At 61.8% G+C, this 115,343-nt stretch carries 111 protein-coding genes (2 of these 111 cut by a window edge); 57 read left to right on the top strand and 54 right to left on the bottom strand.

The window, feature by feature from the left end:
• Nucleotides 1-526, top strand: the end of a protein-coding gene (locus ACKAMS_RS03135; RefSeq protein ID WP_020971076.1) for a YhgE/Pip domain-containing protein. The gene continues 1,514 nt to the left of window position 1, outside the view; the window shows 526 of its 2,040 coding nt (coding positions 1,515-2,040); the start codon falls outside the window, past its left edge; the stop codon is at nt 524-526.
• Between the two features lie 38 nt (nt 527-564).
• Here ACKAMS_RS03135 and ACKAMS_RS03130 read toward each other — a convergent pair whose 3' ends face one another.
• The 12 genes from ACKAMS_RS03130 to ACKAMS_RS03075 all read right to left on the bottom strand — a co-directional run bounded on the left by ACKAMS_RS03130 (nt 565) and on the right by ACKAMS_RS03075 (nt 12,780).
• The gene (locus ACKAMS_RS03130; protein ID WP_211918578.1) at nt 565-1,764 is read right to left on the bottom strand and encodes a DUF4185 domain-containing protein; all 1,200 of its coding nucleotides are present in this window, start codon (nt 1,762-1,764) and stop codon (nt 565-567) included.
• 173 nt (nt 1,765-1,937) lie between these two features.
• Nucleotides 1,938-2,723, bottom strand: a complete 786-nt coding sequence (locus ACKAMS_RS03125; protein WP_020909426.1) for a RhlG family 3-oxoacyl-ACP reductase — start codon at nt 2,721-2,723, stop codon at nt 1,938-1,940.
• Nucleotides 2,720-3,919 (bottom strand): acetyl-CoA C-acyltransferase, encoded by a 1,200-nt coding sequence (locus ACKAMS_RS03120; RefSeq protein ID WP_021331760.1) that lies wholly within the window; start codon nt 3,917-3,919, stop codon nt 2,720-2,722. Before ACKAMS_RS03120 ends, ACKAMS_RS03125 begins: the two co-directional genes overlap by 4 nt.
• Before the next feature lie 80 nt (nt 3,920-3,999).
• The gene (locus ACKAMS_RS03115; protein ID WP_003943088.1) at nt 4,000-4,983 is read right to left on the bottom strand and encodes an NADPH:quinone oxidoreductase family protein; all 984 of its coding nucleotides are present in this window, start codon (nt 4,981-4,983) and stop codon (nt 4,000-4,002) included.
• Nucleotides 4,984-5,014: 31 nt separating this feature from the next.
• Nucleotides 5,015-6,112 carry an acyl-CoA dehydrogenase family protein gene (locus tag ACKAMS_RS03110; RefSeq protein WP_020909428.1) on the bottom strand — a complete coding sequence of 366 codons (1,098 nt, stop codon included), beginning with the start codon at nt 6,110-6,112 and terminating at the stop codon, nt 5,015-5,017.
• On the bottom strand, nt 6,109-7,302 hold the full coding sequence (locus tag ACKAMS_RS03105; RefSeq protein WP_133727240.1) for an acyl-CoA dehydrogenase family protein: 1,194 nt from the start codon (nt 7,300-7,302) through the stop codon (nt 6,109-6,111). The genes ACKAMS_RS03110 and ACKAMS_RS03105 overlap by 4 nt, the downstream gene beginning before the upstream one ends.
• 34 nt (nt 7,303-7,336) lie before the next feature.
• Nucleotides 7,337-8,095: a 3-oxoacyl-ACP reductase FabG gene (gene fabG / locus ACKAMS_RS03100; RefSeq protein ID WP_020909429.1), complete on the bottom strand. Its 759-nt coding sequence runs from the start codon at nt 8,093-8,095 to the stop codon at nt 7,337-7,339.
• Between the two features lie 45 nt (nt 8,096-8,140).
• Nucleotides 8,141-9,175, bottom strand: a complete 1,035-nt coding sequence (locus tag ACKAMS_RS03095; protein WP_408988587.1) for a phosphotransferase family protein — start codon at nt 9,173-9,175, stop codon at nt 8,141-8,143.
• Nucleotides 9,168-9,950, bottom strand: coding sequence for an SDR family oxidoreductase (locus ACKAMS_RS03090; RefSeq protein WP_007730827.1), 783 nt, complete (start codon nt 9,948-9,950; stop codon nt 9,168-9,170). Before ACKAMS_RS03090 ends, ACKAMS_RS03095 begins: the two co-directional genes overlap by 8 nt.
• Before the next feature lies 1 nt (nt 9,951).
• Complete coding sequence (locus ACKAMS_RS03085) at nt 9,952-11,172, bottom strand: acyl-CoA dehydrogenase family protein (protein ID WP_408988586.1); 1,221 nt, start codon at nt 11,170-11,172, stop codon at nt 9,952-9,954.
• Nucleotides 11,159-11,962: an enoyl-CoA hydratase-related protein gene (locus tag ACKAMS_RS03080; protein ID WP_408988585.1), complete on the bottom strand. Its 804-nt coding sequence runs from the start codon at nt 11,960-11,962 to the stop codon at nt 11,159-11,161. The genes ACKAMS_RS03085 and ACKAMS_RS03080 overlap by 14 nt, the downstream gene beginning before the upstream one ends.
• Nucleotides 11,959-12,780: an SDR family oxidoreductase gene (locus ACKAMS_RS03075; protein WP_020909431.1), complete on the bottom strand. Its 822-nt coding sequence runs from the start codon at nt 12,778-12,780 to the stop codon at nt 11,959-11,961. The genes ACKAMS_RS03080 and ACKAMS_RS03075 overlap by 4 nt, the downstream gene beginning before the upstream one ends.
• Before the next feature lie 158 nt (nt 12,781-12,938).
• Here ACKAMS_RS03075 and ACKAMS_RS03070 point away from each other — a divergent pair, with 158 nt between their 5' ends.
• Entirely contained in the window at nt 12,939-13,415 is a 477-nt protein-coding gene (locus ACKAMS_RS03070) for a MaoC family dehydratase (protein WP_003942878.1), read from the top strand.
• Between the two features lie 90 nt (nt 13,416-13,505).
• Here the strand turns inward: ACKAMS_RS03070 and ACKAMS_RS03065 are convergent, their stop codons facing one another.
• Complete coding sequence (locus ACKAMS_RS03065; RefSeq protein WP_019745704.1) at nt 13,506-14,219, bottom strand: TetR/AcrR family transcriptional regulator; 714 nt, start codon at nt 14,217-14,219, stop codon at nt 13,506-13,508.
• 104 nt (nt 14,220-14,323) lie between these two features.
• On the opposite strand from ACKAMS_RS03065, the gene ACKAMS_RS03060 reads away from it, so the two are divergent.
• Nucleotides 14,324-15,844 (top strand): AMP-binding protein, encoded by a 1,521-nt coding sequence (locus tag ACKAMS_RS03060; protein ID WP_019745705.1) that lies wholly within the window; start codon nt 14,324-14,326, stop codon nt 15,842-15,844.
• Nucleotides 15,845-15,896: 52 nt separating this feature from the next.
• Here ACKAMS_RS03060 and ACKAMS_RS03055 read toward each other — a convergent pair whose 3' ends face one another.
• The 6 genes from ACKAMS_RS03055 to ACKAMS_RS03030 form a co-directional block, all read right to left on the bottom strand.
• Nucleotides 15,897-16,184: a putative quinol monooxygenase gene (locus ACKAMS_RS03055; protein ID WP_019745706.1), complete on the bottom strand. Its 288-nt coding sequence runs from the start codon at nt 16,182-16,184 to the stop codon at nt 15,897-15,899.
• 56 nt (nt 16,185-16,240) lie between these two features.
• Nucleotides 16,241-16,873: an HAD family phosphatase gene (locus ACKAMS_RS03050; RefSeq protein WP_046379450.1), complete on the bottom strand. Its 633-nt coding sequence runs from the start codon at nt 16,871-16,873 to the stop codon at nt 16,241-16,243.
• 38 nt (nt 16,874-16,911) lie between these two features.
• Nucleotides 16,912-17,586 carry a TetR/AcrR family transcriptional regulator gene (locus ACKAMS_RS03045; protein ID WP_019745708.1) on the bottom strand — a complete coding sequence of 225 codons (675 nt, stop codon included), beginning with the start codon at nt 17,584-17,586 and terminating at the stop codon, nt 16,912-16,914.
• A 68-nt stretch (nt 17,587-17,654) separates the two neighbouring features.
• Complete coding sequence (locus ACKAMS_RS03040; protein WP_019745709.1) at nt 17,655-19,046, bottom strand: MFS transporter; 1,392 nt, start codon at nt 19,044-19,046, stop codon at nt 17,655-17,657.
• A gap of 250 nt (nt 19,047-19,296) precedes the next feature.
• Entirely contained in the window at nt 19,297-20,952 is a 1,656-nt protein-coding gene (locus ACKAMS_RS03035) for an AMP-binding protein (RefSeq protein WP_153211447.1), read from the bottom strand.
• Nucleotides 20,953-20,955: 3 nt separating this feature from the next.
• Nucleotides 20,956-21,927, bottom strand: a complete 972-nt coding sequence (locus ACKAMS_RS03030) for a phosphotriesterase (RefSeq protein ID WP_019745711.1) — start codon at nt 21,925-21,927, stop codon at nt 20,956-20,958.
• 158 nt (nt 21,928-22,085) lie between these two features.
• On the opposite strand from ACKAMS_RS03030, the gene ACKAMS_RS03025 reads away from it, so the two are divergent.
• The 15 genes from ACKAMS_RS03025 to ACKAMS_RS02955 all read left to right on the top strand — a co-directional run bounded on the left by ACKAMS_RS03025 (nt 22,086) and on the right by ACKAMS_RS02955 (nt 36,102).
• Nucleotides 22,086-22,646 (top strand): QsdR family transcriptional regulator, encoded by a 561-nt coding sequence (locus tag ACKAMS_RS03025; RefSeq protein WP_003943195.1) that lies wholly within the window; start codon nt 22,086-22,088, stop codon nt 22,644-22,646.
• On the top strand, nt 22,643-22,810 hold the full coding sequence (locus ACKAMS_RS03020) for a helix-turn-helix domain-containing protein (RefSeq protein WP_372461251.1): 168 nt from the start codon (nt 22,643-22,645) through the stop codon (nt 22,808-22,810). The genes ACKAMS_RS03025 and ACKAMS_RS03020 overlap by 4 nt, the downstream gene beginning before the upstream one ends.
• Before the next feature lie 214 nt (nt 22,811-23,024).
• Nucleotides 23,025-23,726: a FadR/GntR family transcriptional regulator gene (locus ACKAMS_RS03015; protein ID WP_051730415.1), complete on the top strand. Its 702-nt coding sequence runs from the start codon at nt 23,025-23,027 to the stop codon at nt 23,724-23,726.
• A gap of 243 nt (nt 23,727-23,969) precedes the next feature.
• Nucleotides 23,970-25,310: an ABC transporter substrate-binding protein gene (locus tag ACKAMS_RS03010; RefSeq protein ID WP_408988584.1), complete on the top strand. Its 1,341-nt coding sequence runs from the start codon at nt 23,970-23,972 to the stop codon at nt 25,308-25,310.
• A gap of 25 nt (nt 25,311-25,335) precedes the next feature.
• On the top strand, nt 25,336-26,109 hold the full coding sequence (locus tag ACKAMS_RS03005; protein ID WP_042446319.1) for an ABC transporter ATP-binding protein: 774 nt from the start codon (nt 25,336-25,338) through the stop codon (nt 26,107-26,109).
• Entirely contained in the window at nt 26,106-26,819 is a 714-nt protein-coding gene (locus ACKAMS_RS03000) for an ABC transporter ATP-binding protein (RefSeq protein ID WP_033233641.1), read from the top strand. Before ACKAMS_RS03005 ends, ACKAMS_RS03000 begins: the two co-directional genes overlap by 4 nt.
• A gap of 1 nt (nt 26,820) precedes the next feature.
• Nucleotides 26,821-27,765 carry a branched-chain amino acid ABC transporter permease gene (locus ACKAMS_RS02995; RefSeq protein WP_408988583.1) on the top strand — a complete coding sequence of 315 codons (945 nt, stop codon included), beginning with the start codon at nt 26,821-26,823 and terminating at the stop codon, nt 27,763-27,765.
• Entirely contained in the window at nt 27,762-28,847 is a 1,086-nt protein-coding gene (locus tag ACKAMS_RS02990; RefSeq protein ID WP_182261929.1) for a branched-chain amino acid ABC transporter permease, read from the top strand. The genes ACKAMS_RS02995 and ACKAMS_RS02990 overlap by 4 nt, the downstream gene beginning before the upstream one ends.
• The gene (locus ACKAMS_RS02985; protein ID WP_182261930.1) at nt 28,840-30,345 is read left to right on the top strand and encodes a carotenoid oxygenase family protein; all 1,506 of its coding nucleotides are present in this window, start codon (nt 28,840-28,842) and stop codon (nt 30,343-30,345) included. The genes ACKAMS_RS02990 and ACKAMS_RS02985 overlap by 8 nt, the downstream gene beginning before the upstream one ends.
• Nucleotides 30,342-31,091 (top strand): alpha/beta fold hydrolase, encoded by a 750-nt coding sequence (locus tag ACKAMS_RS02980; RefSeq protein WP_408988582.1) that lies wholly within the window; start codon nt 30,342-30,344, stop codon nt 31,089-31,091. The genes ACKAMS_RS02985 and ACKAMS_RS02980 overlap by 4 nt, the downstream gene beginning before the upstream one ends.
• Entirely contained in the window at nt 31,088-31,888 is an 801-nt protein-coding gene (locus tag ACKAMS_RS02975) for an alpha/beta fold hydrolase (protein ID WP_408988581.1), read from the top strand. Before ACKAMS_RS02980 ends, ACKAMS_RS02975 begins: the two co-directional genes overlap by 4 nt.
• 2 nt (nt 31,889-31,890) lie before the next feature.
• Complete coding sequence (locus ACKAMS_RS02970; protein WP_283567231.1) at nt 31,891-33,411, top strand: aldehyde dehydrogenase; 1,521 nt, start codon at nt 31,891-31,893, stop codon at nt 33,409-33,411.
• Between the two features lies 1 nt (nt 33,412).
• The gene (locus ACKAMS_RS02965) at nt 33,413-34,489 is read left to right on the top strand and encodes an alcohol dehydrogenase catalytic domain-containing protein (RefSeq protein ID WP_182261934.1); all 1,077 of its coding nucleotides are present in this window, start codon (nt 33,413-33,415) and stop codon (nt 34,487-34,489) included.
• Between the two features lie 86 nt (nt 34,490-34,575).
• Nucleotides 34,576-35,280, top strand: a complete 705-nt coding sequence (locus ACKAMS_RS02960; RefSeq protein ID WP_182261935.1) for a FadR/GntR family transcriptional regulator — start codon at nt 34,576-34,578, stop codon at nt 35,278-35,280.
• 15 nt (nt 35,281-35,295) lie between these two features.
• A complete protein-coding gene (locus ACKAMS_RS02955; RefSeq protein WP_020909438.1) occupies nt 35,296-36,102 on the top strand; it encodes an ABC transporter ATP-binding protein in 807 nt (268 codons plus the stop codon).
• Between the two features lie 12 nt (nt 36,103-36,114).
• On the opposite strand, the gene soxR is transcribed toward ACKAMS_RS02955, so the two are convergent.
• Complete coding sequence (gene soxR, locus ACKAMS_RS02950; protein WP_020909439.1) at nt 36,115-36,555, bottom strand: redox-sensitive transcriptional activator SoxR; 441 nt, start codon at nt 36,553-36,555, stop codon at nt 36,115-36,117.
• Nucleotides 36,556-36,618: 63 nt separating this feature from the next.
• On the opposite strand from soxR, the gene ACKAMS_RS02945 reads away from it, so the two are divergent.
• Nucleotides 36,619-38,049, top strand: a complete 1,431-nt coding sequence (locus ACKAMS_RS02945) for an MFS transporter (protein ID WP_408988580.1) — start codon at nt 36,619-36,621, stop codon at nt 38,047-38,049.
• A gap of 32 nt (nt 38,050-38,081) precedes the next feature.
• Entirely contained in the window at nt 38,082-38,294 is a 213-nt protein-coding gene (locus ACKAMS_RS02940) for a hypothetical protein (RefSeq protein WP_020971089.1), read from the top strand.
• 9 nt (nt 38,295-38,303) lie between these two features.
• Here the strand turns inward: ACKAMS_RS02940 and ACKAMS_RS02935 are convergent, their stop codons facing one another.
• From ACKAMS_RS02935 to ACKAMS_RS02925, 3 genes are all read right to left on the bottom strand, one after another.
• Nucleotides 38,304-39,398, bottom strand: coding sequence for a GGDEF domain-containing protein (locus ACKAMS_RS02935; RefSeq protein WP_021331750.1), 1,095 nt, complete (start codon nt 39,396-39,398; stop codon nt 38,304-38,306).
• A gap of 237 nt (nt 39,399-39,635) precedes the next feature.
• Entirely contained in the window at nt 39,636-40,775 is a 1,140-nt protein-coding gene (locus tag ACKAMS_RS02930) for an EstA family serine hydrolase (RefSeq protein WP_019745719.1), read from the bottom strand.
• 104 nt (nt 40,776-40,879) lie between these two features.
• Nucleotides 40,880-41,749, bottom strand: a complete 870-nt coding sequence (locus tag ACKAMS_RS02925) for an oxygenase MpaB family protein (protein ID WP_044480141.1) — start codon at nt 41,747-41,749, stop codon at nt 40,880-40,882.
• Nucleotides 41,750-41,865: 116 nt separating this feature from the next.
• Between ACKAMS_RS02925 and ACKAMS_RS02920 the strand changes: the two genes are divergently transcribed.
• Nucleotides 41,866-42,486 (top strand): TetR/AcrR family transcriptional regulator, encoded by a 621-nt coding sequence (locus ACKAMS_RS02920; RefSeq protein ID WP_019745721.1) that lies wholly within the window; start codon nt 41,866-41,868, stop codon nt 42,484-42,486.
• A 9-nt stretch (nt 42,487-42,495) separates the two neighbouring features.
• On the opposite strand, the gene ACKAMS_RS02915 is transcribed toward ACKAMS_RS02920, so the two are convergent.
• The gene (locus tag ACKAMS_RS02915) at nt 42,496-43,188 is read right to left on the bottom strand and encodes a GntR family transcriptional regulator (protein WP_019745722.1); all 693 of its coding nucleotides are present in this window, start codon (nt 43,186-43,188) and stop codon (nt 42,496-42,498) included.
• Nucleotides 43,189-43,197: 9 nt separating this feature from the next.
• Nucleotides 43,198-44,340 carry an acyl-CoA dehydrogenase family protein gene (locus ACKAMS_RS02910; RefSeq protein WP_408988579.1) on the bottom strand — a complete coding sequence of 381 codons (1,143 nt, stop codon included), beginning with the start codon at nt 44,338-44,340 and terminating at the stop codon, nt 43,198-43,200.
• Nucleotides 44,341-44,467: 127 nt separating this feature from the next.
• On the opposite strand from ACKAMS_RS02910, the gene ACKAMS_RS02905 reads away from it, so the two are divergent.
• Entirely contained in the window at nt 44,468-45,994 is a 1,527-nt protein-coding gene (locus ACKAMS_RS02905) for an aldehyde dehydrogenase family protein (RefSeq protein WP_408988578.1), read from the top strand.
• Nucleotides 45,995-46,006: 12 nt separating this feature from the next.
• Here ACKAMS_RS02905 and sfnG read toward each other — a convergent pair whose 3' ends face one another.
• Nucleotides 46,007-47,131 (bottom strand): dimethylsulfone monooxygenase SfnG, encoded by a 1,125-nt coding sequence (sfnG, locus tag ACKAMS_RS02900; RefSeq protein WP_024487492.1) that lies wholly within the window; start codon nt 47,129-47,131, stop codon nt 46,007-46,009.
• A 98-nt stretch (nt 47,132-47,229) separates the two neighbouring features.
• Between sfnG and ACKAMS_RS02895 the strand changes: the two genes are divergently transcribed.
• Nucleotides 47,230-48,450, top strand: coding sequence for an SfnB family sulfur acquisition oxidoreductase (locus tag ACKAMS_RS02895; protein WP_047888996.1), 1,221 nt, complete (start codon nt 47,230-47,232; stop codon nt 48,448-48,450).
• 6 nt (nt 48,451-48,456) lie between these two features.
• On the opposite strand, the gene ACKAMS_RS02890 is transcribed toward ACKAMS_RS02895, so the two are convergent.
• Nucleotides 48,457-49,119 carry a TetR/AcrR family transcriptional regulator gene (locus tag ACKAMS_RS02890; RefSeq protein WP_021331743.1) on the bottom strand — a complete coding sequence of 221 codons (663 nt, stop codon included), beginning with the start codon at nt 49,117-49,119 and terminating at the stop codon, nt 48,457-48,459.
• 119 nt (nt 49,120-49,238) lie between these two features.
• Here ACKAMS_RS02890 and ACKAMS_RS02885 point away from each other — a divergent pair, with 119 nt between their 5' ends.
• Both ACKAMS_RS02885 and ACKAMS_RS02880 read left to right on the top strand, forming a co-directional pair.
• Nucleotides 49,239-50,633 (top strand): MFS transporter, encoded by a 1,395-nt coding sequence (locus ACKAMS_RS02885; protein ID WP_408988577.1) that lies wholly within the window; start codon nt 49,239-49,241, stop codon nt 50,631-50,633.
• 6 nt (nt 50,634-50,639) lie between these two features.
• On the top strand, nt 50,640-51,635 hold the full coding sequence (locus ACKAMS_RS02880; RefSeq protein ID WP_317559192.1) for an ABC transporter substrate-binding protein: 996 nt from the start codon (nt 50,640-50,642) through the stop codon (nt 51,633-51,635).
• On the opposite strand, the gene ACKAMS_RS02875 is transcribed toward ACKAMS_RS02880, so the two are convergent.
• On the bottom strand, nt 51,622-52,449 hold the full coding sequence (locus ACKAMS_RS02875; protein WP_080909931.1) for an AraC family transcriptional regulator: 828 nt from the start codon (nt 52,447-52,449) through the stop codon (nt 51,622-51,624). The genes ACKAMS_RS02880 and ACKAMS_RS02875 overlap by 14 nt on opposite strands.
• A 139-nt stretch (nt 52,450-52,588) precedes the next feature.
• Between ACKAMS_RS02875 and ACKAMS_RS02870 the strand changes: the two genes are divergently transcribed.
• The 4 genes from ACKAMS_RS02870 (at nt 52,589) to ACKAMS_RS02855 (ending at nt 56,077) form a co-directional block, all read left to right on the top strand.
• Nucleotides 52,589-53,257 carry a DsbA family protein gene (locus tag ACKAMS_RS02870; protein ID WP_264613472.1) on the top strand — a complete coding sequence of 223 codons (669 nt, stop codon included), beginning with the start codon at nt 52,589-52,591 and terminating at the stop codon, nt 53,255-53,257.
• 145 nt (nt 53,258-53,402) lie between these two features.
• Complete coding sequence (locus tag ACKAMS_RS02865) at nt 53,403-53,834, top strand: MarR family winged helix-turn-helix transcriptional regulator (RefSeq protein WP_019745731.1); 432 nt, start codon at nt 53,403-53,405, stop codon at nt 53,832-53,834.
• 71 nt (nt 53,835-53,905) lie between these two features.
• On the top strand, nt 53,906-54,364 hold the full coding sequence (locus ACKAMS_RS02860) for a MarR family winged helix-turn-helix transcriptional regulator (RefSeq protein WP_211918560.1): 459 nt from the start codon (nt 53,906-53,908) through the stop codon (nt 54,362-54,364).
• Nucleotides 54,365-54,412: 48 nt separating this feature from the next.
• Nucleotides 54,413-56,077 (top strand): DHA2 family efflux MFS transporter permease subunit, encoded by a 1,665-nt coding sequence (locus ACKAMS_RS02855; RefSeq protein WP_046379462.1) that lies wholly within the window; start codon nt 54,413-54,415, stop codon nt 56,075-56,077.
• Nucleotides 56,078-56,151: 74 nt separating this feature from the next.
• Here the strand turns inward: ACKAMS_RS02855 and ACKAMS_RS02850 are convergent, their stop codons facing one another.
• The 3 genes from ACKAMS_RS02850 to ACKAMS_RS02840 form a co-directional block, all read right to left on the bottom strand.
• Nucleotides 56,152-56,880: a YdcF family protein gene (locus tag ACKAMS_RS02850; RefSeq protein WP_019745734.1), complete on the bottom strand. Its 729-nt coding sequence runs from the start codon at nt 56,878-56,880 to the stop codon at nt 56,152-56,154.
• A gap of 76 nt (nt 56,881-56,956) precedes the next feature.
• Nucleotides 56,957-57,208 carry a hypothetical protein gene (locus tag ACKAMS_RS02845; RefSeq protein ID WP_020971105.1) on the bottom strand — a complete coding sequence of 84 codons (252 nt, stop codon included), beginning with the start codon at nt 57,206-57,208 and terminating at the stop codon, nt 56,957-56,959.
• A gap of 45 nt (nt 57,209-57,253) precedes the next feature.
• Nucleotides 57,254-58,537 carry a PucR family transcriptional regulator gene (locus tag ACKAMS_RS02840; protein WP_408988576.1) on the bottom strand — a complete coding sequence of 428 codons (1,284 nt, stop codon included), beginning with the start codon at nt 58,535-58,537 and terminating at the stop codon, nt 57,254-57,256.
• 137 nt (nt 58,538-58,674) lie between these two features.
• Between ACKAMS_RS02840 and ACKAMS_RS02835 the strand changes: the two genes are divergently transcribed.
• Complete coding sequence (locus ACKAMS_RS02835; RefSeq protein ID WP_279163469.1) at nt 58,675-59,550, top strand: SGNH/GDSL hydrolase family protein; 876 nt, start codon at nt 58,675-58,677, stop codon at nt 59,548-59,550.
• Between the two features lie 52 nt (nt 59,551-59,602).
• Nucleotides 59,603-60,979: an MFS transporter gene (locus tag ACKAMS_RS02830; protein WP_020971108.1), complete on the top strand. Its 1,377-nt coding sequence runs from the start codon at nt 59,603-59,605 to the stop codon at nt 60,977-60,979.
• A gap of 51 nt (nt 60,980-61,030) precedes the next feature.
• Here ACKAMS_RS02830 and ACKAMS_RS02825 read toward each other — a convergent pair whose 3' ends face one another.
• Both ACKAMS_RS02825 and ACKAMS_RS02820 read right to left on the bottom strand, forming a co-directional pair.
• A complete protein-coding gene (locus tag ACKAMS_RS02825) occupies nt 61,031-62,281 on the bottom strand; it encodes a Tat pathway signal protein (protein ID WP_244891445.1) in 1,251 nt (416 codons plus the stop codon).
• A 2-nt stretch (nt 62,282-62,283) separates the two neighbouring features.
• On the bottom strand, nt 62,284-63,612 hold the full coding sequence (locus tag ACKAMS_RS02820; protein WP_264613476.1) for a lipase family protein: 1,329 nt from the start codon (nt 63,610-63,612) through the stop codon (nt 62,284-62,286).
• Nucleotides 63,613-63,768: 156 nt separating this feature from the next.
• Between ACKAMS_RS02820 and ACKAMS_RS02815 the strand changes: the two genes are divergently transcribed.
• Genes ACKAMS_RS02815 through ACKAMS_RS02805 form a run of 3 tightly spaced genes read left to right on the top strand, consistent with a single transcriptional unit; the run spans nt 63,769 to nt 67,217 of the window.
• The gene (locus ACKAMS_RS02815) at nt 63,769-64,518 is read left to right on the top strand and encodes a succinate dehydrogenase cytochrome b subunit (protein WP_041816310.1); all 750 of its coding nucleotides are present in this window, start codon (nt 63,769-63,771) and stop codon (nt 64,516-64,518) included.
• Nucleotides 64,519-66,471 carry a fumarate reductase/succinate dehydrogenase flavoprotein subunit gene (locus tag ACKAMS_RS02810; RefSeq protein ID WP_042953166.1) on the top strand — a complete coding sequence of 651 codons (1,953 nt, stop codon included), beginning with the start codon at nt 64,519-64,521 and terminating at the stop codon, nt 66,469-66,471.
• Complete coding sequence (locus ACKAMS_RS02805; RefSeq protein WP_020909463.1) at nt 66,468-67,217, top strand: succinate dehydrogenase/fumarate reductase iron-sulfur subunit; 750 nt, start codon at nt 66,468-66,470, stop codon at nt 67,215-67,217. The genes ACKAMS_RS02810 and ACKAMS_RS02805 overlap by 4 nt, the downstream gene beginning before the upstream one ends.
• A 3-nt stretch (nt 67,218-67,220) precedes the next feature.
• On the opposite strand, the gene ACKAMS_RS02800 is transcribed toward ACKAMS_RS02805, so the two are convergent.
• Entirely contained in the window at nt 67,221-68,732 is a 1,512-nt protein-coding gene (locus ACKAMS_RS02800; protein WP_047889067.1) for an anion permease, read from the bottom strand.
• A gap of 592 nt (nt 68,733-69,324) precedes the next feature.
• Between ACKAMS_RS02800 and ACKAMS_RS02795 the strand changes: the two genes are divergently transcribed.
• From ACKAMS_RS02795 to ACKAMS_RS02745, 11 genes are all read left to right on the top strand, one after another.
• Nucleotides 69,325-69,897 (top strand): transglycosylase family protein, encoded by a 573-nt coding sequence (locus ACKAMS_RS02795; protein ID WP_408988575.1) that lies wholly within the window; start codon nt 69,325-69,327, stop codon nt 69,895-69,897.
• 85 nt (nt 69,898-69,982) lie between these two features.
• A complete protein-coding gene (gene lepB / locus ACKAMS_RS02790) occupies nt 69,983-70,717 on the top strand; it encodes a signal peptidase I (protein WP_069145421.1) in 735 nt (244 codons plus the stop codon).
• Nucleotides 70,718-70,823: 106 nt separating this feature from the next.
• Entirely contained in the window at nt 70,824-71,177 is a 354-nt protein-coding gene (locus tag ACKAMS_RS02785) for a glyoxalase superfamily protein (RefSeq protein WP_069145420.1), read from the top strand.
• Between the two features lie 54 nt (nt 71,178-71,231).
• Nucleotides 71,232-72,281: a saccharopine dehydrogenase family protein gene (locus ACKAMS_RS02780; protein ID WP_408988574.1), complete on the top strand. Its 1,050-nt coding sequence runs from the start codon at nt 71,232-71,234 to the stop codon at nt 72,279-72,281.
• Entirely contained in the window at nt 72,278-72,862 is a 585-nt protein-coding gene (locus ACKAMS_RS02775; RefSeq protein ID WP_019745748.1) for a TetR/AcrR family transcriptional regulator, read from the top strand. The genes ACKAMS_RS02780 and ACKAMS_RS02775 overlap by 4 nt, the downstream gene beginning before the upstream one ends.
• A 21-nt stretch (nt 72,863-72,883) precedes the next feature.
• Nucleotides 72,884-73,510, top strand: a complete 627-nt coding sequence (locus ACKAMS_RS02770; RefSeq protein ID WP_020909470.1) for an SMI1/KNR4 family protein — start codon at nt 72,884-72,886, stop codon at nt 73,508-73,510.
• Nucleotides 73,507-74,607 (top strand): galactose-1-phosphate uridylyltransferase, encoded by a 1,101-nt coding sequence (gene galT / locus ACKAMS_RS02765; RefSeq protein WP_317559186.1) that lies wholly within the window; start codon nt 73,507-73,509, stop codon nt 74,605-74,607. The genes ACKAMS_RS02770 and galT overlap by 4 nt, the downstream gene beginning before the upstream one ends.
• Nucleotides 74,607-75,737, top strand: a complete 1,131-nt coding sequence (gene galK / locus ACKAMS_RS02760; protein ID WP_408988573.1) for a galactokinase — start codon at nt 74,607-74,609, stop codon at nt 75,735-75,737. The genes galT and galK overlap by 1 nt, the downstream gene beginning before the upstream one ends.
• A 119-nt stretch (nt 75,738-75,856) precedes the next feature.
• Complete coding sequence (locus ACKAMS_RS02755; protein ID WP_003943059.1) at nt 75,857-76,306, top strand: Rrf2 family transcriptional regulator; 450 nt, start codon at nt 75,857-75,859, stop codon at nt 76,304-76,306.
• A 31-nt stretch (nt 76,307-76,337) separates the two neighbouring features.
• Nucleotides 76,338-77,531, top strand: a complete 1,194-nt coding sequence (locus ACKAMS_RS02750; protein WP_408988572.1) for a globin domain-containing protein — start codon at nt 76,338-76,340, stop codon at nt 77,529-77,531.
• A gap of 92 nt (nt 77,532-77,623) precedes the next feature.
• Nucleotides 77,624-78,247, top strand: a complete 624-nt coding sequence (locus ACKAMS_RS02745; RefSeq protein ID WP_019745753.1) for a LysE family translocator — start codon at nt 77,624-77,626, stop codon at nt 78,245-78,247.
• A 2-nt stretch (nt 78,248-78,249) separates the two neighbouring features.
• On the opposite strand, the gene paaK is transcribed toward ACKAMS_RS02745, so the two are convergent.
• The 9 genes from paaK to ACKAMS_RS02700 form a co-directional block, all read right to left on the bottom strand.
• Nucleotides 78,250-79,551: a phenylacetate--CoA ligase PaaK gene (gene paaK / locus ACKAMS_RS02740; protein ID WP_408988571.1), complete on the bottom strand. Its 1,302-nt coding sequence runs from the start codon at nt 79,549-79,551 to the stop codon at nt 78,250-78,252.
• A gap of 41 nt (nt 79,552-79,592) precedes the next feature.
• The gene (gene paaE, locus ACKAMS_RS02735) at nt 79,593-80,672 is read right to left on the bottom strand and encodes a 1,2-phenylacetyl-CoA epoxidase subunit PaaE (protein ID WP_092764852.1); all 1,080 of its coding nucleotides are present in this window, start codon (nt 80,670-80,672) and stop codon (nt 79,593-79,595) included.
• A 4-nt stretch (nt 80,673-80,676) separates the two neighbouring features.
• The gene (paaD, locus tag ACKAMS_RS02730; RefSeq protein ID WP_046380078.1) at nt 80,677-81,135 is read right to left on the bottom strand and encodes a 1,2-phenylacetyl-CoA epoxidase subunit PaaD; all 459 of its coding nucleotides are present in this window, start codon (nt 81,133-81,135) and stop codon (nt 80,677-80,679) included.
• A gap of 50 nt (nt 81,136-81,185) precedes the next feature.
• A complete protein-coding gene (gene paaC, locus ACKAMS_RS02725) occupies nt 81,186-82,103 on the bottom strand; it encodes a 1,2-phenylacetyl-CoA epoxidase subunit PaaC (RefSeq protein ID WP_007730623.1) in 918 nt (305 codons plus the stop codon).
• A gap of 28 nt (nt 82,104-82,131) precedes the next feature.
• A complete protein-coding gene (gene paaB, locus ACKAMS_RS02720) occupies nt 82,132-82,449 on the bottom strand; it encodes a 1,2-phenylacetyl-CoA epoxidase subunit PaaB (RefSeq protein WP_020909477.1) in 318 nt (105 codons plus the stop codon).
• Nucleotides 82,446-83,414 (bottom strand): 1,2-phenylacetyl-CoA epoxidase subunit PaaA, encoded by a 969-nt coding sequence (gene paaA / locus ACKAMS_RS02715; protein ID WP_007730621.1) that lies wholly within the window; start codon nt 83,412-83,414, stop codon nt 82,446-82,448. Before paaA ends, paaB begins: the two co-directional genes overlap by 4 nt.
• Before the next feature lie 92 nt (nt 83,415-83,506).
• Nucleotides 83,507-84,292, bottom strand: coding sequence for an enoyl-CoA hydratase/isomerase family protein (locus ACKAMS_RS02710; protein WP_041815354.1), 786 nt, complete (start codon nt 84,290-84,292; stop codon nt 83,507-83,509).
• 27 nt (nt 84,293-84,319) lie between these two features.
• Complete coding sequence (locus tag ACKAMS_RS02705; RefSeq protein WP_408988570.1) at nt 84,320-85,177, bottom strand: 3-hydroxyacyl-CoA dehydrogenase family protein; 858 nt, start codon at nt 85,175-85,177, stop codon at nt 84,320-84,322.
• On the bottom strand, nt 85,174-85,902 hold the full coding sequence (locus tag ACKAMS_RS02700; RefSeq protein ID WP_029537162.1) for an enoyl-CoA hydratase/isomerase family protein: 729 nt from the start codon (nt 85,900-85,902) through the stop codon (nt 85,174-85,176). Before ACKAMS_RS02700 ends, ACKAMS_RS02705 begins: the two co-directional genes overlap by 4 nt.
• Before the next feature lie 107 nt (nt 85,903-86,009).
• Here ACKAMS_RS02700 and ACKAMS_RS02695 point away from each other — a divergent pair, with 107 nt between their 5' ends.
• The 4 genes from ACKAMS_RS02695 (at nt 86,010) to paaI (ending at nt 89,505) form a co-directional block, all read left to right on the top strand.
• Nucleotides 86,010-86,621 (top strand): TetR/AcrR family transcriptional regulator, encoded by a 612-nt coding sequence (locus ACKAMS_RS02695; RefSeq protein ID WP_019745762.1) that lies wholly within the window; start codon nt 86,010-86,012, stop codon nt 86,619-86,621.
• 88 nt (nt 86,622-86,709) lie between these two features.
• Nucleotides 86,710-88,752 carry a phenylacetic acid degradation bifunctional protein PaaZ gene (gene paaZ, locus ACKAMS_RS02690; protein ID WP_141488236.1) on the top strand — a complete coding sequence of 681 codons (2,043 nt, stop codon included), beginning with the start codon at nt 86,710-86,712 and terminating at the stop codon, nt 88,750-88,752.
• A 6-nt stretch (nt 88,753-88,758) separates the two neighbouring features.
• On the top strand, nt 88,759-89,070 hold the full coding sequence (locus ACKAMS_RS02685) for an EthD family reductase (RefSeq protein WP_003943191.1): 312 nt from the start codon (nt 88,759-88,761) through the stop codon (nt 89,068-89,070).
• 66 nt (nt 89,071-89,136) lie between these two features.
• Nucleotides 89,137-89,505, top strand: a complete 369-nt coding sequence (paaI, locus tag ACKAMS_RS02680; protein WP_046380079.1) for a hydroxyphenylacetyl-CoA thioesterase PaaI — start codon at nt 89,137-89,139, stop codon at nt 89,503-89,505.
• A gap of 18 nt (nt 89,506-89,523) precedes the next feature.
• Here paaI and ACKAMS_RS02675 read toward each other — a convergent pair whose 3' ends face one another.
• Entirely contained in the window at nt 89,524-91,314 is a 1,791-nt protein-coding gene (locus ACKAMS_RS02675; RefSeq protein ID WP_046379476.1) for a CocE/NonD family hydrolase, read from the bottom strand.
• Between the two features lie 82 nt (nt 91,315-91,396).
• Nucleotides 91,397-91,828 (bottom strand): cupredoxin domain-containing protein, encoded by a 432-nt coding sequence (locus ACKAMS_RS02670; protein ID WP_408988569.1) that lies wholly within the window; start codon nt 91,826-91,828, stop codon nt 91,397-91,399.
• 296 nt (nt 91,829-92,124) lie between these two features.
• Between ACKAMS_RS02670 and ACKAMS_RS02665 the strand changes: the two genes are divergently transcribed.
• Together ACKAMS_RS02665 and ACKAMS_RS02660 are read left to right on the top strand one after the other, a co-directional pair.
• Nucleotides 92,125-92,487 (top strand): hypothetical protein, encoded by a 363-nt coding sequence (locus tag ACKAMS_RS02665; RefSeq protein ID WP_029537164.1) that lies wholly within the window; start codon nt 92,125-92,127, stop codon nt 92,485-92,487.
• Between the two features lie 7 nt (nt 92,488-92,494).
• Nucleotides 92,495-93,634, top strand: a complete 1,140-nt coding sequence (locus tag ACKAMS_RS02660) for a cation:proton antiporter (RefSeq protein WP_408988568.1) — start codon at nt 92,495-92,497, stop codon at nt 93,632-93,634.
• Here the strand turns inward: ACKAMS_RS02660 and ACKAMS_RS02655 are convergent.
• A complete protein-coding gene (locus tag ACKAMS_RS02655; RefSeq protein WP_020971129.1) occupies nt 93,618-94,379 on the bottom strand; it encodes a DUF2127 domain-containing protein in 762 nt (253 codons plus the stop codon). The two genes, ACKAMS_RS02660 and ACKAMS_RS02655, sit on opposite strands and share 17 nt — an antisense overlap.
• Nucleotides 94,380-94,454: 75 nt before the next feature.
• Between ACKAMS_RS02655 and ACKAMS_RS02650 the strand changes: the two genes are divergently transcribed.
• From ACKAMS_RS02650 to ACKAMS_RS02640, 3 genes are all read left to right on the top strand, one after another.
• The gene (locus tag ACKAMS_RS02650) at nt 94,455-95,261 is read left to right on the top strand and encodes an alpha/beta fold hydrolase (RefSeq protein WP_408988567.1); all 807 of its coding nucleotides are present in this window, start codon (nt 94,455-94,457) and stop codon (nt 95,259-95,261) included.
• Between the two features lie 106 nt (nt 95,262-95,367).
• The gene (gabT, locus tag ACKAMS_RS02645; protein WP_020909488.1) at nt 95,368-96,741 is read left to right on the top strand and encodes a 4-aminobutyrate--2-oxoglutarate transaminase; all 1,374 of its coding nucleotides are present in this window, start codon (nt 95,368-95,370) and stop codon (nt 96,739-96,741) included.
• The gene (locus ACKAMS_RS02640; protein WP_021331714.1) at nt 96,738-98,174 is read left to right on the top strand and encodes an aldehyde dehydrogenase family protein; all 1,437 of its coding nucleotides are present in this window, start codon (nt 96,738-96,740) and stop codon (nt 98,172-98,174) included. The genes gabT and ACKAMS_RS02640 overlap by 4 nt, the downstream gene beginning before the upstream one ends.
• On the opposite strand, the gene ACKAMS_RS02635 is transcribed toward ACKAMS_RS02640, so the two are convergent.
• A complete protein-coding gene (locus ACKAMS_RS02635) occupies nt 98,150-99,682 on the bottom strand; it encodes a PucR family transcriptional regulator (RefSeq protein ID WP_229756686.1) in 1,533 nt (510 codons plus the stop codon). The two genes, ACKAMS_RS02640 and ACKAMS_RS02635, sit on opposite strands and share 25 nt — an antisense overlap.
• Nucleotides 99,683-99,830: 148 nt before the next feature.
• Between ACKAMS_RS02635 and ACKAMS_RS02630 the strand changes: the two genes are divergently transcribed.
• Entirely contained in the window at nt 99,831-101,270 is a 1,440-nt protein-coding gene (locus ACKAMS_RS02630) for an amino acid permease (protein ID WP_020909491.1), read from the top strand.
• A gap of 121 nt (nt 101,271-101,391) precedes the next feature.
• Complete coding sequence (locus ACKAMS_RS02625; protein WP_408988566.1) at nt 101,392-102,516, top strand: GGDEF domain-containing protein; 1,125 nt, start codon at nt 101,392-101,394, stop codon at nt 102,514-102,516.
• 1 nt (nt 102,517) lies between these two features.
• Here ACKAMS_RS02625 and ACKAMS_RS02620 read toward each other — a convergent pair whose 3' ends face one another.
• The 7 genes from ACKAMS_RS02620 to ACKAMS_RS02590 form a co-directional block, all read right to left on the bottom strand.
• The gene (locus tag ACKAMS_RS02620) at nt 102,518-104,845 is read right to left on the bottom strand and encodes a bifunctional diguanylate cyclase/phosphodiesterase (protein WP_020909493.1); all 2,328 of its coding nucleotides are present in this window, start codon (nt 104,843-104,845) and stop codon (nt 102,518-102,520) included.
• Nucleotides 104,846-105,082: 237 nt separating this feature from the next.
• Nucleotides 105,083-106,705 carry an MFS transporter gene (locus ACKAMS_RS02615; RefSeq protein ID WP_020909494.1) on the bottom strand — a complete coding sequence of 541 codons (1,623 nt, stop codon included), beginning with the start codon at nt 106,703-106,705 and terminating at the stop codon, nt 105,083-105,085.
• A gap of 92 nt (nt 106,706-106,797) precedes the next feature.
• Complete coding sequence (locus ACKAMS_RS02610) at nt 106,798-107,961, bottom strand: VWA domain-containing protein (RefSeq protein ID WP_046379481.1); 1,164 nt, start codon at nt 107,959-107,961, stop codon at nt 106,798-106,800.
• On the bottom strand, nt 107,958-110,144 hold the full coding sequence (locus ACKAMS_RS02605; RefSeq protein WP_021345870.1) for a DUF5682 family protein: 2,187 nt from the start codon (nt 110,142-110,144) through the stop codon (nt 107,958-107,960). The genes ACKAMS_RS02610 and ACKAMS_RS02605 overlap by 4 nt, the downstream gene beginning before the upstream one ends.
• Complete coding sequence (locus ACKAMS_RS02600; RefSeq protein WP_020909497.1) at nt 110,141-111,256, bottom strand: AAA family ATPase; 1,116 nt, start codon at nt 111,254-111,256, stop codon at nt 110,141-110,143. The genes ACKAMS_RS02605 and ACKAMS_RS02600 overlap by 4 nt, the downstream gene beginning before the upstream one ends.
• Nucleotides 111,253-112,737 (bottom strand): DUF5691 domain-containing protein, encoded by a 1,485-nt coding sequence (locus ACKAMS_RS02595; protein ID WP_408988565.1) that lies wholly within the window; start codon nt 112,735-112,737, stop codon nt 111,253-111,255. The genes ACKAMS_RS02600 and ACKAMS_RS02595 overlap by 4 nt, the downstream gene beginning before the upstream one ends.
• Complete coding sequence (locus ACKAMS_RS02590; RefSeq protein ID WP_070795512.1) at nt 112,734-114,032, bottom strand: SWIM zinc finger family protein; 1,299 nt, start codon at nt 114,030-114,032, stop codon at nt 112,734-112,736. The genes ACKAMS_RS02595 and ACKAMS_RS02590 overlap by 4 nt, the downstream gene beginning before the upstream one ends.
• 116 nt (nt 114,033-114,148) lie before the next feature.
• Here ACKAMS_RS02590 and ACKAMS_RS02585 point away from each other — a divergent pair, with 116 nt between their 5' ends.
• Nucleotides 114,149-115,343 carry the 5' portion of a DUF222 domain-containing protein gene (locus ACKAMS_RS02585; RefSeq protein ID WP_408988564.1) on the top strand. 137 nt of this gene lie beyond the right edge of the window, so only the first 1,195 of its 1,332 coding nucleotides appear in the window; it begins with the start codon at nt 114,149-114,151; its stop codon lies beyond the right edge, outside the window.

The raw sequence follows: 115,343 nt of genomic DNA, 5'->3' as shown, positions 1-115,343 counted from the left end.
CAGCGTGGTGCGTGAGGGGCTGCGCCGCTACCGCATTCCCGCCCTGGTCACCTTGGTCGCGGCGCTCGTGTTGTCGGTGGTGTCACTGACCGTGGCAAACGTCGAACCACCTAGTGTTCTGGCGATGATCGCAGTGATGATCCTGGTGGGTGCCGCCGCGGTCAGCTCGGGCAGGCTCTTCACCGTTGTGTTCGGAGCCGTCAACGGAACCTTCATCGCTTTGGGCGCCTTGATGATTCAGATCTTCGCCTTCGGCGCGGTGTACCCCATCGAACAGATGCCGACGGTTCTGCAGTGGCTGCACGCTCTGATGCCACTCACGTGGGCGCGCAACGCCATGCGTATGGTCCTAGTCGGATACTACGGGCCGAAATTCTGGGTGGCGGTAATCGCTCTGGCTGCCTTGGTGATCGGAGCCGTCCTGTTCACCATCTGGTGGCGCCGCCGACAAGAACCGCCGACCGACGCCGATGACGACGCGCCGATCACCGAGGAGATCGTGTACCTCCAACCAACGCAAATGTAACTCGGCGCAAACCTGAGTCAGCGCAAACGTGAGTCGGATCAGCGAACGAGCGTCGTACGCATCAACATGACGTTGTAGTCGGCCCACGTGGTGGCAAGGAAGTACAGATCCGAACCACTGGACCACGGGTGGATGTATGCAGCGTAGATACCGGGAACCTCGACCAGATTGACCAATGTTTCCGGTGCCGTCCACGGACCGACCGGACTGGGAGCGGTTCGCATCACGATCGAACTGAACGCGTCGGCGTACATCGCCACGAACTTGCCGAGGAACTCGTTGTACTGAACGGAGATCTCCCCGATGCGGCCGTCCATGACGGGTACGGCCGCAGCGGGATCAGCTCGGATCCAGCCGTTTCCGTTCCAGTACTCGTAGGCGGAAAGATCGAGGATCGCCCCCTCGGGCACGCGAGAAAGTCGAACCTCGCCGGATCGTCCCGCGGGGGTTCCGTAGTTGTAGACGAACCCGCCGTCCTTCACCATCGAGCTCATCTGAAAGTTCTCGCTACCGGCGACGGGGGCGACACCCGCGGGAAGAACCCCACCGATGTTGGGGCGCAGCGTCTCCGGACGCATGGTCCACGTCTCGCCGTTGTCCGAGGAGGTGGCAATCTGTGAGTAGTTTGTACTCCACTGCCCGGCCTCGCCCCAGTTGCGCACCGACATGTAGCTCAGATACTGCACACCGTTCACTGCTATGCCGCTCGTGGGGATGCTGGAAGCCTCGACGCCCGGAATCTTCAGACCGGAGATGATCTCACGCGCCTGACCGGTACCGTCCTTCGGCGCGCTGTCGATGCGCATCCCGTCGGCGAGTACCCGATCCGAGCTGCGGAAGAGCACATTACTTCGCCACTCGCCCACCAAACCGTCGCAGGTGGGGTCACGACTGAGCCCGGTGGTATCGCCGAAAGCGGTCAGAATCTGCCCCGCACCGTTGTCCCACATGATGCCCAGGTCGGTTCCCAGGACATTGAAGCGATCAACCGTCTTGTTGGGACTGTATGTGCCGGTGATCTTTTCGATCGCGGTAGTACGACCGGACAGACCTGGCAACCCTCCGGTGTTGCCGTTGAGCCACGGCGCCGCATTGGCCGGACCTCCACTACTACCGACGCCACTGACTCCGACGCATCCCGGCGCAGCCATCGCCGGCGAAGCCACCGCCGTGACGGCAGCAGCTGCCAGAGCAGCAACTACCCCGAACACCCCCAACGATCTCCCCGCGCGAAACATGACTCCCCCATGGCCGGGATTGTTGGTGTTGTCGTCGTCGTTCCCCCCGAACCTCGGACAATCTAGCAACTGCAGTCACAGATAACCCAATCAGACAAAGACGCGAAAAGGCCTGAAAGTCATAGTAGTTCAGACTTTCAGGCCTTTTCGGACAGAGAAGATCAGTCAGTAGGTCAGCGCGCTCCGCTCGCACCGCCGTCGAGTGGAATCACCGCGCCGGTCAGATAAGCCCCGGCACGTGAAGCCAGGAAAATGGCAAGACCTGCAGCATCCTGGGGAGTTCCGACCCTGCCCAACGGGACCGAGTCCGCCACAGCCTTTGCACTTTGCTCGTCCTCGAGGAGGAATGCCATCATCTTCGACGGGAACGGGCCCGGCGCAATGGCATTGACCGTGATCTGTTCCCCCGCAAGCGTTGCCGCGAGCTTGCGCGTCAACATGTGCACCGCAGCCTTACTGGCTCCGTACGAGAAGTTCTCCGAACCCGACACCACGAGTCCGTCGATCGATCCGATATTGATCACGCGCGCGGGATCTTCCGCAGTGGCTGCAGAACGCAACTGCGGCAACAGCTTCTGCGTCAAGAGGAAGATTGCCTTGACATTGATGTCGAAAATCTTGTCGAAGCCGGCGGCCGGAAAATCGTCGACGGGAGCTCCCCACGTGGCACCGGCGTTGTTGACCAGTACGTCGAGCGTCGGCGAAATCTCGGCGACCTTCGCAGCGAGGCTCTCGATCCCCTCGTCCGTGGACAGATCGGCCGGATGCGAAATGCAGGTGCCGAACTCCGAAAGCTCTCGCGCGGCTTCGTCACAGGCTTCGGCTTTTCGGGCCGAAATGACGACCGTCGCTCCGCCTTCGACAAATCCGCGAGCGATCATGTATCCGATGCCGCGTGATCCACCGGTGACCACAACGGTCTTGCCACTGACGTCGAACAGTCCCTCGATCAAGCTCATGCGACCTCGAAAAGCCCGGCAGCACCCATGCCGCCGCCGATGCACATGGTCACCACCACGAGCTTGGCTCCGCGCCGTTTTCCTTCCAGAAGAGCATGGCCGACCAGACGAGCACCCGTCATTCCGTACGGATGGCCGACGGAGATACCGCCGCCGTCGACGTTGTACTTCTCGGGATCGATCCCGAGCTTGTCGCGGCAGTACAGGGCCTGAGAGGCGAAGGCCTCGTTGAGTTCCCAGAGATCGATGTCGTCGACCTTCAGTCCGTGAAGATCCAGCAGACGCGGAATCGCGAACACCGGTCCGATGCCCATCTCGTCGGGAGCACAACCCGCGACAGCCATCCCACGGTAGATACCGAGAGGAGCCAACCCGCGGCGTTCCGCCTCGCCTGCCTCCATCAGCACCGAAGCGGAGGCACCGTCCGAGAGCTGAGACGAGTTGCCCGCAGTGATGGAGGAATGCGCACTGACAGTCCCGTCGGCCAGAACCGGTCGCAGACTCGACAACCCTTCCAACGTGGTGGAAGCGCGGTTGCCTTCGTCCAGGGTCAGCGTCACGGACTCGCTGCGGATCTCACCCGTCCCCTTGTCCTGCACCTGCTTGATCGAGGGCAGCGGGACGATCTCGAGATCGAACCGACCTGCGTTCTGAGCTGCTGCGGTCCGCTGCTGCGAGACGAGCGCGAACTCGTCCTGCTGCTCGCGGGTCACTCCGTAGCGCTCGGCGACGATCTCGGCCGTGTGCAGCATCGGCATGTAGATCGACGGCTTGTTTTCCTTCAGCCACGGATCAGCCGCGCGGAAGTTGTTCATGTGATCGTTCTGGACCAACGAGATCGATTCGACTCCGCCGCCGACCGCGATCTGCATTCCGTCGTCCACGATCTGCTTTGCTGCGGTCGCGATGGCCATGAGCCCGGACGAGCACTGACGATCGATCGTCATTCCGGAAACCGAGTCCGGAAGCCCGGCCCGCAGCACCGCTTGCCGTGCGACGTTGCCGCCGGAAGATCCCTGCTGCAGCGCAGCGCCGAGGACGACGTCCTCGACCTCGCCGCCCTCGAGGCCCGCGCGCTGAACTGCATTCGAAATGGCATGTGCAGCAAGCTCTTGAGCCTGAGTGTTGTTGAACGCGCCGCGGTACGCCTTACCGATCGGGGTACGGGCGGTGGAAACGATGACAGCTTGCCTCATCGGGGAAACCTTTCGTCGAACACGAAGTGCTGTGCGCCTTTATTAACCGCCGGGGGTTAATAAAGGCGCACAGCAAAGAATCAGGGCTGGAACACGACGCGACCGACAGTGGTGCCGTCGCCGAGGCGACCGATACCGTCGGCAACGTCCGTCAACGACAGCCGCTCACTGATCAGTGGTTTGACCAAGCCGGCATCGGCGAGCCTGGTGAGCTCGACGTGGCAGTCGTCGATGGCCTGCTGGTTGTAGGCCTTGTACAGCCCCCAGTGCAGTCCGATGATCGAATAGTTCTTGATGAGAGCGTGATTGAGGGCCGGCTGCGGGATCGTGCCACCGGCGAAGCCGATGATGACGATCCGTCCCTCGAAGGCGATGCACTTGGTGGACTTCGCGTAGGCGTCGCCGCCGACCGGATCGAAGACCACGTCGGCGCCCTTGCCGCCGGTGAACTCCTTGACCGCTGCCACGAAGTCCTCACTGTGACGGTCTACGACGAGGTCTGCGCCGAGCTTGCGCGCGTACTCGGCCTTGTCCGGGCCGCCGACGACACCGATGACCTTGGCGCCTGCCGCCTTGCCGAGTTGCACTGCCGCACTACCGACACCACCCGCAGCAGCGTGGACCAACAACGTCTCACCCTCGAGCAGTTGGGTGCGGCGATGCAGAGCGAACCACGCTGTCTGATAGCCGATGCTCAGAGCGGATGCTTCCGCGTCGTCGAGAGCCGACGGCGCCGGGAACGTGTTGTTCTGATCCAGTACCGAGTACTCGGCGAATCCGCCGGACGGCAGACTCGGATTACCGATCACCCGGTCCCCCACTGCGAACTTGGTCACCGATTCACCGACCGAGACCACTTCACCACACAGTTCGACACCGGGTGTGAAGGGCAGCGGCGGCTTGATCTGGTACTCACCCCGGCACATGAGGACGTCGGGGAAGTTGGCCGGAGCCGCCAGCACCTTGACCAACATCTCCGTCGCATTCGGGGTGGGATCCGCGGTCTCCTCCAACGCGAGCACATCGCGGGGTTGACCGAGTTCGTTGACGCGCCAAGCCTTCACAGCAATTCTCCAGACAGATAGTGGGTGAGTTTCAGGACGAGATCGGGAGGTCGACCAACTCGGCGAGGCGTGCCCGATGCTGATACGCGGTTCCCAGCGACAGCTGATCGCTCTTCGCCCGTTTGAGGTACAGGTGCGCCGGATACTCCCACGTCATTCCGATACCACCATGAAGTTGGACGCATTCCTCCGCAGCATGAACCGCGACGCCGCTGCAGAATGCCTGGGCCACCGTCGCTGCGATCGCCGCATCGGCGTCGCCGCGTGCATAGGTGTCCGCCGCATAGCGTGCTGCCGCGCCCGAAGAGCTGACTTCGAGCCAGAGATCGGCGAGGCGGTGCTTGATCGCCTGGTACGAACCGATCGCCCGGCCGAACTGCTTGCGCTCCTTCACATACGCGAGAGTCGTTTCGAGGCACCACTGAGCTACAGCGAACTGTTCGGACGCCAGAAGTGCGCTTCCGCAGAGCAACGCTTCCTCAACCGCTTGCGCCGCATTGCCGCTGTCGACACGGACCGACGACGAACCCGAGAACTCGACGTCCGCCAATCGGCGCGTCATGTCCAGGGACAGAACCGGCGTGACGGTAGCGTCGGCGATCCGAACGGTGTGCAGCTCCAGGCCGCTCTCACCGGCAACCGGAACAACAAGAACATCGGACTCGGCGACGCCGGCAACCGTCGTGACGCTGCCGACGAGTCCACTCGCCGTTACCTTGACAGTAGGTGTGAAAGTTCCTGGTGCAGTGGACAACGGGACGACCAGAGCAGCCGTCGAATCCCCCGCTGCCAATTGACCGAGCACCTCGGTCTCGCCGGCCTTCAGCAACGCCGTCGTCGCCAGCACCGCGCTGGAGAAGAACGGAACGGGAGCGACCGCACGTCCGATCTCCTCCATCACGACCGCCGCCTCACGCGTCGACGCACCTGCACCGCCCAGTTCCTCGGGTACCAGCAGTCCCGCCAAACCGAGTTCCGACGCCAGCGACTTCCACAGCCCGGTGAAGTCGGCGGACACGTCGTCGTACGCCGTGACCACGGTGTCGGCGCCGGCCCGCTCGCTCAGCAGTCGTCTGACGCTGGCTCGCAGATCTTGTTCGGTCTCGGAGTACAGCAGATCGGCGCTCATCGGGGTAGGTCCTTCCAGGCGATGTCCTTGTCGACGCGATGCTCGGGCGGCAACCCGAGTACACGTTCTGCGATGACGTTGCGCAGGATCTCCGACGTTCCGCCCTCGATCGAATTGCCCTTGGCTCGCAGGTACCGGTATCCGGGTTCACGCCCGGTGAAGTCGACGGAATCCGGTCGACGCAGCGTCCAGTCGTCGTAGCGCAGACCGGCTTCGCCGTGCAGCTCGAGGTCGAAACCCGAAATCTGCTGAGCCAAACCGGCAAACGCGAGCTTCATTCCCGAGCCTTCGGGGCCAGGCTGGCCGGCGGCGAGCTGCTGGCGCAGTCGCTCACCGGTCAGACGCGCAACTTCGGATTCGGTCCAGAGCCGCATCAACTCGTCGTGCATCGCCGGATTACGCAGCTCGGGCTCGTCACGCCAGGCCTGAGCGACCTTTCCGATCATGCCTCCCTCACGCGGTGCGCCCGAACCGATGGCAACACGCTCGTTGTTCAGGGTGGTGGTCGCAACCTTCCACCCCTGGCCTTCGGCTCCGAGGCGATTGGCGTCCGGAATCCTGACGTCCGTGAGGAATACCTCGTTGAATTCGGCCTCGCCGGTGATCTGACGCAGCGGCCGGACATCGACGCCCGGGTCGGTCATGTCGCAGATGAAGTAGCTCAGACCCGCATGCTTGGAACGTGACGGATCGGTCCTGGCCACGAGAATCGCCAGCTGCGCATTCTGCGCGCCCGACGTCCATACCTTCTGCCCGTTGACTATCCAGTCGTCGCCGTCGCGGACGGCGCGGGTAGCGACGGCCGCGAGGTCCGACCCTGCGCCCGGTTCACTGAACAGCTGGCAGTAGACCGTCTCCGCAGTCCACAACGGGCGCAGGAACTTCTGCTTCTGCTCCTCGGTACCGAAGGCGGCGATGGTCGGTGCCGCCATGCCGAGTCCGATGCCGTTCTTGCCGGTGGCCGGGCCGGGTGCGCCGGCGGCCTCCAGCTGAGCGTTCACCTGACGCTGAAAGCTCTGCGGTACACCGAGTCCCCCATGACCTTCGGGGAAATGAACCCACGCCAGTCCGGCGTCGAATCGTGCGCCGAGGAAATCCGACACCGACACACGGTTCGGATCGTTCTCCGCGAGAAGCGTGTTCACCTTTTCGGTGAGATCACGCGATACTGCCTCTTCGTCGAAAGCCATGCCCATTCCTTCGGTTCGAGCGGTGAGCGGACGGTCAGTCCTTGGGTCCACCGGCGACGTAGACGACCTGACCGGAAACGAAGCCCGCGCCTTCACTGACGAAGAACGACGCGGTGTGCGCGATGTCCTCGGGCTGACCGACGCGGTTGACCGGAATCTGCGAAGCGGCAGCGGTCTTGAAGTCCTCGAAGCCGACTCCCATGCGCTCTGCCGTTGCGGCGGTCATCTCGGTTTCGATGAATCCGGGGGCAATGGCGTTGGCGGTGACGCCGAACTTGCCCAATTCGAAGGCCAATGTCTTGGTGAATCCCTGCATGCCGGCCTTGGCTGCGGAGTAGTTGACCTGTCCGCGGTTGCCGAGAGCCGACGTGCTCGAGAGGTTCACGATGCGGCCGAACTTCGCTTCCACCATGTACTTCTGCACCGCACGCGACATGAGGAACGCTCCGCGCAGATGGACGTTCATCACCGAATCCCACTCGGCGACGCTCATCTTGAACAGAAGGTTGTCGCGAGTGATGCCGGCATTGTTGATCAGCACGGTAGGTGCACCGAGTTCTGCGGCCACACGATCCACCGCTGCAGCAACCGAAGCCTCGTCGGAGACGTCAGCGCCCACGGCCAGTGCTTGGCCGCCTGCGGCCTTGATCGCGTCGACGGTTCCGGCACACGCTGCTTCGTCGAGATCCAGCACGGCAACGGCAAAGCCGTCTTCCGACAGTCGCTTGGCCACTGCCGCACCGATTCCGCGTGCTGCACCCGTGACAATTGCGGTTCTACGTTCCTGGCTCACTGGCCCTCCATAATTTCGTGATTCGACGGACACCGGACGATCTCGTCAGATCCCGGCCTGATCTGCAATTTCCCTGGCTTTGGCTACCAAGGCGTCAATACGTTCCACGGTGGGAGTTCCGCTCTCCGCGGCATTCTGCGGTTCGTCGCGGGCGCGACGCATCACGCCCTCGGCGATCACGGCGATCTTCCACAGCCCCAAGGTGTGCCAGAACTTCAGCGCAGCCGGATCCCGTCCGGTGGCCTCGAGATAGATCCGGGAGATCTCCTCTCGCGAAGGGAATCCCGGGAGCGCTGACGCCGGGAAATCGCCACCAGTGTCCTCCCCGGCCGCCGGCCAGTACGCCAACAAGCTTCCGACATCGGCCAACGGATCACCGAGTGTGCAGAGTTCCCAGTCGAGGGCCGCGACAACTTCGCCGTTCTCAGCGGAGGTGATCACGTTGCGTAGGTGAAAGTCGCCGTGCACCAACGTGGTTTCGGTGTGAGCCGGCTGAGCTGCAATGAGACGTCGGGTGAGATCGTCCAGGTCAGGACATTCCCGCGTCTTCGACTGTTCCCACTGTCCGCCCCAGCGCTTCAGCTGCCGTGCAGCGTAGGGCTTGTGGCTTGCCAGGTCGTCGAGACCGGCCTGTTCGAGGTCGACGGCGTGTATTTTCGCCAGCGTCTGAGCGAGCGAGATTCCGATTGCCCGGCGACGATCTTCCGACAACGCCTCCGCAAGAGGCATTCGGTCCACCACTTCGCCGTCCACGAATTCCATGAGGAGCAGCGGAACTTCGGTGACGGCTGGATCCTCGGTCAACCCGAATACTCGCGGCGAAGGCACGTCGGTGGATTCGAGAGCGCTCAGGATTCGAGCCTCACGCGCCACGTCGTGAGCCGAGGCCAGCAGGTGCCCCAGCGGTGGGCGTCGTAGCACCCAGCGATTGCCGTCTTGATCGCGAACCAGGTACGTGAGATTCGACTGCCCCAGGCCGATTCGATCGAAGGACAACGGCCCGGTGAAGGCGATCCCCAGGCCTGCTATCCACCCGGTGACCGCTTCGGTATCGAGTCCCACTACTCCGACGCTAGCCACCGACGGACGCTCCCTGCCGGAACGGGAGTGCGTCACCCAACAACTGGCCACCGTCGATCGTCATGATCTCGCCGGTGATCCACTGGGCTGCATCCGAAACCAGGAAGGCGATGGCAGCGGCCACGTCCTCGGGTTCACCGATGCGTCCGAGAGCGGTCGACGCGGACACCGCTTCTTCATGTTCTTTCCACAGAGCTTCGGCGAGTTTGGTTCTCACCACTCCCGGAGCAACGGCGTTGACACGAATCTTCGGTGACAACTCGAGCGCCAACTGCTTGGTGATGTGGATCAGAGCAGCCTTCGACGCGTTGTACGTACCGATCCCGGCCTCGAACGCCATGCCGCCGATCGAGGCGGTGTTGACCACGGAACCACCGTGCTCGCCCATCCAGGCCCGCGCTGCCAGGCCGGTCCACAGGACTGGAGCCCACACGTTGACGTCGAAGGTCTTGGCGAAGCGCGAGTGATCCTGGTTGATGATCGGCCCGAACGACGGGTTGGTGCCCGCGTTGTTCACCAAGATGTCGAGACTGCCGAAACGCTCGATCGTCTGCTCGACGCACTTGCGTGCAGCATCCTCGTCCGTCGCGTGAGCGCCGACGCCGATCGCGTTGCCGTTCACCTGCGCGGCAGCCGCATCTGCGGATTCCTGTGAGCGCGAAGTCAGTACGACGTTTCCGCCCGCCGCCGCAATCGCCTGCGCGGTCGCGAGGCCGATGCCCCGCGATGCGCCTGTGACGATTGCCGTCTTACCGGTGAGATCCAGTCCTGCCATGTCAGTTCGCCTTGACTTCGCGGTACTTGCGCAGTTCCTGCTTGGCGATCGCGCGCTTGTGCACCTCGTCCGGGCCGTCAGCCAGGCGAAGGGTGCGCATGTGGGCGTAAGCCATCGCGAGCGGGAAGTCGTCCGTGACGCCGCCGCCGCCGTGAACCTGGATGGCGCGGTCGATGATCTTGAGCGCGATGTTCGGCGCCGCAACCTTGATGGCTGCGATCTCGGTGCGCGCTTCCTTGTTGCCCACCGTGTCCATCATGTGAGCGGCCTTGAGCGTGAGGAGTCGAACCATCTCGATGTCGATACGAGCCTCGGCGATCCAGTCCTGGATATTCGCGTTGTCGCTGACGGGCTTTCCGAAGGTGATGCGGGTGGATGCGCGCTTGCACATCAGTTCCAGTGCGCGCTCGGCCATTCCGATTGCACGCATGCAGTGGTGGATGCGGCCGGGGCCGAGGCGGGCCTGGCTGATCGCGAATCCTTCGCCCTCGCCGGCGAGAATGTCCTTGGCCGGGACGCGCACGTCCTCGAAAGCGATCTCGCCGTGTCCTTCGCGGTCCTGGTAGCCGAAGACCGGCAGGTTGCGCAGGATCGTGACGCCGGGAGCATCGATCGGAACGACCATCATCGACTGCTGACGGTGGGTGGCGGCATTGAAGTCGGTCTTGCCCATGACGATCAGAACCTTGCAGTTCTGGTGCAAAGCGTTGGAAGCGAACCACTTACGGCCGTTCAGTACGTACTCGTCGCCGTCACGGTCCATACGAAGCTGGATGTTGGTGGCGTCGGAACTGGCAACCTCGGGCTCGGTCATCGCGAAAGCAGAACGGATTTCGCCTTCGAGAAGCGGCTTGAGGTACTTCTCCTTGTGCTCGTCGGTGCCGAAGAGCGTGAGCACCTCCATGTTTCCCGTGTCCGGAGCGGCGCAGTTGGTGGCCTCGGAAGCCAGGTGGCTGCGGCCCATGATCTCCGCGAGCGGTGCGTATTCCAGGTTGGTCAGGCCGGGGCCCCATTCGGGATGCGGGTGAAAGAGGTTCCACAGCCCGCGCGCCTTGGCTTCCTTCTTCAAGTCGTCGATGATCGGCGGCTGGAAGTGCGGGTTACCGGACTCACGCATCTGCTCTTCGTAGACCGCTTCGGCCGGGTAAACGTGCTTGTCCATGAAATCGAGCAGTTCGGCCTGGTACTTCTTGGTGCGATCCGAGAACTCAAACACTGACATGTGAACTCCTGACAGAGAGGGAAGGAAAATTGGGGGCTCGATGTTCGAGATGGCTGTTGACGCCCTCGACGACATCCGGGCCGTGAAATGCATTCAGCATCAGTGATTCCGCACGCCTGGCGGAATCGGTGAAGGTCGAGTGCGCGTCGGCACTCATCTGAGACTTGATGACGGAGAGGGACGTCGGCGAGCAGTTGGCCGCGATGTCCTCGGCGTAAGCAATCGCCGCATCCAGAACGTCACCGCCGCTGACCAGGTGGTCGATCAAACCGATACGGTACGCCTCGTCGGCATCCACCATCCGGCTGGAAAGCAGAAGATCGACTGCTCGACTGTGACCGACCAAGCGGGGCAACATCCAGGAGATGCCGTACTCCGCAATCAGGCCTCGACGCGCGAACGCGGTAGTGAATCGCGTTGCGCTCGAACCGAAACGAACGTCACAGTACAGAGCCTCGACCATTCCGAGCCCTGCGGCGACGCCGTTGACGGCAGCGATCAGCGGCTTGCGAACGGTGGTCGGGAAATCACGGTCCCGTGGTCGGACAAGATCACTTTCGGAGACGTCGCCGACGTTCTTCAAATTGCCGAGGTCAGCCCCCGAGCAGAATCCTCGACCGGAGCCGGTGACAACAATTGCTCGGACACTGGGATCTTCGTCTGCTGCGGCCAAAAGGTCGTAGTACTGATCTTCGAGCTCGTTGGTCCACGCGTTGAGAACGCGGGGCCGATTGAATGTCAGGACCAGCACCGCTCCTCTCTGCTCGGAGAGGACGAGTTGCTCGGTCATCGCGTTCCCGCGAGCAGCGACGCCTGGTACCGGCGCATCCCGCGCAGCCAACGGTCGTAGTCGGCGCCCTTCTGCCGGTACATGTCCAGAACGTTCTTGTGCGGAAGGATGAGGAATTCCTCGGCATCTACTGCGGCAAGAACGATTTCGGCGCATTCAGCAGGCTCGAGAACATTGCCTGCCGCAAGCACGGCCCCGGTTGCGGCCTTGCCGACCGGATCGCCGGAGTTCTCGCCTTCGTAGAGAAGCTTGGTGTTGACACCCATCGGACACAGGCAACTGACGCGAACGCCCTGATCTCCGTAGGTGATCGAGAGCCACTCGGCAAACGCGACCGCGGCATGTTTGGTCACCGAGTACGCGGCGGACCCGACCTGACTGAGCAAGCCGGCAGCAGAGGCAGTGCTGATGAAGTAGCCTTCCCCGCGCTCGGTCCAACCAGGGACGAGGAGCCTGGCGGCACGAATGTGGGCGCGAACGTTGACGTCGATCGTCGTGTCCCAGACGTCCTCACTGATGTCGAGGCCCATGCCTCCGGTGACGCCGGCATTGGCGAAGTAGAGGTCGACCGGGCCGAATTCCTTTTCCGCCTGCGCGATGAGGCCCGCAATGACCGTCTCGTCGGAGACGTCGCCACCCGCAGACACTGCTGCGCCGGGATGCTCCATGTTGATCGCCTCTGCCACTGCCGAAGCTGCCGCCCCGTCGAGGTCGGCTACTACGACGCGAGCGCCCTCTGCGGCCAGTCGCTGCGCCAACGCACCGCCGATCCCCCCGCCGCCACCGGTGACAATTGCTACCTTCTGGGCAACCTTCATGAGCGATTCCTCTCGCTTGCGTCATACCTAGGCGCTGACAGTGATCCACGTCTCCCCTCATGTATAGTTGAATCCGGCGTCAGTTTCAACCGTCGAATCGCGACGGTCACCCGAACGGCCCGTTCCGTCCTCCTGAACTGCGAGTAAAGGGATCAACGATGACTGAAAACCAATTGCCCGTCCGCCCGTCCACCTTCGCCGAGCTCGAGAAGCTCATCGGCCAGGAACTTGGCCCGACGGAGTGGTACGACATCACCCAGGAGCGCATCAACGCGTTCGCCGAAGCCACAAACGATCATCAGTGGATTCACGTCGACCCGGAACGAGCCGCATCGAGCCCGCTCGGCAGCACGATCGCGCACGGACTCTTCAGCCTCTCGCTGGGCCCACAGTTCTCCTACCAACTCATCCACTTCGACGGCTTCGCGCACAGCCTCAATTACGGCTACGACAAGGTTCGCTTCCCCGCTCCGGTTCCCGTGGGATCCCGGGTCCGCATGCGTGCAACCGTCGTGTCCGCGGAGCAGTTGCCCGGCGGAATCCAGGTGAAGATGAGCCAGGTGGTTGAGCGCGAAGGTTCCGACAAGCCAGTCGTCGTGGCCGAATCCGTCGCTCGCGTCGTCGAGAAAAGCTGAACAGAGAAAAGCTGAACAGAGAAAAGCTGAAACAAGACCCGGCACGTCCCGGCCGCTCGAACGTCGATACGGCCGGGGCGACCTGCCGCTTCAGGATCGGTCAGGGAACTTCAGCGCGTTAGCCCACAGGTCTGTCACCGTGGCGACAATCTGATCGAACTCCGGCGAACGCCCGTCCACCTCACCCTCATGGAGGGTGAACAGACTGTAGGCGAGCCGACTCACCATGCCGGACAGAGCAATTGACGCTGTCATCGGATCCAGCGTCGTGTCCGCGATACCACGACTCTGCAGATCTGCAATCCCGCGGGCATTACGGCGTATGAACGCATTGGCACGCTCGCTGCGGAACTTTCGGAACTCCGGGTCGATGTGAGCAACCTGCTCCATGAGCCCCATCAATTTCGCATTGCGTTGATACGCCGCCAGATACGCTCGATTACTTGCCTCGAGCACGGCGTACGGATCGTCTGCGCCCGCCACGCGTCCCATGCCCGGGTGCATCATGTCGTCTCGCGCGACCTCGAGGACGGCGGCGAAGACCTCTTCCTTGTTCGCGAAGTAGGTGTAGAACGATCCCGTCGCGCAGCCGGCTTCTTTGGCGATGTCGATCAGACGGGCATCGAGATAGCCACTACGCTCGAATACCGTGCGGGCAGCGGCAATCAGCGCTGCGCGCGTGCGGGTTCCCCGCTCGGTGGTGGGCCGATCTCGGAGCAGCGCAGGCGGAGCCACCGGCAGGGCGGCAATTCGCGATTCGTCATCGAGCACGGTGCGCTCCCCATCCTTCCGAGCCAACATCATTTCGGGACAATCCCAGCAGACTCGATGTTGACGCCGGATTCAAGTGTACGCTCTGGTGAGACCCAGGACACACAATCGGTCGATTCCTCCCGAAAGGCAGAACCATGGTTAGCGTTCTCGACCCGGTGACCCGTCACGCGGAAGTCACACCGGACAACATCGCAATTCGAAACAGCATTGCGATCCGCGGCACGGATGAACACTGGACTTACCGGCAGCTCCACGACGCATCCCTGGCGTTCGCCGGCCGCATTCGCGACGCCGGGTTGAGCGTAGGCGATCGGGTTCTCCTAGCGGCACCGTCGGTAGCGGAATTCGTCGTGGCGTACATGGGAATTCAGGCCGCAGGTTGTGTCGTGGTACCGATCAACACGATGTCGGCGCAACCCGAAGTCGAGTACGTTCTGGACGACGCGGAGATTTCCCTGGCCATCGCGTGGCATCAGCTCGGTCCCGCAGTCCAGGATGCAGGGAGCGCGCGCGGCGTCCCGGTGTGGACACTCACCGAAGAGTCGGCGAAGGCCGATCATGCACCCGCAACTGTGGTCGACCGTGAAGCAACAGACACCACGGCGATTCTCTATACCTCCGGCACCACCGGACGCCCGAAGGGCGCTCAGCTGACCGTCGGGAATTTGTTGTCCGCCGGTGAGATCGGCGCCGAGAGCAGCCGCGGAAACCCTTCGGACCGCACCGGAACCGGACTGCCGCTCTTCCATATCTTCGGCCAGGGTTCGGTCATGATGGCAACCTTCACCGGCGGCGGATCACTGTCCCTGCTCGCCCGGTTCGACCCCGCTGCCATGCTCGACCTGGTCCGCCGGGACAAGCTCACCATCATGGCCGGTGTCCCCACCATGTGGAATGCCATGCTGCACGCCGCCGCCGACGTGGACAGCTCCGACTTCGAACAACTCAGGATCGCAATCTCCGGTGGCGCATCACTTCCCGGTGAAGTCGCTCGCGCCTTCGAAGCACGGTTCAACTGCACGATCCTCGAGGGCTACGGCCTGACCGAGACGAGCGCGTTCGGGACTTTCAACAGCATCGACCGCGTCGCAAAGATCGGATACACCGGCCGCGCCGTACCGCGCACCGAGGTCGAGGTGCGTGATCACGACGGAAATGTCTGCGAGGCAGGCACAGTGGGCGAGGTGTTCATCAAAGGACCGACGGTCATGAAGGGTTACTGGAAGCGCCCTGAAGACACCGCCGCCGTTCTTTCCGACGACGGATGGTTCCGCACCGGAGACCTCGGTGAGACCGATCCCGACGGGGACCTTCGCATCGTCGACCGAGTGAAGGACCTCATCATCCGTGGTGGATACAACGTCTATCCGGGCGAGGTCGAAGAGGTGCTCTACCAGCACCCCGACATCATCGAAGCCGCAGTGATCGGCATACCCGACGACTACTACGGGGAGGAAGTTGCCGCAGTGGTGGCCGTGCGTCCAGGCTCCGACCTCGAAGCAGACGCCGTCACTTCGTGGGCTCGGGAACGTCTCTCCGCCTACAAGATTCCCCGAGTCGTCCAGTTCATCGACGCACTCCCGAAGGGTTCGACGGGAAAGATCCTCAAGCGATCGATCGACCGAACCGAACTCCTCGCCCAGAAGCAGAACTGAAAACACAGGTGAGCCCCGGCCAGATTTCGCCGGGGCTCACCTGTTCACTCGCTCAGAGAGCGTCGAAGTACTCGATCTGCGGGGCGCCGGCGAGGAAGGGCGCCATCGCCTTTCCTGCAGCCTGGAAATGCTCGGACGTTCCGTGAGCCTTGATGGCAGCACCGTCCTGATACAGCTCCATGAACTTGTAGGAATTCGCATCCGTTTTCGATCGGATCAGTTGATACAGAACCGTTCCGGGCTCCTCCGTGCGCACCTTCTCCGCAAGTTCGGCGATTACGGCTTCGAACTGCTCGCCGCTTCCGTCCTTGACGGTGATATCCGCGATGACAGCAATCATTCGTTCCTCCAAAAGTGTTCCAGCAGTATTCGAGTGTTACCGAGAAACCTACAGTTTCACTGCGTGGGCAGTAGTCCGAACGTCGATGCCAATTGCCTGCGAGTGCTTTCCGCGTCGGTGTGGAGAATGCCGGCGATCCCCAATCGTGCCGCACCGTCGAGATTCTGTTGCAGATCGTCGATCATGACGGCATCTTCGGGCGCGACGCCCAGGCGCTCACACGCGATGATGTAGATCTGACGGGAGGGCTTACGAATCCCGACTTCCGAGGAGATCACCACTTCGTCGGCCAGGTCCTCGAGGACAAAACCCGAATAACAATCACGCCCGAAAGCATTGGACACGAGCGCAACAGGGTGTCCCGCCGCCCGCACGTCCGCGAGCAGACGCACCATCTCCTCGTCTCGAATCAGCCCGGCTTGCATACGGTCGACCAATCCAACGCTGTCGACGACTGCGCCGTGCGCTCGTAGACGTTCTCCGAATCCGGCCTCGAAGGCCTCCTGGTCGATCTTTCCGGATTCGTGATCGGAGAGCAGCCTCTTCGAGACGTCGTCGCGGGAGAGCAGCGTCAACGGAAGTCGTGGGTCTCCCCCAAGCGAGGCCCCGAAATCTTCGAAGGCCTGAAGAACACTGGAGGTGAGAACTCCACCGAAATCGACGAGCACTGCCGTACGCGTAGGTGTCATTGCTCCATCAGACACCAAACATGAACCCGGCGTCAACATCAGTTTTGGCGCAGCGAGAATTGTAAAGTGTTGATCCACAACCGGTTGACCGTATCGAGCAGACCATCGAAGGTCACTCCGGCGGCGCCGTCCTCGCCGCCGCGGGATACGAAGTACCCGAACGCAAGTCGACTGATCATCCCGGAGAGTGCCCGAGACGTCAGTAGCGGATCCAGGTTCGCGTCCGCCAGACCGGCTTTCTGCAGCTTCTCGATACTGCGCGCGTTGCGTCGAACAAACGCGTCAGCACGCTCGAGGCGGAGAACCCGGAACTCCGGATCGATACTTGCGACCTGCTCGAGCAGTCCCATCAGCTTCGCGTTACGTCGGTACGCCTCGAGGTACGCGCGGTTGCTCGCCGCGATGACCTCAGCGGGATCCGCTCCTTTCGGAGTGTGCGGCATGCCCGGATGCATCATGTCTTCGCGCGCCAGCTCCATCACAGCCGCGAAGATCTCCTCCTTGCTTGCGAAGTAGGTGTAGAACGTACCGGCCGAGCACTGCGCCTCCACCGTGATGTCGATCAGACGCGAGTCCAGATAACCGGTCCGTTCGAAGACGGTGCGAGCCGCATCGATCAACGCTCGACGCGTACGCAAACCACGCTGAGTGGAGGGGAGTTCCCGTGACACTGTCGACGAAGCATCTTCGGAGCCTGTGCGTGCTGCAGCCATGCTCCAGTTATACGTCAGACGCCCGCTACCGGTGACCGATAGCGGGCGTCTGTTCGAGACCGAAGGTATTACCTGGCGTAGAGGTGCGCGCCCGGAATTGCGTTCGGATCGTCCCGAACTTCCTTCGGATTGGTCTCTTTCAGTACCCAAGCGCTGAAGAAGGTCACCAGACCCATGAGTGCTACGAACACGGCAACCCATGTCGTGGTTCCGGTCTTCGCGATAAGTGCTGTCATGATGAACGGGGTGCCGCCACTGACCGTGATCGCAGCCAACTGGTAGGCCAACGATGCTGCCGAGTAGCGCACGTTGGGTGCGAACAGTTCACCCATGTATGCCGCGATCGGCCCGTAGGTCATCGACTGGAACACGCTGCCGACCGTGACTGCGATGAAGAACAGCGGCAGGGACTTGGTGTTGATCAACCAGAAGTACGGGAATGCCCAGACCACGATCGCCGCGGCGCCGATCAGGATCATCGGACGACGACCGATCTTGTCGGACATCTTCCCGGACCACAGCACCACGCCGACTGTCAGCAACGCGCTCAGGAGCGAGATGATGAGCAGTGAGTTCCGCTTCAACCCCAGTTCGGTTGTGCCGTAGCTGAGTACGCCGGCAATGCTGATGTAGAACAGTGCATTGGTGGCGGCCAGAAGTCCGCAACCGAGCAGGATCTTGCGCCAGTGATCCTTGAGCGCCTGCGCCAGTGGAGCCTGAACGACGACATCCTTTTGGTTCTTCTTGGCGTCTTCCTGCAACTCGAGGAATTCCGGCGTGTCCTCGACCTTCGTCTGGATGTACAGAACCACAGGGAAGAGCAGCGCGCTGGCGAAGAACGGAACTCGCCAACCCCAGCTCAGGAATGCTTCGTTGGAAATGGTCGCGGTCGCGACAAGGAAGACCAGGTTGCCCAGCACTACACCGAACGAGACACCCATCTGACCGAAAGTGCCTGAGAATCCGCGCTTCTTGGGGCTCGCGGATTCAGTGAGGAGAAGGACGATTCCGCCCCACTGGCCACCGCAGGCGAGACCTTGGATGAATCGCAGTGTCACCAGAAGAATCGGAGCGACGACGCCGATTGCCGACGCACTCGGAATCGCGCCGATCAGGAATGTCGCGACAGCCATCAGCAACAGGCAGGTGACGACGGCGGGCTTGCGTCCGTACTTGTCGCCGAAGTGTCCGGCGACCAAACCGCCGATGGGGCGGGCAACGAAGCCGGCCCAGAACGTACTGAACGAGAGCAATGTGCCCATCAGTGCGGATGAATCGGGGAAGAACACATGCGGAAAGACCAGTGCCGCAGCCGTTCCGTACAAGAAGAAGTCGTACCACTCGATGGAACTGCCGAGCAGTCCCGCGCCGAGAAGTTTGCGGTGCGCTTTCTTCTTCTTCCGTTCCTGATCGGACAGGCCCCCTGCCTGCGTGTTCGAATCCACTGCCGATCTCGTCATGGGTTACTCCTCGATGGGTCGGACGCTCGTCGCGCCGGGAGTTGAGAAGTGAAACCGGGCCAGAAGTAGAAACTGACACCAACTTCAACTCTGTGGCGTTGCGATCAGTCTGCGATACAAAAAGAGTGATGTCAATCACTGAAATGCATTGCCGCATAAGGGACTAAATCCCCTATCGATGCTCGCCGATCACCACGACGAATGGCCGGCTCACCTTGTCGGCGGCCGGCAATTCGTTTGTCAGGCAGATCTAGTTCGGTACCCGCAGTTCACGACGAAGAATCTTGCCGCTCACTGTTTTCGGCAGGTCATTCATGACCTCGACGATGCGTGGATACTTGTATGCTGCAAGCCTTTCCTTGCAGAACTCGACCAGATCCTCGGTGGTCGCCTCGGCACCGTCCTTGAAGGACACGAAGGCCTTCACGGTTTCGCCGCGATACGGATCCATGACACCGACGACGGCAGCCTCTCGTACGGCAGGGTGTTCGTAGAGAACATCTTCCACTTCGCGTGGCCACACTTTGAAGCCCGAGGCATTTATCTGATCCTTCATCCGGTCGACGATGTAAAACCAACCGTCGCCGTCCATGAATCCGATGTCGCCGGTGTGAAAACGCCCGTCCGGCATCGCATGTGCGGTCTCGTCCGGCTTGTTCCAGTATCCGAGTGCAACCTGGGGACCGGAGACCACGATCTCGCCGTACTCCCCGATCTGTACCGGCTTGTCGTTCTCGTCCACCACCTCGGCGTACGTATTCGATACCGGTACGCCGACAGCAACGGCCCCCGACGCCGGATCTACCGGCGCTTCACGCGAATTCGGCACCACGATCGCCGGGCTGTTCGTCTCGGTCAGCCCGTAGCCGTTGTGAACGTAGTGACCGAACTTCGCCCGGAACGCTTCCAACGCGGCGTGCGGGATCGGCGCGCCACCTGAATACACCGACTCGAGAGAGCTCAACGATTCCTTCGAGACTGCGGCGCTGTCCGTCCACGCGATGAATACCGTGATCGCTCCGATGATCGCGGTAGCCCGATGCTCCGAAATCGACTCCGCTGCAACGAGGGGATGGAATCGGCAGGTCAGAATCGTGGGCGCGCCGGCCAGGAGTGGAGCCGCGACGTGCCCGATCAACCCGGTGATATGGAACAGTGGCGCCACCGCGAACATCGCGCCGCCGGGGCGCAGCCCCAACCAGTCCCGATAGATCTGCGCTGCGAACACGACATTTGCGTGCGTGTTCATCGACCCCTTCGGCGGGCCGGTCGTCCCCGACGTATAAGGAAGGTAGGCAAGGTCTTCCGGGGACAGATCGACCTTCTCGGGCTTCTGTCCTCGATGAGCCTCGATCAGTTCCAGTAGGTCCGGAAATCCATCATGTCGAATCCTGGACGCCGAACCGAAGATCCGTTCATCGTCGCGCGACTGAAAATCCCGTTCCGACGTGGTGATGACCCGTCGCACTTCGGTGCCCTCGGACGCAGTCGCCACGGTCTCGGCCGAGGACTCGAGACAGATGACTGCTACCGCGCCGCTGTCCGCGAGTACGGTGGACAGCTCACGGTCCCGGTACATCGGATTGACCGGAACGACGACAGCGCCGAGTTTCCAGACTGCGACCGTCGCGATGACGAACTGCGGAACATTCTGCAGGACAAAGGAAACTCTGTCGCCGAACCCGATTCCGTCCACGGCGAGGGCTACCGCAAGCGCGTCCGACATCTCGTCGAGCTCGGCAAAGCTGACGGTCCTGTCGAAGTACCTGATGATCGGGGCGGTGCGATCGCGCTCCAGCGACGCACGGAACATCGCGAGGGCATTGACATGCTCGATGTCCACATTCGGCGGAGTGTCGGCGTCGTAATTGGCGAGCCATGGCTTGCTCTCGTACACGTTGGTCATAACTCAGCTCTCGAAGTACCGACGCGGATTGTCCACCAGCATGGTGTTGATCTGATCTTCGGTGACGCCACGTTCGAGCAGCGTGGGAATGACCTGATCGCTGATGTGGGTGAAATTCCAGTTCGGCACTGCGGCTGCCTTGGCCTCACTCGAGAACCAGTCGATGAAGCACGAGGCATCATGTGCCAGAACCATTTTCTCGGCATAGCCTCGGCGGGCCAGTTCCACGACGGTGTTCACCCGCTCTTCGAACGGGAGCAGAACATCGAGACCGAAACGGTCCATCCCGAGTAGCGAACCCGCATCGGCAAGTGCACACAGGTAGTCCAGGTCGGTCGAATCACCCGAGTGCCCGATGACGACCTTGCTCAGATCTGCACCTTCCTCGGCCAGAACCTTCTGCGCAACGAGGCCCGATTCCGTGTGCGGGTTCGTGTGAACCGTGATCGGTACCCCGGTTTCGACCTGCGCCTGACCGACCGCTCGCATCACACGCTCGACACCGGGAGTCAGACCAGGTTCTTCGATGGCGCACTTGAGGAATGACGCGCGGATGTCTGTGCCGGCAATGCCGTCCTTGATGTCCTTCACAAATAGATCAACCATCGGCTCGCGCACGTCGAACAGCAAACCTGGACCGGTGTAATGGAATTGGAACGGAATGTCGTTGTACGTGTAGACGCCGGTGGCGACGATGATGTTGAGATCGACCTGCTCGTTGATCCGCGCAATACGCGGGATGTAGCGACCGAGTCCGATGACCGTGGGATCGACGATCGTGCTGATCCCTCGCGACTTCAGTTCGGACAGCTTGGTCACCGCATCGGCTACTCGAGCCTCCTCGTCCCAAGGCTCCGGGTAGTCGGGATAGTTCTGACGCATCTCCTCCCCCAGAACGAAGACATGCTCGTGCATCAACACCTTTCCCAGATCGGCTGTGTCCACCGGCCCACGAACGGTTTGTACTGAACTCATCGATCGAACCCCTGACTGTGATCGCCATCACTAACATGAGACAATGAGCTAGTGTGTCTCACGTCGCTTGGTTCGTCAATAGGTTCGATCCACCCGAAGCCCACCTCTGTTCGACCGCCGAAATTGTGCAGTACCGGACAACCGGAGAGAATGTCCCGATGCCTACCGACCTCGAACGCCGACGCGCGATCGACACCGCCGCGAGCATGTACCTCGCGGAGGAACCACTCGACATGTCACTGCTCGCCGAACGTCTCGGAGTAGGCCGCGCGACGCTCTACCGCTGGGTCGGCAATCGCGACGAACTGCTCGGAACAGTGCTGGCCGAGGCCACCGAACGGACATACCGGAAGGCGATGTCACAAGCGTCGGGGCAAGGTCCGGAGTACATCCTCGACGTGTTCGGCCGCGTCATGCGATCGGTGGAATCGTCGACCGAACTGCGAGCGCTGACCAAACGCGAACCGATGGTGTTCATCAAACTCGCGATGATGCCCGGCTCCATCGAATCGATCTCCGCCTCCATCACCGCCGAAATCTTGCAGTCCCAGGTCGACGCCGGCCAACTGACGATCACGCTTTCGCCGCAAGTGCTGGGCGAAGCTCTCGTTCGCATCTGCGACGTACACCTCTACGCCCCTCTACTCGGGCGGGAAAAGGCGGAGATCGAGACGGCCCTCGACCTGATCGCACTGCTCCTCGGCGTCACCCGTAACTGACCCATGCCAGGTCAACGCCGCCGCGATCGAATTGGCGAGAATCTGCGTTCAACAGCACCTCCGCAGCACAGCGCGTTCATATCCACCGCAACACTTTGACCTACCGACTGCAGAAGATGGAACGCGCCATCGACGATCGAGCACCGCAATCTCGCTGTACCTAGCCTGCACCATGACTCGATGAACAATGCGAATACCCGGCGTCGTCTACACCTTCCGACCAGTCGATAACCGCCACTGACGGACGAAATTCGAGCCAACCCTTGACTGGGTCCATCTGTGAGCCTAATCTCATTTCAGATTGGTTCAACCAATCAAACACTCGCCTCGGGTCCACCGTGCGCCCACCGGTTCACCGCGATCGGAGACAATACGAAGATGAGCAAGCCGTTCGAGATCAAGCGCATCCCGGTACATGACCAGGTTCGCGATCACCTCCAGGACATGATCCGGGGAGGACGCTTCTCGCCAGGCACCGCTCTGCCGCCCGAGAGAGAACTTGCCGCCACGTTGGGCGTGTCACGCCATTCACTGCGACAAGCTCTTTCGTCACTCGAAGCGGTCGGAATGATCGAAACAAGACACGGCTCAGGAGTATTTCTCACCGAACGGCCGTCGGATGCGGCAGTCATTCGCGTATCCGACATGCTGTTCGAAGGAAACCGCTCGCTGACCGACGTTGTCGAAGCCAGACTGGGTATCGAACCCTTCATCGCCTCGACAGCAGCTGAGAGGCGCACAGAACGCGACCTTGCCTCTCTGCACCGAGCAATGCACGCACACACAGCAGACGGTGAAACCGAAGATGTCTTCGGGTTTCACGAGGAACTGGTTCGAATGACCAAGAACCCGGTCCTCAGCGGCATCATGCGATCTCTGACCACGGGCCCGCGAGGGATCACCAGGCTCAATGAACACGATCCCGAAACCAATCCGTGGTGGCACCTGGACCACGAACGGATCTATGCAGCAATCGAATCCGGCGACGGCACAGAGGCCAGCCGATTGATGACCGACCATATTCTCTCGATCCTGCGTCTCGCCCGAGCCGCAGATACCTCCGAAACCGATCAGATCTAGTTCAGAAGCACTACACGAGAAGATAATCCAAGCCAGCCGCGCGAGGGTTCGACCACATCTGCCAGATCTGAGCAGGTCGCCCCTGTAGCTCTCCCGCTCGAAACTCGGTATCCGCGCCTGAATTCGCGGTCACCCGATTACCCGTTGCACCCGCAGCAGTTGTGCGGTCACCGGGAGCGTCCTGGCGCCTTCATCTGCCGACGTCGCGTCATCTCCCGCGAATCAGTGAAAGCGAGACTTTTCATGCCCATTTCATCCTCATTCTCGAACACTCGACGAGGTGCGTCCCGTCGACGGATCTCGTACTTCGCCGCTCCTGTTGTCCTCGGTCTGGCCCTCACAGGCTGCTCGACAAGCGGCACGCAGGCAACGTCGGGCGGCGGCGAGATCACCGCCGGCAAGGTGACGATCGACACGACGAAATGCCCTGCAGGAGCTAGTGAATCACTCTCCACTGGAGCCGACATCGTAATCGGAACCTCACTCGCCCAATCAGGTTCCGGCGCCTCGTCCGCGCTGTCGCTCGGTGGAATCAATGCCTACTTCGACAAGATCAATGCCGACGGCGGTGTCGACGGGCACAAGGTAACGCTCAACGCCAAGGACGATGCGCTCGACCCCGCCCGTGCGGTGGCCAACGTGAAAGCCTTGATCGAACAGGACAACGTGTTCGCCACGATCTTTCAGCTGGGCACCCCACAGAACCTCGCCACCCGACAAATGTATGAAACAAATTGCGTACCACAACTTTACGCATCAACAGGCGATCATTCGTTCTACGATCCCGCTAACCACCCGTGGTCGACATCGAGCTTCCTCCCGTACGACGCCTGGGGCGAAGCCACCGCTGAGTTCATCGACAAGAAGTTTCCTTCCGGTGCAAAAGTTGCAGAACTGGTATGGAATTCGGACACCGGCAAGGCCCTCGACGAAGCATTCACTCGGGGCATCGAGGGAACATCCGTGGAGATCGTCGCTTCGCAGTCACACGACTCGACTGCCGTCTCCATGAGCAATCAGGTAACCGAAATGTTGGCGAAATCGCCTGATGCCATCGTTGCGGCAACAAGTGGGGCATTCTGCAACCAACTCGTCTCTGCCGCCCGTCGAGCAGGATTCGGCGGACCGATCGTGGTGCCGCCCTCCTGCCGCGACACCACACAATTCTTTGAGCCACTGGGTGAACTCGCGGACGGATTGCTGACCGTACGGAGCTCTCTCGACCCGGCCGATACTACTGCTGCAACAGAACCCAGCATGAGGGAGTACTTGGAGGCCATGCAGAAGTACCAACCCTCCTACGATCCACGCTCGACCTACGTGGCAGACGGATACCGGTTCGCGGCGCTCCTCGTCGAGCAACTCCAGCGCGCGGCCTCCGCAGAGGGTGGTTTGAACCGGATCAATCTGATCAATGCAGTCTGGTCCACTGACACGGTACTGCCACTGAACTTCCCCGACTCCCGAACGGTCATCAACGGTGACGTTCCATTCCCCGTCGGGGACGGTTCGATGCTCGCGTACGACGCGCCCACCAAATCGTGGGAGCCGACCGGTGTAGACGTCACCGCGTCTGCACCCTGATCCCACCGGAATTTCAGGACATGCCATGAACGCTCCCGCCCTCGCCATTACCGACCTCTCACTGTCGTTCGGTGGAATCCAGGCTTTGGACAAGCTCTCCTTCGACGTTGCGCCCCAGAGTATTTGCGGTCTCATCGGCCCGAACGGGGCCGGCAAGACCAGCGCATTCAACATCATGAGCCGCATTTATCAACCCAGTAGCGGTTCCATCGAATTGTTCGGCGAACTGGACCTCCTCGCCGTACCCGTTCACAGGATTCCGGAACTCGGCGTCGCCCGCACGTTCCAGGAAATTGCACTATTTCCTTCACTGTCCGTACTCGACAACGTCACTGTCGGCGTGCGCCTCGAGCAGAAAGCAAGCTGGATCCGCACAGCGGTCGGAATCGGTGCCAGGGCACGCGAAATGCAATCTCAGGAAAAGGCCTTCGCAATCCTCGAAGATTTGGGACTGTCACATCTGGCAGGGTCCATGGCAGCAGATCTGCCGATCGGAACACTGAAACGGGTTGAGCTTGCTCGAGCGTTGGCGTCCGATCCGAGAATTTTGCTACTGGACGAGCCTGCAAACGGGTTGATCCACAGCGAAGTTCACGAACTTGCAGCTGATCTGTCGCAGATCAAGGAGCGACTCGACCTCACAGTGCTTCTCGTCGAGCACCACATGGGAATGGTGACAAGCGTGTGTGACCACGTTGTCGTGCTCGATCGTGGCCGAAAGATCGCCGACGGCCTTCCGAAGGACGTCACAAGCGACCCGCGCGTGATCGAAGCGTATCTAGGAAAGTGGGGACAATGAGCAGCTTTCTCGAAGTTCGTGGACTCTCTGCACGATACGGACAGTTACCGGTACTGCACGGCGTCGATCTTTCTGTCGAGCAGGGTGAGATCGTCGTTCTACTCGGCGCAAACGGCGCCGGGAAGACAACCACGTTGCGAGCGCTGTGCAGCCTCGTGTCGACCTCTGGCAGCGCAATTTTCGACGGCACAGAACTAGTCGGAAAGTCGACTCGCAGCATCGTTCGCCGCGGCGTTGCGATGGTTCCGCAAGGGCGAGGGACTTTCAAGGACCTGACGGTTCTCGACAACCTGTACGCCGGCGCGTATCTGCGAAAAGGCCGAGCCGAGATCAGTGCCGACATCGCGATGTGGTTCGAACGGTTTCCACGGTTGGCCGAGCGTCGTGAGCAGAAATCCGGAACGTTGAGCGGAGGCGAGCAACAGATGCTCGCTGTCGCCAGGGCAATGATGTCCCGCCCCCGCTTGCTCCTACTAGACGAACCGTCTCTCGGGCTCGCACCGCTGGTCGTCCAAGAGCTCTTTAATCTCCTCTCCACGATCAACAAGGATTTGAACACGTCGATGCTTGTGGTCGAACAAAGCGCGGAACTGGCCCTTGCAATCGCAGACCGCGGCTACGTCCTCGAAGCCGGTCACACCGTGCTGTCCGGATCGGCCACCGAACTGCAGAGCCACGACGGTGTCCGCCAAGCCTATCTGGGGTTATGACATGACAACTTCCACAAGCATTCTCGCGGCCGGAAGTGATCCGGCAAGCATCTTGACAACGGTGTCGACCGGATTGTCCAACGGAGCTCTGTACGCACTGTTGGCCATAGCACTGGTCACAGTGTTTCGCACCACCGGCCACCTCAACTTCGCGCAAGGTGAATTTGCAATGCTCTCGGCATTGCTGTCGTTCAGTTTGATCGCTGCTGGACTTCCGATCTGGGTCGCGATCATCGCCTCGATGGTGATCTCCGCAGTTGCCAGTGCGGCGATTCAGTACTTCATCATGCGGCCACTCGAAAAGCGCGGACACGCAGCGGCATTGATCGCTGTCCTCGGACTCTTCCTCTTTGCCAACGCTTTCGGCGGGGTGGTGTGGGGCGTCGACAACAAAACGCCACTTGCTCCGTTCCCCGACGGTGTCGACGACCGGATCACCGTTCTCGATGGAACTCCACCATTCACACTGAGCTACATCACCATAGGCATCTGGCTGACGCTGGCTGCTCTGCTGGTGTTCCTCTGGCTGTTGCTCTCCAAGACCAAACTCGGATTGGCATATCGCGCCGTCATCTCGAACCGATCGTCTGCCGCCCTCGTGGGAATTCCCGTGGCTGCAACCTTCGCACTCGGGTGGGCTCTAGCCGCTGTGCCGGGAACTCTTGCAGGCGTTATGACGTCACAAGCTGCAAGCGCGCTGAGTTTCACGATGATGGCCAACGTCCTGATCTACGGATTCACTGCGGCATGTGTCGGCGGCTTCGACAGCTTTGGCGGGGCCGTGGTGGGTGGATTGCTGGTTGGACTTGTGGAATCCATTGTGCCTTCGATTTTTCCCGCTATCGGAGCCCAGTCCGGATTGGCACTTGCGCTGGTCATGCTCCTGGTGGTCCTCACTGTTCGCCCACAAGGCCTCTTCGGCCGCAAGGAGGTTGCGCGAGTATGACCGCGACCGCATTTCCCTCGTCATTGCGCGCACCGAGTTCACGACGGACACTGATCGTCGGGACTCTCGTCTACCTCATCGCAGTACTGGGCGCGGTGGTGTTCGTCCCCGACGCAAAGATACTCCAGTTGGCGACTGCGCTGGCATATGCATTGGCCATCCTCGGACTCAACCTTGTCTCCGGATATGCCGGGCAAATTTCCTTGGGCCACAGCGCATTCTTCGGTATCGGCGCTTACACCAGCACCATCTTGGTGACCGATCACGGACTGTCGATTATCGCTACCCTACCCGTCGGCGCACTCATCGGATTTGTCGTCGGAATAGTCGCCGGCCTTCCAGCCCTTCGACTGAAAGGGCACTACCTCGGACTAGTCACCTTGAGCTTCGCGGTGGTATTTCCCTTGCTGATCACACGATTCGGATCGCTGACCGGTGGAGTGAACGGCAAACTGCTTCACTCTGCCTGGGTCATTCCCGACGGCGTACCCGACTTCATCACACAGACTTCGATCAATTTTGTTGTTGTCGCGGCAGTGACAGGCATCGGCATTCTCATCTGCCGCAACTTTGCAAAGTACGGACCGGCCCGAACGCTGACGGCCATCCGTGACAACGAAACAGCAGCAGCCACAAGTGGAATCAATCTTTCCCGACAGAAGACCATCGCATTTGCCGTCAGCGCCGCATTCGCGGCGGTGGGTGGGTCCATGTTCGTGCTCGTCACCGGTGTCGTCGCGCCCGAGACGTTTGGTGTCTTCTTGGGAATTCAGCTCTTGACCGGTCTGCTAATCGGCGGATCCGGCACGCTGATCGGACCGTTGATCGGCGGCCTGGTTCTCGCTTTCCTACCGACGTACACCGCAGACCTGATCGGCGGATCGGGCGCGAACATGATCTATGGCGCCCTGCTCGTGGCCTTGATGTTCTTGATGCCCACCGGTATCGCCGGCGGCGCAGCGGCTCTGTACTCACGAATCACGAAGCGACGCCGTCCCATACCCGCCGATCACGATTCCACACGGCCTGGCATCGCCCCCGCTACCGTACCGACCGAGTCCCGAGGAGGCGCTCATGTATGACGTCAACGACACACTGTTCATCAGCGTTCCTGCCGAAGAAGACCAAGAGAATCCGTGGCTCCGCGGCGCGTGGAGACCACAGGGCAAGGAATACGCCGTCAGCGGCGACGAACTGACGATCATCGGTTCCATCCCGGAAGAATTGGACGGCATCTACGTCCGCAACACACACAACAACGCAACCACACCTACCGGGATCTATCATCCATTCGACGGCGACGGCATGCTTCACGCCATTCGCTTTCGTGACGGCACATGCGAGTACCGGAACGCCTTCGTCCGTACCACAGGGTTCTTGGCCGAGCAGGGGGCAAAGAAGGCTCTGTGGCCGGGAATTCTCCAGCCTCAGGAGTACCAACGTCGAGGCTGGGGATCGATGGGGTCGATGAAGGACAATGCCGGTACCGACGTCATCGCCCACGCCGGTCATCTGATTGCCACGATGTCGCAAGGAAGTGAGCCTTGGTGTTTGAGCCCGGACACCCTGGAAACCCTTGGTCCAAACAAGAATTGGGCGAAACTTGTCCCCGACGGATTGTCGTCGCACTACAAGGTGGACAACGCCACCGGCGAGATGACGTTCTTCAATTATCCACAGAAGGCTCCGTTCATGAACTACGGAGTAGTCAACAAGGCAGACAATCTCGTTCACTACGTGCCGATCGAACTACCCGGCCCACGATGGCCCCACGACCTCGGTATGACCGAGCACTATTCGATTCTCCACGACCTGCCGTACTTCTTCGACGAGGAACTACTGAAGAAGGGAATCCACAAAGGTTCGTTCCACGACGACATTCCAGCGCGATTCGGTGTTATCCCCCGCTACGGAACCAGCGCCGATGTTCGTTGGTTCGAAGCAAAGCCCTGCTGGGTCATGCATCTGTCCAATTGTTTCGAAGACGGCGACTGGGTAGTACAGGATGGATGCATCTGGGACAACCTTGTGAAACCTCCTGTCGGAGTTGAAGAAGATGCCCACGCGATCTACGCCCGTATCCGTAGAAACGTCGACATGCATCCCACCGGCGCGCATCTCTATCGCTGGATGTTCAACATGGTCACCGGAGAGGTCAGAGAGTTTCCCCTCGACGACGAAGTGAGTGAGTTCCCCGTCATCAGCAACGACGTGGTCGGACGCCCGTACCGGTACTCGTACAACGCCTTGTTCGAAAAGGGCGAATGGCATCTGAACGGCCTCAAACGTTACGACCTGCACACCGGAAATGCCGTCCGCCTGGAATTCGGGCCTGGCCGATGGGGCAGTGAGCCCGCAATCGCGCGTCCGGCAGGTTCTAGCGCAGAAGACGACGGCTACTGCATAGTTTTCATCACCGACTTGATTCAGGATCGCTCCGAATGCGTTATCTATCGTGCAGACGATCTGACCGGCGATCCGGTGTGCACGGTCATTCTCCCCGAACGGATTTCAGTGGGCACCCATTCCTGCTGGGTCGAAGGTGACCGTATCGCCGGCGAAGGGCGCGCAGCACGATGACAGACATCGTTTTTGTCCCGGGGCTCAATAACGACGCCTTGGTCTGGGACCGTGTAATCAACGCACTTCCGACAACACTGCGCGCAACAGCCGTGAATGTTCCCGCAATCGGTGACGTCGACAAGATCGCCGCAGCACTCGCAGTCGATCTACCCGATCAGTTCTTCCTTGTCGGGCATTCCTTCGGAGGAGTGGTCGCCATGGCGCTTCTCGAGTACTGCCCGGAGCGCATTTCCGGGGTGGCACTGGTGAACACGCCACAGGGAACCGATGACGAAGCCACCGCAACGGCCCGATTGGACAAGGCAGAACGTGCGTTGGCCGGTGAATTCGAGAACTTCGCGATGGGCCGCGTCGATCTCGTATTCCACGCGGACAACGTCGAAGATCCCGATGTCTTGACGGAACGGCTCCGCGGAGTGCGTGCTTACGGTCCTCAGCGATACAGCGCGCACAGTGCCGCGATAGCCTCTCGCCCCGACCGGACTGAGCTGCTACTCGCCACTGAAGTTCCGCTTGCCGTGATTGCCGCAGAATCCGACCTTGTTGTACCACCAGGCGAACAGCAGGCTCTTGCCGATCGAGTAGGGGCGACCTTCGCCGGCATTCCCCACGCTGCCCACATGTTGCCCGCGGAGGAACCCGAGGCGCTCGCCCGGGCACTGACGAAATGGATCGACTCCGTGGATACCACCGACACACACCACTCCGTGGATACCACCGACACACACCCAGGAGAGAAATGATCGCCGCAAACACCGGCACCATCGACTACACCGTCCACGGAAGCGGGACAACCACCGTATTCATGCTTCACGGAGCCTACGGCGACGGCAGCTATTTCGCTAATACTGCAACGGTTCTCGCTGATGCAGGCTATCGAGTCGTCGTCTGGAATTGTCCCGGATACGGCATGACCCCGCCAGCGCAGACTCCGTCCATCACGACGTTCTCCGCAGCAGCGACGTCGCTGGTTCAGTCAGAAGCTACGGCCGTCAACGTCCTGCTCGGTCACTCCATGGGCGCGCTCATCGCACCCTTGACCGCCAACAACGAACCACTCGTCGATGCTGTTGTCCTGTCCGGAGCATCAGCAGGTTTTGCTTCGCGCACTCCGGAAGACCAGAAGCGATACCTGGCCGAACGGCTCGAACCGATCGAGAACGGACAGACCGTCGCAGAGTATGTGCGTCCATTGCTCGATTCGATGATGGGGCCCACTGCCTCCGGACCGCTCGTGGACAAGGTCCGCGAAGCCATCCTCGCCATGCGAACCGCTACCTTCGCCGATTCGATCCGCGCTATCGCGTCGTACGACGGCCGTGAGGCTCTCGACAATCTGGCGGTCCCGACCTTGCTCCTGGCGGGAACCGTGGACACGGCCTGTCCGGTCGCCGGTATGCGGGCGATGGCCGAGCGCATCGAGGATTCCGAAATTCACGAACTCGAGGGCGTTGGACACTACGGTTTCGCGGAACGCCCCGACGAATTCCACGGACACCTACTGGACTTCTTGGGCAGACGACTCCCGAAGGAGAACTGACTATGCTGCAATCGGATCCGACAGTCTTCGCCCGCGCCGTCGAAACGGCCCGACTCCCTCGCGTGCACACGCTGATCGACGGCATGTTCGTCGACGGCGGCGGCCAGATATTCTCCGACGTGTTTCCGGCAACCGGCACTCAGATCGCCGAAGTCCGATCCTCGTCACCAGGTCAGGTATCGGATGCAGTGAGCGCAGCGCGTCAAGCCTTTCCGGCCTGGGCGGACAGTTCTGCGACGACACGTGCCGCCATCCTGGACCGCGCCGCGGACACAATGCTTCGCGACATGGACCGGCTGACGGCATTGGTCACCCTCGACAACGGAAAGACCTCACCGGAAGCAAGTTTCGACGTGGTCAATTCGACCTCGTTGACCAAGTCGGCGGCAGGGTGGGCAAGCAGGATGAGGGGCTCCACCCTGCCGCTCGGTGACGGGTACGTGGAGATGACATGGCGTGAACCTGTGGGCGTCGTGGCCATCTTCATGCCCTTCAATGCACCATTGATGTTCTGCGCGATGAAGATCGCTGCCGCCATCGCGATGGGCAACACCGTTGTGGTCAAGTCGCCGGAGAAGAGTCCGCTGGCTGCAATCGCCTTTGCCGAATACCTCGTCGAGGCCGGCCTGCCCAACGGAGTGGTCAACATCGTGCAGGGATTCGCGGACGTCGGGACCGCATTGGTCTCGTCGCCGGAGGTGGACATGGTCTCGTTCACCGGAAGCAGCACCGTCGGGGCGCGCGTCGGATCCGATTCGGTGGCCGGACTCAAACGCGTTCTCCTCGAGTTGGGCGGCAAGTCTGCGAACATCATCTTCGACGACGCACCGTTCGACAGTGCGGTCGAGGGGTCCGTCGGCGCGATCTTCCGCAACTCCGGACAACGATGTTTCTCCGGATCGAGAATTCTCGTACAGGAGAATATCGCCGATCGTTTCATCGAATCGCTTGTGGCCAAGACTCGTTCACTGCGAGTCGGTGATCCGTTCGACCCGAACAGCGATATCGGATCGTTGATCACCGCCCAGGACGTCTCCCGAGTCCGCAGCATCGTGCGAGACGCGGAAGAAGCAGGTGCAAAAGTCTTGTGCGGTGGCGATTCACCCACCGGAGCAACTCCCGAGTCTGGGTACTTTCTGCCGACGGTGATCGACGTCGGCGACCTCACCGATCTGGCGATCCTGCGGGAGGAGACTTTCGGTCCGGTCGTGACGGTGCAGAGATTCACCGACACGAACCACGCGATAGATATCGCCAATACGTCCGAATACGGCCTCGCCGGTGGATGCTGGACCAGCGACCTCGCGAAGGCCCTCACCGTGGCCCGACGCATCGAGACGGGCTACTTCTGGATCAACTCCTATGCCGCCGCCGCCGGACCGGAATCCACTATCGGTGGGCGCAAGTCATCAGGATTCGGCACTGAAAAGGGGGAGGACGGAATGCTCGCCTACACGGCGATCAAAACGGTCATCATGTCCGAATCATCAACTGGAACAGTAATTCCCATGGGAGGCCGCTGACATGTCGCACTACCACCGATGCCGAGGCGCAGTCACCACCGGACCCGATCAGCCACTTCGAATCGTCGAGATCGAGGTGCCGGCACCTCAGGCCGACGAGGTGCTGATCAAAGTCACCGCGTGCGGGCTGTGCCACAGCGATCTTCACTACATGGACGGCTCGTCCGGGGTGGACTATCCGTATCTCGTGGGGCATGAGATCAGCGGCGTGGTCCACGAGATCGGTCCAGAAGTCGTGGACCTCACGGTGGGCGATCAAGTGGTGGTGGCGCTGATCGTGTCGTGCGGCGAGTGTGTCGACTGCAAGCGAGGTCGCGGTGTCCGCTGCGTGAACAAGATGCCGCGCCATCGGGCTCCCCGCCTACCCGACGGCACAGAGCTGACACCGGTCCTCGGGGCCGGCGGCCTCGCCGAGTTGGTCCTGATGAACAGGCAGCACGTCGCCTTACGCCCACTCTCTCTCGATGCTGGTTTGAGTGCGCTTCTCGGCTGTGGGGTGCCAACCGGATTCGGCGCAGCGGTCAACACCGGTGAGGTCACTGCCGGTGACAGGGTCGCAGTCATCGGTTGTGGTGGGGTCGGACTCAGCGCGATCGCCGGCGCACAGGCGGCCGGGGCCGCCCACGTCACGGCCTTCGACTTCGAACCCGCCAAACGTGCATTTGCATCGGAGTTCGGCGCCGATGTCACCGTCGACGGTGCGCACTGGGCCCGGCGACCGGAGCTGTTGTCGAGCTTCGACATCGTCATCGACGCGGTCGGCGGCGACGGACCACTACAACAGGCGATTGCGCTGACGCGTCCCGGCGGTCGGATCGTCGCGCCAGGGGCACCTCGATCCGACGAAATCAGCGCTGTTGCGTTGCGCCCTGTCTTTCTCAAGCGACTCGAATATCACGTCTCGCACTGGGGTGATTGTGTCCCGAGCCGCGACTTTCCGAGGATCGCTCGGCTGGTGTCCGAGGGCAGCTTTCCACTAGAGAAGTATCGGAGTGAAATTGTCGATCTCGACGGCGCAGCCGAGGCCTACGAGCGTCTACGCCGGGGAGAAGTCCTCCGATCCATCGTGATGATGTGAGTGCGCTTCCGGCACAGTCACCCGGGGTTAGTCTTCAGACGTCCGATGACTTGCTACCATAGGCCCATTCGACTCGAGAGGTAGCAATGTCCGACGACCACAGTGGTTTCGTACTGCGCAGCGGTCCTCTGGTGCCGCAAATAGAACAGATCTTCCGGTCGAAGATCCGCCAATCGGAGTGGTTGCCGACGCAGCGAATTCCGAGCGAGGCGGCCCTTGCCGTCGAACTCGGCGTCGGGCGTTCCTCGATTCGCGAGGCAATCCGCCTCCTCGCTCGCGACGGACTACTCGAAGTCCGACACGGCGTCGGAACCTTCGTGGCTGCCGCGTCCGAACTCGAGCACGTCGACGAATTCACCAAACTTCTTCGACGCTCGCGGATCCTCGAGGTCTTCGAAGTGCGGCGCGCACTCGAGATCGAGGCCGCCAGGCTGGCCGCGGAGCGGGTACAACCCGAGGATCTCGACGGCCTACGGCGGCGACTGACCATGCGACACAGTCATTTCGAGGGTGACGTCGAGAAGTTCGTGGACGTCGATCTCGATTTTCACACCGAGGTCGTTCGGCTGTCGGGAAACGCAGTGCTGCTCTCGCTCTTCACGTCGGTGCGTCCACTCCTTCGTGAATCCCTCGTCGAGATGATGGCCCACGAGGCCGGCGTCCCCGACACCTCACATGCCCATGATCAGTTGGTCGAGGCCCTTCAAGACGCCGACCCAGAAGCCGCGGTAGCGGCAACCCGAGCAAATATCGACACCGTCTTACGGCGGTTGCGTGTGCTCGACGCCTAAGAGAGGTTAGTTCTCGTGCAACACCCCAATGGCACCGTTCTGTCGACCGAACACGTGGATCTCGTCCGCGACGGCCGATACTTGTTGAAAGACATCAACATTTCGATCGAACCCGGGCAACACTGGGTGCTCCTCGGCGCGAACGGTGCAGGCAAGAGCACCCTACTGAGCCTTCTCGGAGCAACCGCCCACCCGACTCGCGGTTCCGTCTACGTCCTCGGGCACAAGCTGGGCCGAGTCGACATGAGGGAACTGCGGATGGACATCGGGCACGTGAACCCGCGTCACACGATCGGAATTCCGATCACCGTCCGCAACGTCGTGATCACCGGCCTCACCAACACCACCGAGGTAATGCCGCGGTGGTCGCCGACGCCGGAGCAAGAGGCTCATGCCGACGCACTGATCGATCTACTCGGGATGAGTCCGCGTTCGGACGCACTGTGGCCCAACTTGTCCCAGGGCGAACGAGGGCGAGCCCTGATCGCCCGTGCACTCATGGTGGAACCACGCCTGCTCCTGCTCGACGAACCGGCGACCGGGCTCGATCTTGCTGCGCGCGAACAGCTCTTGACGGCTCTGGACGATCTCCGCAATCAGAACCCGTCACTTGCCAGCATCCTCGTGACGCATCACATCGAAGAGATTCCGAGCACCACCACACATGCTCTCCTGATCAAGGACGGCGTCGTGACCGCCAGCGGCCTCGCCGAGAATGTGATCACCACCCAGAACATCAGCGAGTGCTTCTCGCATCCCATCGAGATCGAGCGTCGTGGTGGTCGGTGGAATGCTCAGTCGCGGCCACGCGAAAGAGTTTGACCGACAGTAGTTTCAGAGACGTCTGGCGCCGGGACCCTCCCGGCCCAGTTCGTCTCCAGGGTTGAGCAGGTTGCATGTCTTGAGTGACAGACACCCACAGCCGATACAGCCCGTCAGTTCGTCCTGCATCCGGCTGATGGCCTGCTTGCGATCCTCGAGGCGCTGATTCCACTCCGTCGAAATCTTGCGCCAGTCCTTCTTCGTCGGAGTTCGTCCCTGCGGCAACGACCCGAATACTTCGGCAACTTCGGCCAGAGGTATCCCGAACCTGACTGCCAACTGGATGAGCGACACCCGCCGGATCGAGTGCCGCGGGAACTTCCTCATATTTCCTGCCGTCCGCTCTGCAGGAACCAGACCGAGTGTTTCGTAGTAGCGCACCGCCGACACGGCGACGCCGGTGCGCGCCGATACCTCACCGATCGAGAGAAGTTCGTCACTCTTACGGATCATTCTGCCTCCCAATGGCTGCGCGACATTGACCTGAAGCGCACTTGAGATTCTACCTTCGACACCATGCACTCCCCCACCGATGCTCCCGCCGGAACCTGGCGGCAGCTCCTGAGCGGTCGATACCTCGGCACCGCTACCGTCCTCGCAGGCGGCGTCGCGCTGTACGCGACCAACGTCTACCTGACGACCAGCCTGCTTCCGACTGCCATCGACGACATCGGCGGTCAGCAGTACTACGCCTGGACCGCGACGGTCTTCCTCATCGCTTCCGTCATCTCCTCGATGTTGGTCACCAACGTCCTCGCCGCCAGGGGACCGCGCGGGGCCTACCTGATCGGCCTCGCGATCTTCGCGCTCGGCACCGTCGTCTGTGCGGTCAGCCCGACCATGGAATTGCTGTTGGTCGGCCGCACGATCCAGGGTTCGGGAGGTGGCCTGCTGGCTGGTCTCGGTTACGCCGTCATCAATGCCGCGCTCCCCAGACATCTGTGGACCCGCGGGGCCGCGCTGGTTTCGGCAATGTGGGGAGTCGGCACCTTCGCCGGCCCTGCAATCGGCGGCGTCTTTGCTCAATTCGGAGCCTGGCGATGGGCTTTCGGCGTTCTGGTTGTCGCGACGATCGCAGTCGCAGCTCTCGTCCCCAGCGCGCTACCGGCACACGAACCGGGCAGCACGACCAGTAGCCCGGCGCCGGTCCTCTCCCTGGCATTGCTGACTGCGGCAGCCTTGCTGGTCAGCGTTGCCGGAATTCTGTCCAACCTCGCAGTGACCGCAGCAATGGTTCTCGCCGCTGTGCTGCTACTGATCGCCTTTGTCGCCGCTGACCGTCGCTCGCGCCACGGCGTACTACCGCCGTCGACGTTCAACGCGTCGTCGCTCAAATGGGTGTACCTGACCATCGTCGTCCTCGCTGTTGCGTCGACCGTCGAGACATTCATTCCGCTCTTCGGCCAACGACTTGCCGGACTGGCACCGCTCGCGGCCGGATTCCTCGGGGCCGCACTCGCTCTCGGCTGGACTCTCGGCGAAATCCCGAGCGCCTCGGCGACTACCCCTCGTATCGTGCGACGAATCGTTGTCAGCGGTCCGATCCTCGTCGCGATCGGGTTGGGCATCATGGCAGCATTTCTCACCGAACACGCCGGCGCCGGTGCGATGGTCGCGTGGGTGATCGGACTGCTGGTCGCCGGCGTCGGAATCGGCATCGCCTGGCCCCATCTTGCAGTCGGTGCGATGACCTCGGTCACCGATCCCGGAGAAGGTGCGCGTGCCTCCGCTGCCATCAACACCGTTCAGCTGATCGCAAATGCCTTCGGCGCAGCCCTGGCCGGAGTGCTGGTGAACATCGGCGAACCGTCGACGCTTCGTTCTGCGCAATTGCTTCTCCTCACCTTCGCCGTTATCGCGATCATCGGCATTGCCGTGGCAGCTCGCGCGCTTCCGCGAACGCCCGACAAAATCGACAGCCCCGAAATCGTTCACGACGCTCGCTAAACTGTGGAAAACCCACACGGAGGAGTTGGCCAGTGACAGAACCGGATCCGGGCACAGTGGAAACCGACTTCCCGAAAACGGGAGCCCCCGCACAGCGCGCGCTGATCGGAGCGGGCTACACCCATCTCGCGCAATTGACGTCCGTGTCCGAGAAGGAACTCGGCGCTCTGCACGGGATGGGACCGAAGGCACTGAGGATTCTGCGTGAAGCACTCGCCGAACGCGGCCTGAGCTTCGCCGACTGAGCTCTCACATCAGACCAGGCTCGCCCGAACCTGGTTGCCACCTTCGCGCTTCGCTTCGTACATCACCGTGTCCGCGACGCGGAAGAGTTCGGCAAAGGCTTCGTCGACGGACTCACCCGGATGCCGGGGCGCGGTGCGGACCGCCATTCCGATGCTCGCGCTCGTCGGTGGATCATCGGTCGCCCCGTCCATTGCCGAGCGGATCTGTCCTTCCAGCCTCGCTATCACGCTGACCGGCACCCGCTCGACCACGACGAACTCGTCACCGCCCACACGGGCGGTCAGTGCAGCTTTGGTTGTCCACAGGCGAATACGCAGCGCCGTTCGCAGGATCGTGCTGTCCCCAACGTCGTGGCCGTAAACGTCGTTGATCGTCTTGAATCGGTCGAGATCGATCACCACCACGAGAACCGCGTCGGCCTCGGTCACCGGAGGCCCCATCAGATCCTTCACACGACGCGAAAGTCCGCGACGGTTGAGCAGACCGGTCAACGGGTCGATGTCGGAAGTAGTGGCGTCGGATCCCAGAACTGCCAGAACCATTTGGGACACCACGGGAATCACAATGATGGTGGCCATCACGACCGCGATTTTCGCCAACCCCAAGCCGACGTCCGCTGCTGGTCCGAACAACAAAGTCCACCCCGAAAGCACCGTGACAATCGAGGCGAAGACCAAGTGACCGACTTGGAGTTTCGGATTGTGGAAGAACGCAATATAGCCGCCGATCGACGCAAACACGACGCACGCGATGAGCCGTCCCATCGGTTCCGAGTCGGTTGCGGCGGCCGCCGCAATCGCTACGTCGGAACCCACGACAAAGGTGTACGACCACAGCGGCGTCGGCGGAAACAACCACCAGATCAGGGCCGCGCCGACGCACAGGACTATGACCATGAGATTGACCGCTCGCCAGAACGTACCTTGCGGACCGACGTCACTGAATCGCGCCGACAGCAACACCAACCCCATCCAGAGTGCCGTTCCGCCGACCAGCGCCCGGCAGGAAGTCAAGAACCCGCGGTCTTCGAGGTACCTGCTGAAACTATGGAACTGGTCCGGCAACTGCCACCAGCGCATGACAACTTCGACGAAACCCTTCATCGCCGGTCAGCCGATGCAGGTCTGCAACTTTCGGGCACACTTCGACGTAGCGGACAAGCTGATTTCCCCCCGGAGCACACTGGCATATCCGGCAGCATAGTCAGCTGCAGCAGACAAACCAACCGTTCCGCCGGATTAGCGATCGGGCCTATACCCAGCCCCCTCGGCTACTACTCAGCAAGGATTTGAGTAGCGCTTCGCCCTCCCTGTCATATCGATCAAACGCAGTCACATCGATCAGCTCAGTGCGTCGTAGGCAGCCGATACGTACTGCGCCGATCTCTCGGAACCGAGCAGGCCCGGCCCCATCTTGTTCATCACGTACGAGAAGGTCATGCGCTTCTCGGTGTCGATGATGATCTGCGAGCCACCCCAACCTCCCCAGAAGCAGATTCGCCCCTCCGGAATGAACGGGACGGACTCCGGCGTCGGCAATCCGAATCCGACGCCGAAGCGGACCGGCACACCGAGGACGAGGTCGACCCCGTACGACTGCTCCTCGAAGATCTTGTCGATCGTTTCCTCCGACAGCAGGCGAACGTCACCGACCTTGCCACCGCACGCAATCACCGATTGGATCCTTGCGAGCGCCCTCGCATTCGAATGACCGTTGGCCGCACCGATCTCGGCGGCTCGCCACCCGTCGGTCCACGAACCTGTCGCGTCGGCCGGCGGCGCGGTGAAGGTCTTCACCATGATGTTGTCCATCCCGAGTGCCGCGATGTCGATCGGCAACGGCGGTGGCGCAATCACATTCGAGACTCGCCCGTATTCGGACTTCGGCAAGCCCAGGCGGAAATCAGCATCGAGCGGACCGGCTATTTCCTCGTCGATGAAGCGGCCGAGGGTTCGACCGTCGATGCGCCTGACGACCTCGCCGATCAGGTGGCCGTAGTTGAGGGCGTGATATCCGGATGCGGTACCCGGCTCCCACCACGGAGCCTGCGTCGCCAACCGGGCTGTGGCGTACGCGTCGTCGCAAATGTTCTCCAAGGTGAACGGTTGATCCCACCCCGAAACGCCTGATGTGTGCGACAACAGTTGCCGGACCTGAATACGGTCCTTACCCGCTGCTGCGAACTCGGGCCAGTACTGCGCGACCGGGGCATCGAGATCCAGCAACCCGCGGTCGACGAGCATGAGCGCGGCCAGTGCGGTCACGGTCTTGCTGCAGGACCAGACGTTGGTGACTGTGTCGCGGGCCCAAGGAGCAGTGTGCTCGACGTCGACCCAACCGCCCCACATGTCGACGACGGATTCGCCGTCGATCGTCAGTGCGATCGCTGCCCCGACGTCCTCGCCGGAATCGAGATTGTGTGCCAGCGCCTCCTTCAAGCCAGAGAATCGCTGGTCACATACGCCTTCGATGTTCGCCACTGACAGCCTCCACAGGAAAGTTAAAACTTGACGTCAACTTCAACTATGTTGAGTATGTGTCCGATTCACCTGTGGTGTCAATCACTTCAAGTGTCAGAGTCGGCTCAGACCAACGGGATTCCCTTGGCGATGCGCCGACGCAGATCCCAGAGATAGAAGTTGTAGGGGAACATCCGCAGAATCTTCGGGCTGAACCGATTGACCAGCGCGGCGACGCGCATGGATCGGTCGAAGTTGCGCTGCTGACGCGCTGACCACGGGAGCCGCATTTCGTCACGAAAGGCCTGGGGCAGGAACCCGGTGGTGACAAATCGGTTGAGCGGACCGACCACGGGATGCAACAGCTTCGGCGTGAAGGTCGCCGACGCGATCCCGTAGAGATGCTCACGAATCGTCTCGTCGATCGCCACCTTGCCGAGGTTCTCGTTCCAGTAGACCTCGAACGCATCCCGGTCCGCCGGCCACATGTCGCGTCGCATCTGAAGGGTTGTACCGAACGTGGCGCTTCGCTGATAGAACGCATCCTGGGTGACCGGATCGAGATCCCCGTACAAGATTTTGTAGACGTCCTCGAAGCCTCGGTACAGGCAGGCGGCTACCCACAACTGCAGCTCGGGATCGAACGCGTTGTATTCGACCGCGCTGTTCTCATCGGAGCGAACGTGCTTGTGAGAGCCGTTGACTGCGCGTCGGTACAGCTTCTTTTCTTCGTCCGTCGCCAAGCTTGCGACGGCGAGATACGTCAGCGTCGTCCGGGTTCGCTTCACCGGATGCCGATCCAACCGACCCGTCTCGACCTTGCTCTCGTACACGCCGTACCCCACCGCCGGGCGCGCCAACTGCATGATGACGTTGGCGCCTGCGGCCAACAGTCCGAGCCCGGACATCGCCTTTTCGACCTCGGCGTCGATGTCGACCGCCTGGACGCCGACCGCTCCGATGCCGCCCGTCACCGCTTCCTCGCGCCCGTCCATCGAATCCCTACTCACCGTCATGGCAGAACCCCTTCGAGTCGATATCTGCGAACGCATGTTCTCAGATGAGTGAAACGCCGAAATGCCGAGATGTCAAGCAATCTCGGGATGCAAAGATGGTCTTCATGAATGACCAACCGCGTTCGTACGGTGGCGTCGACGGCGCGCTCCGCGTAGCCCAACGCCGAGAGACGCTGATCGAGGCCGGTCTGGAACTCATGGGCTCCGCCGAGCCCGAACTGACAGTCCGCGGAGTGTGCAAGAAGGCCGGTGTCGCGGCGCGGTACTTCTACGAGAGCTTCACCGATCGTGATGCTCTGATGTCGGCCGTCTACGACACCGTCATCACGGACATCGCCGTTTCAACCCAGGCCGCGGTGGACGCCGCCGAGACCGAACGAGGCAAGGCGCTCGCCGGAATCGCGAACATCGTCCGCACGATCGCGCAGGATCCCCGTCGCGGACGTCTACTGTTCTCCAGCGCCCTGACGAGCCCTGTCCTGGCCGAGAAACGACGAGCGTCGACGACGATATTCATCGGTCTCCTGGCCGCCAACGCCAAGACCTTCTACCGATTGAACGACAGCGGCCACTTGACGCTGACGGCAACCTTCCTGGTCGGCGGCCTGGCGCAGACCCTCAGTGCATGGCTGGACGGATACATCGACGTGACGGAAGAAGAACTGGTCGCCGAATGTGCAGCGATCCTGCTCGCTCCCGCCCTACCTCCGTCTTGAGCTCCTGATTCAGTCCCAGATCCCGATGTTGTCGAGGTGAGCGAGAAGTCGAGCAGCGCCGTCGGAGAACTGCAGACTCATCTGCGCGTCCACCTGTTCTCGATCGTGCTTCTCGAACGCCTCGATCAAAGCGTCGTGGCTCGATACCGCAAGCTCACCCCAGCCTGGATCCGTCGCGTATAGACGAGCAGGGGTGTACCGAATCGCGCCGAACAGGAACCATGCCAGCTTCGCACCACCCGCAGCGCGATTGATCAAGCGGTGGAATTCGAATTCGCACTGCTCGATCGCAGCTGCATCCGAAGCGTCGACCGCCGCTCGCAAATCGGCGTTGAGTTCCGTGAGTTCCACCAGTTGATCAGCTGTGATGGTGTCCATCGCCCGCAAAGCCAGCTTGACTGCGATCTGCCCCTGCAACCAGAAGATGTCTTCGATGTCTTGGCGACTGAGGGGCGAGACGAGATAGCCGCGATGCGGAACCAACTCGACCATTCCCTCGCCGCGCAATGCGACGAGGGCTTCTCGCACCGGCGTCACGCTGACACCGAGGTCGGCTGCGGTTTCGTCCAATCTGACGAACTCGCCCGGACGCACAGCGCCGGACATGATCAGGTTACGAACGTGGTTGGCCACGTCCTCCGACAACTGTGGCCGTCTCCTCAGCTCAGATGTCGCCCTCCGAGTGCGTGCAGACGTTGCCACAACCGATCCTCACAGTCCGTACGTTTTGCCGATGATGTCTCGCTGAATCTCGTTGGTACCACCATAAATGGAGGACACAAGAGTCTTTCGCACATGGTGCTCCATGTCGAACTCAGTCGCGTAACCGTACCCACCCATCATCTGCATCCCCTCGAGCGCGACCTTCTTGGCGGTCTCGGTCAGCTTCAGCTTGGCCATCGACGCTTCCCGCGGGAACATCTTGGTCGGGTTGGCGTCGACCATTCGGGCAACGCTGTAGACCAGCAGACGGCCGCATTCGATCTCCGTGGCGAGATCCGCGATCCGGTGGCGAAGCGCCTGAAACGATCCGACCGGACGGCCGAACTGCTTACGCGTGGTGACGAATTCGAGGGTGTCGTCGAAAGCGCGCTGCGCGGTCCCGAGCATCATCGCCGCGAGGATGAGGCGTTCGATGTTGAGTCCGGCCATGAGTTGACGCCAGCCGTTGCCGACTTCCCCAACCACCGCGTCCTCGGGCAGGAATGTGTCGGTGAAGTAGAGATCGTTGACCTCCTTGCCGCCCATGGTGTCGATTCCACTGATCTTCAATCCGGAGATGTCGGCCGGGACATGGAACATCGTCAGGCCCTCATGCTTGCCTTCACCTCGGGATGTGCGAGCCACCAGAAGGATGTTCTCGGCGAAGTGCGCGTTGGAACACCACGTCTTCTGGCCGTTGATCAGCCACCCACCGTCGACCTTCTCGGCGCGGCAACTCAGATTTCCCACGTCGGAGCCCGCTTCGGGTTCGGACATCGAGATCGACTGAGACGCGCCACGGACGATCCCGCCGAGCACTGCCTCCTTCTGGGCTGGACTGCCGAACTTCTCGTATGCAGCCCCGGTGATGACGGTCGGGCCGAGTCCACCGATCGGCGCCATACCCTTGGCGGCTTCCTCCAGGAAGATGCACAGGTCGACCGTGCTTCCGGCAGATCCGCCGTACTCCTCCGGGACAGTCAGCCCGAGCCAACCCAATTCCGCCATCTTCTCGTAGAACGCCTGGTTGTGGTTATGGGCGCCATGGTCGGTCAGCCGGTCTCGCTGCTCACGGGTACCACTTTCCTTCTTGCAGAACGACGCTACCGACTTGGCGAAATCAGACTGCTCCTGCGTGAAATCCATGTACATCGAAAACTCCCGAGTGAGATGAGGCTGGAGGCTTGTCGGAGCTCGGTCCGACGCATACTGTGACTACCAGCACAGTAAATCACATCACATATATGTGATGCACCGACATGTGGAGGATCTGAAGAACATGACAGAACAGCTCGGCCGCCAGAGCACGTCCACTTCGACAGATCCGAAATCGGACGATCACACCTTCGCGAGCCTCGACCCTCGCAACGATTCCGTGGTCGCGCAGCACCCCATTGCAGATCAGCAAGAGATCGAGAAAGCGGTCGCCGCAGCACGCACGGCGTCGAAGTGGTGGGATCAACTCGGATTCCAAGGCCGCCGGAAGGTGCTCGGCAATTTCCGCGCCGCGATCGCCACTCACGCCGAATCGATGGCGGCGATCATTTCCGCCGAGACCGGAAAACCCAGCGACGACGCCCTTCTCGAAGTCATGCTGGCCGTCGAACATCTCGACTGGGCGGCACGCAACGCACAGAAAGTATTGCGCCGCAGACGCGTCGGTGCAGGACTGATCAGCGCCAACCAGTCTGCATCCGTCGGCTACCGGCCGATGGGCGTCGTCGGTGTGATCGGCCCCTGGAACTATCCGCTGTACACACCGATGGGGTCGATCGGCTACGCACTGGCCGCCGGCAACGCCGTCGTCTTCAAACCGAGCGAACTCTCACCAGGCGTCGGCGTCGAATTGGCCCGGCTGTGGAACATCGCCGCGCCCGGACACCCTGTCCTGCAGACCATTACCGGTGACGGAAAAACCGGTGCACTTCTGTGTTCGTCCGGTGTCGACAAGATCGCATTCACCGGCTCGACGGCTACCGCAAAGCGCGTGATGGCCGCCTGCGCGGACACCCTCACTCCCCTGGTCGCCGAATGCGGCGGCAAGGACGCCATGCTGGTGGACTCCGACGCCAATCTCGATGCGGCCGTGAGCTTCGCTGCATTCGGGGCAGTGGGCAACGGCGGACAAACCTGCGCCGGCGTCGAACGAATCTACGTCGCAGCGCCCGTGTACGACGCCTTCCTGTCCAAGCTCACCGCCGCGCTTCGGGACGCCCACGCCGGCGCCACCGACAGCTCGACCTACGGGCCGATGACGCTGGGAAAGCAGACTGCGATAGTCCGGGGCCAGATCGAAGACGCTCTCGGTCGCGGCGCGAAAGCTGTACTCGGCGGACTTGATTCGTTCAACGGTCCGTTCATCGATCCGATCATCCTGACGGATGTTCCGGAGGATTCCACGGCGATCACCGAGGAAACGTTCGGCCCGAGCGTCGTGGTGAACAAGGTCGCCGACATGAACGAGGGGATCGAGCGTGCCAATGCGTCGAAGTACGGCTTGGGCGCCTCGGTGTTCACCAAGAGTTCGTCGAAGGGTCGAGCGATTGCCGAGAAGCTCGAATGCGGTGTCGTCACGGTCAATTCGGTTCTCGGATTCGCCGGAATCGCCGCCCTGCCGTTCGGCGGGGTCGGCGATTCCGGGTTCGGGCGTATCCACGGAGCCGATGGGCTGCGTGAGTTCAGCAGTGTGAAATCACTGGCCGTTCAGAAATTCAGCGCTCCGTTGGACCTGCTGACCATCGAGCGAAAAGCTCGGGACATGAAGATCTCTCGTTGGATGCTGGCGAAGCGCCACGCAAAGTCCTGAGAGGCCAGGCGATCAGCCGGCGGTGACGAGCACCTGCTCGTCACTGTCGGCTGCTTCGAGTTCACGAACCAGCGGGAGCACCTTGGCCCCGAAGTACTCGATCTCTTCCTGGAAGTGCAGGAATCCGCCGAGAATCAGATCGACACCGCGACGGCGATATTCGACGATCCGATGGGCGATCTGTTCCGGCGTGCCGATCAGTTGTGAGCGGAAGCCGTCGTTGTACTGAACCAAGTCCTCGAACGTCGAATCTGCCCACATCCCGTCCTTGGACGAGGTCGACGCGCCGGCTTGTTGGACTGCATTCTTGAAACCCTCGACTGCGGGACGGTTCGCCTTGGCGATGATCTCGCGCAGCGTGTCTTTTGCTTCGGCCTCGGTGTCGCGGGCGATGATGAACCCGTTGAGTCCGAACTTGACCTCCCGATCGTTCTCGCGAGCAACACGGCGGACGTCGACCAACTGTTCGGTGACGCCGTCGTAGTCCTTGCCGTTACTGAAGTACCAATCCGAATAGCGACCGGCGTTCTCACGGGCTGCCGCCGAGTTACCACCTTGGAACAGTTCGGGATTGGGTCGCTCCGGAGTGTTCAGAGGCTTAGGCTTCAACGTGAAGTCGTGAATGCGGTAGAAGTCGCCGCGGAAATCGACGTCGTCCTCGGTCCAGATCTTCCGAAGAACCTGAAGGAACTCGGCGCTACGCCGATAGCGCTCGTCGTGCTCGAGCCACGGCTCGCCCAGATGAGTGAACTCGTCCTTGAACCAACCACTGACGACGTTGACGGCGAATCGACCGTTCGACAGGTGGTCAGCGGTAGCGCCCAGTTTCGCCAACACTGCCGGCTGCCAGAGTCCGGGATGCACGGCGGCGATGACCTTGAGCTTCTCGGTGGCCAGGAGCAGCGCAAGGCTGAAACTCGTGGATTCGTGCTGGAACTCGGCACCGTAGCTCGCCTCGTAACGAACCTGACTCAGGGCGTACTCGAAGCCGTTGTTCTCGGCGGTCTGCGCCAACTTCTTGTTGTACTCGTAGTCCCAGCTGGTCCGCTGCTCGATGTCGGAGGTGACCAGACCACCACTGACATTGGGCACCCAGTAGGCGAACTTGATCTCGTCGGCGATACGTTCAGTAGACATGAAATCCAGCAAACATGCAGTTCCCGGGGGTTTCCAGGGTAGCGATCACACAGGTTGTAAGTGTTGGGTGGGTGCTACGACTGTGAAACGGTGGCAGCATGACTGCTGTGGACATTCAGGAGATCGCGCACCGCATCACCAGTGAAGACGAGGCGCTCTCGGTAGCGTCACAGCTGTCCGACGAGTTCGCGGCAGGTGCCGGCGTCCGCGATGCGCAGCGCCTCCTTCCCCACGACGAGGTTCGCACCCTGGCGCAGTCCGGTCTGCTGGGGCTGTCGGTGCCGAAGGAGTTCGGTGGCATCGACGCGAGCACCGAGACGTTGGCCGAGGTCTTCCGCCTACTCGCCGAGGGCGATCCCAGTATCGCGCAGATTCCGCACAGCCACTTCACTTTCCTGGAAGCGCTCCGGTACCAGGGGTCTAACGAGCAGAAGCAGTTCTTCTACGCCGAAGCATTGTCGGGTAAGCAGTTCGCCAACGCCCAGAGCGAGCGCGGCAACAAGACCATCGACATCGACGGCACCACTCTCACCCCCGACGGGGAAGACTTTGTGCTCGAAGGTCGAAAATTCTATTGCACAGGAGCACTTTTCGCAGATTGGATCGTGGTACGTGCCGCCAATGCGGATCAGTTCACCGAGACCGGCGCACAGGTGAAATCCGCGGTCTACCTACCCCGGAATACTCCCGGACTGTCGATCGTCGACGACTGGGACGGCATGGGGCAGAAGACAACTGCGAGCGGAACCGTGACACTCGAATCCGTGTCGGTGCCGCGGTTCAACGTCGTACCCTTCACATCGTTGTTCACTCACCCGACCACCTACGGAGCACAGGCCCAGATTCTGCACGCGGCGATCGACACCGGCATCGCGTCGGCCGCATTGCGCGAATCCGTGAAACTCGCGGCAAAGGCGCGGCCCTTCTTCGAGGCGAAAGTCGATACAGCGGTGGAGGATCCACTGCTCGTTCAACTCGCCGGCGAAGCGGCAATCGAGGTTCGCGCTGCCAGGTCCCTCTTGGCGGAAGCGGCGCGATCGATCGACGTGGCGCGTCGTAATCCCACCGAGGACTCCACGGCCCGAGCATCCATCGACGCTGCAACTGCCAAAGTGGTCGGTGCCAGAGCGTCATTGGCGGCCACGAGCACGCTGTTCGAGATCGGTGGCACCAGAAGCGCGGGCGAATCAGCGAACCTCTCGCGATTCTGGCGTGACGCACGCACACACACCCTGCACGATCCGACGAGGTGGAAGGTCCAACACATCGGCCGCTGGACGCTGTCGGGGACAATCCCACCGAGGCACGGGCTGCTGTAAACACTCTCAGTCGGAATTTGTGTATCCGCTGATCAAGACCTCGAGACCTTCCAGGTAACTCTCAGTCGTCGTCCCTCCCGGCCAGTCCTCGAGCACCTCACTGAGTACCGGCAGTTTCTCGGGACCGATTTCTCGGATCTTGACCGCGAGAGGTGACACACTGCCTTCCGGTCGTGTGGTGGTGTCGTAGATGTTGAGCAGTGCACCGAGTGTGTAGTTCCACAGCGCTCGATAGACCAACAGTGCGCGGCGCGGCGACATCCCGAGTTCGACACACGCGGCCATGGCCCGATCGACCAAGACCACAGCGCCGCTCCCGCCGCGCCCACCTCGCTGAAGCAACTCGATGATCCAGCGCTCCGATGCCAGCGTTTCGAAGATCGCGGTGAAGATCATGCGAAGCCGTTCGACCTGATCCTGCGGCAGGACCAGCGCGCCGAGATCTTGTGAGTACACATCGAGAACCGCGCTGATCAGCTGTTCCTTGTCGCCCACGTGCCGGTACAGCGCCATCGGCGTGGTGCCGAGCGATTTCGCCAACGCGCGCATGCTCAACGCGTCGGCGCCGCCGGACTGGAGTTGCCGTTTCGCCTCGTCGACTATCTGCTCCGACGTGATCGTCGGGGGACGTCCGAGCCGCGGTGATCTCGGTTCCATCTTTTCGGCCATCCGTCGATTGTGCGCGCCCCTGCTACGACGCTCTCGCCCGGGGAACCCCTTGCATCTCAGTCGTCAGCAAGGTAAACCTAACTACTTATGAGAACGCGTATACAAATTAGGCACCTGCAATGACAACAACAATTCGAGCGATAGCTGCACCGGCTCTGGTCCTCACAGCCGCCGCGGCAGCGCAGTTCCTGGTGGCCTTCGACATGTCGGTCATCAATGTCGCACTGCCAGACATCCAGGAATCGCTGAACTTTTCCGACGCCGGGCTGTCCTGGGTCGTCAACGCGTACGCCCTCGCCTTCGGCGGACTACTGCTTCTCGGCGGTCGCCTGTGCGACGTGATGGGCACTCGTCGAGTTCTGGTTTCCGGGCTTCTGCTGTTCGCCCTCGTCAGCATCGTCGGCACCTTCTCCGTGTCCGCCGAAATGCTTGTCGGAGCTCGGGCGCTTCAAGGCGTCGGCGCTGCACTGATCGCGCCGGCCGGGCTCGCCGCCCTCAGTCAGGCCTTTCCCACCGGACGCGCCAGGGCCAAGGCATTCGGCATCGGCGCAATGTCATCAGCACTGGGCGGCGCACTCGGTGTCGTCCTGAGCGGCATTTTGACCGAAGGGCTCAGTTGGCGATGGGTGATGTTCGCCGGCGCACCGGTGGCCCTGATCGCCGCGGTCGCAGGTGCCCGTGGCCTGCCGGCCGGCCAAGCCGCCCGAGGTGGCTCCCTCGATCTCCCCGGAGCCATCTTGGCGACGGCCGGAATCACCGCCCTTGTCAGCACAGTGATCGCCACGGAATCACATTCCTGGACTTCGGGTTACGTGCTGGGTGGATTCGCACTCACGGTCGTCCTGCTGACTGCCTTTGTCGTAGTCGAAAGCCGCTGCGCCACACCACTGGTACGACTGTCCACCCTGCTTCGACCCCGAATCGGACTGGCCAACGCCATCATGTGCCTGGTGTGTGCGGCCCAGTTCAGCGCGTTCTTCTTCGTCTCACTCTTCCTGCAACGCGGGCTGGGCTATTCACCGACCACCACCGGTCTGGCTTTCCTGCCTTTCTGCTTCGGCCTGGTGATCGGCATCCTCGCGTCCACCAAACTCCTTCCGCGCTACGGAGTTCGACCGCTGCTCGTAGTCGGAACAGCAGTCGCCGCAATCGGGACTTTCATGTTTTCGACCATGAACCTCGACAGTCCCTTCTGGGCCGTCATCCTGGTGCCTTCGCTTCTGGCAAGCATCGGCATCGGTCTGTCGTTCATGCCGCTCAGTAACGTCGCCACCGCCGACGCTCCCCCCGAAGAAGTCGGCATGGCATCAGGGCTACTGAGCACATCGCGTCAGATCGGCGGTTCACTCGGACTAGCCGTTCTCGTGAGCGTCGCCGCGTCCTCGACGGCGCATTCGGACAGCGCACCGACCGAAGCACTGGTTTCCGGATACTCCCAAGCCCTCTTCGTCTGCTCCGGCCTACTGCTGGCCGGCACCCTCCTGTCCTTCTTCTTCCCACGAATGGATCGTTGACCTCAGATGTTCACCACCCGAACCGCATTCGGCATCGTCTCGGCGCTTCTCCTCACCGTTGCCGGTGCAAGCGCGTGCAGCAGCTCCGCCGAGTCCGAAACCGCTTCTGCAACTCGCTCCGTCACACACGAACTCGGCACCGTCGAAGTTCCGGCCTCACCGCAGCGCATTCTCGCGCTCGACGAGTACGCGGGGCTGAGTGCACTCGCACTCGGCGTGAAGCCCACCGTCGTCTACAGCACCCTGCGATCGGACGTCGCCAAGTCGATTCTGCGCGAGCAGGGCGTCGAAGTTCTCGACAAGCCGACTTTCTTCGCCAACCCCGCCGTCGAAGAGATCGCGTCCGTCGAACCCGATGAGATCCTGATGAGCAATGCCGGTCCACTACCGAGCCTGTTCGCGCAGATCAATTCCGTGGCGCCAACCTTGGTCCTCCCGTACTCGGCGCCGTGGCGTGATGTGCTCGAACAAGCTGGGGCACAGCTCGATCGAGGCAGCGAAGCAACCGCCATGATCGGAAAGCTGGAATCCGGCCTCGAAGACGTCAAGTCCGCGGCTGCCGGCCAGAGCCTTGCGATCCTTCTCGGCTACAGCGGAAACCTGTTCACCGTGCCACCGACCACTCCCATCTCCACACTGGTCACCGAGGCCGGATTCACCAGGCCGGCATCGGAAGTCAACGCGACCAACAATCAAGACACCGGCACGATTTCGCCCGTCTCACCTGAACTTCTACCCGAGCATGCGGCGCAGACCGTCGCCGTACTTTCCGGGCAGCAGTACGACGCATCCATCGTGCGAAACACTCCACTGTTCGACAACCTGACACCCGACCCGGCGCACGCATTGGACGTCAGCGGCGATCTCTGGTTCGGCAGCCATCCTTTTGCCATCTACTGGATCATCCAGGATCTGGACGGCATCGCACATGGCAAGGGGCAGAACAGCATCGGAACCCTCGACAGCGCCGACGCACGATGGGCGGCGTTCAGCGCGCTCTGACGTCCTGACGGAAGGTCAGCGGAGAAACACCCACCCGGGTGGCGAAGAATTTTGTGAAGTTCGCAGAATCGTCGAACCCCAGCTTCGACGCCACCTGGGTGACCGTGTCCGTGCCGAAAGACAGCAGACGTTTCGCTTCGAGCACCACACGCTGATCGATGTACTGCTTTGCCGTCATTCCGGCAGCAGCTCGGGTAGCTCGCAATACAGTCTTCTCGGAATACCCGATCTTGTTGGCGTACTCCGAAACCGAACGGACCGTGGCGAAGTCACGTTCGACAACGGCATGAAACCTTTCGAACACGTCATTGTGTGCCAGCACGGAACTCTGTTCCTGTCCACCGAGGTGGGTCAGTTTCAACAGAATTGCTGTCAACGTGTGCCGCAGAATGGCCGCGCGAACGACCGGCGCAGAAGTATCCGGACAACCGTAATTCAAGTTCAGGTGTTTCATACCCGTGCTGATGGTCTCGAGGTTCTCGCCGGACAACTGCCACGCTGCCTGCCGACTGTGAGCGTTCCCGTCCAACAACTGCTGGCTGACGGCATCGAGCGACGAGGGTGTGAACAGAACGACCATCGCCTCGAAATCCTCGATTCGCCCCCACTGTTGCACCTGCCCCGGTCTGACCCAGAACACGGTCCCCGGGCTCACCGCGTAGTTGACGAAGTCGATGGTGTGTAATGCCGAACCCTCGGTCACCAGTGCGAGTAAGTGAAACTGCGGGCGTTGGGGGCCGACGAACTCTGCACTACCCCCGTTGATGCGAATGGTGTCCAGGCTGAGCACTTCGATCTCGGTCGCGTCAGCCACCGAAGACGCGTACCCGACGTCCCGGACGGGTACTTGTCTGTTTTTCACTAGTTCGGGACTCATCTTCACCGTGACCGAATACCCGAATGCGACATACCGTCAGAGTATCAATCAGTTCGCGCTCGGATAGGAATCAACAGTGCAATCGACAGGCTCGAAAACAGCAGGCACGACGCAACTCACCTACGTCTTCGACGCCTATTGCGGGTGGTGTTTCGGCTTCGGCCCTGCGTTGACGGAGTTCGTCCGTCAAAATGCCGATTCCATCAACTTGTCCGTGGTCAGCGGCGGGCTGTTCACCGGTGAACGCGTCGCACCCATGTCTTCGGCTCCGTACCTGAAATCAGCCAACGCCGCCATCGCAGCCCAGACCGGCGCCGCTTTCGGTGACGGATATTCACAACTGGTGTCTGACGGGCGGTTCGTCATGGATTCGACGGATGCTGCGATCGGACTCGCCGCGCTTCGCACAGAGGATCCGACACGCGCACTCGACATCGCGGAGGCCATGCAGACCGCGTTCTACCGAGACGGTCGCAGCCTCTCCGATCCCGAGACCTACCGCGCCATAGCGAAATCGCTCGGGCTCGACCCATCTGCCGCAGTGTCTTCCCTGTTCACCGCAGATTCGAAGGACGCCGCCCGCGCCGATTTCGTCCGGGCACGCAGGCTCGGCGCCACTTCGTTTCCGACGCTGTTGTTCCACGGGAGCGACGGGTCCGTCGTGAAATTCGGTTCTCCGACCAGTACAGCGGCCGATCTCACCCGCGACCTGAACACGTGCGTGCGGGCGTATGCGGTGGCTTGACCCACCCACTTTCCGAGCGAAAGGTACGTTCAGCGCCTTCAGTACGCCGAACGTACCTTTCGCTCAGCGTGACTTCACCCAAATCACTCCGGCCCCCCTTCTGGTTTGATGAACACCGAACGAATCGCACCAAAGGGGAACGACAGTGGTTTCAGATCCGATCACGGGCCTGGAGATGGAACTTGCCGACATGTGGCAACGAGGACGCGCCCAGGCGCGCACCTATGCGCGTGCAATTCATCCCAAACTCGATCCGGCGCTCTACCCGGTTCTTGTCATCCTGAACCGTTCCGATGCCGTGCGGATGTCCGACCTGATCTCCACGCTCGATATCGAGAAGTCCACCCTGACCAGGCAAATTGATGCCGCAGCTCGGCTCGGCCTGGTGGAACGGATCCCCGACCCCGACGACGCTCGCGCGAAGCTGGTGACCCTGACCCCTGAGGCTCGGACGAAGCTCACGACGATCCGCAATCATCAGATCGATCGTTGGCGCGCCCGACTCGCAAAATGGGAAACTGACGACATCACCACGCTGACGGCCTTGCTGCACCGACTGGGCAGTTCCGAGGACTGACAACAAAGTAGTTGTGCAGTGCAACCAACTTGATCTATAGTTGCAAATATCAACTATTCGAGGGGGTGGCCGTGATCACTCACGACAGTGCCGAGGCAATCCTCGACAACCTTCGCGCCCTAGTCCGGCGCCACCGCGAGGTTTCGTCGACCGGCTCACGCCAACTGTCCCCCGGCATGTTGCCGGACCCACTGGGCGCCCTCCTCTCGCAGTTGTCGGCCGCAGATTCCACGAGATCGACGGATCTGGCGGAAAAGTTGAGAGTGACAGTCTCGACGCTGAGCAGACAGATCGCACACGCCGAATCTTGTGGATACATTCAGCGGCGACCGGACCCGGACGACGGACGGGCATCGCTCCTGTCCTTGACTCCACTCGGCGTCCGGACCCTGGTCTTCCATCGCCGCGCCCAGGCGCAGCGACTCATCGACCATCTCGACGGATGGACCGAAGAAGACGCCGTCGACGTCGCATGTGCACTCGATCGACTACGACGCTCGACCTGCCCAGAGTCCCACGCGGCGCACTGACCGACGCTGCACGATCAGATCGAATCATTCTCCGATGCAAGGACATTCATGAGTTCTTTCACGTCTACCGACGTTCCACCATCTCAGTCATCGACCGATGCGCCGATGACCCACAAGCAGAAGATCGAGGCACTTGTCGGGCTCCTACTCGGCATGTTCGTCGCATTCCTGTCGTCGACGATCGTCTCGAATGCACTCCCCACCATCATCACCGAACTACACGGCACCCAGGATCAGTACACCTGGGTCGTGACGGCAACGCTGTTGGCTTCCACCGCAACAACTCCCATTTGGGGCAAGTTCTCGGATCTGGTGAGTAAGAAGCTGTTGGTCCAGCTGTCCATCACGCTGTTCACGATCGGCTCGATCCTTGCGGGCATGTCGCAATCGGTCGGCATGCTGATCGGTTTCCGCGCTGTTCAGGGACTGGGCCTCGGCGGATTGCAAGCCCTCGTGATCATCGTGATCGCGGCGATGTTCAGCCCGCGTGAGCGTGGTCGATACCAGGGACCGATCGCAGCCGTCATGTCCGTCGCGACAGTCGCCGGCCCGCTGATCGGCGGTCTGATCGTGGACACTAGTTGGCTCGGCTGGCGCTGGACGTTCTTCGTCGGCGTGCCGCTGGCAGTCATCGCATTGATCGTCGTGCAGCGTACGTTGAACCTCCCGATCGTCAAGAAGGACGTCAGCATCGACTACGTCGGTGCAACCCTCATAGCCGCCGGTGTCAGCACTCTTTTGATCTGGGTCACTTTGGCAGGTAAGAACTTCGAGTGGGCTTCTGCGATGTCGTTCTTCCTCGTCGGACTCGGCGTGGTGCTGCTCGCCGCAGCGCTGTGGGTGGAAAGCAAGGTCAAGGAACCCATCATTCCGCTCCGCCTCTTCCGAGATCGGACTACCACGCTGGCGACGCTGGCAAGCATCGCCGTCGGCGTCGCAATGTTCGGCGGAGCAGTGTTCTTGGGTCAGTACTTCCAGATTGCCCGCGGCTACTCTCCCACTGCCGCAGGTCTTCTGACACTGCCCATGGTGATCGGTTCCATGCTCTCCGCCGGCCTGTCCGGGGCAATGATCACGAAGTTCGGGCGCTGGAAGGGCTTCCTGATCGCCGGTGCCGTCGCAATGTCGGCAGGCTTCTTCCTCCTATCGACCATCGATCACGCGACGCCGATGTTCTGGGTCGGACTGTTCCTCTTCGTGCTCGGCGCCGGGATGGGCATGGTGATGCAGAATCTTGTTCTCGCAGTTCAGAACACCGTCGCGCCTAGCGATCTCGGCACCGCAAGTTCGACGGTCTCGTTCTTCCGCTCACTCGGCGGCGCGGCAGGCGTGTCCGTCCTCGGCGCAGTGCTCTCCACTCACGTTGCAGATCTGACGACCAAGGGCCTCAGCGCAATCGGGGTCGATCTGAGTGCCTCCGGAGGGTCCGGCGCAGGGCTGTCGAACCTCAACGAACTACCCGAAGCGATCCAGGATGTGGTCCGCGCTGCGTACGGCGATGCCACCGCACGGGTCTTCCTCATCGCCGGAATCCTGGCTCTGTTGAGTCTGATCGCGATCGCCTTCATCAGGGAGAAGGCGCTTCGGACGGAAAGTGGTGACGAGCAACTCCTGGCGAAGATCGCCGTTCCCGGTGAGATCGATTCCGACACCGTCGATGCCGAACTTGCGCTTCTGACCGAAGGTGACGACGAGTTGCAACGACGAAAGTAGCAACCCAGAAACAGTTCCGCGTACCGTCCGGGTGATTCCGGCGGTACGCGGAACTGTATGGGCAGCTGGGTGCGTCAGGTCGCAGCGATCACGCCTGCGACCGGGATCCGGCCGAGAACTGCAACCCGGAAGTCCACCATCGCGCGTTCCACGTGATTGGCGCTCGAAACCACAACCACGCCCGTTGCTCCTCGATCGGCGAGAATCCGCGCAGAGTTGAGCGCGTTCTCCACCGTGGACCACGACGTTCCTTCTTCGGTGATCCGGCCCGGGTCGACGCCGTTGGCGACGAGCCACTCGCGCATCGCCCTGGCTTCCGTCACTCCGGCCTTCGGCGCCCCACCGCTCGTGATGATCGGAGACTGCGGGTACTGACGAGCCAGCTGCAGCGCCGCCTGAAGTCGGTCGACCAGCATCGGACGCATCGTGCCGTCGTCGAAGAGGCCGGCGCCCAAGACGACGATGTTTGTACCCACCGGGTTGAGGTCGAGCAGCACGGGCGACTGGCGCGTCAGCGTCTCAGCACCCGTGCACGCAAGGATGAGAGACCGCACCGGCGTCTGGCAGCCGCCGACAGTCGACAAGATACCGTTGACGACCGTGGTCGGTGTGATGTCGGCGCTCGCTGTCGCCGGCGAAAGGCCCACGCCAGCTGCGGCGATCACCGAAGCAGCGATCAATCCCTTCGTCACAGACCTGCGAACATTTGCCATGTAGCCGAACCCCCAGATTGTCGGTTGTCCAGCACACGGTAGCGAACATTTCGCCACGGTTGCATCATTTGACTCAAATTTACTGTTCACTGACCGTCACACAGACTAAACATAAATATTGGGCAACAATTCGGGTTCGAAACCGTCATCTACCAGCATCTCGAATCTACGCGCCCGCCGCATTACCTATCTGAGCAGCAGAGTCACCGAGAAGGTTGACAACGCGGAACGGCAACAATTCGTCGTTACAGATCACGATGTTGCATCCAGGTGTTCTCGCCCGCCCCGTCCCGGCCGAGGTGTCGAAGATCAATTCAGGGTTCGCGAAACCGACAAGCACTGCCGGGTCGTCGACGAGCGGACCACCCGAACCGTGTGTGGGTGGCCCGACATGCAGCGCCTGGCCATGTCTCCCCACCGGATCGCCAACCCTCCGGCTCGTTCACCGAGAACCACAGACGCATCACGTTTGGGAAGAGTCCACCTCCATGCCGATTGCGCGACGCGCTCCCAGCGCCATGGTGACTTGCACAAGATCCTTCGGAGACGACAGGTCAAGTCCCGTCAGGGAACTCGCCTTTCGCAGGCGGTACACCACTGTGTTCGGATGTACGTGTAGCTGCCGGGCGGTGGCGGCTCGATCGAATCCGGAGTCGATGAAAGATTCGAGCGTCTCGAGTACCGCGCTATCGGACTCCAACGGCAACAACACATCTGCGAGTATCGGCAGCGCAGCACTGAAGCGGGTCAGTTGATACTCCACTGCAAGATCCTCGAGACGGACGACCCCACTGGTGCGTCCGTACTTTCGGGCAACGTTCAGCACCTCGCGCGCCTGCGTGACGGCCGCTGGAATTGCCGTGGGCGCCGCGACGTGTACAGCGGCAACCGTCGATGCACCGATGACCTTCTCGAGATCACCCAAACGTCGACACAATGACAAATACTGCGGACTCGACGCCCAGTTTCCCTCTGCGGGTTCCGATTCCACAATGGGAATCAGTACGGCTCCGCCGCTGCTCCCGAGCACCCCGAGGGCTTTGTCACGTCCCACCTGATCGAGCTCTCGTTGCAGGTGGCGCACCTTCCTCCGCTCGGCGACGGCAGTGTCCACCTCGGTCGAGGACTCGTCGTCATTCCGCTCGACGTGCAGAGCCACCACCCAGTACAGGCGCGCCAACCTGATTCCCACCTCGTCGGAGACGCGATCCACGTCGACACCCGTCGAAAGTGCTACGAACAGGGACCTTCGCGCCGAATCCTCGTCCGTCTGGGTGGCGTGGTCGGAACCGTAGCCGGCAAGAACCGCGGACGTGGAGGCCGCGGTGTATGCATTCAGGAGTCGTCCGGTGCGGGCAAGTGCAACACCGTCTTCCGGGACCGCCCATTCGCTGATCGTCTCCCACCACAACCCTGCTGCCAGGTGATATGCGCGCAGTACCTCACTGAGCGGAACCAATTCCTGCGCCCGTTGACGAGCCGATTCGCTGATGTCGGCGAGCAACTCGGGCGCCAGATCTGCGCCCGTCCGGAGCATCGAAATGAACAGTTCCAAATTTCGCCTCACGATGGTCGTCACGTCGTTACGCAACGCCTCGTCCGGAAGCAACCGGTAGAAGGTGACGTCGCGGTGGACCAGATCGACCGTCGCATTGACCAGCGGATGGGTGCGTTGCGCCAATCGGTCGGCTAGAGATCTGCCGCCAACCACTATCGGTTCGAACGGCAGATCTTTGTTTCCTGACACAAAACCCTCCACAGAATTGAATTGCCACCACAAGGCCGACCTGCCTTTTTCCTATCACTATGTAACCCACGCCACTCTCGAATTCACAATCAGCGGCGTACCTGGAAGTCCCACCTTCGACCAAATAGGAGCCTCGAGTGACGTGGAAAACGCACAGCGCAGCCATTCTGGCAGGCGTCGTGGCTGCCGGTTCGATCGCGGCACTCGGGACCGGTGTGTCACATGCCGAAACGCATGCCAGCCCCATCCAATACGTCGCTCTCGGCGATTCCGCGGCGGCCGGCCCGCTGGTCGCCGAACAAGATTCATCGGCGCCGGGCTGCCTACGATCACTCGACAACTACCCTTCCGTGGTGGCGCAAAGACTCGACGCTCACCTCACGGATGTGACCTGCTCGTCGGCGCGATCCGCCAACGTCACGGACACCGCACAATCGACGTTCTCCGGTCAAGTACCGCCGCAGGAAACAGCATTGGGGCCCGATACCGACCTCGTCACCATCACAATCGGCGCCAACGACATCTCGTTGTTCCCGACAGTTCTGAGCTGCGTAAATCCTCTCCCCGAACCCACCGGAACGTCCTGCCGTGACAAGTTCACCGCAGGCGGCGTCGACCAACAGCGACAGTTGGTCGAAAATGCCTCCGCAGGTTGGAGTTCCATGCTCGAATCGGTTCGCGACCGGGCGCCCTCGGCGCGCATCGTCGTGATCGGATACGGAACATACATCGCCCCCGACGGTTGCCCCGGCACCCAGCCGTTCTGGCCGCGCGACGCCGACTATCTCCAGAGTGTGATCGACTACGGCAACACGGTCATGGCAGCAACGGCGGCCCGTCACGGCGTCGAGTACATCGACATCACCGAAGCCACTGCCGGGCATGACATCTGCACTGACCCTGCCACTGCTTACTACACCGGAATCGTCCCTGCCCAGCCGGCGGTTCCACTGCATCCCACTGCGGCCGGGATGCAGGCGATCGGCAAAACCGTCGCCGACGCTCTGTCCTGAGCCTCTCCCCCAACACAATTCATTCAGCACTCGCGAAAAGGGTGGAACAATCATGTCAATTCAACGAGACGCTCCGCCGCTGCCGTCCATCGACGGCGCCCCTGTCGGAACACGCGACAAACTTCTGGGCGGCACACTCGTCGCACTGTTTCTCGCAAACATGCTCAACTTCTTCGACCGGGCGATCCCCTCGGTCGTTGCCGAGCCGATCAAGAACGAGTTTTCGCTCAGCGACTTGCAATTGGGATTGATCACCTCTGCATTCACCCTCGTCTACGCAGTCGCAGGGCTGCCTCTGGGCCGGTTGGCCGACACGAAGAACCGTCCCAAGATCATCGGGATCGGACTCCTGGTGTGGAGCGGACTGACGGCAGCAACCGGTGCCGCCGGCAGCTATGTGCTGTTCATCCTCGCGCGTCTAGGCGTCGGTGTGGGCGAAGCGACCTTCACACCTGCAGCCAACTCGATGATCGGTGATATCTACCCGGCAGAACGACGCTCACGCGCACTTGGTGTCTTCATGCTCGGTTTGCCGATTGGCCTCATGCTCGCCTACTTCACCGTCGGCAAGATCGCCGAGGCATTCGACAGCTGGCGTGCACCGTTCTTCCTCGCGGCGATTCCCGGTGTCCTGCTGGCAGTCGTGCTCTACCGCATGGCAGATCCGGTTCGTGGAGGTTCCGAAAGTCCGGAGGCCCGCGCAGCCGCTGTTTCACAGGCACCGATCACCCGTCCGATCCGTCGTCTGCTCGCAATTCCCACGCTTCGTTGGCTCATCCTTGCCGGACTGACGTTCAACTTCGCCGCCTACGCAGTGAATTCGTTTGTCGTCCCGCTTCTGATGCGCCAGTACCACCTGAAACTGACTGCTGCGGCATCGGTCACCGGCATCATCGTCGGAATCACGGGCCTGATCGGATTGCTTCTCGGCGCTCGCTACGCTGACAAGGCAAGCGCACGCTCACCGCGCGCACGGTTGATGATCGGTGTCGGAACCTCGGCATTGGCAGCACCTTTGACGGCACTGGCACTGTTGCAGCACGGCGGGAACGTCGTGATGTTCACGCTCTTGTTCTCGGCCGGGTGGTTGTTGGCCTACGGCTTCTACATCAGCGTCTACCCTGCCATTCACGACGTCGTGGTTCCCAGGCTCCGAGGCACTGCGACGGCGTTGTTCTTCGCTGCCATGTATCTTCTCGGCGGATTCTCGGGACCAGTTGCCGTGGGCGCGATTTCGGACTGGTTCGCCAAGCGCGCGCTTGCCGATGCCGGTACCGGGAAGTTGGCTCAGTACGCCGGCGACGGGTTGAACTCGGCCATGTATCTCGTGCCGATCATGTTGGCGCTCACTGCGGTATTCATCTACCTGGCCACTCGCACTGTCGGCAAGGACGCCGCACGTATGCAAGCGGAGCTGAGCCAGGCCTGACCCAGGAGTTCACGGCGGTGGCGGAGCCCCGAGGCCCCGCCACCGCCGAGTTCAGTTGACCGTGATCGCCAGAGTTGCCAGCATGGACCGCAACATGTCCGGCAAGCGAGCGATCATTCTCTGCTCGGTTATCCGAACGGAGACGGGCGCTGCCAGCGTCGCTCGCCACAGTTCCGGTTGATTGTTCATCAGGTTGTTGTAGACCGGGAGCAGCTGACCGTTGATGTAGGTCCAACGACCGTCCCGGTCCGCCCAGTTGAAGTCCGGAAGCGGTGTTTGCACAACGGCATTGCCCACCGCGAACGAGAGCGGGTTCGACTCACGCGGCGGTACGACGCCAGGCATGGACGGTGATGCGGCGAAGGTGGTCAGGTAGGTCAACGAGCGTCCGACGCTGCCGCGGTAGGCCTTCGCCTCGTCCCACTGATCACCCACCGACTGGTACTGCTCACGGCGCAGTAGACGCACATTGCCGTCGAAGACCGACTCCGGTGTCCCCGAAGCAATGTTGTCCCACGCGATACGGGCGTTCTCGTCGAGCAGCCCTGCCCGATCGAGTTCGGCGATGCCGTCGACACCGTCGTGAACCCACGCCATGTGCATGGGAATCAGATCCGAGAAGATGTGTTTGCTCATCGCAATCACTTTCCCCTGGAACCACATCACGTCCTCGGGGCGGATGTCGTGGCCGACCTGGAGAAGCGCCGCAACGTCCTCGGGTGCTCCCATCGACGTTGCGACCGGCGATCCGATGCGGTCGATCTCTCGCCACACCAGTGCCATCGCTTCGCTGATCGCTTGGACTTCCAGCACAACCCGCCCGTAGTCCAAGTCGAGGAGTCCACCGGCAAAAGCGGGCCCGACCATTCCGCCCATGCCTGCCCACTGCAGTTCTTGATGCTCGAGCTGCAGTCGCTCGTAGAACTGGAAGGTGTTGGTGAGGTTTCCGAGATTCGCGTGCACACCGTCGAAGGGAGTCCACGAAGCGAGATCGATACCTGCCGACTCCGTCCCGACTGCGAGCCAGTACTGCTTGAGCAGTGTCTGATAGCGGTGCGGAGCCACTCCCGATGCTCGGGCGGTATCGACCAAACTCCGCAGCGTCGCGGAATCCGACGGCAGTGAAGGATGCAGACCCCCCGCGGCTTCGGCGTTTGCGTTCACCGCTTCCAGGTCGAGGTACCTGTCGAGTTCACCGGTACCCGCAGACGCCCGGCCACCCAGTACGACCACACCGCCGATGCCTGCCGAAGCGACGAGAACTGTGCGCGCGAAATCCCTGCGTGTCAAAGACTTCCGCATACTCATTTCCCTTCGGCTTCGTCGAACGTCTTCGCCAGCCAGGCGATGTCCTGCATACCCAGCTGATCGGTCACCGTCTTGTACAGGTTGGTCACGTAATCGAGCGGCCCGCACTGCGACGGGAGCAGGTCCACGTCGCCGCCGTCTGCTCGATATGTCTGCGCCAATTGCTCTGCCTCACTGAAGGGAACGAGGAAGTCGTCCTCACAGGAAGAAATCAGAAGCTTCGAAGCCGGCGCCTGCTTTCCCAACGTGTTGTCCGCGTACGCCGCGGCCAGTGCCGGGATCGTTCGGGGCGCCGGGTTGGTGAGCAGGACGTCGAAGGGAACGAACGGGAGTCCGAGGTAGAGCGCCTGGCAGGACGCGCGGAATGCTGCGGCGACGTTGTGACCGATCGGAGTGAGATGATCGTCGAGCCGAACGTCGGGGTAGCCCGCGTCGAATCCGAGAATGCTCGAGAAGACGAAGCCGGAACCGATCCCACCGGCCGCCGTCTCCTCGAAGGTTGCCGGGTCGATCATCATCGCCTGGATGGCGCTGGCCTGTACGTTCAGTTCCGGCGCGTAGTCATGCGCCTGTTCCGCGGCAAAGCCCGCTGCGACACCGCCGCCGGCGACACCGTAGATGCCCACAGGGGTGCCTGATTCGAGACCGGCTTCCGGAAGGGCGAGTGCTGCCCGAACGCCGTCGAGCGTCGCCTTGCCCGAGAACTGTCCGATCGAGAACGGATGTGGAGCAGTGTCGCCGTCGTTGCCGACGTCGCTCATCATCACTGCCCAACCGTGACCGAACATCTGGGCCACCGGGCCGAGAGCCGAGAACATCGCCGGGTCGCTCTGATTGCCGCCGGTCCACTGGTGACTTGGTGCGCAGTTCGCACCCAGGCTGTCGTTCGCTTCGGCATATCCGATGATCTTGCGATCGCCTGGCGCAGTTCCGTCCTCGGGGATCATCAGAATTCCGGTACTGATCACCTGGCGACCGAAGTGATCAGTGGTTGTGTACATGAGTTGGTGAGCCGAGACCACGTCCGGCCGAACCTGGTAGACCTGAACACTGACCTGACGCGCTTTGAGAAGAGTTCCGGGGGCGGTGCCGGGCTCGATTTCGGGCTCGTCGAACCACGGATCGTCGGACGAGAGCCCGAGTGGCGTCAATTCGGTAGAGATATCAGCGCCTTGAAGTGCCTTCACGACCAACGGGTTGAACACGTCGGCCAGGTCGACGGTCTCCTGCGCACCAGCCGGCGACCCCACCGCAAACAAGGCCACTGCCAGGGCCGATGCCGTTCCGGCGCGCCATGACCACCGTCGCCACGTCGAGTCAAACATCGTTCACAGGTTCCTTACTTTCGGGTAATGAGCACCCCTACACTCCCATTCACCTGCATTAACAGACAAGTCGGGCACCGATCCGTTGGCCGAAAACCTCGATCGGGCTTAGGCTGACGGCACCTGTCCGGCAAGTCTGGCGTGGGAGGTTTGTCTGTGAGTGCTCCGACCCGTGTATCGCGAGCTACCGGCGATTCACCTCGCGCTCGACCGCGGCCGTCCAATATCACGTGCAAAATTCTGATGGCCGTGACGGGACTGATCTTCGCCGCTTTCGTGCTCGTCCACATGATCGGAAACCTGAAGGTCTACACCGGGGCCGATCACTTCGACGACTACGCACACTGGCTACGCACAGTGTTCGAACCCTTCCTGCCATACGAGGGACTTCTGTGGATTCTTCGCATCGTCTTGCTCGCGTCATTGGTCGCACACGTCTGGTGCGCCTGGTTGCTCACCGTCCGTGGCCGCCGAGCACGCGGGAAATTTCGACGTAAAGGCTTGGGAATCAAGTCCTTTACCGCGCGCACAATGCCCGTCACCGGAGCAGTGCTGCTGCTGTTCGTCATCTTCCACATACTCGACCTCACGACCGGAACCCGACCCATCGGCAGCGCAGAGTACGAAGCAGCCACGCGCACGCAGAGTTACGCATACGACAACCTGATCGCCAGCTTCGAGCGTCCACTGGTGGCGTCGTTCTACATCGTCGCGATGGCTCTGCTGGCAATGCATCTCGCGCACGGACTCTGGAGTGCGGTCAACGATCTCGGCGTGACCGGCCAACGGCTGCGCCAGATTGCCGTTGCACTCTCCGGAATCTTTGCGCTCGTCGTGATGGTCGGAAACATGTCGATCCCCATCGCGGTGATGACCGGCGTCATCTCGAAGACAGGAGCGTCATAAGTGAACAGCTTCGAACTCGACGATCTGCGCAGCATCGGGACGCCGGTGGACGGTAAGGTCCCTGCCGGCGATCCGGAGACAGCCTGGCCCACTCGCAAACTCGACTACAAGCTCGTCAGCCCGCTCAACCGGCGCAAGTTCACGGTCATCGTCGTCGGTACCGGACTCGCCGGCGCGGCCTGCGCCGCCTCACTTGGTGAACTGGGCTACCACGTCGAATCCTTCACCTTCCACGATGCACCGCGCCGTGCACACAGCGTCGCCGCGCAGGGCGGCATCAACGCCGCTCGTGCTCGAAAGGTGGACAACGACAGTCTCGCCCGCTTCGTGAAGGACACCGTCAAGGGCGGCGATTTCCGCGGCCGCGAGGCCGACTGCTTCCGACTCGCAGAGGAATCCGTACGCGTCATCGATCACATGAATGCCATCGGAGCACCGTTCGCCCGTGAGTACGGCGGCACTCTCGCTACCCGATCCTTCGGCGGCGTACAGGTGTCGCGCACGTACTACACGCGCGGGCAGACAGGCCAGCAGCTGCAGATAGCGTCGTCGCAGGCACTGCAACGTCAGATCGCAGCCGGAACGGTCAACCTCCACACCCGAACCGAGATGCTCGATCTCATCGTTTCGGACGGCCGAGCACAAGGGATAGTCACACGCGATCTCGTGACCGGTGAGATCGGCGCCACCACAGGCCATGCCGTCGTGCTGGCCTCCGGTGGGTACGGCACCGTGTTCCACAAGTCCACACTTGCGAAGAACTCCAACGCCACCGCCGCATGGCGAGCGCACCGACGCGGCGCGCTGATTGCCTCACCCTCGTTCATCCAATTCCATCCGACGGCACTTCCCGTCAACTCCGAGTGGCAGTCGAAAACCATTCTGATGAGCGAATCACTACGCAACGACGGCCGGATCTGGGTACCGGCCAAGCCCGGAGACGATCGCGAACCCGGCGACATTCCCGAAAATGAGCGCGACTACTACCTCGAGCGCAAATATCCGGCGTTCGGGAACCTCTCTCCCCGCGACGTCTCTTCACGGGCCGCCCGCGAGCAAATCGACTCCGGTCACGGCGTCGGCCCTCTGAAAAACAGTGTGTACCTGGATTTCCGCGACGCATTGGCACGGCTCGGCCGCAAGACCATCGAGGAAAGATACGGAAATCTGTTCTCGATGTATCGCGACGCCACCAGCGAAGACCCCTATACGGTGCCGATGCGCATCGCCCCCGGAGCCCACTTCACCATGGGAGGACTGTGGAACGACTACGACCAGATGACCTCCATCCCCGGCTTGTTCGTCGGTGGCGAGGCAGGGTGGGGATACCACGGGGCCAACCGCCTCGGCGCCAATTCGTTGCTCTCGGCCTGCGTCGACGGCTGGTTCACCCTCCCGTACGCGATTCCGAATTATCTTGCGCCGCTGCTCGGATCAGCACCTCTCGAACTTTCCGATCCCGCTGTGACGGCAACGCTCAGTGACGTGAGCGGTCGGGTGGACCTGCTGCTCTCGGTCGGCGGAACACACGGCCCCGACAGGTTTCATCGACAACTGGGCGAGATCCTCTATGCGGGTTGCGGTGTCACCCGAACGGCCGAAGGCTTGACCAAGGCCATCTCCGAAATCCGAGCATTACGAGGCGATTTCTGGTCGAACCTACGAGTCGCCGGCAGCGGAAACCAGTTCAACCAGGAGCTGGAAAGGGCCGGCAGGGTAGCCGATTTCCTCGAACTCGCCGAACTGATGTGCGTCGATGCTCTCGATCGTGACGAGTCCTGTGGAGCGCACTTTCGGGCCGAACATCAAACTCCCGACGGCGAAGCACAGCGAAACGATCAAGACTGGTGCTTCGTCTCCGCGTGGGAAACCGCCAAGGACGGCAGACACATTCGACACGACGAGCCGTTGTCCTTCACCGCTGTTCCACTGCAGACGAGGAACTACGTATGAAAATCACCGTGGACGTGTGGCGCCAATCCGGACCGGACTCGTCCGGTGCTTTCGACACCTACCAAGTAAACGACGCGACAGTGGAGATGTCACTGCTGGAACTTCTCGACCGACTCAACGACCAACTCGTGGAGAGCGGCAACGAACCCATCGCCTTCGATTCCGACTGCCGAGAAGGGATCTGTGGGTCCTGTGGCATCACGGTCGACGACGTTCCCCATGGGCCTGTCGCGAACACTCCCACGTGCCGTCAGCACCTGCGCAGCTTCTCCGACGGCGACCGAATCAAACTGGAACCGTTCCGCTCCGCCGCTTTTCCGGTGGTCCGCGACCTCGTGGTCGATCGTTCGGCTCTCGACCGGGTCCTCGAAGCCGGTGGCTATGTATCGGTCAATGCGGGAACTGCACCGGATGCAGACAGTCAGCCGCTCTCGCATCAAAGTGCCGAAGCTGCACTGGACTTCGCCGCGTGCATCGGCTGCGGCGCTTGCGTGGCAGCCTGCCCCAACGGTGCCGCGCACCTCTTCACCGGGTCCAAACTGACCCACCTGTCCCTCGTCACGCAGGGCCGCAACGAACGTGGCAAGCGGGCCCGAGCGATGTCGCACCAGATGGAGGCCGATTTCGGGCCGTGCTCGACCTACGGTGAATGTGCAGAGGTGTGTCCCGCGGAGATACCGCTGACCGCGATTGCCGCTGTCAACAAGGAATCGATGCGATTCGGATTGCGGCGCAAGGACAACTGATCGTCACCAGGCGCCGATCAGCTTCATCCACGCGCCGCCGATGATCGTCCAGATCAGGATGATCACGACGCTCATCACGAAACCGATTCGGAACCATTCCGAGGTCTTGATGTATCCGGAACCGTAAATCACTCCGGCCGGACCGGACGCGTAGTGCGAGATACCGCCGAACAGGCTGCCGATGAAGCCGAATACCAGGGCTGAGAACAGCGGCGGTGCACCGGTTGCCACCGCCGCGCCGAGAAACACCGCGTACATCGCGACGATCTGCGCGGTGTTCGACGCAAACAGATAGTGCGCGTAGAAGTACACCAAGGTCAGGATCGCAAAAGCCCAGATCCACGGCAAACCGTCGACACTCGAGGAGACCTGGGTTCCGATCCACGAGATCACGCCGAGTTCTTCGAGATGGCTTGCCATACCGACCAGAACGGCAAAGAACACGAGCGTCTGCCACGCCCCGGTGTCGTGGACCAGGTTGTTCCACGTCAGCACCTTGGTCACCAACAGGATGCCGATTCCGACAAATGCTGTTGTAGTGGCATTGACGTTGAGCTGCGAGCCCAGGCACCAGAGCACCAGCAGCAGAACGAAGGTGGCGGCCATGATCTTCTCGTTGCGGCTGATCGGACCTGCCTTGCGCAGTTCCTCCCTGGCTTGCTCGGGCGCTTTCGGAGTCTTCAACATCGTGGGCGGGAAGATCTTCGACATCACCCACGGGATCGCGATGAGACTCGCAATTCCCGGAACCGATGCTGCCAGCGCCCATTTGCCCCACGAGATGTCGATGCCGATCTTGGCAGCCGCATCGACGGCGACGGGGTTACCCGCCATGGCGGTGATGAACATCGCGGAGGTCACGACGTTGACTTGCAGCGACGTGAGCAGCAGATATGCTCCGAGCTTCTTGCGAGAGTCCTCGGGCTCGGGATTGGAGTCCTCCAACTTGCTCAGTGAGACGATGATCGGATAGACGACGCCACCGGCGCGGGCGGTGTTCGACGGTGTCGCCGGAGCAAGTATCAAGTCCGTCAACGCCATTCCGTACGACAATCCGAGGCTCGACTTGCCGAGTTTGGTCACGAACATGAGTGCAACCCGTTTGCCGAGCCCCGTGACCAGAAAGCCCTCGGCGATGAAGAACGACGCGACGATCAGCCAGATCGTGGTGTTACTGAAGCCGGACAACGCTTCTGTCGGCGTCTCCGTCTGGGTGATCATGGCGATCGACAGGCCCACCAGCGCCACCGAACCCGTCGGCAGTGGTTGCAAAATCAACGCCACGATGGTGCCGACGAAGATTCCGAGCATGTGCATGCCCTTGGGGTCCACACCGTCCGGAACCGGCATGAAATAGATGATCAAGCCGAGGATGACGGGCACCGCAGCCGGGTAGTACCGCCTGAGCACCGATTGTTTCGACGGCTCCGTCGGCGGTGTGTTGGCCGGCGGTGTCTTTGCCGGCGGTGTCGTTCCAGCGAGAGACTCGGTGCTTTCGGATTTGGCCTCGGACATGTACATCTCCTCGACTTCTCGCCCCAGGTGATCGCCCCAGATCATTGTCCCCCAAACGTCCGGTTTTCGTGCGGTCAATCGAAGGTCGAGAGAATGCCCTCCTGCGGTATCCGATTCTCTGGATTCCGCAGGAGGGCTCATCCCGGGGCGCAGACAGCGGCCCGGGGCGCGACACATCTCCCTCATAAGGGTGCGCCAATCGATCAACAGGAGGCGCCGGCGTGCCGCAAGCTTGAATCTCGGAGAGACTCTGTTTCGGTGTTGTTTCAGCATGCCAATCGGCGCTCGTCTGCACATGGGTCGAATGGCCTGTTCAACTACCTGTTTCCGCTCAGCACCGAGTACACCGACGTTTTGTATCGGTCCGCAAAACAGGTATGTAACCGGGTAATTGAGCCGTTGTCGGCAAGCGTGTGGGACCGCGAATCTAGTCACGCCTCCGAACTGCAATCTGGAGACGAGGCCTTCGCAGTCTGTCCACCTCGATCACATTTCAGCACTGACGATTTCGTCTACCGCGATATGCAGCAGAACACTCGAGCCGCACGCCTAGCCGAGATCGCATTCCCTCAGACCGATCAAGGAAAATATCATGGGAAACCACCGGAAAAACAAACGTTCACACACCAAACGATTCGTCACGATAGCCGCAGGAGCAGGCGTTCTGACAATCGGCGGTGCAATCGTCAACACCGGCGTAGCCAGTGCGCACGACTGGTCGCAGGTGGCCATGTGCGAGAGTTCCGGCGACTGGAACATCAACACCGGCAACGGCTTCTACGGCGGACTTCAATTCACGCAGTCGACGTGGGATGCATACAAACCGGCAGGTGCACCGGCTCGCGCCGACTTGGCGTCGACAGCCGATCAAGTCGCGGCCGCGGAAGCAACCCTGTCAGCTCAGGGCATCGGCGCGTGGCCGGTATGCGGTGCTTACCTAGGTTGGGGCGGCACTACCCATGATTCGACCTCCCCGACTCCCTCGCCGGTAGCGTCGGCCGCGGCCGAGCCTGGCACAGCGGGAAACACGGTAACAGTCTCCGAGGGCGATACGTTGTTCAACCTTGCCGCTGCGAAAGGTATTCGTTGGCAGGATGTTTGGGTCATGAATGCGTGGATTGCCGATCCCGACCAGATCCGTGTGGGTGATGTGATCCAATTCTGAAGCAAATCGGCCGACAAAGTAGACCCTCGAATCGAGAACGTCGGTATCGGGCCGCCGACTGGTTGCGCCATCTATTGTCGGGAATGTGACGGAATCCGACGCCCACGAAGACTCGACTGAATCGACGACGGCTGATCACCCGAGAAGACGTCCACTGTGGCGTGAGATTCTCATCCTCGTTGTCGTCGCACTTGTCCTGAGTGTTGTCATTCAGAACTTCGTCGGACGCATATTTCTGATCCCGTCGGAGTCCATGGAACCGACGCTTCACGGATGCACCGGCTGCACGGGAGACAAGATTTTCGTCGACAGAATCAGCTATAGATTCGGGGATCCACAGCCTGGGGATGTGGTCGTGTTCAAGGGGCCCGAATCCTGGAACGACGAGTATCAATCCATTCGATCGGACAACTCGGTGGTCCGGGCACTTCAAGGACTCGGATCCATCGTCGGTTTGGTCCCGCCGGACGAGAACGATCTCGTGAAGCGGGTGATCGCGGTCGGTGGGCAAACCGTGCAGTGCCTGTCCGAGGAAGAGGGGCTTCGAGTGAATGACAAGCCACTGACCGAGCCGTACATCGACAATCGCATTCCGGGCAACGGTACCTCTTGTCAAGGAAGGTATTTCGGGCCTGTCACGGTTCCCGACGGGAACCTGTGGGTGATGGGCGACAACCGCGCCCATTCGAAGGATTCACGTTTCCATCTCGATGACGAACGCAGCGGAACGGTGCCGATCGACAACGTCATCGGCAAGGTTCAATTGATCGTCCTTCCCTTCTCGCGGTGGGGCACCGTGGGCTCGTTCGATCCGCAGTGACAGATCGAATCAGCCAGTTAGCCCGCATCTTCGGACGGCACAGTCGACATGACTCCGCTTTCGGACGATCATCGAGCACATCTGTTGCCGAGGGTAGGAGAACCACATGCGTGCACGACGCATCACCGCCAATCTCAAAGTCGCCGATGTCGGAGCCGCCAAGAGTTTCTACTCCGACTATCTCGGCCTGAGCACCGAAGAGTTCAACATGGGGTGGGTCGCTCGCTACACCTCTCCCGACACCGGCGCGAACGTACAACTCGTCACGCACGACGCCACTGCAGCCGAGGACTCGGTCATCTCCGTCCACACGGACGACGTCGACGGCGCCTACGAAGAGGCCCGAAGGCGCGGCTACGAAATCGTGCACCCCATTACGACCGAAGAGTGGGGTGTTCGCCGATTCCTCGTCCGGGCACCCGACGGCAACGTCGTCAACATCGTGCGACACCGGGACTGAGCACTGGAAAGACTCCATTCGACGTTTTAGGTCATTTGACCTAGAGTTGAGTGCATGACCGATTCATTGCAGTATTCAGCCGACGGCCCGATCCTCGTGGCAGGCGGATACGGAACCGTGGGCAGCGCCCTGACCGCCTTGCTCGCCCCCGACTTCCCACTACTCCTCACCGGACGCACCCCCGAGCGCGGCAACGAACTGGCCAGCCGTCACGGCGCTTCCGTTCGCCGCTGGGACCTCCTCGACCCGACGCCCTTCGACGCGTCCGTACGCGCGGTCGTGTCGACGGTCAACGATCCCCACGATCGTGTTCTGTCCGCCGCCGTCGAGGCCGGAGTTCCCTACGTGGACATCACCCGCTGGACAACCCGCGTCGCTCGCGCCGCCACTCTGGCGGGTCAGAAGTCGCCGAGCGCACCGGTGTACCTGTCGTCTGGATGGATGGGCGGAGTCACCAATATCGTCGCCGCAGCGCTGGCCGAGGAACTGGGTGGCGCGAGCACGATCGACGTCTCGATTCGCTACGACGTCAACGACATTGCCGGGCTCGACTCCGTCGACTTCATTGATCGTCTCGGCCAGGATTTCGAGGTGATGCAGCAAGGAAACCCGATCACCGTCAGCCCGTTGACGGATACACGCTGGGTCGACTTCCCCGGATCGCGCACCAAGGTCGGAAGAATCGACACTCCGGAACAATTCACGTTCCCCATGACCCTGGGCGCCGAAACTGCCAGCACTCGAATAGGTTTCAGTTCGCACGCATCCACAACTGCGCTGCTCGCCGCCAAGAAGGTGGGTCTGTTCCGTTGGGGTCGCGGCGACCGCTTCACACCGCTACGACGCGGACTCCTGTACTCGCCTGGCAAGGGCGGGAGCGCGCAAGTACGCATCGACGTCACCGGCCCGAGCGGCACGACAAGCGCAACAATCGTCGACCCGCAGGGCCAAGCTCACCTCACCGCGGTGGGCGGCGCGCTTGCCGTCAGACAAGCCTTGGCCGACGATGCCCAGCCTGGAGTCACTTTTCCCGAGTCGCTTCCGAACCCGCGCCGCACCGTCTCCGAGTTGGAGAGCTTCGGGGTGGCAGTATTGCGGGCATGACCCCCTCCAAGGGCGCCGCCCGCGCGGAAGCACTTCTCGACGCAGCAGAACAGGTCCTCGCCACGCAGGGCAATGCCAACTCGGCGATGCGCGATTTCGCAGCCGCAGCCGGAGTGCGGGTGGGGCACCTGCAGCACTACTACCCCACCCGTGCAGATCTCATCCGCGCAGTCATGTCACGGGCATTGACCCGCTCACTGGATCGTCTTGCCGTCGTCACGGATACGGATCAGAGTCTTTCCCGTGAGGAATCCGAACACTTCATCGGAGTCCTGCTCGGAGAACAGGACGACCAGGCCACGGTGCGTCTGTACGTCGAAGTATGGGCGATTGCCGCAGCGGACCAAGAAGTGGCGGTCGTGGTTCGAGACTTCTACGCGCAGTACATCGCACACGTAGAGCGCGCTGTTGCGTGTGCACAACCGGATCTGGATGCGGCGGACCTGGGCGCGGCAGCGCAGACCATCGTGAGCCTGCTCGAGGGTTCCGCAATTCTCCGATCGGGAATCACCGGCCGAAAGTCCGAGGCTTCGGACCGAAAGCTCGTGGACACACTGCAGTACCTGATTCACGGGTCCTGACTCGGACGTATCGTAAAGCCCATGAGCGTTGCAAACGAATGGAGCCGAATCGAAGCGTGGTGCCGTACACACGCACCGGTGACGGCTGCAGCGTTTCAGCCAGGGCTCGGTGACGCCGTTATCGAGGAATTCGAAGCGTCGACCGGCGTCACGTGGCCCCAGGAACTTCGCGAGCTGTATCGGGTGCACAACGGCAGCCTGACCCACGACGACCGGACCGGGCTCTTTCTCGGCAGCGTGCTTCCCGACAAGTTCTTCTACCCCATCGACGTCGCAACCGAAGTTCGACTCACTCTGCTCGAAACGTGGGACGAGACGATCTACGAGAATCCGGACCTCTACGCCGAGGACGAGATGGATCGACACGATCAACGCGACGCAGGCACTGCCGCAACCATGTTCATCCCCTCGTTCGTTCCCTTTGCCGGACTGGACGAGTACCACTACTTCGTGGACACACGAAACGGCGCACTCCATCATTGTGTGACCGAGTATGCGTCGGACGCCACTGACAACGGCGGTCCGATCTGGGCGTCCATCTCGGTCATGTTGGGCGCCCATGCCGCAGCGTTGGAAACAGGATCCACGATCGGAGTGTGGAAACCCGTTGTCAGCAAGGGTGTTCTGGAATGGGAAGTCGACGCATGACACCCAAGCCGGATCCGACCCGTCGTACCCTCGCCGACGGGCGTCAGATCTTCTACTTCGACGATGCCGGCCGTACCCGCGCCCACTCTGCGCGAGATTCCCGCGAATTGCCGGCTCTCGACCACTCGTCTCGGATGAGGTTCGACGTTCTCACCGGGGAGTGGATCACCATGGCTTCGCATCGCATGACACGGACACATCTCCCCTCCGCCGCCGAATGCCCGTTGTGCCCGACCAACGAAACACGCACGCCCACAGAGATACCCGACGGAGACTACGACGTCACGGTGTTCGAGAATCGGTTTCCGAGCTTTGCCGCGGCACCCGAGGAAGCCATTGACGGTCCCGGAGACGGTGTGGGTGATCGCCCAGCTGTCGGCCACTGCGAAGTGATGTGTTTCTCGAGCGATCACACGGCGTCCGTCGCCGAGCTTCCACTCGAACGCATGCGTACGATTGTGGGCGCATGGATCTCTCGGACCGAGGAGTTGTCGGCGGATCCGGTTGTGGAACAGGTGTTCTGCTTCGAGAACCGCGGCGAAGAGATCGGGGTGACACTCACCCATCCACACGGACAGATCTACGCATACCCGTATGTCACGTCACGCACTCGATCGATGTTGACGCAGGCGGACAAACACTTCGAGCGCACCGGTCGCTCACTGCTCGCCGATGTTCTGGCGTTCGAGCGCGAGGACGGGACCCGGTTGATCTACGACGGCGACCACTGGAGCGCCTACGTCCCGACCGCCGCACGATGGCCCATCGAGATTCACCTGGCACCGCACCGAGACGTCCCGGACCTTCCCTCGTTGAACGACCAAGAGCGCGAAGAGCTTGCGGTCGTTTACCAAGATCTCCTGCGCCGTATCGATCGCTTCTATCCGGGCGTCGATCGGGTACCGTACATCGCGGCCTGGCACCAAGCTCCCGTCCGCATCGACCGACCTCTGGGTCGACTGCATCTTCAGCTGTTCTCGATCTTGCGCGCACCAGGCAAGCTCAAATACCTCGCCGGGTCCGAGTCCGCCATGGGCGCCTGGGTGAACGACACCATTCCCGAGGCAGTCGCGGCCCGCCTACGGGAGTTGAAATAGTGGATACCGTCTCGAAACCATCTATGCTCCAACAGTTTCGCGACGCCTATGGCTATCCGGCAACCGGAGCCTGGGCGGCACCCGGTCGAGTCAACCTGATCGGTGAACACACGGACTACAACGGTGGATTGTGCCTACCGGTCGCTCTCGAGCAGCGAACGCTGGTTGCCGTCGCACTGCGCAGCGACGGGGTCGTCCGCGTGCACAGTCGGCAATCCGACGAGACATACACCGGGCCCATCGGCGACATCGCAGCAGGATGGGCCGCCTACCCCACAGCCGTTCTGTGGTCTCTTGCGCGCCGAGGCCTCCCGCTCGGAGGAATCGATCTGGCAGTCGACTCGTCGGTACCGGTCGGGGCCGGGCTGTCGAGTTCCGCTGCCCTCACCTGTTCGGTTGCGTTGGCCGTCAATGAACTTCACGATTCACCATTCACCCGCGATGAGCTGGTACAGATATGCATCCAGGCGGAGAACGACGGCGTCGGCGCACCGACCGGCGGGATGGATCAAACCATTGCCCTCTTTGCCCGACCCTCGACTGCGCTCCTGTTGGACTGCCTGGACGGATCCACCGAACCCATCCCTTTCGAACTCCACGGTGCGGGGTACGAACTGATCGTCATCGACACTCGGGTCAAACACTCGCTCGCAGACGGACAGTACGGGTTGCGACGCTCTCAATGCGTCGATGCAGCAGCAGCTATCGGCGTCGGCAGCTTGCGAGAGGCTTCTGCAGACCAAGCCGAGACAGTGCGAGACCCGATCCTCCGGGCGCGGGCACGGCACGTCGCGACCGAGATCGAACGGACACGGAAGACCGCAGAACTTCTGCGCCGCAACAGATTCAGCGAGGTCGGCGAGCTGTTCGACAATTCTCACGCGTCGTTGCGCGACGACTTCGAGGTCTCGTGTGAAGAACTCGACGTCGCCGTTGCCGCAGCACGACGCGGCGGCGCGATCGGTGCGCGGATGACCGGCGGCGGATTCGGAGGTTCGGCCATCGCGTTGGTTCCGGAAGGAAGTCATGCGGAGGTCATCGCGTCGGTGAGCCGCGACTTTGCGGCGCGGGGCTGGCGAGCACCCCACTTTCTCGGCGTCGTTGCCGGGGGTTCGGCCGCCCGCCTCTGAGCGAACGGTACGTTCAGCGCACTGGAGGCGCCGAACGTACCGTTCGCCCTGGTTGGGACCCCTCGAGATCCCCCTCACATAAATAGTCATCTCAGATGCGAATTATGTAGGTTCAGATCATGCAACTGACGCAGTTCACCGATCTGGGATTGCGCGTCGTCATGCGGTTGGCCGTACTCGACGCGGATGCCTCCCCCAGTACCCGGGATGTTGCGCAGCAGCTCAACGTGTCGTACTCCCATGCCACCAAGGTGGTTACACGGCTCGGTGAGCTTGGCATCGTCACAACCAGGCGTGGTCGCGGCGGTGGGCTTTCCATCACCGAACTCGGCCGCACCGCCACCATCGGCTGGCTGGCCAGACGCCTCGAAGGCCCGGGTGAAGTCGTCGACTGCGAAGGCGACAAACCGTGCCCACTTCGCGGCGGCTGCCTCCTTCGGAGCGCTTTGCGCGAAGCACAGGAAGCGTTTTTCGTTTCACTCGACGCGGTCACGATCGAAGACGTCATCCGGCAGCCGTCCAAAACTGTCCTGCTACGCCTCACCACCCGGAGCGACGAAGCAGGCTGATCAATCGAATTTCGACCGAACGGAGCAGCTCATGCTTTCCCCACAGTCAACCGAGGTCATTCGCGCCACCCTTCCCGTGGTCGGCGCCGCCATCGGCGATATCACAACCCTGTTCTACCGCAAGATGTTCGACGCACATCCTGAACTCGAACGTGATTTGTTCAATCGCGGCAATCAGAAACAGGGCGAACAGCAGAAGGCTCTCGCCGGCGCCATCGCGGCATTCGCGACGCTTCAGCTCGAGCCGGACAGCGCCAAGGTCGATCTCATACTCTCACGCATCGCGCACAAGCATGCGTCGCTGGGAATCACGCCCGACCAGTACGCAATCGTGCACGAACACCTCTTTGCCGCGATCGTCGAAATACTAGGCGATGCAGTCACTCCCGACGTCGCAGCAGCCTGGGACGAAGTCTACTGGCTGATGGCGGAAACCCTCATCACGATGGAGCGTGGCCTCTACCAACTCGCCGGCGTCGACGCCGGTGACGTCTGGCGCACGGTCAGGATCAGCGAACGAGTTCTTCAGTCCGCCGATACCGTCTCCCTGACGCTCACTTCGCTAGACGGCAGTGCACTCCCCACCTTCGCACCCGGACAGTATCTTTCGGTCGGGGTTACGCTGCCCGACGGCGCTCGCCAGATCCGCCAATACAGCCTGTGTTCGATACCGAGCAGCGCAGACTGGCGGATCAGCGTCAAGCGAATCTCCGGTACTCCTGATGGCGAAGTGTCGAACTTCCTCTACAACAACGTATTCGAAGGTCAGGAACTCTCCGTCACCACGCCTTTCGGTGATCTCACCATGCCGGATGACAACTCACCTCTCCTACTCGCGTCGGCCGGAATCGGTTGCACACCGATGATCGGGATGCTCAATCATCTCGTGGACACCGGCGCTGAGCGTTCGGTCTCTGTCATTCATGCTGATCGATCCATCGCGGACCATGCTCACCGCGCGGAACTCAGCACACTCGTCGACAAGATTCCCGCCGCAACTTTGCATCGTTGGTACGAGGATCTCGGCACGCACGTGGCGTTCGGATCTGTTCACGAAGGACGGGCGGATTTGCAAGACATTGCAGTGGAGCCCGATACCCAAGCCTTCCTCTGCGGGCCGATGCCGTTCATGTTGGCGATGCGCGCATCGTTGCTCGAATGGGACGTCCCGGCGCAGAATATCCACTACGAGGTATTCGGGCCCGACAGCTGGGCCAACACCTGAGCGGACCACTGCCTGCGAACTGGACCTTGGCGCGCCACGGTAATCCCTTGTGTACTCGACGGAACATACGTACCGAGTAGTGGGAGACCGACATGATCACGTCAGCGTCGATGACGGGAGTCGCGCTGATAGCCCTGGCGATGGTTCTGACACCGGGCCCCAACATGATCTACCTGGTGTCACGCAGCATCAGCCAGGGCCGCCGGGCAGGCTTGATCTCGCTCGGCGGAGTCGCAACCGGTTTCCTGGTCTACCTCGCCGCCACGTGCGCTGGACTGACAGCGGTTCTCTTCGCCGTACCCACGGTGTTCACCGCGGTGAAAATCGGCGGCGCCCTGTATCTGGCCTATCTCGCCTGGTCGACGCTCCGACCAGGTGGAAAGTCCGCCTTCGAGGTGGGCGAAGTCGACCGCCACGGTAGCGGCCGTCTGTTCGGGATGGGGTTGACCACCAATCTGCTCAATCCCAAGATTGCGCTGATGTACGCGGCCCTGATCCCCCAGTTCGTCGATCCCACTGCGGGCCCGGTCTGGCAACAGGCACTCGTACTCGGCGGCGTGCAGATCCTGGTCGCAGTCACCGTCAACGCGTTGATCGTGTGCTGTGCGGCGGCCGTGTCGACCTTCCTCGTGGCACGTCCGGTGTGGATGCGGGCTCAGAAGTGGCTAGCTGGTGGCATTCTCGGAATCTTCGCCACCCGCATGGCCCTGGAGTAATTTCAGTCCTTCGGGCGTTGGTCGATCAGCCGACGCGCTTTACCGATCGAGCGTTCGAGTCCGCCGGGTTCGAGAACGTTTACCTCGACCGTGACACCGATCTTGTTCTTCACCAGCTTCTGCAATGCAGACGACGCTGCCGCATGGTCCGAAATTGCCGCGTCTGGGCGAGCCTCGACGCGAACTGTCAGGGTGTCCATACGACCCGGACGCTCCAGCACACACTGGAATTGAGGCGCGAGGGCGGGGACCGCCAGGATCAGTTCTTCGATCTGTGTGGGGAACAGATTGACCCCACGCAGGATGATCATGTCGTCGGTCCGGCCGGTGACCTTCTGCATCCGTCGCATCGAGCGCGCCGTCCCGGGCAACAGACGGGTCAGGTCCCTGGTTCGGTAGCGAATGATAGGCAGCGCTTCCTTGGTGAGCGAGGTGAAAACGAGCTCACCTTCCTCTCCGTCCGGCAGCACCTCACCCGTGACCGGGTCGATGATCTCCGGGTAGAAGTGGTCTTCCCAGATATGGAGCCCGTCTTTGGTTTCCACACATTCCATTGCCACGCCCGGGCCCATGATCTCGGAGAGTCCGTAGATGTCGACGGCGTGCATGTCGAGTTGTTGTTCGAGCTCGGTACGCATCTGTTCGGTCCACGGCTCCGCTCCGAAAACTCCAACCCGCAGCGAGGTTTTCGAAGGATCAATACCCTTCTTGATCATCGCATCCACGATGGTCAACATGTACGACGGCGTCACCATGATCGCGTCGGGTTCGAAGTCCTCGATCAGTTGGATCTGCCGCTCGGTCATGCCACCGGACATGGGAATGACCGTGCAGCCCAAACGCTCCGCACCGTAGTGTGCTCCCAACCCGCCGGTGAACAGACCGTACCCGTAAGCCACGTGCACCTTGTCCGAAGACCGCACGCCGCCGGCCGAGAGACTGCGCGCGATGAGATCGGCCCAGTTGTTCAGGTCGTTGCTCGTGTACCCCACCACCGTCGGGCGACCGGTGGTCCCCGAAGACGCGTGAATTCGCGAGACCTTGTCCTGGGGCACCGCAAACATCTTGAACGGATAGTTCTCACGCAGATCCGCTTTGGTGGTGAAGGGGAACTTCGCGAGATCGCTCAGATCCTTCAAGTCGCTCGGGTGGACGCCGGCGTCGTCGAAAGCTTTGCGGTAGTGCGGAACATTGGTGTACGCGTGCATCAGTGACCATTGCATCCGCTCGAGTTGGAGCGTCGAAATGCGGTCCCGGCTGGCAAATTCGATTTCTTGCGAAGTAGCAGTGGCGAGTTCGGTCATGATTGTCTCCGGTGGGCTCAGTGAGGGCGCTGTGCGGGCGGTCAGGCGTCGAAATCGACTGTTATCTGTTCACCGACAGGAAAGGTCTGGCAGGTGAGCACGAAACCCGCGTCGACTTCGTAGTCTTCGAGTGCGTAGTTCCTGCGCATCTCGACATCACCGCAGGTGACCTTGGCGCGGCAGGTTCCGCACACTCCGCCCTTGCAGGCAAAGGGCAGATCCGAGCGGTACTGTTCAGCCGCATCGAGAATCGACTGGTCGCGTGGCAACGTCGCGGTGGTCGATCGACCGTCGAGAGTAATAGTCACCTCGCTGCTCGGTCCGACAATTCCGCGCTCACGATGCACTGCGACCGGCGGAGCGACGTCGTCGACGTAGAACAGCTCGTGATGGATGCGATCCTTGGCAATTCCCAAGCCGGCCAGCACTTCCTGGGCGTCGTTGACCATCCCGAAGGGGCCACACAACCAGAAGCCGTCGACTTGGTCGCACGGCACGAGAGAGGTGAAGATCTCACGCAACCGGTCGGCGTCGAGACGGCCCGAGAACAACTCGACCTCCCGCGGCTCGCGAGAGAGAACGTGAATGACGTCCAGGCGTGCACCGTACCGGTCCTTCAGGTCGGCGATTTCTTCGGCGAACATCACCGAACGAGTACGCCTGTTCCCGTACAGCAGGGTGACATCGGCCTCGGGGTTCGCCAAAAGTGTTGCAGCGATGGACAGCATGGGCGTGATGCCGGAGCCCGCCGCGATCAGAACGTGCCGTCCACCCAGTGCCGGATCGGCGACAAAACTGCCCGAGGGGCCCTGGACGTCGATTTGATCCCCGGCCTTGACGTCGCGCACCAACCAGGTGGAGAAGAGTCCGTCTGCTACTTCGCGGACCCCCACACGTGGAGACGCCCCTACCGGTGCACAGATCGAGTAGGAACGACGGTGTTCGACGCCGTCGATCATCCGCCGCAGTGTCAGTGACTGCCCGGCGCCGAAATCGAATTGATCGGCGATATCGGCAGGCACGTCGAAGGTGACGGCAACTGCGTCGTCGCACAGTGATTCGACACCGGCGACCGTCAACGGGTGAAAGGGTTTGTTCCGGTTCGTCGTTGCGGTACTCATCTGTTCAGATCTCCTTCACGTGATCGAACGGCTCGAGGCAGTCGAGGCAGCGATACAGCGCTTTGCACAGGGTCGCACCGAATTCCGAACTCAGTCTGGTGTTTGCCGAACCGCACTGGGGGCAGAGGATGTCGCGGGGCTTGGCCGTCAACGTCAATGCGATCGGCCCCGAGGTGCGGCGCGGCGCTGCCCCCGGCACCGAGTACCCAGCCGTCCGAAGTTTCGCGAGCCCCTCTTCGCTGATCCAATCCGAACTCCAAGGCGGCGACAGTTGAGTCTTGATCCGGACGCTGCCGTATCCCGCATCGTTCAGCTTGTGCTCGATGTCGTCTCGCATCGTCGCCATCGCGGGACACCCAGAATAGGTGGGAGTGATTGTCACACAGACGAAGTTCGCTTCGACGTCGACCGATCGGATGACGCCGAGGTCGGCCAGAGTAAGCAGTGGCATCTCCGGATCCATCACCGAGGCGACGATCTCCTGCGCGGAAGAGACGGTGGTGGCAGCCACGGTCACCACACCCCTTCCGGGTGCTCCCGAGCGACGCTCTGCATTTCGGCAAGAAGTAGTCCCAGCGCCCCGGTGTGCAGTCCGGCACGTCCACCGCGGCCGCCGACGAAACCGGAGAAACGTGAAGGGGGCTCTTCCATTTCGGCCGCATGGAGGACCTGGGCAAGAACAGCGTCGAACTCCGGCCGAACAGTACGCGGATCCACTCCGACGCCAACTTCTGCCAAAACGAGTTCGTCCTGGGTGGGAACAAAGAGTTCGTCCACGAACGGGAAGATCTCGAGCAGGGCGTCGGCCGTCCGACGCTTGGATTCTGCCGTGCCGGCGCCCAAGGTGACGACCCATCTTGCCGCGTAGTCGCGGTGATAGGTCAGTTCCTTGACACCTTTGTTCGCCACAGCTGCGAGAACCGGATCGCGCGACATGCGCAGCCGATCGAACAGCGCCAGCCGCCAGGTCGAGAACACGAGTAGCCGGACGACCGTGTGCGCGAAGTCGCCGTTGGCGAGTTCCACCAGTCTCACGTTGCGGAAACCGAACTGATCACGAAAGAAGGCGAGCGCATCTTCGGCCGGCACCGGTGACGTATCGGAGATGAACGGAACCACAGTGGAATCGGCTGCTGCCGCGCGAGCCAGCAGCAGCCTGGCCTGCCCGATCAAGTCCAGGCCGACGTTGGCGAGAGCTACCTCTTCTTCGAGTTCCGGTGCTCGCGTGGACCATTCGGCGAGTCGCTGCGAACTGACGAGCGCGTCGTCGCCAAGCATGAGGCAGTAGCGCGCCAGCGCACCGAGATCGACATCGCCTGGCACCGTGGTGTCGACTCCGGCGAGGGGGTCGTCGAAGCTTGTTCCGAACGCCCACTGACCGTGGCCGTCACCGTCGACCAGGCCGTCGTAGGCACTGTCGTGATCGTTCATCTGTTGGTCCTCGAAGTCGAAGTGATTCTCACATGTGCGGAACGGAGTCCGGAATGTCGTAGAAAGTCGGGTGCCGGTAGACCTTGTCGCCGCTCGGCGCGAAGAACGGATCCTTTTCTGCCGGACTCGAAGCCACGATTTTCGCGGATGGCACGACCCAGATACTCACGCCTTCGTTACGTCTGGTGTAGACGTCGCGCGCGTGGCGTAGCGCCATCTGGTCGTCTGCCGCGCGCAGGGATCCGACATGCACGTGGTTCAGTCCGCGCTTTCCCCTCAGAAATACCTCGTACAAAGGCCATTCGCCCCGCACCTGATCGCCCTGTACCTGATCGTTCTCGCTCATGATGTTTCCCCAGTCGTGCGATCGTGCGCGAGTCTCTCGCGCTGTGCAAAGGCGTAGGCGGCGTCGCGAACCCAGGCCCCGTTGTCGTGTGCGGCTTTCCGATTGGTGATCCGCTCGACGCTCGCCGCTCCGTTGCCGCGGACCACATCCATGAATTCGCTCCAGTCCGGCTCTCCGAAATCGTGTGCGCCACGCTCAGGGTTCCAGCGCAGGTCGGGATCAGGGAAGGTCACACCGAGTATCTCGGCCTGCGGTATTGACATGTCCACGAATCGCTGCCGCAGTTCGTCGTTCGTGTGCCGCTTGATGCGCCACTTCATCGACTGCTCGGTGTTCGGCGATTCGTCGTCCGGCGGTCCGAACATCATCAGAGCGGGCCACCACCATCGGTCGACGGCTTCCTGCACCATCGCACGTTGAGCTTCCGTGCCGCGCATCATCGTCGCCAACAACTCGAAGCCTTGCCGCTGATGGAACGATTCCTCCTTGCACACACGGATCATCGCGCGCGCATACGGACCGAAGGAGCTGCGGCACAGCGGAACCTGATTGCAGATAGCGGCTCCGTCGACCAGCCAGCCGATCACACCCACGTCGGCGTAGGTAAGCGTCGGATAGTTGAAGATCGAGGAGTACTTCTGCTTTCCCTCGATCAGTTTGGTGGTCAGATCGCCACGATCGGCACCGAGCGTCTCGGCCGCGGAGTAGAGATACAGACCGTGCCCGGCCTCGTCCTGGACCTTCGCCATCAAGATCGCCTTGCGTCGCAACGAAGGCGCACGGGTGAGCCAGTTTCCCTCGGGCTGCATTCCGATGATCTCGGAGTGCGCATGCTGGGCAACCTGACGAATCAGAGTCTTGCGGTAGCCGTCCGGCATCCAGTCGCGAGGCTCGATGCGCTGGTCTGCCGCGATCGTCTCGTCGAACAGGTTCTGCAGGTCTTGTGGAGCTTCCACGTTGGTCATCGTACCTACCTTTTATTACCGAATGATCGGTTGGTAACTAGTATGCACCGAGGTGTCCCAGCGCACAAGAGAATCTTTCGACGCACCAGAAATCAGCGGCCCTCGAAAACCGGCTTCTGCTTCGACAGGAAAGCCGTGACTGCGCCTTGATGATCTGCCGTCGAACCCAGCTCCACCTGTGCGTTCGCCTCGGCCTCCAGCGCCTGGGAAAGCCCAGGAGCAACGGCACGGATCAGCGATTTCACGTGGGCGAAGGCCGCGGTGGGTCCGTCGGCAAGCCGACGCGCGAGTACCCGAGCCTCAGCTGCGACGTCCTCGTCGGCCACCACGCGATGAACCAAGCCCCACTCCAGTGCGCTCTGCGCGTCGAACTTGTCGCCGAGCAACATCAGGCCACTGGCACGGCTAGGTCCGAGCGCGTGCACGAGCGCATGACTGAGCCCGGAGTCACTGGCCAGACCGATGCCGGTGAATGCCGTCGCAAAGCTCGCGCGGGCCCCCACGACCCGGATGTCTCCGGCCAACGCGATTCCCAACCCGGCCCCGACGCAGGCCCCGCCGATACCCACCACTACGGGGACAGAGAGCGTCGACAGCGCCGTGACGATGGGGTTGTAGTGCGCGGCGACGGTATCCATCGCGTGCGCCGGATCAGCATCCAACGCTGCCGCGTGCTCGCCCAGATCCTGACCGACGCAGAAGTTCTTGCCTTCGGCGAGAATCAACACCGCTCGAACGCCTGCGTCCGCGTGGACCTGCAGCAACGCTTCGAGCAGCTGAGACTTCATTTCGCCGTTGACGGCATTGGCTGCCTCAGGCCGGTCGAGAGTGATTGTCGCCAAACCTCGCTCGATCTCCAAGCGGATCACGTCAGTCATCGATGTTCCTTTCGCAGGCAGTTCGGTTCAGCTCCATGTGTGAAAACCCTGTCCCGTCTTGCGCCCCAACTCGCCGCGAGCCACCTTCTCTCGCAGCAATACTGGAGGAGTAAATCGATCACCGAGAGTGCTCGCGAGGTGTTCGGCGATCGCCAGGCGCACATCCAACCCGACCAGATCTGTCGAACGCAGCGGCCCCATCGGATGCCGGTACCCCAATTCCATGGCCCGGTCGATCGATTCCGCGTCCGCCACACCTTCTTCGAGCATGCGGATGGCTTCGAGCCCGAGACCGACGCCAAGCCGGCTGGTTGCAAAACCAGGTGAGTCGTTGACGAGCACCTCGGCCTTGCCGAGCATCGACACCCATGCCCGTACCGAGTCGACAACCTCGGGGCGGGTCTGAGGCGCCCGGACGATCTCGACCAACAGCGACGCCGGGACTGGGTTGAAGAAGTGCATACCGATGAACCGGCTCGGATCCGTCAGCGCTGCGCCGAGTTCGGCGATCGACATGGAACTGGTGTTGCTGGCGATCACGGTGCGTTCTCCGGCAACGGTTTCCGCAGCGGCGAGCACCTCGACCTTGAGGGCCGCAATTTCCGGGACCGCCTCGACGATCAGGTCGAGCGACGGGGGTAAGGAGCTCACTGCGCCTACGACGCTCACGCGCGCGAGGACCGTCGCGGGATCCTGGTCGCCGAGTTTCCCTCGCTCGTGGGCGCGGTCGAGGCCGGTGGAAACACGCTGTAACGCTGCCTCGGAGTCGCCGCTCTCCGCGATGGTGACCGCCCCGCCGAGACCGGCGAACACCTGGGCGATACCTGCACCCATACGTCCACCGCCGATGACTCCGACGGTCTTCGGTGCAACTGCTTCAGTCATGATTTCTTCTCCAGGAAGGCCGTCATGCGATCGTGCTTGTCCGAACTCTCGAACAGGACAGCTTGGGCGATGTCGTCGGCAAACGGATGCGATCCCGGCGCGTCGACGATGATCTTCGTCAATCGCAGTGCCAGCGGGGACAGTCGGGAAATACGGTCGAGCAGCCGATGCGCTGCGTCGACATGGCAGTTCGGTTCGGTCACCTCGACAACCAGGCCCGCTCGTAGCGCCTGCTCGGCGTCGAGGTTCCTGGCACCGAGGAGCACTTGCTTCGCGATCGAGACTCCGACGAGCTTCGGCAGCCGATAGCTGGCGCCGGCGGCTGCCATTATGCCGAGATTGGGCTCGGGATTACCGAAGACCGCCGTCGTTGTCGCGACGCGAATGTCACAGGCGTAGGTCAACTCTGCCCCGCCGCCGAGCGCATAGCCGCTCACGGCGGCCACGGTGGGCAGCGGGAGCTTTCCGATACGGTCGAACAGGGTCCGGTTGATACCCGCAAACGCTTCCTCTCGTCCGCGCGCTCGGAGCTCCGCGATGTCAGCGCCGCCCGCGAAGTGGTCTCCGCGCCCGGCAAGCAGGAGCAGCTTCGGATCCCGTTCGAGGCGTCCACAAACCTGATGCAGTTCGTCGATCATTTCCGCGTTGATCGCGTTGCGTTGCGCGGGCCTGTCGAGGGTGACCACGACGCGATCCTCGCGCTCGTCCACGTGCAGGGTGTTCACATTCGCTCCTTCTCGCTCTCTTACATTAATAACCGAACATTCGGTCGTTTGGCAAGGGTGAAAACGAGGTTGGTGCACAGCTTTGCCCGAACTGAGAAGATGGGGGCATGACTACGGCACGCCCCACTCGACGCACCGGCCTCCCCGGACGTCCCGGCTACGACCTCGATTCGCTCTTAGCCGTGGCTGTAAAGGTGTTCAACGACAAGGGCTACGACGGCGCCAGCATGGAGGTGCTCGCCAAGAAGCTCGGCATCACGAAGTCCTCGATCTACCACCACGTGTCCGGCAAGTCGGAACTTCTCGAACTCGCACTTTCGCGTGCACTCAACGCCCTGTTTGCGGTCACGACCGAAGAAGGCGCCACCACCGGTCCGTACATCGACCGGCTCGAATACCTGGTCCGGCGCAGCGTAGAGGTGCTGGTCGCAGAGCTTCCGTACGTCACCCTGCTCCTGCGCGTCCGCGGCAACACGACGGTCGAGCGGGCCGCACTCGCCCGTCGACGCGAATTCGACAACTTTGTCGGAGGCCTCGTCTCGTCCGCCGCAGCGGAGGGAGACCTGCGCCCGGACATCGAACCGGCCCTCGCCAGCAAGCTGATGTTCGGCACCGTCAACTCACTGATCGAGTGGTACAAACCCCGAGCGGGCGAGTCCGTCTCCGACATTGCCGACGCGGTCGTCGCCGTCACTTTCGACGGACTTCGCAAGGCCTGATTCCAGGCAGTTCTGCCGAATCCTTGACAACGCGGCGTTACCGGGCGATCGTAATTACCGACCGAACGTACGGTGAGATGGAGTTATCGTGAGCAGACTGTTGGAAAGCTATGTAGCCGGTCGCTGGTACGCCGCACCGGACGCAGGTACCCCGTTGCCGAGCGCAGTGGACGGATCAGAGGTGGCCCGGATCTCCGCAACCGGCGTCGACCTCGCCGAGATGGTTACGTACGCACGCGAGGTCGGCGGGCCTGCACTGTCTGCGATGACCTTCCATGAACGTGCCGGCGCGCTCAAGGCTCTCGCCCTCACGTTGATGGCAGGAAAAGCCGAGTTCTACGCACTCTCCACTGCCACCGGCGCGACGACGCGAGATTCCGGCGTGGACATCGACGGTGGATTCGGAACCCTGCTGAGCTACGCGAGCAAGGCTCGGCGCGAATTGCCCGACAGCACAGTCTTTCTGGATGGAAACGTCGAAGCTCTGGGCAAGGGCGGAACTTTCCTCGGGCAACACATCTATACGTCACGCCGCGGCGTCGCCGTACAGATCAACGCCTTCAATTTCCCGGTGTGGGGTTTCCTGGAGAAGCTGGCACCGGCATTCATCGCGGGTGTGCCGTCCATCGTCAAACCTGCCAGTTCCACGGCATATCTCACCGAACTCGTCTTCCGGCGCATCATCGAATCAGGCTTGCTCCCGGAGGGTTCCGTCCAACTGCTCTCCGGTAGTGCACGGGGCCTCCTCGATCACCTCGGCGGGCAGGACTCAGTGGCATTCACCGGATCCGCCGACACCGCCGCAACGCTGCGTGCTCACCCGAACGTCGTCGGCAAGGGCGTCCATTTCAATGCCGAGGCCGATTCACTCAACGCGTCGATCCTTGGCGAGGACGCCGTACCAGGAACGCCCGAATTCGATTTGTACGTCAAACAACTCGCCACCGAAATGACAGTCAAGGCGGGTCAGAAGTGCACGGCGATCCGGCGCGCCCTGGTGCCGGTCTCGCTGGTCGACGCCGTTGTCGATGCCGCATCCGAGCGACTGAACAAAGTGGTCGTGGGACACCCCGATGCCGACGGCGTCACGATGGGTGCGCTCGCCAGCATCGAGCAGCGCGATGAAGTCTTGAAATCCATTCGCGGTCTGACGAAGTCGGCAACTATCGTATTCGGAGACCCGGACAACGTCGACGTGGTCGGTGCCGACGGCCAGTCAGGGGCCTTCCTTTCCCCTGTCCTTCTCCGGGCGGAAGAGAATGCGCACGAGGTACACGAGCTGGAGGCCTTCGGACCCGTCAGCACCGTCATCGGATACGACGGCATCGATCATGCGATCGAACTCGCGGCCCGTGGCGAGGGAAGCCTCGTCGCCTCGGTGGTCACTGCCGACACCGACATCGCACGTCGACTGGTGCTGGGCCTCGCAGCTTTTCACGGCAGAGTGCTCGTCCTGAACCGCGACGATGCCAAGGAATCCACCGGCCACGGCTCTCCCCTTCCAGTCCTCGTACACGGCGGTCCGGGCCGTGCCGGCGGCGGTGAGGAGCTGGGTGGCATCCGCGGAGTTCTACACCACATGCAGCGGACGGCCGTGCAGGGCACACCCGACGTGCTCACCGCGGTCGGCGAGCGCTGGTTCACCGGGTCAGCGCGCACGACCGGATCCGAACATCCATTCCGAAAGAGTCTCGCCGAGTTGAAGATCGGCGACACCGTTGTCGGCGGTCCGCGCCAGGTCACACTCGCAGACATCGATCATTTTGCAGAGTTCACCGGTGACACCTTCTACGCACACACCGATCCGGTGGCCGCAGCGGCGAACCCGCTGTTCGGCGGCATCGTCGCACACGGCTATCTGGTTGTCTCACTCGCTGCCGGTCTGTTCGTCGACCCGGCTCCCGGCCCGGTTCTCGCGAACTTCGGCGTGGACAGCCTCAGGTTCCTGACCCCGGTGAAAGCCGAAGACAGCCTGACGGTCACCCTCACAGCCAAGACCATCACACCTCGCAGCAGCGCCGACTACGGTGAGGTTCGTTGGGATGCCGTGGTGACGAACCAGGACAACGATCCGGTCGCGACATACGACGTCCTGACTCTGGTAGCCAAGACTCGCCCCGAAGGGAATTGAAAGCACATGACCTATCGAGTAGCAGTATGTTACGGACGCCCCACCGATCCGGAGGCTTTCGACAAGTACTACAACGAGATCCACGTCCCGCTCGCCAGCGCAGTGCCAGGGCTCTCGGACTTCACGTTCAGCAAGTGCTCGACGCTTGACGGCTCCGATCCAGTCTTCTACGCCGTCGCCAACCTGGTGTTTCCCGATCTCGAGACGATGCAGAGCGGCCTGAAGTCCCCGGAGATGGGCGCCGCTGGAAAAGATGTCGCAAACTTTGCCACCGGCACAGTCGACATGTACGTCCAGGAAGTTGTCTCGGTCCTCTAGACCCCTGCAATTCTCCGATCCCACAGGAGTTGTCTCGTGAGTACAGGAAGCATCACCGCCAGAGAGATGTTCGACGCGGACCAGGCGTCGCAGGCACTCGGTATCGAGATTTCCGAGCTGGCGCCCGGTAGCGCAACCGTGACCGTCACCGTGGGCGAAACCATGGTGAACGGTCACGGAATCACACACGGTGGTTATGTTTTCCTGCTCGCGGACACCGCGTTTGCGCTCGCCTGCAATGGCTACGAGGATTCAGCCGTTGCAGCGCGCGCGGACATCCGATTTCTACGTCCGACCCGTCTGGGCGACACCTTGACCGCGGTCGCCACCGAGAAGGCACGAGGCGGTCGAAGTGGGATCTACGACGTGACCGTTCGCAACGGCGACACCGTCGTGGCCGAGTTCCGCGGCGACAGTCGAACCATCACCCGCTGAAATTCAGCCCACGGTGTTTCAGCTCACGACGGGAAGTTCGAGGGGGCCGGAACCGTCGGCAAAGATTGTCACCGGCATACCTTGCAGTCCCCCACGGAAACTGATGTCGCCACCGGTGATCGCGAGACGCACGGAATGCCCTGGCTCGAATCGATGCACTATCGCCGGCATCGTCACCGGGACCGGCTGGGACGGATCACTGATGCGTATGGGCGCAATCAGTCCGTTGATCAGCGAGGAAGTTCCGTCCGGGGCCACGTCGTAGAGTTTCGCGAACACCACCGGCTGTCCGGGCGCCGCAACACGCAGCGTCAGAGTGGGAGCTCCCACCACGTCCATCGCCTCGGTCATCGGCGCAGTGGTCCAGAGCGCCTCGGTTCCCGGAATCTGTGCATTCGGAATGTTTCCGGCCGGATTGATATTGAGCGGCTCGACGCCTGTCGGCAGCCCACCCGGTGCCGTGACGATCGTCTTCGGACCAGGTACCACCGGCGTGCCGTCCGGCAGCAGTCCCCCGTCAGCGGACAGATGGAAGGCGCGGGCGGTCCCGACATCGACGGTGTCGGACGTCGCGTATGCCGGCGCCGCGTTTCCCTCGTAGTCGATCCAGTTACGGAAATACGCGAATTCCGGTCCCGTCTCCGTGTTCTCGTCCTTGAGGTAGTGATCGAACCAGTCCATGAAGCGACCGGTTTCGTATTGCGCGTCTTCGTCAGGAGCGGAGAAGCTGAATTCGCCGGGCGCAGCGGCCAAGTGGCTGTGCCCCCACGAATGCCAGATCATCTTGGCATCGACGCCACGATCCTTCAGCGCGTCGTAAGTCGCGGTTGCCTCGTTCAGATCGAACAGGGTGTCCTGTTGTCCCTGAGCAAGCAGTACCGGAATGTTGATCCGGTCGACGAACGACGAGACCGACGACGCTCGGAGCTCACTCACTACCTGCGGTCCGATGTCGCCGGTCACGACCGCCTCGGCGATCGCGTTGCACATGTAGGGGACGTAGTTCGGGCAGCCGGGTAGCCGTGCGGGATCCGCGATGTAGCCGTCCACACCGGGATTCGCGATGCCCGCGCCGAAGAGCAGCGATGCAAAGAGCACCTTCGCTGCTCCCGGCTCCGCTGTCGACACACCGGAGATGATTCCCGTGCTGTTGGGCGCCAGAGAATACGAGAGATCGTTCCAGGTGATCATGGGGATGATCGTGTCGATACGGGGATCGACACTCGCGGCGGCGAATTGAATGCCGCCGCCGTAGGAGCCACCCGTCATTCCGACCCGCGGGTCGTTCGTCGACGGTGCACCGGTGTGATCGACGGAGTCCTGTACCACCGCGGTGAGCGCCGGATAGGGCTGCGTCAGAGCCTGATCCGTGAAGGCAATCCCTTCTTGGCCGCCGAGGAAGCTGACCAACTGGGAGGCGGCGACGCCGTCGTACGCGGGAGAATCAAGTGTGATCTTGCAACTCGAGCCGCCGAAACCCAATCCCGAATACGTCAGTCCGACATACCCGTTCTCGGCGAAGTTCTGCAGCGCGGGAATCTGGTCCTTGTACGAACCACCGAACCCGTTGGTGGTCAGGATCGCGGGCGCTGGGTTGTCCGCATCGACGCCGTCTGGAACGAAAAGTTCACCGACGACGGTGCACGGCGTCGAGAGTTCAGGCCCGACATCGACCGAGAAGTACAGCAGCTGTGACGAATACGAGCCGTTCGGTGAATCCGCGAGCGCCGGCGGCGAAAAGCCGAGGGCACAAACCACGAGCGTGACGACACTGATCGCTATTCTCCGGCGCACCTGAAAACCGTACACCCGGATCTGTTCTCCACCAGCCTGATCGGGTGCGCGCCGCCGAAGTTTCCGCAGCAAAAGCTACGCCGGACGGAGACGATCTCTACTTGACCGTCAAGGTGCCGCGCATACTCGGATGGTAGGTGCAGTGGAACGTGTATGTTCCAGGCTCGTTCGGCACCGTGATGGTTTCGGTCTCACCCGCTTCGATGTCCTCGTTGAACAACCCTGCGGTATCGGACGTGACCGAGTGCTCGACGGTGTCGTTGTTCTGAATGGTCAGTACCTGTCCGGGCATCACCGACTCCGGCGTCGAATATCCGAAACCGCTGATCACGATTCCCATCGACGACGCTCCCGGCGTCGACATACCCAGAGGCATACTCGGCATCGACATACTGGTCGGCATGCTGGTCATCGCCATGCCGTCGTGATCGGCCGAATCGTTGTCCGACGAATCGTTGTTGTCACTGCACGCGGTCAGTGCGAACACCGCCAGGATCAGCGCTGCGAGCACTGCGAGAATCCGCTTCATTGCTTCGCCTCCTGCTCGTTCCCCCGCAGTCTGCTGATTACCCGCCGCCTAGGGGGCCAAACAGCTCCGATGTGGTGCCTGCGGCGCTGATAGTGCACGATTTCTGCACCAGCTCCACTCGCGGACCGACACTGAAGGAAACAGCACAGATGGCCAAGAGCAAAACGTCGAAGGTGGCCCAGCCGAAGGCGCCGAAGGCAGCCCAGCCGAAGGCTCCCAAGCCAGCCCAGCCGAAGGCTCCCAAGACAGCAGAGCCGAAGGTAGCCGAGAAGGCTCCTGCCGTTCTCTGGAAGGACCTGCCGGACGAGCACGACTACCCGGCGGCCCGCGATTACCTCCAGTTGGGCGCGACACCGGTTCAGGTCCAAGCTCTCGTGTACGCCCTCAAGACGGCGACGCTGGTCTCGAAGAAGGCCAAGGACATCCTGCGGGCCGCCGGGCTACCCCTGCTCCCGGTCGACAACCCGCACGTTGCTGCCGACCTGTTGAAGATCCGCAAGGGGATCGCGCTGTCTCCGATCCTGCTGGTGCAGGGAGACTTCCGCGCCGGAGTACCGGCGCAGATCGCCGACGGCTACCACCGTGTCTGTGCGAGCTACCACGTGGACGAGAACACCGGCATCCCTGCAAAGATCGCTCCCTCGACAGTGACGTCGTAGGTCGTCGATGACCTTCGGCATCCTTGCCCTCGTCGCGCTGGCCGGCATCCTCGGTCCGCTGCTCGGCGCTCGCGTCAGCTGGCATGTCCCCGTGGTGGTCGGCGAACTTGCCGCGGGCGTCGTCTTCGGTGTCACCGGTTTCGGGCTGCTCGACTCTTCGGACCAGACTTTCACGTTCCTGGCCGATATCGGGTTCGCGCTCACGATGATGGTGGCCGGCTCACACGTCCCGGTCCGCGATCCGGCAGTTCGTGCGGCAATCGGCAAGGGTGCCGTTCGCTCGGTTGTCGTCGGACTCCTGTCGGTGGTTGCCGGCTACGGTGCGGCGACGGCATTCGGCACCGGTCACGCCGCGCTGTACGCGGTCCTGATCGCGTCGTCGTCCGCGGCGTTGATTCTCCCCATCGTCGATTCGCTGGGGCTCGGTGGAACCTCGGTTCTGCAGATGACTGCCCAGGTCGCGATCGCGGATACCGTCTGCATTGTCGCGCTGCCTCTGGTGATCGATCCGGACAATGCCCCTCGTGCCGGTGTCGGCGCATTGGCGGTGGCGGCGTGTGCGGTTGCCTTGTTCTTCGTACTGCGAGCCTTCCACCGGTCCGGCCATTGGCGAAGGCTCCACAAATTCTCGGAGAAACGAAAGTTTGCACTCGAACTCCGGATCAATCTGGTGATCCTCTTTTCTCTGGCAGCGCTGGCCTCCAGCACTCACGTGTCGATCATGCTCGCGGGCTTCGCCTTCGGACTTGTCCTGGCCGCGATCGGTGAACCCCGCCGTCTCGCCAAACAACTCTTCGCGATCACCGACGGCTTCTTCGCGCCCCTCTTCTTCGTCTGGTTGGGAGCGGCGATCAATCTGCGCGACCTCGTCACCCATCCGTCCGCCATCTGGCTCGGATTGGTCTTGGGCGGAGCAACTCTCGTGGTTCACGCCGCGATACGCGTCCTCGGTCTTCCGCTCCCTCTCGGCGTGCTGTCCGCCGCACAACTGGGAGTACCGGTTGCCGCAGTGACGGTGGGCGCTCAATTGGGGGTGATGGGCGACGGTGAACCCGCAGCCATCCTCCTCGCCGCCATGATCACGATCGGGGCAGCAACACTGGCTGGTGCTGCCGCGTCGAAAGCCGGTCTCACGAAGCCTGTTTGACCGCGGCCCGCTCCACCGTCAGCAGGCTCTCCTCCGAATGTTCGGCGTGATACGCCGCGCCGCCGCCGCGGACACCGAATAGCCGCTTGCTCCAGATCAGCCACACGACGGCGGCGACGTTCACCAGCAGCAGCCCGGCCCTCAACCACGTGATCTTCTCGGTCAATTCGTAGATTTCGAGGGGCAGGAACAAGCTGGTCGCCACCACTGCGAAGTACTCGCCCCAGCGTTTGACCATCCACAGCCCGACGGCCTCGATCACTTGCAGGCCGGCGTAGACCAACAGACCGACCGCGATCCAGGTGAGCGTCGTCGCCGACAACGAAAACGCCTGCTCGATGTGATGGACCAGTTTGGAATCGTCGATGTTCCAACCCAGCTGGCGGGCCAATGGTCTGATCAACGGCAATTCGTTCTCGAAGGCGTCCTCGACGCGCCCCTTCGACGATCTGAGTTTGAACACCCCGATCGCCAGAAGAACCAACCCCAGAGCGCGGAACATTCTCTCGGTGGCAAGAAGTCGCATGATCAACCGGTCGCGAAGCAGCCGTCCCCGCGGAACCTCGGGAGCGGCGTCCGCCGGCCCGGACGCTCGCGGTGCTCCCGGGACGAAGTTGCCGCAACGTAGACACCGCCAAGCCTGTCCTACCGCTGTCTCCACATGAAGTCGATCCCGCAGCTCAGGTTCGTCCGGAGCGTAGGTCTCGTGACCGTGCCAACTGCACGAGCGCAATGCGAAGTCCACGGGTGAACTCTATGCCGCATATGCCCGGTAGCGTGGATACCCGCTGACCGTGCACTTCGAACGACGAGGATTCCGATGACAACCACCAAGATCGAAACCCGGCATGGCGTCATGGCAGTCGACGACAGTGCCACCGAAGGTTTCCCGGTTGTCTTCATCCACGGAAACTCGGCCAGCCGCTCCATCTTCCGTCATCAGGTCGACGCCGGATGGGCGGGCGACTACCGCATGATCACTCTGGATCTGCTCGGCCACGGCGACTCCGAGGACGCGGGCGAACCCGAAGCCGCGTACACGCAGAACGGTTACGCCGACGCCATCGTCGATGTTCTAGCCGAACTCGGCGTCGAACGAGCGGTTGTCGTCGGGTGGTCGCTCGGCGGACACATCGCTCTCGAGTTGATCGCGAAATTCCCCGGGCTCACCGGAATCGTCATCACCGGTACGCCACCGGCAAATCCCGAGACGCTCGGCGACGCATTCAATGCCGGCGACGGATTGTCCATCGGCGGCACCGAGGTCATCACCGCGCAGGAAGCCGAACTCTACGCACGGATGACCGCCGTTCCCTTCGAGCAGTCAGCCCTCGACGCCGCGATACGCACGGACGGGCGCGCTCGCAAGATCATGTTCGACGCATTCGGCGCGGGCCGCGAATCGGATCAGAAGGCCCTGGTTGCAACGGCGTCTGTGCCTCTCGCGGTGATCGACGGCGCCGAGGACCCGTTCGTGAACACCTCGTATGTCGCGTCGTTGGCCTTCGCGAATCTCTGGGAGGGCACCTACCACGTGATTCCCGGTGTCGGGCACGCAGCGTTCTGGGAAGCACCCGAGATCTACAACCCACTGTTGCAGCGGTTCCTCAGCAGTTTCGCGAAGTAACTAGCTGGACGCGGCGTCCTATGAGGTAGAAGCCACTCGACAATCCGGCCATGTCCGGTCTGTTAATCGCCGTCCTACAGTTCGGAAAACAACTGGAGGCACTGCGATGACCATTCTCGAGCACGGCACGGAAACGTGCACCGGTGGACCGACCCTTCCCCAGATACGACGCCTCGTCACCGAAGTGCCTGGCCCCAACTCGCGCACTTTGGCGAAGCGCCGGAGCGCCGCACTGCCGGCCGGACTGACCAGCGGATCCAGCATTTACGTAGCTGCAGCGGGCGGAGGAGTTGTCGTCGACGTCGACGGCAACTCGTTCATCGACTTCGGCAGCGGCATCGCCGTGACCACCGTCGGAAACAGTGCGCCGCGCGTGGTCGAACGCACCACACGCCAGCTCGGTCAGTTCACCCATACATGTTTCCTCGCAAACCCCTACGAGGGGTACGTCGAGGTCTGCGAAGCGCTCAACCGCCTGACCCCGGGAGATCACGAGAAGCGAACAGCGCTGTTCAACACCGGCAGCGAGGCGCTCGAGAACGCCGTGAAATACGCACGTGCCGCCACCGGTCGCCCGGCAGTTGTCGTCTTCGACCACGCATTCCACGGTCGCACGCTGATGACCATGACGATGACGGCCAAGAACCAGCCGTACAAGGCCACATTCGGCCCGTTCGCACCAGAGGTCTACCGGGTTCCGATGGCCTACCCCTACCGTTGGCCGAGCGGCCCCGAAAACGCTGCCGACGAAGCATTCGCCCAATTCCGTCTTGCGATCGACACTCAGATCGGTGCCGCATCGGTAGCCGCTGTGGTCGTGGAACCGATTCAGGGTGAGGGAGGTTTCATCGTTCCCGCTCCGGGATTCCTGAAGCGCATCGCCGAATTCTGCCGTGAGCGCGGCATTCTCGTCGTCGCGGACGAGGTCCAGACCGGTATCGCACGAACTGGAGCCTGGTTCGCCAGCGAGAGTGAGGACTTCGTCCCCGACATCATCACAACTGCAAAAGGTCTCGCCGGCGGAATGCCACTCGCCGCCGTGACCGGCCGTGCCGACGTCATGGACGCCGCGCATCCCGGTGGTATCGGCGGTACGTACAGCGGCAATCCCGTGGCCTGCGAGGCCGCCCTGGCAGTTTTCGAGACGATCGAGGTGGAAGGCCTCCTCGACCGAGCAAAGGACATCGGCGAAATCCTGACCACAGGGCTGTCCGAAATCGCTTCGGACACAAATATAATCGGCGACATTCGTGGACGCGGCGCCATGATTGCAATCGAGCTGATCCACGACGAAGACAAGGCTCCCAATCGCGAGGCCGTCGCCCAGATCGTCAGCTACGCCCACGCGCACGGCCTACTTCTCCTCGCTGCCGGCACCTACGGAAACGTCGTTCGATTCCTCCCGCCGCTGAGCATCTCCGACGAATTGCTGGCCGAAGGACTGGGCATCCTTCGCGACGCTGTGACAGCAGTCCGATGAGCGTCGTTGTTCACAGCTTGATCGGCGGAGCTTGGGTCACGGGTAGCGAAGGCACACTGACGGACACCAACCCGGCTCGCCCGGACGAAGTTGTCGCCACCGGAGGCCGCGCCGGCGCATCTGAAATGGCGACCGGTGTTCGCGTCGCCCGCATCGCCGCGAACGACTGGGCGCGCCTACCGATGTCCGAACGCGGCGCATACCTCACTCGCGCAGCGGAAATCATCGAAACCAACGCCGATGCCTGGGGCGAAGAACTCACCCGCGAAGAGGGGAAAACGCTGGCCGAGGGTATCGGAGAAGTGCGCCGGGCTGCGCAGATTCTGCGTTACTACGGCAACGCCGCAGACCGCGAGTCCGGGACGGTGTATTCCTCCCCACGTAGCGGCGAGCAGATTCTTGTCACTCGCAAACCTCTCGGCGTGGTAGGCGTCGTCACGCCGTTCAACTTCCCGATCGCGATCCCGGCGTGGAAGATTGCGCCCGCCTTGGTGTACGGAAACACTGTTGTCTGGAAACCGGCTGCCGCGGTGCCCCTTCTGGCCTTCCGTCTCGCGCAGGCATTGACCGAAGCGGGCCTACCCGACGGCGTCCTGAACATGATCCTTGCCGACAGCGCAGCAGGTGAAGCGCTGGTCGACCACCCGGACCTCGACGCCGTCACCTTTACCGGTTCCACCGGCGTCGGCCGAAGAATCGCGGGATCTGCTGCAGCGCGCGGAGTTCCGGCCCAGGCGGAAATGGGTGGAAAGAACGCAGCCATCGTACTTGCCGACGCAGATCTCGAGCTTGCAGTCGAGCAGGTCATGTTGGGAGCATTCCGGTCAACCGGCCAGAAATGCACGGCCACTTCGCGTCTGGTGCTCCATGAATCCATCGCCGAGGAATTCTTGGCGAGACTGACCGTCGAGGTCGAAGAACTGAGAGTCGGAGATCCACTCGATCCCGACGTCACTACAGGTCCCGTGGTCAGCGCATACGCGCAGCAAACGATCATCGAGGGAATCGATCGAGCCGTCGGCGGCGGCGCCAGAGTTGTGGCCAGCGCCGAAGCGCCTGAATCGGGCCACTACGTCCGGCCGACGGTGCTGGAACTGTCGGCGAGCACCGAACTATGGTTCGAGGAACTTTTCGGCCCGGTGCTTGCGGTGCAGCGGGCAGCAACAACTGCAGACGCATTCCGCTTGGCGAACGAGGGCGAATTCGGTTTGTCCGCAGCGTTGTTCACTCAGGATCTGACCAGCGCACTTGCCGGTATCGATGATCTGGACGTAGGGATCCTGCACGTCAACTCGGAATCGGCAGGCGCTGATCCTCACGTACCTTTCGGCGGTGCGAAGAAGAGTGGATACGGGCCCAAGGAACAAGGCGACGCGGCGCGAGAGTTCTTCACTCACACCACCACCGTCTATCTCAGGGGCGGCCGAGCGTGATCTGAATTCGATTCCGCCTGCAGCAGTTCACGAGCTTTGAGTGCGATCCACAACTCGGACCGAGTGTGGGCGGAATCGAGATCTCGGCCGATCAACTCGGCAGCCTTGTCCATGCGGTTACGCAGCGTGTGCCGGTGAACACCCAACTGCGTTGCAGCGGACTCCCATTGACCATTGTGGTGCAGGAACGCTTCGATCGAGTCCACCAGACGGGAACCGTTCTCAGCATCGTAGCCTTCCAGCACACCGAGGCCGCCGGCCGCGATCGACTGCAGAACATCGTTCGACTGCACACTCAACAAGAGACTGAAAGTCCCGAGTTCCGAGAACGGAACGAGCGTGTGTCCATCGACCTGCCCCACTTTGGCAGCAGAGACGGCCTCGCGCAGACTCGCTGCTACACCGCTCATCGGCCGGACGCTACCGATTCCGCCGTTGATACTCCGGCGTGAATTCTCCCGCACTCTCGCATACACACTGCGCGTGACCTTCTCCGCAACTTCACTTTTCACGACGAACCACACGCCGGTGCCGTCATTCAGTGGAGCCAACAGGTACGGCACCGCCACTTCTTCGAGGGCCGCTGAAGTGATATCGGTTGCCGCCAGCAAAGGCCCGACATCGGTCAAGGCAGTTGCAACCACCGGGGATCCGGATTCGAATCCGAAGTACCGCAACAGACTTTCGTCTACTTCGCCGCCAGCCTGGCGCACCATCGTCGCGACCGCCAACCTCAGCCGTTGTTCGGCATCGACAACCCGCAACGGCTTGGCGAGCTCGATGGTCAACAGCGACACCGCGTGGCCGACCAGCAGTCGTTCGGACTGATCCAAGGCGGCATCGGACGCCACCGCCAGCGTGCCGCTCACGGCAAGCTTGTGAATGGCCAGATGGCCGTCGTCGTCCACCACGACCCGGCTGCGCTCCTTGCCTGATCGCTCCCTGATGCGTTCGGGCAGAGACGAACTCGCACTTTCCGTCAGAGCGAGCACCGCTCCGTCCCGATCGAGAACGCACACTGCTGCGTGAACCGCTCGACCCAGTGCAGCGATCAGGGCCGGCACTCCGTCGAGCAGGGCACGCGCCAACTTCTCCTGGGCATCGACCACCGCCTGCACCGTTCGTATCTGGTCGGCGGTCAGCTCGTCGATCACGGCCCGCGAGATGGCGATGAACGGCGTCTCCTTGGCGACGGAAAGCACGGCAAAACCCAGTTCGTCGCCGGCCCTGATGATCGCGTTCGGCACCTTCTCGTGCACGGTGCCGGTGTCGAATGCCAGTGCCACGGCGCCGGTCCGCGCAATGCGCTCGACGTACTCGTACTGCTTTGTCGCCGATCGCGAAAGGTGCAGCCCCGTCGTCATGACAAGCTCTCCACCGGCGAGCCATCGACTCGGATCCTGCAACTCGATTGCGTGCGCCCAACTGATCGGCAGATCGACGTGGCCATGACCTGCAACAACCGAGAGACCGAGAGAGCTGGTAGCCGCCAAGCGCCGGACAGTCATCGGCATTACCGGAACCTCCGAAGGCAGTGGACAGAACTGACAGACTTCAGTTCCAATTTGTACATCAGGTCCATGTTCTGGATCACACGACGAGCTTAGCGTCTCTCCGAAAGAACTGATCGCGTCATGCAATAGGAGCTGAGCCCAGATGCCCGACAGCAGCACCGAAACAGCCGAAGCCGCCAGCGTTCATTCGACGCTCAAGACAGGCTTGAAGAAGCGCCACCTGACCATGCTTTCCATGGGTGGTGTCATCGGCGCCGGTTTCTTCGTCGGGCTGAGCGGAATCATCAACCAGGCCGGCCCCGGCGCAGTCATCACTTGCGCGATCTGCGGCATCATCGTGTTCCTGGTGATGCGCATGCTCGGTGAAATGGCCGTCGCCAAGCCGTGTACGGGATCATTCACCGAGTACGCGCGAATGGCGTTGGGCGACTGGGCGGGTTTCACCACGGGCTGGCTCTACTGGTATTTCTGGGTGATCGTCGTCGGCATCGAATCCGTCGTCGGAGCTACCCTGCTCTCCCGGTGGATCCATGGTGTACCGCTCTGGCTCATGTCAGCAGTACTCCTGTTGGTGATGACCGGGGTCAACCTTCTCTCCGTCAGCAACTTCGGCGAGGCCGAATACTGGTTTGCAGGTATCAAGGTCGCCGTCATCATCGGCTTCATCGTGCTCGGCAGTCTGTTCGTCTTCGGCATCTGGCCCGGCAGTGAAGTCGATTTCAGTAATCTGACCGGCCACGGAGGATTTCTGCCGAACGGCTTCACCCCCGTGCTGGTGGGCGTTGTCGCCGTGATCTTCTCCATGACCGGAGCCGAGCTGGTCACAATCGCCGCAGCGGAATCCGCCGAACCGGCCGGAGCGATCAGACGAGCCACGAACACTGTCGTCTTCCGCATTCTCGCCTTCTTCGTTGTCGCCACCTTCCTCCTCGTGACGATGCTGCCGTGGGATTCGTTCGTCGTCGGCGATTCTCCGTTCATCTCCGCACTCGACCTGCTCGGAATTCCCGGCGCCGCCGACATTCTCAATCTCGTGGTTCTGGTCGCGGTGCTGTCCTGCCTCAACTCCGGCCTGTACACGGCGTCACGGATGCTCTTCGCGCTCTCCGTCTACAACGACGCGCCGGCATGGATGACGCGGACCAACAGTCGCGGCGTGCCCGTGAAGGGCGTACTCGCCTGCACCGTGGCCGGGTATTTCTGTATCGCGGCCGGTTACATCTGGCCAGACACGATCTTCCTGTTCCTCGTGAATTCGTCCGGCGCAATCTGTTTGTTCGTTTACATCCTGATCTGTGTATCCGAACTACGCCTCCGACGCCGATGGGAACGCGAAAGTCCCGAGATACTGAAATTCCGTGTCTGGTTGTATCCCGGCCTACCGATAGTGGTCACCGGCCTGATTCTCGTGATCCTGGTGGGAATGGGTCTCAACGAACCCACGCGCGCGGAATTCGTCCAAAGCCTGGTCGCGCTGGGAGTCATCCTCGTCGCTTACGGCGTGAGAAAGTCTCGTACGCGAAAAGTCGGATCGTTCGCGACGGCCTCGAACAACGCACACAGCAGTTCGAAGAAGGCTTGAAACAAGCATCGAGTAAGCGCTCGACTCGATAAGAGAACCTCTTCCCCGAAAAAAATCGAACCGGCGGAACCGGTCGAACACAGATTTTCTCTTTACCTAAATTCAAGGCAAAATGGACAGTATGCCGAGCACTGTCATCGCCTCCGAAGGGCACAGTTCTTGGCAAACACTTCACGAATGGTTCAACGAACCACACGACTACGAGTGGATAAAGCACCAGAGATCCGGCCGAGCAATCATTCCGATCTTCCGAACCTTGCTCGGAATGATGACGATCATCTTCGGACTCTCCGCGTTCTACAAATTGATCGGCCCGGATACGCCGCCGACCACACCCGGCAAAGCACTTTCGATTTTCATGATCTGCACGTGTGTGGGAATCGCCGCATGCTGGTTCACACAACCATTTCCCGGACGCCGGGGGTTGCTTGCATTCGGGATATTCGCAGATCTCGGGATCGCGGCCGCAGTCCTTCTGGTGCCGGATCGCTCGTCCGGGACCTTCGGTTGCATCGTCTTCGCGGTCACCGGAACCTTTGCGACGCTCTTTGTCAGCGCAAAGTGGCTTGTCGCTCATGTCGTTTGGTCGACGACCATCACGACTACCGTTTTTGTTCTTGCCTATCTAGAAGGCGACGTCGATATCACGACGCTTCTGGCCCGCGGCACCGTTCTTTTCGGAGCTGTCACACTCGTTCCCATTTTTGCGCACCTGACCTGGCGCACGCTCTACCGCGATGCCCAGTATTCGGACCGGGATCCCCTCACCGGCCTGTTCAACCGTCGGGGACTCGAGGGGGCAGTCGGCGATCTCTTCGAGAGCACCCGAGACGATTCTTCGTCTCTCGCTTTTGTCGTCGTAGATATCGACAAATTCAAGACGGTCAATGATCTTCACGGTCATGCCGAAGGCGATCATGTCATCAGAAGAACCGCGAACCGATTGAGCACACATCTCGGCGAACACGGAGTCATCGCTCGTACGGGCGGAGAAGAATATCTGGCTGTCATTGCCGGTGATCCCGAATCGACAACCCTGTTGATCGAAGGGATAAACGCGGCGCTGTCCGATTGTTCCGACGCGATCCCCACAACGGTGAGCGTCGGAGCTGTGATGATGACCGCAGAATCGAAGGCGTGGAGCGGCGGTGCTTCCGCAATCCTGGCGGCGACAAATGTCGCGGATTCGATGATGTATCAAGCGAAAGCGGCAGGCGGTAATACGATCCGCTCGGCTCAGATCTGATTCACAGCCACGTAAGTGGGTGGACGCTGCGCCCGGTTTCCGTGTCCGTGGCGGCAAGATACACATCGACGCGCTCAGCGGTCAGAGCCTTGCTGATGTGATAGCCCTGGACCAGGTCACACCCGACCCACTGAACGCGGCGGAACTGCTCGATGGTCTCGACGCCCTCGGCCAACGATTTCATACCGAGGGCCGCGGCCAATTCGACGATGGACTTCACCACGGACATCTTCGGATCGTCCGAGTCGGTGACCAGCATGCGATCGATCTTGAGAACGTCGATTGGAAGTCTCTGGAGCGTGGCGAAGGACGAATAGCCGGTCCCGAAATCGTCGAGTGCGACGGTAACCCCGAGCTCACGCAGCTTGTAGAGATCCCGGATCGCGCGATCGTCGACAACACCTGTCTCGGTGATTTCGAGCTGCAGCAGATGCGGTGCCAAGCCCGAATCCGTCAGAGCTTTCTTCACCATCGCACCGAACTCTCGCGACACCAACTGCACTGGTGAAACGTTGACCGAGACGCCGATTCCGATCGGCCACCCCGCAGCAGCCGCAGTCGCCATCGCCATTGCCTGCGCGCCGAGGGGAATGATCATTCCGGTTTCCTCCGCCACCGAGATGAACTGGCTGGGCCCGATGAGGCCGCGACTGGGATGGTTCCACCGTAGAAGCGCCTCGAAGGCCACCACTTCACCGGTCTGAGTATCGACTTGAGGCTGATAGTGGAGATCGAACTGCCCTTCCTCGATCCCTCTGTCCAGCTCGTGGAGCGCAGTCGCCCGCGCCGATGCCCTCGCCCGCAGCAGCGGCGAGAACTTGCCTACTCGATTGCGCCCCGTCGACTTCGCTTCGTACAGAGCCAGATCCGCCAGCATCACCAATCCGTCTGCGTCTGTTGAATCCTCGGGCGCGCTGGAGTAACCGATCGTGGCCCGCACTTCTATTCGATTGCCTTCGACGAAGAATGGTTCGTGCAGCACTTCCAGGTACCGGTCGAAGATAACCCCGGGATCGTCGCGCGACGACGTGCAGACGATCAGCCCGAATTCGTCGCCGCCCATCCGCGAGCACATGTCCGAACCTACGACCTTGCGCAGGCGTTTCGTGACTTCGAGAAGTAATTGGTCCCCGATCGGATGTCCAAGGGTGTCGTTGACCGATTTGAAATTGTCGAGGTCGAGAATCCCGACGAGAACCTGCTTGTCCGGCGCCCGAGAATTGATCGCTTCCTCGAGCGCCACACCGAACGCACGACGGTTCGGCAACCCGGTCAACGAGTCGGTGGCCGCAAGCCGAAGGATCTCTTGCTCGTGGACATATCTCTCCGTGATGTCGGAACCGACACCGCGCCAACCCAGAATCACGCCGGATTCGAGAACCCGCGGATTACCGGAAAGAGACCACCAGCGCCGCCTACCGTCGACATGCACCGGAACGACGGTGTCGCGGAAGGGGGCACTCGATTCGAGTTTGTCGATCATCTGGGCCGCGGCCGCACGTCCCTCCGGACTCGACGCGATCTGGAGTCTGGTGAGGAGTTGCCCGAAGGTGAGTTGCTGCAACTCGTCCACCGTCATACCTGCGACCTCGGCGAGACGTGCCGAGGTGTGGGAGAACCGGCCGTTGGTGTCGCACTCCCACAGCCAGTCGCGGGAACCGCCTTCGAAACCGTCGAGCAACAACGCCACCGTCTGACGCTCGGATTCCGCCTGAAACTCTGCGAGACAACGTCTCTGGAACGAGGCCGACAGATAGACCGCCCCTACGGTGAGCGCAAACATGTAGATGCACAACTGAATCGCAAGTACGCGAAAGTGGGGTTCGGCGTGGACGATGAGAACAGTGAAGACGCCGAGGCCGTGAATGTAGATCCAGGTCAGGCTCACCGATCTCAGACTCGAGAACGTCACGGTCCCGGCGCCCATGATTCCTGCCATCGTCGCGATCAGAACCAAGTCGCGGAAGACGTCCATGTCGTGAAAGAGCAGGGCAAAAAGTGCAACATCGAGGGTCGCGACGACGATCACTTCGACGAGCAGACCCACGTAGTCGTAGCGCGGTGTGTGCTTCGATTGTCGCCAGCGCAGCGGTATCCACACTCGAATCGAATTGGCGAGGACAAGAAAGATGAGGGCGCCACCCAACCACCTGAGCGTCTGACGTCCGGGCGGGACGGTGTAGGTCAGAATCACGACCAAACTCGCCATGTACGCAAGATTGGCGAACGGCGCGACGGCCGCAGCCTCGTCGATCTGACGGCGAAACAGGCTGTTGCAGTCGGCCTCCGAAGCAGGATCTTTCCTACCCAATCGACTCAGACGGTTCATCAGTGATGCATCCCGACACCAGCGCAGGCGCCATCAGCGGGCGTCGAATCCGCTCGCCTGGCCATCCGAACCTCCCCTGGCTCCCCACCGAACCCCTATCCGGTGAAACGTCAGTGTTTCAGACTCGCTGCTTGTTTCCTTCACAACGGTAGCCATCTGACGAATCGATTGTGCGCAGATCACTATATCCAGAGGTCGTTCCGTCGATCTTCCAGGTCGATCTTCGATTGCTGATTCTTAGCTCGAACCACGTTTGTCGCCGACCGCGACGCGGGGGATTCGAGCGGTCGGGAACAACGCGGCGATTGCGAGCAGCGCTGCCACGGCAAATGCGACACGCAACGCGTCCAGCCTGGCTTCTTCGTTCACGTCCACGATCGCATCCGCCGTGGACTCGGCGACACCGGCGTCACTGAGAGCGGATCGGAGTTGCGTCGTCGACAGGAACGGCACACCCGAGGCCATGTCGGTGCTCGCTTGCTGCTGCACCGATGTCGGAACCGCCGGATTGTCTTCGATTCCGGCGATCGCCGACGTCGTGAGAGTGGCAATGAGAACCGATCCGATCAGGGCAGTTCCCAAGGATGCGCCGAGGTTGGTGGCGGTGTTCTGCAACCCGCCGACCTCGGTGCTGCGTTCGTCCGGGACCGAGGACACCGTGACGGCTCCGAGCTGCGAAGACAGGCACCCCAAGCCGAAACCCATGAACAGCATGGGAATCATCACGATCGCCGCATTGGCGCCGGGGTCCATGCCTGCCACGAGCATCAGAATGCCGACGACCATGACCAACAATCCGACTCGGACCACGCGTCGCGGGTTCGCGGTAGGCCGTAGCTTCGGAATACCGATCGCCGCCACGACGAGCGCCGCCGACAACGGCAGGATGCGAATTCCGGTCTCGAGAGCGCTGAGCTCCAGAACTACGGACAAGAACAAAGGAACCGCGAAGAACACGCCCGCCTGCACCAGAAACTGCGCGAAGAACATCGACAGCCCGCCACTGAGTTCGCGGTTTCGCAGCATCGCCGGATCAAGCAACGGCTCCTTCCCCGCAGCGGCCAGTCGACCTTCCCATCGCAGGAATCCGTAAACGACAAGGAGCCCGACGATCAGCAGCCAGACCACCGGAGACAACCCCACCAGCTGCGGCCCGCCGGGTTTGGCCTGTACCCACCCCCACTCGCTCGAACGCAGAACACCGAAGACGATCATTCCCAGTCCCACCACCGACAAGATCGACCCGAAGTAATCGAGGCGCGACTTCGACGGCGGAACGTCGACCACCTTTCTGAGCACCAGCAAGATCAGGACGACGATCACGACTTCGCCGACGAACACGTAACGCCACGACGCAAATGTCGTCGCCGCGCCGCCGATCAGCGGCCCCACTGCCACGGCTATCGCGCCTGCTGCAGCGACAAGGCCGTAGGCCGCCGGACGCTTCTCCGCCGGGAAGTTGGTGGCGACGAGCGCAACGATCGCGGGCATGATGAGCGCCGCGCCGACGCCTTCGAGGAACGACCACCCGATCAACAGGACCACGAGATTCGGAGCGAGCGCAGTCGTCAGCGAACCAGCGCCGTAGATGACCAAGCCGAGTGCGAAGGCTCGGCGACGGCCCATCATCGAACCGACTTTGCTACCCGTGATCATCAGAGTCGCCATGACCAGGGTGTACAGCGTGATCGCGGTTTGAATGCCGGTGATACTCGTGCCGACGTCCTCGGCGACGGTCGCCATCGAAACATTCATGACCGAGCTGTCCAGGGTCATCAGGAACTGGCTGCTCGCCAACACCGTGAGAACCAGCCCCGAACCCGCCTGCGTAGTCGAACCAGCAACCTGTCCGTCACCCATCGTGCGGGTGTACCCGGTGCTCAGGTCTTCGAAGCAGACCGGTCAGTGCTGTTTGAGGCTGTTCGAGGCTGTTTGAGTCAGTGCCGTTCGAGTCAGCGCTGTTCGAGTGCAAGTTGATCGGCCCAGGCCGACACGTCGCCGCGTTCCAGAGCGACCGCGAGCAGTTCCGGAAACTTGTCCGGCGTGCACGCAAACGCGGGAATCCCGAGGGCACTCAGCGCCGCTGCATTGTCGTGATCGAACGATGGAGCGCCGTCGTCCGAGAGCGCCAGCAGAACCACAACCTGAACGCCGGCATTCTTCATGGCCGCCATGCGCCGCAGCATCTCGTTCCGAATACCGCCCTCGTAGAGGTCCGAGATCAGAACAAACATCGACTCGGCAGGACGCGAGATCAGCGACTGGCTGTACGCGATTGCGCGGTTGATGTCCGTGCCCCCACCAAGTTGGGTCCCGAACAGGACGTCGACGGGGTCGGACAGTTTGTCCGTCAGATCGACGACGGCGGTGTCGAAAACCACGAGCGAAGTCTTCAGCGCTTGCATCGACGCCAACACCGCGCCGAACACGGACGCGTAGACGACGCTGGACGCCATCGAACCCGATTGGTCGATCGCCAGGACCACGTCGCGCTGCACAGATTTCGACTTGCGGCCGTATCCGACTAGCCGCTCGGGGACGACGGTTCGATACTCCGGCAGGTAGTGCGACAGATTTGCTCGGATGGTTCGGTCCCAGTCGATGTCACGCAACTTCGGATTCGACGTTCTGGCCGAACGATTGAGTGCCCCGGTCACCGCGGCCTTCGTTTTCTGCGCGATTCGCTCTTCGACTTCCCGAACCACCTTCCCGACGACCATTCGAGCGGTGGCCTTGCTGGCCTCCGGCATGACCTGGTTGAGGCTCAGCAGCGTCCCGACCAGATGTACATCTGGCTCGACGGCATCGAGCAGTTCCGGTTCGAGCAGCAACTGCGCCAAACCCAGTCGGTCGATTGCGTCCTTCTGCATCACCTGCACCACCGTGCTGGGAAAGTACGTCCGGATATCGCCGAGCCATCTGGCGACGGACGGCGCCGACGCCCCCAATCCGGCTGAGCGGCGGCGCCCCTTGGTCGGGCCGGACGAGTCGTAGAGCGCTGCGAGAGCTGCATCCATTCGACTGTCGCCCGGTTGGCCCAGCCCTCCCGTCGATTCTTCGGCGGATTCCCCGAGCATCAATCTCCAGCGCCGAAGGCGCTGATCGTCGTCGCTCATACGCGCGCTCCCAGTATCTCGGCAACGACCGCCATTGCCGCTCGGCCGCGTCGAGTATCGGTCTCCACTGTCGTCTCGACGCGTCGTCCACCTCTGACCGCCTGACCGATCGCTCGACGCTCCCCTGCCTCGAAGGCTCCGAACGTGCGTCGAAGCAACGGAAGCGTGTCGATGAAGTCCTGCTCACGAAGTTGGCGGACCCACGTGTCGATCAGCGTGAGCAACGCTCGATCGTGAACGAGCACAAGCCCTCCGCCGCCGAGAAACCCGTCGACCCACCCGGCTTTGGCGGTCGGCGCGCTGCCCACGGACAGGGCCCGAGACAAGCGCTGGGCTGCAGCGGTTTCCGTGATCGAACCGCTGTCGCGCAGTAGCCGCACCATCCGTCCGACGAGTAAACCGTTGACGTCGTCACGGTCGATCACGCCGGCCATCGCCTGCAGCCACCGTGCGCTCGCATCGCGATCGTCACGGACCATGACTGCCGAGTGAACCTTGTCGAGGTGATCGCGAAACTCCTCGGCGCTGGGATCGTCCAGTCCGGTGACGGCGACTGCGAGGCCGGTGCAGATCCGGATCAACAAGCTGTCGGCGACGTCGATCAACGCCGTCACATCGGTTCCGCGCACATCGCCGTATCGCAGCGTTCGGGTCAGCGTCGGTAGCGCCGCCATCAGATGTGACACGTCATGGTCTAGTGCCGCAACTGTTTTCACACTCTCCAAAACCGCAGACAAAGCTGCCGGGAGGTTTGCGAGCAGTGAGTTCTCCAGTAGTCCGATCAGTGACGCGAGAGTGATGTCCGGCTCGTTGATCTTCGAGACGACACGTGATGCCGCCGCTGCGGCCACCGTCGTACCCCACAGCGACGCCTCGATCACCGAGACCGAGAATTCGGGCTTCCATTGCAGCGCCCAAGTCTCTCGGAAAGTTCCGGTGGAACGGACCTCACTGTCGGCCGGGGTTCCCCAATCGATCTCGAGGATCCCCAGTCGGTGCAGGAACTGGGAACGCTCGACGTCGATATCGCGTCGCAGGTCCAGATCGAGATTCTTGGCTCCCGCTTGTTGTTTGAGCCGCAAAGTCTTCGAACGTGCTCGCAGGTCTGCTTCGAGCGGAACCGTCGGAGTTTCTTCGGGCACCGCGCCCAGGGCTTCGCCCACAACGAGTCTTCGTGTGATCAGATCCAGAAGAACGTCGTTTCCGTCGCACATTACCGACCTCGTAGCCTCGGTAACTTCCGACAATCCGGCCAGCGGGCGAGAACGCAGTGCAGCCAACGTATCTGCCAATCGGACAGCTTCGATGACGTGAGCACTCGAGATCGGAAGGTCCTCGTCCCTGAGCACCCTCGCAACTTTGGTGAGCCACCGCGTGATCGTCTTGTCGTTCGCGGTGAACAGATGGTGATACCAGCCCGGCGAGGTAATTCCGGCTCCGTAACCCGATGCCGACGCCAGGCGTGAATGTGTCCAGGGAACCCAGGTCAGCGAGGTCTTGACCTTGGACATCCCCTTGAGAATGCGGGCGTCGGGTGCCGCAGGCCCCAAGGCTCCGACCAACGCCGGCGCGTGCCAGGCACCGCAGACGACCGCTACCCGCTCGGCGCCATCCTTCAACGTCTTTCGCAGCACCTGCCGCATATATGCTTCGCGATGCGCTGTCTCCTCGTCGATCGGCACCGTCTCACGCAGCGCCTCCATCGCCTCGGTGATCGCATCGAAAGAATCTGCGCCCGAGCTTGATTCGATCACCGAATCCCACCAGCGTTCGGTGTCGTCGAAACCCGCGGCCGCGGCCAGTTCAGACAGAGGATCGCCCTCGCGGACAGTACGAATCCCCTGATCCGCCAACACGTTGAACGCGGGCAGATCGCAGAACCTTGCCTGCACACCGTTCTTCGCAGCCCACTGCAGCGCTTGCCATTCGGGTGAGAACACCGCAAACGGCCAGAATGCCGCCTTCGACGGTTCGCCAGTGGCGTACGCGAGCAACGCAATCGGCGGTTCCATCGACTCCGATGCCGCCAGCATCACCAACGGGTCTGCATCCGAAGGACCTTCGATCAGGACCACGTCGGGGGAAAACTCGTCCAGGCCCTGCCGAACCGAACGAGCAGATCCCGGGCCGTGGTGACGGATACCGAAGACCCGGACACGCAGGTCCGGAATCACGATGGTCACCCGGTGACCTCGCGGCACGCCCGGTAGAAGTCGGACCACTCGCCGCGTTCACGCACTACTGCCTCGAGGTACTCGTTCCACACAACCTTGTCTGCGACCGGATCCTTGATCACCGAACCCAGGATTCCGGCAGCGACGTCGGATGCCCGCAGTACGCCGTCCCCGAAATGCGCAGACAACGCCAAACCGTTGGTGACCACCGAGATCGCCTCCGCCGTCGACAGAGTTCCGGACGGGGACTTCAACTTGGTGCGGCCGTCGGTGGTCGTGCCTGATCGCAGTTCCCGGAACACGGTGACGACCCGGCGAATTTCCTCGGCTGCTGCGGGGGTTGTCGGCAATTCCAGTGCTGCGCCCAACTGTTCGACTCGGCGTGCCACGATAGCCACCTCGTCCTCCTCGCTGGCCGGCAACGGGAGAACAACTGTGTTGAACCGTCGACGTAGTGCGGACGACAGATCGTTGACACCGCGATCGCGATCGTTGGCGGTAGCGATCAGATTGAAGCCCTTGGCTGCCTGCACCTCGATGCCCAGTTCCGGCACCGGCAACGTCTTCTCGGAGAGAATGGTGATGAGGGCGTCCTGCACGTCGGCCGGAATACGCGTCAACTCTTCGACGCGGGCGATCTTCCCGGTTTCCATCGCGGTCATCACAGGTGACGGCACCAGCGCACCGGCGGTCGGCCCCTCCGAGAGAAGGCGTGCGTAGTTCCAGCCGTAGCGGATAGCTTCCTCGGGTGTACCCGACGTGCCTTGAACCAGGAGCGTCGACGCACCCGAGATTGCAGCCGAAAGGTGTTCGGAGACCCAGGTCTTGGCTGTACCCGGCACGCCCAACAGCAGTAGTGCCCGGTCGGTGGCAAGAGTTGCGACGGCCACTTCCATCAACCGCCGTGGACCGACGTACTTCGGTGAAATGACTGTTCCGTCGTCGAGAGTGCCACCCAACAGATACGTCACCACGGCCCAGGGCGACAAGTTCCACGACGGTGGACGCGGACGGGTGTCCTGCGCGGCCAGTGCTTCGAGTTCGAGTGCGTACTCCTGCTCTGCGTGGGGCCGCATCAGCTTTGCCGGTTCTGTGGTGGGCACGGTTACGCTGTCAGTCATGTGAGCTCCTCGAGCAGGGTCTTGCGGTGGGTGATGGCGCTGGCAGTTCTGGCGAAGGTCTGCCGCCAGTCCGGGTCAAGTGCACGTTCCGCAGCCCGATCGAGCAAAGTTACTGCGCTGTAGGGAAATCGACTCTCGGCTAGGCGTAGCGATGCGCTGTATTTGTAGCGCGAGAATTCGCCGGCCTTGGCGCCCCCATCGGCACGTCTGGCCGCAACTCGTTCCCACTGGGCCACGACTGCCCGGGTGATGTCGTCTGGCCATGGACCTCGCAGAGCGTCGTAGATCGCTGCCCTGCCCGGGTGCAGAACATTGGCGTCGCCGTTTCCAGACCTCAACAGGTCAGCCAGAGCCTTGGCCGGCACCAACGGGAGTAGGCGTCGATCGGTGGCCGTGCCGCGCGTGCGAAAGAGTTCCAGCGCCCATTCCGCATTGTTCTGCGCGACTGCAGCGGTGGACCAAGCGTCGTGAAGGATCGGCTCCCAGCCTTCGTCAACGCTCATCCCCATGACCTTGCCGGGTTCACCGATCATGTTGTTCCACAAAGACAACGGTGCAGAACTGATCGCCTGACGCACGTACTCGGCACGATAGTCGGTGTGTGGATTCGGCCGATCTTCGATGCCGTCTCGCCTCGACGCCGCATCGACTTCCTCAGGCGGCAGGATGACCAACGTGGATCGAAGCAGTTTCCGCTCCACCCGCGCCCATTTCTGAACCCGCGCAGCCATTCGCTCCCCGAACTCCGATTCGGGAATACGTCCGAGCACCTCCGCTGCTGCGCGTCGCACGTCCTTGCGACGGTCGTCGAGGGCTTCCTCCAACAATGGTTGATCGTCGGCGCTCGATCCGATTGCCAGAGTCGAGACAAATGCAGCCTTCTGTTCGCCCCGCTCGGTGCCCCACGATTTTCTGAGTTCGGCCAGTGCCAGCGCGGGATCTGTTCGGCGAGTGTCTATCAGCCACTGCGTGCGCTGGGACGAACTTCCGTGACGCCAGACATCCGGATTTGCATCCCTGGTTCGGACGAGCTTGCTCCACTCGGGGTTTTGCGCGGCTAGCCATCGGCCACGCTCGCCGACGATCTGCAGGATGCTCTCCCGGTGAGCTTCGCTCGCACGTGCAAAGGAAAGCAACTCGGCGACCAGATGATCAGGCGCACGGTAGTTGCGCTCCAACGCGACTGCGAACCATTCGTCGAGCAAGGTCGCCTTGGCCGCGAGCATCGACAGCAGGTGCGCCGATGAGGATTCCGGCAGCGTGAATCGCACATCGTCTGGAGCAGGTGTCGACACCGCCGCCGTGGTGGAGCCCGCACCGCCACGGCGGTACGCCCTCTCCAACGCCGCTGCCGCCAGAAGCATCTCGGCAGGATCGCCGTCGAGTTCGCGGGCATGGCCTCGCACTTCGGCCGGCAGCTCCTCGAATGTTGTCGAGGTTCTGGCGGTCCCGAGAAGAGCAGCCGAGATCAATGTGCTCACAGCACGATCACCTGCCCTCCTGCGAAAACCGAGATCGGAGTAAGAGCCAGCGCATTCCACGTTCCGCAGACCGTGACCGGGTAACCGCCGGAAATACCGAGCAACTTCCACAGAAGATCCGAATCACCCTCTGCCCGAAGCGCTGTGCCCGATTCGTCGACGAGAAACCAGGAACCGTCGACGAACGACGGGACCACCGAACTGATCACTGCCGGCCACGAGCGCAACCAGGGATCTGCGGCGAGGGCATCGGTAAACTGCTGCAACGCAACGTCGATGCTTCCGAACGGCATGGTTGTGAAGGGCTCCGGTTCACCGTGCGTTGCCCCCATCCGCGCCCGCAATGCCGCGGCACCGGGATAGAAATGAACATCGGCATTGAGCAGAAACCCGACTGGCGGCGTTTCGGTGGCAAAGTTGGGTGACCCGTGGGAGAAGTCGAGCAGCATGGCCCACCGTTTCGAATTCCTGCCGAGCATCCACACGGTTCGGGTGAACAGTCGCTTCTCCTCGGTGATCCCGGAACCGAGAATCATCCAGTTCTCTTTCACCGGAATCGATTCCATCACACTCTCGGTTGAGACGGGATAGCCGACGTGCGCTTTCACCGAATAGGCAAGATCTTCCGGCAACTTGGACAGCTTCTGATGCCCAGCGACCAGCAGGTGCAACCGAGCCAACTCGTCGAGGACCTTCTCGGGCCAGTTCTCCGTAGACGCAACGATTCCCGCCAATGCTCGAAGCGTGCCTGCAATACCGGGCGCCTGAGCATCCACCATTCGAGCGGCTACCGCGTCGAAGCCCGCCCAAGATGTGTCCATCGCCGCCAGACCACTGCGGATCTGATCGGTGATCCACAGGTCCAATTCGACGAGCCCGCCCGCAACGCGGTCGGCGCGCTTCTGCGCTGTCGCCGGGTCGGGAGACTTCTTGGGAGCCTCGTCACCGCTTTCGCCGGTGTTCTCGGCCTTCTCCTCGCGGCGCGACAACCACTCTGCCGCGAAGTCGGCCGGCTCGTCCGCCGACGGCACACGCCCTTCCGACCATTCCACCAGCAGCCCCAGAGCATGTTTGCACGGAAACTTTCGACTGGGGCACGAGCACTTGTATGCAGGGCCCCGCAGGTCAACCACTGCTTGATACGGCTTCGAGCCGCTGCCCTGACACAGCCCCCAGAGCGCGAGACCGCTACTGCCGGCATGGCTCCACGAACCAGCCAACTTACGCGCAGCGGCCAGCGATGCGGCGTCGGGAGCTACCGACGCCACCTGCCCAGCTGTCCACGGCGAAGTCACTCGACCACAGTATGACAACCCGCTGACATCGCAGAGTCAGGCCGATTCTTTAGTGAATCAGCTCTTGACTCGAACGCATGTTCGAGTATGATTTGAGGTGGGGATCGGGGGATTCAATGAGTATCAACACATCATCTGACGTCGTTTGTGGTTCTGCGGTGGGGTTGCGCGGACGCCTGTGGCGGTTGACTGCTTCTGAGTTACGTGCCGCTGCGGTGTCGGCGAGTGCGGAGATTCTGCGGCTCGAGGCCGTTCGGGTGGCGGTGGTCGACGAACTCTCGATGCGCCCGGATGATCAGGTGATCGCCAGCCGCGGTGTCGGTTCGTGGTTGGCGGCCAACACGATGCTGCAGGTCCGGGACGGGAAGAAGATCGCCGCCCTCGGTGCAGCGCTACGACCGTTTCCCGCGGTGACGGCCCGGTTCGACGTCGGGGACTGCTCCTTCGAGCACGCCGTGCTGATCGTGGCGTTCTGCGAATCACCACCGAAGGGCATGCCCGACGCCGCGCTCCCTCGCTGTATCGACCTACTGTTGGCTGCTGCTTCCGGTGTGGAGGCCACGACGACGAAAGTCCGGAACGTCATCGCGACCTTGGAGCGAGTGTTCGAATCCGATGAGATTCCACCCGCCGAAGATGAGGATCGGAACGAGCTGCGCATCGCGTCGACGTTGAACGGCCGGGTGGTGGTGCGCGGAGATTTCGACGCCCTCACCGGCGAAATGCTGCTGTCGGCGTTGTCGAATCTGACGATGCCCACCCCGGCACCCGATGGAACCCCCGATGCCCGGTCGGCGGCGAAACGGACCGCGGACGGGTTCACCGAACTGATCCGCCGCTACCTCGACTGCGCCAAAACCGGCACCGACGGTGGCCAGCGGCCGCACGTGAACGTGCACATCAATGCTCGTGATTTAGCTGAGCATCGCGATTGCGCCGCCGCGCCCTCGCCCGATGGTGGTGGTGGTGGTGGTGGTGGTGGTGGTGGAGCGACTGTATCGGATCTCGATGTCGGGCACATGCCCTGGCTCGGACCACTCTCGGTCTCGCAGACCAGACTCCTCGGCTGCGACTGTTTCCTGTCCACCGTGCTGCTCGACGACCACGGCGCGCCGCTCGATGCGAAACCCGGGAAACGGTTGGTGTCCGCCGAACAGCGAGTGGCGTTGATCGCCCGCGACAAAGGCTGCGCGTTCCCCGGCTGCACGTGTGTACCGGCCTGGACCGATGCGCACCATATTCGGCACTGGGCGAACGGCGGGCCGACGGTGATGAACAACCTTGTCCTGCTGTGCCGTTCACATCACCGGC

It is taken from the genome of Rhodococcus sp. 5A-K4 (assembly GCF_046097995.1).
Lineage (GTDB): Bacteria > Actinomycetota > Actinomycetes > Mycobacteriales > Mycobacteriaceae > Rhodococcus_F > Rhodococcus_F erythropolis.
This window is presented reverse-complemented; position numbering and strand designations above follow the sequence as displayed.

Bases quoted from the DNA above. Each gene is read 5' to 3' on its own strand.
- ACKAMS_RS03130 (WP_211918578.1), bottom strand. From the start codon at position 1,764: ATGTTTCGCGCGGGGAGATCGTTGGGGGTGTTCGGGGTAGTTGCTGCT.
- ACKAMS_RS03125 (WP_020909426.1), bottom strand. From the start codon at position 2,723: ATGAGCTTGATCGAGGGACTGTTCGACGTCAGTGGCAAGACCGTTGTG.
- ACKAMS_RS03120 (WP_021331760.1), bottom strand. From the start codon at position 3,919: ATGAGGCAAGCTGTCATCGTTTCCACCGCCCGTACCCCGATCGGTAAG.
- ACKAMS_RS03110 (WP_020909428.1), bottom strand. From the start codon at position 6,112: ATGAGCGCCGATCTGCTGTACTCCGAGACCGAACAAGATCTGCGAGCC.
- ACKAMS_RS03105 (WP_133727240.1), bottom strand. From the start codon at position 7,302: ATGGCTTTCGACGAAGAGGCAGTATCGCGTGATCTCACCGAAAAGGTG.
- ACKAMS_RS03090 (WP_007730827.1), bottom strand. From the start codon at position 9,950: ATGGCAGGACTGGATCTCACCGGTAAGACGGCAATCGTCACAGGCGCA.
- ACKAMS_RS03085 (WP_408988586.1), bottom strand. From the start codon at position 11,172: ATGTCAGTGTTTGAGTTCTCGGATCGCACCAAGAAGTACCAGGCCGAA.
- ACKAMS_RS03080 (WP_408988585.1), bottom strand. From the start codon at position 11,962: ATGACCGAGCAACTCGTCCTCTCCGAGCAGAGAGGAGCGGTGCTGGTC.
- ACKAMS_RS03075 (WP_020909431.1), bottom strand. From the start codon at position 12,780: ATGAAGGTTGCCCAGAAGGTAGCAATTGTCACCGGTGGCGGCGGGGGG.
- ACKAMS_RS03070 (WP_003942878.1), top strand. From the start codon at position 12,939: ATGACTGAAAACCAATTGCCCGTCCGCCCGTCCACCTTCGCCGAGCTC.
- ACKAMS_RS03065 (WP_019745704.1), bottom strand. From the start codon at position 14,219: ATGATGTTGGCTCGGAAGGATGGGGAGCGCACCGTGCTCGATGACGAA.
- ACKAMS_RS03060 (WP_019745705.1), top strand. From the start codon at position 14,324: ATGGTTAGCGTTCTCGACCCGGTGACCCGTCACGCGGAAGTCACACCG.
- ACKAMS_RS03055 (WP_019745706.1), bottom strand. From the start codon at position 16,184: ATGATTGCTGTCATCGCGGATATCACCGTCAAGGACGGAAGCGGCGAG.
- ACKAMS_RS03050 (WP_046379450.1), bottom strand. From the start codon at position 16,873: ATGACACCTACGCGTACGGCAGTGCTCGTCGATTTCGGTGGAGTTCTC.
- ACKAMS_RS03045 (WP_019745708.1), bottom strand. From the start codon at position 17,586: ATGGCTGCAGCACGCACAGGCTCCGAAGATGCTTCGTCGACAGTGTCA.
- ACKAMS_RS03040 (WP_019745709.1), bottom strand. From the start codon at position 19,046: ATGACGAGATCGGCAGTGGATTCGAACACGCAGGCAGGGGGCCTGTCC.
- ACKAMS_RS03035 (WP_153211447.1), bottom strand. From the start codon at position 20,952: ATGACCAACGTGTACGAGAGCAAGCCATGGCTCGCCAATTACGACGCC.
- ACKAMS_RS03030 (WP_019745711.1), bottom strand. From the start codon at position 21,927: ATGAGTTCAGTACAAACCGTTCGTGGGCCGGTGGACACAGCCGATCTG.
- ACKAMS_RS03025 (WP_003943195.1), top strand. From the start codon at position 22,086: ATGCCTACCGACCTCGAACGCCGACGCGCGATCGACACCGCCGCGAGC.
- ACKAMS_RS03015 (WP_051730415.1), top strand. From the start codon at position 23,025: ATGAGCAAGCCGTTCGAGATCAAGCGCATCCCGGTACATGACCAGGTT.
- ACKAMS_RS03010 (WP_408988584.1), top strand. From the start codon at position 23,970: ATGCCCATTTCATCCTCATTCTCGAACACTCGACGAGGTGCGTCCCGT.
- ACKAMS_RS03005 (WP_042446319.1), top strand. From the start codon at position 25,336: ATGAACGCTCCCGCCCTCGCCATTACCGACCTCTCACTGTCGTTCGGT.
- ACKAMS_RS03000 (WP_033233641.1), top strand. From the start codon at position 26,106: ATGAGCAGCTTTCTCGAAGTTCGTGGACTCTCTGCACGATACGGACAG.
- ACKAMS_RS02995 (WP_408988583.1), top strand. From the start codon at position 26,821: ATGACAACTTCCACAAGCATTCTCGCGGCCGGAAGTGATCCGGCAAGC.
- ACKAMS_RS02990 (WP_182261929.1), top strand. From the start codon at position 27,762: ATGACCGCGACCGCATTTCCCTCGTCATTGCGCGCACCGAGTTCACGA.
- ACKAMS_RS02985 (WP_182261930.1), top strand. From the start codon at position 28,840: ATGTATGACGTCAACGACACACTGTTCATCAGCGTTCCTGCCGAAGAA.
- ACKAMS_RS02980 (WP_408988582.1), top strand. From the start codon at position 30,342: ATGACAGACATCGTTTTTGTCCCGGGGCTCAATAACGACGCCTTGGTC.
- ACKAMS_RS02975 (WP_408988581.1), top strand. From the start codon at position 31,088: ATGATCGCCGCAAACACCGGCACCATCGACTACACCGTCCACGGAAGC.
- ACKAMS_RS02970 (WP_283567231.1), top strand. From the start codon at position 31,891: ATGCTGCAATCGGATCCGACAGTCTTCGCCCGCGCCGTCGAAACGGCC.
- ACKAMS_RS02965 (WP_182261934.1), top strand. From the start codon at position 33,413: ATGTCGCACTACCACCGATGCCGAGGCGCAGTCACCACCGGACCCGAT.
- ACKAMS_RS02960 (WP_182261935.1), top strand. From the start codon at position 34,576: ATGTCCGACGACCACAGTGGTTTCGTACTGCGCAGCGGTCCTCTGGTG.
- soxR (WP_020909439.1), bottom strand. From the start codon at position 36,555: ATGATCCGTAAGAGTGACGAACTTCTCTCGATCGGTGAGGTATCGGCG.
- ACKAMS_RS02945 (WP_408988580.1), top strand. From the start codon at position 36,619: ATGCACTCCCCCACCGATGCTCCCGCCGGAACCTGGCGGCAGCTCCTG.
- ACKAMS_RS02935 (WP_021331750.1), bottom strand. From the start codon at position 39,398: ATGAAGGGTTTCGTCGAAGTTGTCATGCGCTGGTGGCAGTTGCCGGAC.
- ACKAMS_RS02925 (WP_044480141.1), bottom strand. From the start codon at position 41,749: ATGGACGGGCGCGAGGAAGCGGTGACGGGCGGCATCGGAGCGGTCGGC.
- ACKAMS_RS02920 (WP_019745721.1), top strand. From the start codon at position 41,866: ATGGTCTTCATGAATGACCAACCGCGTTCGTACGGTGGCGTCGACGGC.
- ACKAMS_RS02910 (WP_408988579.1), bottom strand. From the start codon at position 44,340: ATGTACATGGATTTCACGCAGGAGCAGTCTGATTTCGCCAAGTCGGTA.
- ACKAMS_RS02905 (WP_408988578.1), top strand. From the start codon at position 44,468: ATGACAGAACAGCTCGGCCGCCAGAGCACGTCCACTTCGACAGATCCG.
- sfnG (WP_024487492.1), bottom strand. From the start codon at position 47,131: ATGTCTACTGAACGTATCGCCGACGAGATCAAGTTCGCCTACTGGGTG.
- ACKAMS_RS02895 (WP_047888996.1), top strand. From the start codon at position 47,230: ATGACTGCTGTGGACATTCAGGAGATCGCGCACCGCATCACCAGTGAA.
- ACKAMS_RS02890 (WP_021331743.1), bottom strand. From the start codon at position 49,119: ATGGCCGAAAAGATGGAACCGAGATCACCGCGGCTCGGACGTCCCCCG.
- ACKAMS_RS02885 (WP_408988577.1), top strand. From the start codon at position 49,239: ATGACAACAACAATTCGAGCGATAGCTGCACCGGCTCTGGTCCTCACA.
- ACKAMS_RS02880 (WP_317559192.1), top strand. From the start codon at position 50,640: ATGTTCACCACCCGAACCGCATTCGGCATCGTCTCGGCGCTTCTCCTC.
- ACKAMS_RS02855 (WP_046379462.1), top strand. From the start codon at position 54,413: ATGAGTTCTTTCACGTCTACCGACGTTCCACCATCTCAGTCATCGACC.
- ACKAMS_RS02830 (WP_020971108.1), top strand. From the start codon at position 59,603: ATGTCAATTCAACGAGACGCTCCGCCGCTGCCGTCCATCGACGGCGCC.
- ACKAMS_RS02825 (WP_244891445.1), bottom strand. From the start codon at position 62,281: ATGCGGAAGTCTTTGACACGCAGGGATTTCGCGCGCACAGTTCTCGTC.
- ACKAMS_RS02820 (WP_264613476.1), bottom strand. From the start codon at position 63,612: ATGTTTGACTCGACGTGGCGACGGTGGTCATGGCGCGCCGGAACGGCA.
- ACKAMS_RS02805 (WP_020909463.1), top strand. From the start codon at position 66,468: ATGAAAATCACCGTGGACGTGTGGCGCCAATCCGGACCGGACTCGTCC.
- ACKAMS_RS02800 (WP_047889067.1), bottom strand. From the start codon at position 68,732: ATGTCCGAGGCCAAATCCGAAAGCACCGAGTCTCTCGCTGGAACGACA.
- ACKAMS_RS02795 (WP_408988575.1), top strand. From the start codon at position 69,325: ATGGGAAACCACCGGAAAAACAAACGTTCACACACCAAACGATTCGTC.
- ACKAMS_RS02785 (WP_069145420.1), top strand. From the start codon at position 70,824: ATGCGTGCACGACGCATCACCGCCAATCTCAAAGTCGCCGATGTCGGA.
- ACKAMS_RS02780 (WP_408988574.1), top strand. From the start codon at position 71,232: ATGACCGATTCATTGCAGTATTCAGCCGACGGCCCGATCCTCGTGGCA.
- ACKAMS_RS02775 (WP_019745748.1), top strand. From the start codon at position 72,278: ATGACCCCCTCCAAGGGCGCCGCCCGCGCGGAAGCACTTCTCGACGCA.
- ACKAMS_RS02770 (WP_020909470.1), top strand. From the start codon at position 72,884: ATGAGCGTTGCAAACGAATGGAGCCGAATCGAAGCGTGGTGCCGTACA.
- galT (WP_317559186.1), top strand. From the start codon at position 73,507: ATGACACCCAAGCCGGATCCGACCCGTCGTACCCTCGCCGACGGGCGT.
- ACKAMS_RS02755 (WP_003943059.1), top strand. From the start codon at position 75,857: ATGCAACTGACGCAGTTCACCGATCTGGGATTGCGCGTCGTCATGCGG.
- ACKAMS_RS02750 (WP_408988572.1), top strand. From the start codon at position 76,338: ATGCTTTCCCCACAGTCAACCGAGGTCATTCGCGCCACCCTTCCCGTG.
- ACKAMS_RS02745 (WP_019745753.1), top strand. From the start codon at position 77,624: ATGATCACGTCAGCGTCGATGACGGGAGTCGCGCTGATAGCCCTGGCG.
- paaK (WP_408988571.1), bottom strand. From the start codon at position 79,551: ATGACCGAACTCGCCACTGCTACTTCGCAAGAAATCGAATTTGCCAGC.
- paaE (WP_092764852.1), bottom strand. From the start codon at position 80,672: ATGAGTACCGCAACGACGAACCGGAACAAACCCTTTCACCCGTTGACG.
- paaD (WP_046380078.1), bottom strand. From the start codon at position 81,135: ATGGATCCGGAGATGCCACTGCTTACTCTGGCCGACCTCGGCGTCATC.
- paaC (WP_007730623.1), bottom strand. From the start codon at position 82,103: ATGAACGATCACGACAGTGCCTACGACGGCCTGGTCGACGGTGACGGC.
- paaB (WP_020909477.1), bottom strand. From the start codon at position 82,449: ATGAGCGAGAACGATCAGGTACAGGGCGATCAGGTGCGGGGCGAATGG.
- paaA (WP_007730621.1), bottom strand. From the start codon at position 83,414: ATGACCAACGTGGAAGCTCCACAAGACCTGCAGAACCTGTTCGACGAG.
- ACKAMS_RS02710 (WP_041815354.1), bottom strand. From the start codon at position 84,292: ATGACTGACGTGATCCGCTTGGAGATCGAGCGAGGTTTGGCGACAATC.
- ACKAMS_RS02705 (WP_408988570.1), bottom strand. From the start codon at position 85,177: ATGACTGAAGCAGTTGCACCGAAGACCGTCGGAGTCATCGGCGGTGGA.
- ACKAMS_RS02695 (WP_019745762.1), top strand. From the start codon at position 86,010: ATGACTACGGCACGCCCCACTCGACGCACCGGCCTCCCCGGACGTCCC.
- ACKAMS_RS02685 (WP_003943191.1), top strand. From the start codon at position 88,759: ATGACCTATCGAGTAGCAGTATGTTACGGACGCCCCACCGATCCGGAG.
- paaI (WP_046380079.1), top strand. From the start codon at position 89,137: ATGTTCGACGCGGACCAGGCGTCGCAGGCACTCGGTATCGAGATTTCC.
- ACKAMS_RS02670 (WP_408988569.1), bottom strand. From the start codon at position 91,828: ATGAAGCGGATTCTCGCAGTGCTCGCAGCGCTGATCCTGGCGGTGTTC.
- ACKAMS_RS02660 (WP_408988568.1), top strand. From the start codon at position 92,495: ATGACCTTCGGCATCCTTGCCCTCGTCGCGCTGGCCGGCATCCTCGGT.
- ACKAMS_RS02650 (WP_408988567.1), top strand. From the start codon at position 94,455: ATGACAACCACCAAGATCGAAACCCGGCATGGCGTCATGGCAGTCGAC.
- gabT (WP_020909488.1), top strand. From the start codon at position 95,368: ATGACCATTCTCGAGCACGGCACGGAAACGTGCACCGGTGGACCGACC.
- ACKAMS_RS02640 (WP_021331714.1), top strand. From the start codon at position 96,738: ATGAGCGTCGTTGTTCACAGCTTGATCGGCGGAGCTTGGGTCACGGGT.
- ACKAMS_RS02635 (WP_229756686.1), bottom strand. From the start codon at position 99,682: ATGACTGTCCGGCGCTTGGCGGCTACCAGCTCTCTCGGTCTCTCGGTT.
- ACKAMS_RS02630 (WP_020909491.1), top strand. From the start codon at position 99,831: ATGCCCGACAGCAGCACCGAAACAGCCGAAGCCGCCAGCGTTCATTCG.
- ACKAMS_RS02625 (WP_408988566.1), top strand. From the start codon at position 101,392: ATGCCGAGCACTGTCATCGCCTCCGAAGGGCACAGTTCTTGGCAAACA.
- ACKAMS_RS02620 (WP_020909493.1), bottom strand. From the start codon at position 104,845: ATGAACCGTCTGAGTCGATTGGGTAGGAAAGATCCTGCTTCGGAGGCC.
- ACKAMS_RS02615 (WP_020909494.1), bottom strand. From the start codon at position 106,705: ATGGGTGACGGACAGGTTGCTGGTTCGACTACGCAGGCGGGTTCGGGG.
- ACKAMS_RS02610 (WP_046379481.1), bottom strand. From the start codon at position 107,961: ATGAGCGACGACGATCAGCGCCTTCGGCGCTGGAGATTGATGCTCGGG.
- ACKAMS_RS02600 (WP_020909497.1), bottom strand. From the start codon at position 111,256: ATGACTGACAGCGTAACCGTGCCCACCACAGAACCGGCAAAGCTGATG.